This is a genomic window from Cronobacter condimenti 1330, assembly GCF_001277255.1.
Taxonomy (GTDB): domain Bacteria; phylum Pseudomonadota; class Gammaproteobacteria; order Enterobacterales; family Enterobacteriaceae; genus Cronobacter; species Cronobacter condimenti.
Genome location: NZ_CP012264.1, coordinates 3218763 through 3333596, shown reverse-complemented (window position 1 = coordinate 3333596; position 114834 = coordinate 3218763). Strand labels below are relative to the sequence as shown.

At 56.9% G+C, this 114834-nt stretch carries 98 protein-coding genes, 1 tRNA gene, 3 rRNA genes, 2 pseudogenes and 1 other annotated feature (2 of these 105 running past the window's edge); of the genes and pseudogenes, 74 read left to right on the top strand and 30 right to left on the bottom strand.

The window, feature by feature from the left end:
• The 4 genes from AFK62_RS15220 to AFK62_RS15205 all read left to right on the top strand — a co-directional run.
• Positions 1-934, top strand: the end of a protein-coding gene (locus AFK62_RS15220; protein ID WP_321029373.1) for an Ig-like domain-containing protein. Its footprint begins 9695 nt before the window's first position; 934 of the gene's 10629 nt are visible here — the last part of the coding sequence; the start codon falls outside the window, past its left edge; the stop codon is at positions 932-934.
• Positions 935-1020: 86 nt separating this feature from the next.
• Positions 1021-2370, top strand: a complete 1350-nt coding sequence (locus AFK62_RS15215) for a TolC family outer membrane protein (RefSeq protein WP_007681579.1) — start codon at positions 1021-1023, stop codon at positions 2368-2370.
• A 23-nt stretch (positions 2371-2393) separates the two neighbouring features.
• A complete protein-coding gene (locus AFK62_RS15210; protein WP_053532013.1) occupies positions 2394-4529 on the top strand; it encodes a type I secretion system permease/ATPase in 2136 nt (711 codons plus the stop codon).
• A gap of 9 nt (positions 4530-4538) precedes the next feature.
• Positions 4539-5708, top strand: a complete 1170-nt coding sequence (locus AFK62_RS15205; RefSeq protein ID WP_007681577.1) for an HlyD family efflux transporter periplasmic adaptor subunit — start codon at positions 4539-4541, stop codon at positions 5706-5708.
• 267 nt (positions 5709-5975) lie between these two features.
• On the opposite strand, the gene smpB is transcribed toward AFK62_RS15205, so the two are convergent.
• On the bottom strand, positions 5976-6458 hold the full coding sequence (smpB, locus tag AFK62_RS15200; protein WP_053532012.1) for an SsrA-binding protein SmpB: 483 nt from the start codon (positions 6456-6458) through the stop codon (positions 5976-5978).
• 148 nt (positions 6459-6606) lie between these two features.
• On the opposite strand from smpB, the gene AFK62_RS15195 reads away from it, so the two are divergent.
• Complete coding sequence (locus AFK62_RS15195) at positions 6607-7044, top strand: type II toxin-antitoxin system RatA family toxin (RefSeq protein WP_007681574.1); 438 nt, start codon at positions 6607-6609, stop codon at positions 7042-7044.
• Positions 7034-7324, top strand: coding sequence for an RnfH family protein (locus AFK62_RS15190; RefSeq protein WP_007681572.1), 291 nt, complete (start codon positions 7034-7036; stop codon positions 7322-7324). The genes AFK62_RS15195 and AFK62_RS15190 overlap by 11 nt, the downstream gene beginning before the upstream one ends.
• A 147-nt stretch (positions 7325-7471) precedes the next feature.
• Here AFK62_RS15190 and bamE read toward each other — a convergent pair whose 3' ends face one another.
• The 3 genes from bamE to nadK form a co-directional block, all read right to left on the bottom strand.
• Entirely contained in the window at positions 7472-7819 is a 348-nt protein-coding gene (gene bamE / locus AFK62_RS15185) for an outer membrane protein assembly factor BamE (protein ID WP_007681570.1), read from the bottom strand.
• A gap of 222 nt (positions 7820-8041) precedes the next feature.
• Positions 8042-9703, bottom strand: a complete 1662-nt coding sequence (gene recN, locus AFK62_RS15180) for a DNA repair protein RecN (RefSeq protein ID WP_007681569.1) — start codon at positions 9701-9703, stop codon at positions 8042-8044.
• Positions 9704-9789: 86 nt separating this feature from the next.
• Positions 9790-10668, bottom strand: a complete 879-nt coding sequence (nadK, locus tag AFK62_RS15175) for an NAD(+) kinase (protein WP_007681567.1) — start codon at positions 10666-10668, stop codon at positions 9790-9792.
• 122 nt (positions 10669-10790) lie between these two features.
• Here nadK and grpE point away from each other — a divergent pair, with 122 nt between their 5' ends.
• Positions 10791-11384, top strand: coding sequence for a nucleotide exchange factor GrpE (gene grpE, locus AFK62_RS15170; RefSeq protein WP_007681565.1), 594 nt, complete (start codon positions 10791-10793; stop codon positions 11382-11384).
• A 59-nt stretch (positions 11385-11443) separates the two neighbouring features.
• Here the strand turns inward: grpE and AFK62_RS15165 are convergent, their stop codons facing one another.
• Positions 11444-12733 (bottom strand): HlyC/CorC family transporter, encoded by a 1290-nt coding sequence (locus AFK62_RS15165; RefSeq protein ID WP_007681563.1) that lies wholly within the window; start codon positions 12731-12733, stop codon positions 11444-11446.
• A 19-nt stretch (positions 12734-12752) separates the two neighbouring features.
• On the bottom strand, positions 12753-13544 hold the full coding sequence (locus tag AFK62_RS15160) for a cytochrome C assembly family protein (RefSeq protein ID WP_007681561.1): 792 nt from the start codon (positions 13542-13544) through the stop codon (positions 12753-12755).
• Positions 13545-13706: 162 nt separating this feature from the next.
• Between AFK62_RS15160 and ffh the strand changes: the two genes are divergently transcribed.
• From ffh to AFK62_RS15110, 10 genes are all read left to right on the top strand, one after another.
• A complete protein-coding gene (gene ffh, locus AFK62_RS15155) occupies positions 13707-15068 on the top strand; it encodes a signal recognition particle protein (protein WP_007681558.1) in 1362 nt (453 codons plus the stop codon).
• 260 nt (positions 15069-15328) lie between these two features.
• A complete protein-coding gene (rpsP, locus tag AFK62_RS15150; RefSeq protein ID WP_007681556.1) occupies positions 15329-15577 on the top strand; it encodes a 30S ribosomal protein S16 in 249 nt (82 codons plus the stop codon).
• An 18-nt stretch (positions 15578-15595) separates the two neighbouring features.
• On the top strand, positions 15596-16144 hold the full coding sequence (rimM, locus tag AFK62_RS15145) for a ribosome maturation factor RimM (RefSeq protein ID WP_032984935.1): 549 nt from the start codon (positions 15596-15598) through the stop codon (positions 16142-16144).
• A 30-nt stretch (positions 16145-16174) separates the two neighbouring features.
• The gene (trmD, locus tag AFK62_RS15140) at positions 16175-16948 is read left to right on the top strand and encodes a tRNA (guanosine(37)-N1)-methyltransferase TrmD (RefSeq protein ID WP_007681552.1); all 774 of its coding nucleotides are present in this window, start codon (positions 16175-16177) and stop codon (positions 16946-16948) included.
• 45 nt (positions 16949-16993) lie between these two features.
• On the top strand, positions 16994-17341 hold the full coding sequence (gene rplS / locus AFK62_RS15135) for a 50S ribosomal protein L19 (protein ID WP_006178051.1): 348 nt from the start codon (positions 16994-16996) through the stop codon (positions 17339-17341).
• Positions 17342-17503: 162 nt separating this feature from the next.
• Positions 17504-17935 (top strand): DUF2946 domain-containing protein, encoded by a 432-nt coding sequence (locus tag AFK62_RS15130; protein WP_007681546.1) that lies wholly within the window; start codon positions 17504-17506, stop codon positions 17933-17935.
• 54 nt (positions 17936-17989) lie between these two features.
• Positions 17990-19357, top strand: a complete 1368-nt coding sequence (locus AFK62_RS15125; protein WP_007681544.1) for a PepSY-associated TM helix domain-containing protein — start codon at positions 17990-17992, stop codon at positions 19355-19357.
• 198 nt (positions 19358-19555) lie between these two features.
• The gene (gene aroF / locus AFK62_RS15120) at positions 19556-20626 is read left to right on the top strand and encodes a 3-deoxy-7-phosphoheptulonate synthase AroF (RefSeq protein WP_007681541.1); all 1071 of its coding nucleotides are present in this window, start codon (positions 19556-19558) and stop codon (positions 20624-20626) included.
• A gap of 10 nt (positions 20627-20636) precedes the next feature.
• Positions 20637-21758, top strand: a complete 1122-nt coding sequence (gene tyrA, locus AFK62_RS15115; RefSeq protein WP_007681540.1) for a bifunctional chorismate mutase/prephenate dehydrogenase — start codon at positions 20637-20639, stop codon at positions 21756-21758.
• 76 nt (positions 21759-21834) lie between these two features.
• Positions 21835-22704 carry an SMP-30/gluconolactonase/LRE family protein gene (locus AFK62_RS15110; protein WP_007681538.1) on the top strand — a complete coding sequence of 290 codons (870 nt, stop codon included), beginning with the start codon at positions 21835-21837 and terminating at the stop codon, positions 22702-22704.
• 30 nt (positions 22705-22734) lie between these two features.
• Here AFK62_RS15110 and pheA read toward each other — a convergent pair whose 3' ends face one another.
• From pheA to raiA, 3 genes are all read right to left on the bottom strand, one after another.
• Positions 22735-23895, bottom strand: coding sequence for a bifunctional chorismate mutase/prephenate dehydratase (gene pheA, locus AFK62_RS15105; RefSeq protein ID WP_007681537.1), 1161 nt, complete (start codon positions 23893-23895; stop codon positions 22735-22737).
• Between the two features lie 21 nt (positions 23896-23916).
• Positions 23917-24042 (bottom strand) — a sequence feature (Phe leader region).
• A complete protein-coding gene (locus AFK62_RS22705) occupies positions 23994-24041 on the bottom strand; it encodes a hypothetical protein (RefSeq protein ID WP_193352480.1) in 48 nt (15 codons plus the stop codon). (Overlaps the previous feature by 48 nt.)
• 103 nt (positions 24043-24145) lie before the next feature.
• Positions 24146-24490 (bottom strand): ribosome-associated translation inhibitor RaiA, encoded by a 345-nt coding sequence (gene raiA / locus AFK62_RS15100; RefSeq protein ID WP_007681535.1) that lies wholly within the window; start codon positions 24488-24490, stop codon positions 24146-24148.
• A gap of 355 nt (positions 24491-24845) precedes the next feature.
• Between raiA and AFK62_RS15095 the strand changes: the two genes are divergently transcribed.
• Positions 24846-26057: a lysozyme inhibitor LprI family protein gene (locus AFK62_RS15095; RefSeq protein ID WP_007681533.1), complete on the top strand. Its 1212-nt coding sequence runs from the start codon at positions 24846-24848 to the stop codon at positions 26055-26057.
• A 54-nt stretch (positions 26058-26111) separates the two neighbouring features.
• On the opposite strand, the gene bamD is transcribed toward AFK62_RS15095, so the two are convergent.
• On the bottom strand, positions 26112-26849 hold the full coding sequence (gene bamD / locus AFK62_RS15090) for an outer membrane protein assembly factor BamD (RefSeq protein ID WP_007681530.1): 738 nt from the start codon (positions 26847-26849) through the stop codon (positions 26112-26114).
• Positions 26850-26978: 129 nt separating this feature from the next.
• On the opposite strand from bamD, the gene rluD reads away from it, so the two are divergent.
• The 7 genes from rluD (at position 26979) to rrf (ending at position 36833) form a co-directional block, all read left to right on the top strand.
• Positions 26979-27959, top strand: coding sequence for a 23S rRNA pseudouridine(1911/1915/1917) synthase RluD (rluD, locus tag AFK62_RS15085; RefSeq protein ID WP_032984928.1), 981 nt, complete (start codon positions 26979-26981; stop codon positions 27957-27959).
• Positions 27956-28684 (top strand): purine nucleoside phosphorylase YfiH, encoded by a 729-nt coding sequence (gene yfiH, locus AFK62_RS15080; protein ID WP_007681526.1) that lies wholly within the window; start codon positions 27956-27958, stop codon positions 28682-28684. Before rluD ends, yfiH begins: the two co-directional genes overlap by 4 nt.
• 129 nt (positions 28685-28813) lie before the next feature.
• Positions 28814-31387: an ATP-dependent chaperone ClpB gene (clpB, locus tag AFK62_RS15075; protein ID WP_053532011.1), complete on the top strand. Its 2574-nt coding sequence runs from the start codon at positions 28814-28816 to the stop codon at positions 31385-31387.
• Positions 31388-31825: 438 nt separating this feature from the next.
• Positions 31826-33365 (top strand): 16S ribosomal RNA (locus AFK62_RS15070).
• 80 nt (positions 33366-33445) lie between these two features.
• Positions 33446-33521: transfer RNA gene (locus AFK62_RS15065), tRNA-Glu, on the top strand.
• Positions 33522-33722: 201 nt separating this feature from the next.
• Positions 33723-36627 (top strand): 23S ribosomal RNA (locus tag AFK62_RS15060).
• A gap of 90 nt (positions 36628-36717) precedes the next feature.
• Positions 36718-36833: ribosomal RNA gene (gene rrf / locus AFK62_RS15055) — 5S ribosomal RNA — on the top strand.
• Together the 16S, 23S and 5S rRNA genes with 1 tRNA gene alongside form the textbook arrangement of a ribosomal RNA operon.
• A 329-nt stretch (positions 36834-37162) precedes the next feature.
• Here rrf and AFK62_RS15050 read toward each other — a convergent pair.
• Positions 37163-37390, bottom strand: a pseudogene (locus AFK62_RS15050) (amino acid ABC transporter ATP-binding protein); the annotation flags it as partial.
• A gap of 354 nt (positions 37391-37744) precedes the next feature.
• Here AFK62_RS15050 and AFK62_RS15045 point away from each other — a divergent pair.
• Positions 37745-38212, top strand: coding sequence for a helix-turn-helix domain-containing protein (locus AFK62_RS15045; RefSeq protein WP_007664272.1), 468 nt, complete (start codon positions 37745-37747; stop codon positions 38210-38212).
• 41 nt (positions 38213-38253) lie between these two features.
• Here the strand turns inward: AFK62_RS15045 and AFK62_RS15040 are convergent, their stop codons facing one another.
• A complete protein-coding gene (locus AFK62_RS15040; RefSeq protein WP_007664270.1) occupies positions 38254-40050 on the bottom strand; it encodes a thiamine pyrophosphate-requiring protein in 1797 nt (598 codons plus the stop codon).
• Positions 40051-40210: 160 nt separating this feature from the next.
• On the opposite strand from AFK62_RS15040, the gene AFK62_RS15035 reads away from it, so the two are divergent.
• Positions 40211-40666: a DUF4385 domain-containing protein gene (locus tag AFK62_RS15035; RefSeq protein ID WP_032983893.1), complete on the top strand. Its 456-nt coding sequence runs from the start codon at positions 40211-40213 to the stop codon at positions 40664-40666.
• A 122-nt stretch (positions 40667-40788) separates the two neighbouring features.
• A complete protein-coding gene (locus tag AFK62_RS15030) occupies positions 40789-42090 on the top strand; it encodes an MFS transporter (RefSeq protein ID WP_007664267.1) in 1302 nt (433 codons plus the stop codon).
• Here the strand turns inward: AFK62_RS15030 and AFK62_RS15025 are convergent.
• From AFK62_RS15025 to trxC, 5 genes are all read right to left on the bottom strand, one after another.
• Positions 42087-42410 (bottom strand): YfiM family lipoprotein, encoded by a 324-nt coding sequence (locus tag AFK62_RS15025; protein WP_007664265.1) that lies wholly within the window; start codon positions 42408-42410, stop codon positions 42087-42089. The two genes, AFK62_RS15030 and AFK62_RS15025, sit on opposite strands and share 4 nt — an antisense overlap.
• 53 nt (positions 42411-42463) lie before the next feature.
• Positions 42464-43819, bottom strand: a complete 1356-nt coding sequence (gene pssA, locus AFK62_RS15020) for a CDP-diacylglycerol--serine O-phosphatidyltransferase (RefSeq protein ID WP_032983891.1) — start codon at positions 43817-43819, stop codon at positions 42464-42466.
• 112 nt (positions 43820-43931) lie between these two features.
• Positions 43932-46592 carry a bifunctional acetate--CoA ligase family protein/GNAT family N-acetyltransferase gene (locus AFK62_RS15015; RefSeq protein WP_007664261.1) on the bottom strand — a complete coding sequence of 887 codons (2661 nt, stop codon included), beginning with the start codon at positions 46590-46592 and terminating at the stop codon, positions 43932-43934.
• A 33-nt stretch (positions 46593-46625) separates the two neighbouring features.
• Entirely contained in the window at positions 46626-47327 is a 702-nt protein-coding gene (gene tapT, locus AFK62_RS15010; protein ID WP_007664259.1) for a tRNA-uridine aminocarboxypropyltransferase, read from the bottom strand.
• 65 nt (positions 47328-47392) lie between these two features.
• Positions 47393-47824 carry a thioredoxin TrxC gene (trxC, locus tag AFK62_RS15005; RefSeq protein ID WP_007664258.1) on the bottom strand — a complete coding sequence of 144 codons (432 nt, stop codon included), beginning with the start codon at positions 47822-47824 and terminating at the stop codon, positions 47393-47395.
• 209 nt (positions 47825-48033) lie between these two features.
• Between trxC and AFK62_RS15000 the strand changes: the two genes are divergently transcribed.
• On the top strand, positions 48034-49089 hold the full coding sequence (locus tag AFK62_RS15000) for a tRNA/rRNA methyltransferase (RefSeq protein WP_007664253.1): 1056 nt from the start codon (positions 48034-48036) through the stop codon (positions 49087-49089).
• A 57-nt stretch (positions 49090-49146) separates the two neighbouring features.
• Here the strand turns inward: AFK62_RS15000 and ung are convergent, their stop codons facing one another.
• Positions 49147-49836 carry a uracil-DNA glycosylase gene (ung, locus tag AFK62_RS14995; RefSeq protein WP_007664251.1) on the bottom strand — a complete coding sequence of 230 codons (690 nt, stop codon included), beginning with the start codon at positions 49834-49836 and terminating at the stop codon, positions 49147-49149.
• Positions 49837-50142: 306 nt separating this feature from the next.
• Here ung and grcA point away from each other — a divergent pair, with 306 nt between their 5' ends.
• Entirely contained in the window at positions 50143-50526 is a 384-nt protein-coding gene (gene grcA / locus AFK62_RS14990; protein WP_007664249.1) for an autonomous glycyl radical cofactor GrcA, read from the top strand.
• Between the two features lie 70 nt (positions 50527-50596).
• Here grcA and srmB read toward each other — a convergent pair whose 3' ends face one another.
• A complete protein-coding gene (srmB, locus tag AFK62_RS14985) occupies positions 50597-51931 on the bottom strand; it encodes an ATP-dependent RNA helicase SrmB (RefSeq protein WP_007664247.1) in 1335 nt (444 codons plus the stop codon).
• Positions 51932-52059: 128 nt separating this feature from the next.
• On the opposite strand from srmB, the gene trmN reads away from it, so the two are divergent.
• The gene (gene trmN / locus AFK62_RS14980) at positions 52060-52797 is read left to right on the top strand and encodes a tRNA(1)(Val) (adenine(37)-N(6))-methyltransferase TrmN (RefSeq protein ID WP_032983890.1); all 738 of its coding nucleotides are present in this window, start codon (positions 52060-52062) and stop codon (positions 52795-52797) included.
• On the opposite strand, the gene nadB is transcribed toward trmN, so the two are convergent.
• Positions 52782-54401, bottom strand: a complete 1620-nt coding sequence (gene nadB / locus AFK62_RS14975) for an L-aspartate oxidase (protein WP_032983892.1) — start codon at positions 54399-54401, stop codon at positions 52782-52784. The two genes, trmN and nadB, sit on opposite strands and share 16 nt — an antisense overlap.
• Positions 54402-54824: 423 nt before the next feature.
• Between nadB and rpoE the strand changes: the two genes are divergently transcribed.
• From rpoE to acpS, 11 genes are all read left to right on the top strand, one after another.
• On the top strand, positions 54825-55400 hold the full coding sequence (gene rpoE / locus AFK62_RS14970) for an RNA polymerase sigma factor RpoE (RefSeq protein ID WP_004387373.1): 576 nt from the start codon (positions 54825-54827) through the stop codon (positions 55398-55400).
• Between the two features lie 31 nt (positions 55401-55431).
• Positions 55432-56088, top strand: coding sequence for an anti-sigma-E factor RseA (gene rseA, locus AFK62_RS14965; protein WP_007664242.1), 657 nt, complete (start codon positions 55432-55434; stop codon positions 56086-56088).
• Complete coding sequence (rseB, locus tag AFK62_RS14960; protein WP_032983888.1) at positions 56088-57041, top strand: sigma-E factor regulatory protein RseB; 954 nt, start codon at positions 56088-56090, stop codon at positions 57039-57041. Before rseA ends, rseB begins: the two co-directional genes overlap by 1 nt.
• The gene (rseC, locus tag AFK62_RS14955; protein ID WP_007664238.1) at positions 57038-57517 is read left to right on the top strand and encodes a SoxR-reducing system protein RseC; all 480 of its coding nucleotides are present in this window, start codon (positions 57038-57040) and stop codon (positions 57515-57517) included. The genes rseB and rseC overlap by 4 nt, the downstream gene beginning before the upstream one ends.
• Before the next feature lie 199 nt (positions 57518-57716).
• Positions 57717-59516 carry a translation elongation factor 4 gene (gene lepA / locus AFK62_RS14950; protein WP_007664234.1) on the top strand — a complete coding sequence of 600 codons (1800 nt, stop codon included), beginning with the start codon at positions 57717-57719 and terminating at the stop codon, positions 59514-59516.
• Positions 59517-59530: 14 nt separating this feature from the next.
• A complete protein-coding gene (gene lepB, locus AFK62_RS14945) occupies positions 59531-60496 on the top strand; it encodes a signal peptidase I (RefSeq protein ID WP_007664233.1) in 966 nt (321 codons plus the stop codon).
• Between the two features lie 171 nt (positions 60497-60667).
• Positions 60668-61348, top strand: a complete 681-nt coding sequence (rnc, locus tag AFK62_RS14940; RefSeq protein WP_007664232.1) for a ribonuclease III — start codon at positions 60668-60670, stop codon at positions 61346-61348.
• The gene (gene era / locus AFK62_RS14935) at positions 61345-62250 is read left to right on the top strand and encodes a GTPase Era (protein WP_007664230.1); all 906 of its coding nucleotides are present in this window, start codon (positions 61345-61347) and stop codon (positions 62248-62250) included. The genes rnc and era overlap by 4 nt, the downstream gene beginning before the upstream one ends.
• 9 nt (positions 62251-62259) lie before the next feature.
• Complete coding sequence (recO, locus tag AFK62_RS14930) at positions 62260-62997, top strand: DNA repair protein RecO (protein ID WP_007664228.1); 738 nt, start codon at positions 62260-62262, stop codon at positions 62995-62997.
• Positions 62998-63071: 74 nt separating this feature from the next.
• Entirely contained in the window at positions 63072-63803 is a 732-nt protein-coding gene (gene pdxJ / locus AFK62_RS14925) for a pyridoxine 5'-phosphate synthase (RefSeq protein ID WP_007664219.1), read from the top strand.
• Positions 63803-64183 (top strand): holo-ACP synthase, encoded by a 381-nt coding sequence (acpS, locus tag AFK62_RS14920; RefSeq protein ID WP_007664217.1) that lies wholly within the window; start codon positions 63803-63805, stop codon positions 64181-64183. Before pdxJ ends, acpS begins: the two co-directional genes overlap by 1 nt.
• On the opposite strand, the gene AFK62_RS14915 is transcribed toward acpS, so the two are convergent.
• Together AFK62_RS14915 and AFK62_RS14910 are read right to left on the bottom strand one after the other, a co-directional pair.
• Positions 64180-64440, bottom strand: a complete 261-nt coding sequence (locus tag AFK62_RS14915) for a YfhL family 4Fe-4S dicluster ferredoxin (protein ID WP_004387385.1) — start codon at positions 64438-64440, stop codon at positions 64180-64182. The two genes, acpS and AFK62_RS14915, sit on opposite strands and share 4 nt — an antisense overlap.
• A 56-nt stretch (positions 64441-64496) precedes the next feature.
• Complete coding sequence (locus AFK62_RS14910; RefSeq protein WP_007664214.1) at positions 64497-65345, bottom strand: MurR/RpiR family transcriptional regulator; 849 nt, start codon at positions 65343-65345, stop codon at positions 64497-64499.
• 121 nt (positions 65346-65466) lie between these two features.
• Here AFK62_RS14910 and murQ point away from each other — a divergent pair, with 121 nt between their 5' ends.
• From murQ to tadA, 4 genes and pseudogenes are all read left to right on the top strand, one after another.
• The gene (murQ, locus tag AFK62_RS14905) at positions 65467-66360 is read left to right on the top strand and encodes an N-acetylmuramic acid 6-phosphate etherase (RefSeq protein ID WP_007664212.1); all 894 of its coding nucleotides are present in this window, start codon (positions 65467-65469) and stop codon (positions 66358-66360) included.
• A 12-nt stretch (positions 66361-66372) separates the two neighbouring features.
• Positions 66373-67740 carry a PTS transporter subunit EIIC gene (locus tag AFK62_RS14900; protein ID WP_007664210.1) on the top strand — a complete coding sequence of 456 codons (1368 nt, stop codon included), beginning with the start codon at positions 66373-66375 and terminating at the stop codon, positions 67738-67740.
• A gap of 3 nt (positions 67741-67743) precedes the next feature.
• Entirely contained in the window at positions 67744-68379 is a 636-nt protein-coding gene (gene yfhb, locus AFK62_RS14895; RefSeq protein WP_007664208.1) for a phosphatidylglycerophosphatase C, read from the top strand.
• A gap of 67 nt (positions 68380-68446) precedes the next feature.
• A pseudogene (gene tadA / locus AFK62_RS21450) lies at positions 68447-68941 on the top strand (tRNA adenosine(34) deaminase TadA); the annotation flags it as partial.
• Here the strand turns inward: tadA and mltF are convergent.
• Positions 68841-70403: a membrane-bound lytic murein transglycosylase MltF gene (gene mltF, locus AFK62_RS14890; RefSeq protein ID WP_007664206.1), complete on the bottom strand. Its 1563-nt coding sequence runs from the start codon at positions 70401-70403 to the stop codon at positions 68841-68843. The pseudogene tadA and the gene mltF overlap by 101 nt on opposite strands.
• 267 nt (positions 70404-70670) lie before the next feature.
• Here mltF and purL point away from each other — a divergent pair, with 267 nt between their 5' ends.
• The 5 genes from purL to glnB all read left to right on the top strand — a co-directional run bounded on the left by purL (position 70671) and on the right by glnB (position 79104).
• The gene (gene purL / locus AFK62_RS14885; protein ID WP_053532009.1) at positions 70671-74561 is read left to right on the top strand and encodes a phosphoribosylformylglycinamidine synthase; all 3891 of its coding nucleotides are present in this window, start codon (positions 70671-70673) and stop codon (positions 74559-74561) included.
• Between the two features lie 562 nt (positions 74562-75123).
• Entirely contained in the window at positions 75124-76560 is a 1437-nt protein-coding gene (locus tag AFK62_RS14880) for a sensor histidine kinase (RefSeq protein WP_129232784.1), read from the top strand.
• The gene (qseG, locus tag AFK62_RS14875) at positions 76557-77333 is read left to right on the top strand and encodes a two-component system QseEF-associated lipoprotein QseG (RefSeq protein WP_007664200.1); all 777 of its coding nucleotides are present in this window, start codon (positions 76557-76559) and stop codon (positions 77331-77333) included. The genes AFK62_RS14880 and qseG overlap by 4 nt, the downstream gene beginning before the upstream one ends.
• Positions 77330-78667, top strand: a complete 1338-nt coding sequence (gene glrR, locus AFK62_RS14870) for a two-component system response regulator GlrR (RefSeq protein ID WP_007664198.1) — start codon at positions 77330-77332, stop codon at positions 78665-78667. Before qseG ends, glrR begins: the two co-directional genes overlap by 4 nt.
• A 98-nt stretch (positions 78668-78765) precedes the next feature.
• Positions 78766-79104 carry a nitrogen regulatory protein P-II gene (glnB, locus tag AFK62_RS14865; RefSeq protein ID WP_002438074.1) on the top strand — a complete coding sequence of 113 codons (339 nt, stop codon included), beginning with the start codon at positions 78766-78768 and terminating at the stop codon, positions 79102-79104.
• A 128-nt stretch (positions 79105-79232) separates the two neighbouring features.
• Here the strand turns inward: glnB and hmpA are convergent, their stop codons facing one another.
• Complete coding sequence (gene hmpA, locus AFK62_RS14860) at positions 79233-80423, bottom strand: NO-inducible flavohemoprotein (protein WP_007664196.1); 1191 nt, start codon at positions 80421-80423, stop codon at positions 79233-79235.
• Positions 80424-80746: 323 nt separating this feature from the next.
• Here hmpA and glyA point away from each other — a divergent pair, with 323 nt between their 5' ends.
• The 4 genes from glyA to AFK62_RS14840 all read left to right on the top strand — a co-directional run bounded on the left by glyA (position 80747) and on the right by AFK62_RS14840 (position 84127).
• Complete coding sequence (gene glyA, locus AFK62_RS14855) at positions 80747-82000, top strand: serine hydroxymethyltransferase (RefSeq protein ID WP_007664194.1); 1254 nt, start codon at positions 80747-80749, stop codon at positions 81998-82000.
• Between the two features lie 69 nt (positions 82001-82069).
• Positions 82070-82432 carry a MerR family transcriptional regulator gene (locus AFK62_RS14850; protein WP_007664190.1) on the top strand — a complete coding sequence of 121 codons (363 nt, stop codon included), beginning with the start codon at positions 82070-82072 and terminating at the stop codon, positions 82430-82432.
• Between the two features lie 54 nt (positions 82433-82486).
• The gene (locus AFK62_RS14845) at positions 82487-82864 is read left to right on the top strand and encodes a carboxymuconolactone decarboxylase family protein (RefSeq protein WP_007664188.1); all 378 of its coding nucleotides are present in this window, start codon (positions 82487-82489) and stop codon (positions 82862-82864) included.
• A 123-nt stretch (positions 82865-82987) separates the two neighbouring features.
• Positions 82988-84127 (top strand): 3-phenylpropionate MFS transporter, encoded by a 1140-nt coding sequence (locus tag AFK62_RS14840; RefSeq protein ID WP_053532008.1) that lies wholly within the window; start codon positions 82988-82990, stop codon positions 84125-84127.
• Here the strand turns inward: AFK62_RS14840 and csiE are convergent.
• Positions 84124-85404 (bottom strand): stationary phase inducible protein CsiE, encoded by a 1281-nt coding sequence (csiE, locus tag AFK62_RS14835; protein WP_071884334.1) that lies wholly within the window; start codon positions 85402-85404, stop codon positions 84124-84126. The two genes, AFK62_RS14840 and csiE, sit on opposite strands and share 4 nt — an antisense overlap.
• 125 nt (positions 85405-85529) lie before the next feature.
• Between csiE and AFK62_RS14830 the strand changes: the two genes are divergently transcribed.
• Together AFK62_RS14830 and AFK62_RS14825 are read left to right on the top strand one after the other, a co-directional pair.
• Positions 85530-86177: a DUF1007 family protein gene (locus tag AFK62_RS14830; protein ID WP_032983886.1), complete on the top strand. Its 648-nt coding sequence runs from the start codon at positions 85530-85532 to the stop codon at positions 86175-86177.
• Positions 86168-87145 (top strand): nickel/cobalt transporter, encoded by a 978-nt coding sequence (locus AFK62_RS14825; RefSeq protein ID WP_007664182.1) that lies wholly within the window; start codon positions 86168-86170, stop codon positions 87143-87145. The genes AFK62_RS14830 and AFK62_RS14825 overlap by 10 nt, the downstream gene beginning before the upstream one ends.
• A gap of 73 nt (positions 87146-87218) precedes the next feature.
• Here the strand turns inward: AFK62_RS14825 and suhB are convergent, their stop codons facing one another.
• A complete protein-coding gene (gene suhB, locus AFK62_RS14820) occupies positions 87219-88022 on the bottom strand; it encodes an inositol-1-monophosphatase (protein ID WP_007664180.1) in 804 nt (267 codons plus the stop codon).
• Positions 88023-88142: 120 nt separating this feature from the next.
• Here suhB and trmJ point away from each other — a divergent pair, with 120 nt between their 5' ends.
• The 13 genes from trmJ (at position 88143) to AFK62_RS14755 (ending at position 101476) form a co-directional block, all read left to right on the top strand.
• Positions 88143-88886: a tRNA (cytosine(32)/uridine(32)-2'-O)-methyltransferase TrmJ gene (gene trmJ, locus AFK62_RS14815; protein ID WP_007664176.1), complete on the top strand. Its 744-nt coding sequence runs from the start codon at positions 88143-88145 to the stop codon at positions 88884-88886.
• Positions 88887-89010: 124 nt separating this feature from the next.
• Positions 89011-89505, top strand: coding sequence for a Fe-S cluster assembly transcriptional regulator IscR (iscR, locus tag AFK62_RS14810; RefSeq protein ID WP_007664174.1), 495 nt, complete (start codon positions 89011-89013; stop codon positions 89503-89505).
• A 116-nt stretch (positions 89506-89621) separates the two neighbouring features.
• Positions 89622-90836: a cysteine desulfurase gene (iscS, locus tag AFK62_RS14805; RefSeq protein ID WP_007664172.1), complete on the top strand. Its 1215-nt coding sequence runs from the start codon at positions 89622-89624 to the stop codon at positions 90834-90836.
• Positions 90837-90864: 28 nt separating this feature from the next.
• Positions 90865-91251: a Fe-S cluster assembly scaffold IscU gene (gene iscU, locus AFK62_RS14800; protein ID WP_004385925.1), complete on the top strand. Its 387-nt coding sequence runs from the start codon at positions 90865-90867 to the stop codon at positions 91249-91251.
• Between the two features lie 24 nt (positions 91252-91275).
• Positions 91276-91599 (top strand): iron-sulfur cluster assembly protein IscA, encoded by a 324-nt coding sequence (gene iscA / locus AFK62_RS14795; RefSeq protein ID WP_007664168.1) that lies wholly within the window; start codon positions 91276-91278, stop codon positions 91597-91599.
• 81 nt (positions 91600-91680) lie between these two features.
• Positions 91681-92196 (top strand): co-chaperone HscB, encoded by a 516-nt coding sequence (hscB, locus tag AFK62_RS14790; protein ID WP_007664166.1) that lies wholly within the window; start codon positions 91681-91683, stop codon positions 92194-92196.
• A gap of 15 nt (positions 92197-92211) precedes the next feature.
• Complete coding sequence (gene hscA / locus AFK62_RS14785; protein WP_007664164.1) at positions 92212-94062, top strand: Fe-S protein assembly chaperone HscA; 1851 nt, start codon at positions 92212-92214, stop codon at positions 94060-94062.
• 1 nt (position 94063) lies between these two features.
• Entirely contained in the window at positions 94064-94399 is a 336-nt protein-coding gene (gene fdx / locus AFK62_RS14780; RefSeq protein WP_007664161.1) for an ISC system 2Fe-2S type ferredoxin, read from the top strand.
• A 1-nt stretch (position 94400) separates the two neighbouring features.
• Complete coding sequence (gene iscX, locus AFK62_RS14775) at positions 94401-94601, top strand: Fe-S cluster assembly protein IscX (RefSeq protein WP_007664159.1); 201 nt, start codon at positions 94401-94403, stop codon at positions 94599-94601.
• Positions 94602-94664: 63 nt separating this feature from the next.
• On the top strand, positions 94665-95951 hold the full coding sequence (pepB, locus tag AFK62_RS14770) for an aminopeptidase PepB (protein ID WP_007664157.1): 1287 nt from the start codon (positions 94665-94667) through the stop codon (positions 95949-95951).
• A 172-nt stretch (positions 95952-96123) separates the two neighbouring features.
• On the top strand, positions 96124-96912 hold the full coding sequence (sseB, locus tag AFK62_RS14765) for an enhanced serine sensitivity protein SseB (protein WP_007664156.1): 789 nt from the start codon (positions 96124-96126) through the stop codon (positions 96910-96912).
• A gap of 219 nt (positions 96913-97131) precedes the next feature.
• Positions 97132-99240 carry a M48 family metallopeptidase gene (locus tag AFK62_RS14760; RefSeq protein ID WP_007664155.1) on the top strand — a complete coding sequence of 703 codons (2109 nt, stop codon included), beginning with the start codon at positions 97132-97134 and terminating at the stop codon, positions 99238-99240.
• A gap of 112 nt (positions 99241-99352) precedes the next feature.
• Entirely contained in the window at positions 99353-101476 is a 2124-nt protein-coding gene (locus tag AFK62_RS14755; protein WP_007664154.1) for a M48 family metallopeptidase, read from the top strand.
• Positions 101477-101508: 32 nt separating this feature from the next.
• Here the strand turns inward: AFK62_RS14755 and AFK62_RS14750 are convergent, their stop codons facing one another.
• The 4 genes from AFK62_RS14750 to AFK62_RS14735 form a co-directional block, all read right to left on the bottom strand.
• On the bottom strand, positions 101509-102282 hold the full coding sequence (locus AFK62_RS14750; RefSeq protein ID WP_007664153.1) for a MurR/RpiR family transcriptional regulator: 774 nt from the start codon (positions 102280-102282) through the stop codon (positions 101509-101511).
• A gap of 3 nt (positions 102283-102285) precedes the next feature.
• Entirely contained in the window at positions 102286-103131 is an 846-nt protein-coding gene (gene sseA / locus AFK62_RS14745; protein ID WP_007664152.1) for a 3-mercaptopyruvate sulfurtransferase, read from the bottom strand.
• A gap of 93 nt (positions 103132-103224) precedes the next feature.
• Entirely contained in the window at positions 103225-104589 is a 1365-nt protein-coding gene (locus tag AFK62_RS14740; RefSeq protein WP_007664145.1) for a 6-phospho-alpha-glucosidase, read from the bottom strand.
• Between the two features lie 12 nt (positions 104590-104601).
• On the bottom strand, positions 104602-106146 hold the full coding sequence (locus AFK62_RS14735; protein ID WP_032983885.1) for a PTS transporter subunit EIIC: 1545 nt from the start codon (positions 106144-106146) through the stop codon (positions 104602-104604).
• Between the two features lie 322 nt (positions 106147-106468).
• Here AFK62_RS14735 and AFK62_RS14730 point away from each other — a divergent pair, with 322 nt between their 5' ends.
• The 4 genes from AFK62_RS14730 to AFK62_RS14715 all read left to right on the top strand — a co-directional run.
• On the top strand, positions 106469-111427 hold the full coding sequence (locus AFK62_RS14730) for an alpha-2-macroglobulin family protein (protein ID WP_007664141.1): 4959 nt from the start codon (positions 106469-106471) through the stop codon (positions 111425-111427).
• Between the two features lie 3 nt (positions 111428-111430).
• The gene (pbpC, locus tag AFK62_RS14725; RefSeq protein WP_007664139.1) at positions 111431-113764 is read left to right on the top strand and encodes a peptidoglycan glycosyltransferase PbpC; all 2334 of its coding nucleotides are present in this window, start codon (positions 111431-111433) and stop codon (positions 113762-113764) included.
• 168 nt (positions 113765-113932) lie between these two features.
• Complete coding sequence (ndk, locus tag AFK62_RS14720; protein WP_007664135.1) at positions 113933-114364, top strand: nucleoside-diphosphate kinase; 432 nt, start codon at positions 113933-113935, stop codon at positions 114362-114364.
• Between the two features lie 180 nt (positions 114365-114544).
• Positions 114545-114834: the start of a bifunctional tRNA (adenosine(37)-C2)-methyltransferase TrmG/ribosomal RNA large subunit methyltransferase RlmN gene (locus AFK62_RS14715; protein WP_007664133.1), read on the top strand. It continues 877 nt past the right edge of the window; the window shows 290 of its 1167 coding nt (coding positions 1-290); its start codon is at positions 114545-114547; its stop codon lies beyond the right edge, outside the window.

Sequence of the window (114834 nt, the reverse complement as noted above, 5' to 3'; positions counted from 1 at the left end):
GACGCTGCGTGGTGGCTCAACCAACCTCGGCGCGGGCGCGGTGGTGCATTTGTCGCTTCTGAACGGGACGGTCAACACCACGGCCATCACCGACAGCAACGGTAACTGGTCGGCCAACCTCGGCCTTGGGCTGAATATTCTGCAACTGTTGTCGCTCACCAGCGTGCTGAATATTTACGCCACGGACGCGGCGGGCAACACCGGCTACCTCAACGTCGGCCTCGGCGGGCAGATTATCTCGACGACGCCGCCTGCCACCTTTGCAGCCGCAAGCCTTGAGCATGAGGCGGCGCTGTTCGCGCTCTCTGATGAAAACAGCCAGACCGCCACGCAAGGCGATACGCAGCAAACCACCGCGACGGCGAAAATCGCGGCGGTTGCCGCGACGGCTGAGAAGAGCAGCGATGACAGCAACACCGCCACGGATGACACGGCAGGCGCGGCGGGCGGCTACACCATCGGCGGGGTTAGCATCGATTTTGCGGACGGCACCAGCCATAGCGGTGACACGTTACAAGGCAGCAGCGGCAGCGACACCATTCATCTTGCAACGCTCGGTTTTGCATCGCTTGATGGCGGCGCAGGCACCGATACGCTGGTGCTGGATGGCGTCAATATCACGCTCGATCTCACTGCGCTTGACGGCAAGCTCCAGCACATCGAGATCTTCGATCTCGGCAAATCCGGCACCAACAGCCTGACGCTGGATCTGCATCAGGCGCTGACCTTAACCAACAAGCCGGAAGACGATCTGCTCGTTAAAGGTGTCGATGGCGATCAGGTCAATCTGGTGAAGGGCAGCGGCGATATGTGGCAGGTGAGCGGGCAACGGGAGGTGGACGGCATGCAGTTTGATGTCTGGCACAACAGCTCGCAAACCAACACGCTGGGGGATGTTCTCATTCAACACGGATTACACGTCAATATGGTCTAACGCCATGGCGCTTCAGGGACGAGGCGCCTGCGTCATTTTAACAATATCACCAGCCGCGCAGACGGCGTTATTAAGGTGGAAACAGGATGCAGAACAACACAATGCGCTACAGGCGGCTGGCACTGATGCTGGCGATGGCCATGATGAGTTTTCCCGCTGCCTCGCAGGAGGAATTTGCCTGGCAGACGGCCCCGAGCGAGCAGCTTCAGGCGCAGCTCACCATTAAAGAAGCCATTTTGCGCGCCTTTGCGCGTAACCCAAAAATCGCCCAGGCGGCAGCACAAATCCGTGTGGGTAAAGCCAATCTGGAAGAGGCCGAAAGCGCCTGGTTTCCGCAAATTTCCTTACAGGGAAATGTCGGGCGTAATCATCGCACTGATTCTTCCGGCTCCCTCAACAGTAACGCCGCAGGCGGCGTGAACCTCAAACAGCTGATTTATGATTTCGGCAAAACCGGCGGCAGTATTGATGAGCAGGAAAACCTCTCTGCGGCCTACCGCTTCCAGCTTTACGACACCTTAAACCAGGTCGGGATGCAGACGTTGCAGGCCTATTTACAGGTGCGGCGTTATCAGAGCCTTGCCGACGCCGCCGAGCGTAACCTGACCTCCCTGCGCGCGGTGCAGGGCATGGCGGATTTACGCGCCGGGGCGGGGCTGAGCACGCAGTCGGATGTATTACAGGCGCAGAGCCGCATCGCCGGAATGAACGCTACGCTTGAGCAGTATCGCGCTCAGGCGCGTTCGGCCCAGGCGGCGTTAAGCGTGCTCACGGGCGTGGTGGCCGAAACGCTGCCCGATCTGCCGGAAGATCTCCTGCGCCAGCCTGTCACGCTGAAATCGCTGGCGTACGAGCAGACCAACGCGGTTCGCGCCGCGCAGGCCAAACAGCTCGCCGCTGAGCAGCGCATCCGCCAGGCGCAGGCACAACACTGGCCTACGGTCTCTGTGCAGGCCGGGCGCACGCGTTACCAGAACGATAACGCCAACTACTGGGACGATCAGGTGCAGCTGGTGGTGGATGCGCCGGTCTATCAGGGCGGTGCCGTAAGCGCCCGCGTTGAGGCCGCCGAAGGCGATCGCGCCAGCGCCCGTGCGGATGTCGAGGCGAGCAAACTCGACATTAACCAGAAAGCGGCCACCGCCTGGGCCGACCTCACCGGCGCGCAGCAGCGCCAGCGGGCAGGAGAACAGCAGATAGCCAGCGCCGGACATGCCCGCGAGGTTTACCGCGATGAATACCGGCTCAGCAAGCGCAGCCTTAATGATTTACTGAGTATCGAACAGGACGTTTTTCAGGCCGACACGCTCGCTATCACCGCCCGCTATGACGCCTGGGATGCCGCGGTTCGCTACGCCGCTGCGGTGGATAACCTGCTCGACATGCTTGGCATTGAACGCGCCCGGATGACCGGGGATACCCTGCCGTCGCTCTGAGCGCGGCGCTTTAAGGAGTAGTGATGTCCCAGATTCCCGATACCGAAGGCTGGATACGCGCGATGACCCGCGCGGCGGGGCGTTTTGGCCTGCCCGCCGACGCGCCCGCGGTACGTCAGCAGATGCGCTGGTTTGAAAATCTGCCGCTCGCGCCGCGACTCGACCGGCTGGCGGCGCTGATGGGCTTGCAGGTGCGCCTCACGCCACTTAACAACATGCGCTGGAACAGCCAGACGCTGCCGGTCATTGTGCAACTGGAAGAGGGCGGCCTGATGCTGCTTGAAGCCATCGACGCCGACGGTGTGGTCACCTACTGGCTGAGCGAAGGCGGCGATCTTGTGCGTGAAGAGCCGCTGGAAACGCTGCTTGAGCGTGTAAAGCCTGAAGTGGCGCTGCTCGGCATCGCCGCCCGCGGGCGCGATGCGCGCATTGATGATTTCACCCGACCTTACGAGCAACACTGGTTCTGGCGCCATTTTCGGCATGCCGGGCGTAAGCTTGCTGAAATATCGCTCGCCTCGGTGCTCGGCAACGTGCTGGCGCTGGCAGGCATTCTGTTCTCCATGCAGGTCTATGACCGCGTCATTCCGGCGGAGTCGTTCCCGACGTTGTGGGTACTGTTCTTTGGCGTACTGCTGGCCGCGCTGTTTGAGTTTTTCATTCGCCTCGCGCGTACCCATGTCTCCGACATTATGGGCAAACATATCGACCTGAATGTGTCGTCGCTGTTTTACGCCCGGGCGATGGCGATTAAAAATGATGAACGCCCGAAATCCACCGGATCGTTTATTTCGCAATTACGTGAAATCGATCAGGTGCGCGAACTGCTGACCTCCACAACCGTCGGCGCGGCGATGGATATCCCGTTTGTGTTGCTCTTTTTAGGGATCATGGCGCTGGTGGGCGGGCAACTGGTGGCGATCCCGCTCATTGCGATCCCACTGATTGTGATCCCGGGGCTTTTGATCCAGTGGCCGATGGCGAAGCTCGCCAAAGAGGGGATGCGCGAGAGCGCGATCCGCAACGCGGTGCTGGTGGAGTCGATCGAAGGCGTTGAAGATATTAAAGCGCTCCAGGCGGAGCCCTATTTTCAGCGCCAGTGGGAGCACACCCACAGCGTAGGGGCGAGCATCGGCATGAAGCAGCGCGTCTGGGGCGCGCGCTTAAGCGGCTGGGCCTCGACGGTGCAGCAGATAACTTATGCGGGCATGCTGGTGTTCGGCAGCTATCTGGTGCTTGACGGGCAGATAACAACCGGGACGCTGGTGGCCTGTAGCCTGTTATCGTCGCGTACCCTCGCACCGCTGATGCAACTCACGATGGTGTTTTCTCGCTGGCAGCATGCCAAAACCGCCATGAGCGGGCTTAACGAACTACTGAAAAAACCGCTGGATAAAGAAGCAGGCCGCAAAATGGCGCACTGCCCGGTGCTGGCTGGGCATTATCAGTTCCAGGATGTGCAATACAGCTACGACAAAGAGAAGGGCGATCAGGCGCTGCTGGTGCCATCGCTTGAGATCAAACCCGGCGAGCGCGTGGCGATCCTCGGCAAAGTCGGTGCCGGGAAATCGACGCTGCTGAAGCTGCTTTCCGGCCAGGCGCAGGCGAGCAAAGGCAAGGTGATCATCGACGGGGTCGATCTGGCGCAGATTGACCCGATGGACGTGCGCCGCCAGGTGGGATACCTGTCGCAGGAGTCACGGCTCTTTTTCGGCACTCTGCGCCAGAACCTGATGCTTGGCCACCCCAACGCGACCGACGCCGAACTGTTACAGGCGCTGCGCATCAGCGGCGCGCTCTCCATGGTGCAGCATGACGCCGCGAGCCTTGACCGGCTGATTAACGAAGGCGGACGCGGGCTTTCGGGCGGACAGCGCCAGATGGTGCTGTTAAGCCGTCTGCTGGTGCGCAATCCGCAGATCGTGCTGCTCGATGAGCCGACCGCGTCGATGGATGAACAGCTTGAAGCGCACGTTATTCGCCAGCTTCACCAGTGGCTCACCGGGCGCACGCTGGTGCTGGTGACGCATCGCCCGGCGCTGTTGTCGCTGGTGGACCGCGTGGTGGTGATGGAGAGCGGCAAAGTGGTGGCCGATGGCCCGCGCGATGCCATTTTGCAAAAGGCGCAGCGTAACAGCAATGTGGCCTCGGTGGCGTAAGGAGCATTGATGAGTCAACTGACGATGCAGGAAGAACTGGCGCGCCAGGGGCGGTTTTACTCCTCGGTTATCTGGCTGACGCTGGGCGCGCTGGTGCTGTTTTTCGTCTGGGCGTGGTTTGCCACGCTCGATGAAGTGACGGTCGGCACGGGTAAGATAACGACGTCGAGCCGGGCACAGCTGATAGAGAGCCTGGACGGCGGTATTGTAAACGCTCTGATGGTGCATGAAGGTGACGTAGTTGAACGCGGGCAGATGCTGGCGCGGCTCGACCCGACGCGGTTTCAGTCGAACTACGGCGAGGCGGCGGCACGCGCCCGTGCATTGCGTGCCTCAAGCGAGCGGCTGCGCTCGGAGCTGACTGGCGAGCCGCTGCGCTTTAGCGAAGAGTCAATGCGTGAACCGGCGCTGGTGGCCCGCGAGCGACAACTTTATGAATCGCGCCGCCGCAACCTCAACGAGACGTTAGAAAACCTGCAAAAAACGTACAACCTGGTGATGGCGGAGCTGCACATGACCCAGCCGCTGGTGGCGAAAGGGGCTGCCAGTGAAGTGGAAGTCATTCGTCTGCAACGCCAGGCGGCGGAGCTGAAGGGAAAAATGGATGATGCGCGTAACCAGTTTGCGGTGCGCGCACGTGAAGAGCAGGTGAAAAATAACGCCGATCTCGACGCCCAGTTGCAGGCAATGGCAGGCAAGGCAGATCAGCTCGATCGCGCCACGCTTTTCTCGCCGGTGCGCGGCGTGGTGAAGGATATTCAGGTGACGACCGTCGGCGGTGTGCTCCAGCCTGGCGGCAAACTGATGGAGATTGTGCCGCTGGAAGATCAACTGCTGGTGGAAACGCGCATTAACCCGCGCGATATCGCCTATATCCGCCCCGGGCTGCCGGCCACCGTGAAGATTACCGCTTATGATTCATCTATTTATGGTGATTTGAAAGGCGAAGTGGAGATGGTTTCGCCGGATACGTTGCAGGATGAGGTGAAACGCGACCAATTCTATTACCGCGTCTATGTGCGCACGCAGAGCGCGGAGCTTAAAAACCGTAACGGCAAGCGCTTCCCGATCCTGCCGGGGATGGTCGCGAATGTAGAGATTAAAACCGGGCAGAAGACGGTGCTCGATTATCTGATCAAGCCGCTCAATAAGGTGAAAGAAGCGTTAAGAGAACGGTAAACCGTTGGGGATAGCCAGCGGCACATGGCGCTGTTGGTGAGAAGGGTATTGCCGGATGGCGCTGCGCTTATCCGCGCTATGGATTGGGCTGAGGCTGTTGGCCCTGTGCTCTGAGAGAGAAAACCGGGCGGTGATGTGAAGTGTGACCGAGGGTTTTCTTCCTCTCCCGTCAGGGGAGGGGGCGGGGGGAGACATTGCGCACCACCGCTAAAAAATCAAACTTGTCCTTACGCCCATAAAAAAACCGGCTGGTGCCGGTTTTTGCTTTTATCGCCCTGCATTTTTCATGATGCGGGCTTTATCGAGTTGCCACTCGCGCTCTTTCAGATCAGAGCGTTTATCATGCTGTTTCTTACCTTTCGCTACGCCGATTTTGACTTTGCACCAGGCGTTCTTCCAGTACAGGGACAACGCGACAACGGTATACCCTTCGCGATTTATGCGACCGTAAAGCGTGTCCAGCTCGCGTTGGTTTAGCAGTAGCTTACGGGTACGCGTCGGATCGCAAACCACGTGAGTCGAGGCGACATTCAGCGGCTGAAAGTTTGCACCGAACAGATACGCCTCACCCTCTATGAGGATAACGTAACTGTCGCCAATGTTGGCCTTACCGGCGCGCAGGGATTTGACTTCCCAGCCCTGAAGGGCCAGGCCTGCTTCAAACTCATCTTCGATGAAGTATTCGTGGCGGGCGCGCTTGTTAAGCGCAATGGTGGCTGAGCCAGGTTTGTGTGCTTTTTTCTTGGTCATAGTGCCGCTCAGTATAGGTAATCCAGTCGTAAAACGCACCCCTTCCCCGGGGTGGAAAAGGGTTATCTTAGCATGTCTGCCGGCGAGTTTTTGTTTAATGGATGATAAATGTTATTATTTCTAAGTCGTATGACTCACAGGAAATACTATGCCCCAGATTAGTCGTACTGCCCTGGTGCCTTACAGCGCTGAGCAGATGTATCAGTTAGTGAATGATGTGAAATCCTATCCGGAGTTTCTGCCCGGCTGCGTGGGAAGCCGCGTGCTGGAGTCGTCTCCAGGCCAGATGACGGCGGCAGTTGAAGTGTCGAAAGCCGGGATTAGCAAGACGTTCACCACCCGCAATACGCTGATCAGTAATCAGAGCATTTTGATGCATCTGGTTGATGGCCCCTTCAAATCGCTGATGGGCGGCTGGAAATTTACACCGCTTACGGAAGACGCCTGCCAGATAGAATTCAATCTCGATTTTGAATTCACCAACAAGCTAATCGAACTGGCGTTTGGCCGCGTCTTTAAGGAGCTGGCCTCCAGCATGGTGCAGGCGTTCTCGCAGCGCGCCAAAGAGGTTTACAGTGCCGGGTGACATTCAGGTGGAAGTGGCGTATGCCCTCCCCGAAAAACAGTATCTGCGTAAGGTCAAACTGCCGGAAGGCGCGTCGGTAGAAGAGGCGATTATCGCGTCTGGTCTGCTGGAGCTTCGCAGAGATATCGACCTTAAAAAGAATAAGGTCGGCATTTACAGTCGTCCTGTTAAGCTTGCCGATACGTTAAACGATGGCGACCGTGTGGAGATTTACCGGCCGCTTATCGCCGATCCTAAAGAGCTGCGTCGCCAGCGTGCGGAACGTGCGGCGAAGAAGTAAGTTCACTTTTGCTCTGAAAGACGCATCCGATAGCGTTAAAAGGCCTGGCGAGATGAGCGAGATGCCGGCGCAGAAGCAATAAAAAAGGTGCCTATGGCACCTTTTTTGTTTTAACGCTTTTTTATTTACCGCTTATGCGTACAGGTATTACCCACGCTGCGCGTCGAGCTTCGGCTTGTTATCCATGTTGGTCAGCACGCCATTGCTGTTGAAGGTCAGGGTCAGCGTCTGCTGGCTGACATCCTCGTGGCCCGGCTGCTGGCGGAAAACGTAGAACCATGTATTGCTACCGAACGGGTCCGTCATCATTGGGGTGCCCAGCGCGTAGGCAACCTGCTGTTGCGTCATGCCGATGCGGATTTTTGCAATGTCAGTAGGCGTCAGGTAGTTACCCTGATTAATGTCGGGGCGGTAAACCACTCGCTCCAGAGTAGAACAGCCTGCGGTCAACATCAGAAGGACCGCTGCGGCAGCAGTCAGCGTTTTACAGCGCATAGTGATTAGATTCCTTTTCGGGCCCGAGCAACACGCGGCTCATACAATTAGCCGATGATAATAAACCTTCAGTCAGTTTAAAACCTTAAGGCGCTTCACTATGACCGTAGCGGATGAAAAAAGTTGATGCAAAAAGCGATTAAAGCACACGCTACGCTTTTATTGCTGCTTTTGTGAGCGAAATCGCGGGGCGCACAGATAGCCCCGCTTTTTCATGCCGCGTTACGCCGCCAGCAGTTCCTTCGCATTCGCGAGCGTATTACGCGTCACTTCGCTGCCGCCAAGCAGACGAGCCAGTTCCTGCAGACGCGCTTTTTTATCGAGCGGTTGCATATGGGTTTCGGTCATCGCGCCGTCGGTTTCTTTGCTGACAAAGAAATGGTGATGTCCACAGCCTGCCACCTGCGGCAGGTGAGTCACGCACATAACCTGCGTCGATTCACCAAGCTGGCGCAGGAGCTTGCCGACAACAGCTGCAGTCGGGCCGCTGATACCCACATCCACTTCATCGAAAATCAGCGCCGGGGTTTCCATCTTACGGGCCGTAATCACCTGAATGGCGAGCGCGATACGGGAGAGCTCGCCGCCAGAGGCCACTTTCGCGAGCGGTTGCAGCGGCTGGCCCGGGTTCGTGGACACGCGAAAATCGATGCGATCTGCGCCTTCCGCCGTCAGGTGGTGTTCTTCGAACAGCACATCAATGGTGAACTGACCATGCGGCATCGACAGCGAATGCATGCTGTCGGTGATGAGCTGCGTGAGTTCGCGGGCATACATGACGCGACTCTCATGCAGGTCACGAGCAACAGAGAGTGCCTGCTGGTGATGTTTATTGACTGCCAGAGTCAATGTTTCCAGGCAATCGGCCTGGTCATCAAGCTGCTGCTGTTCTTCAAGCAGCTTCTGGTGGAACGCGGGCAGCTCTTCCGGGGCGATATGGTGCTTGCGCGCAAGCGTAATCTGACGGGAGATGCGCTGCTCCAGCTCATACAGACGGTTCGGGTCAAGATCCAGACGTTCGCAGTAGTGACGCAGTTCATCACTGGCTTCGCTCAGCTGGATGGCAGCCTCTTCAAGCATATTCAGAACGCCGTTGAGTTTGTCATCCATGCCGACCAGGTCGGTCACCAGATTACGTGCGCTGTAGAGCTGGCTTTGCAGGTTGGCGTCTTCTGCGTCGGCCAGCAGGTGTAATGCCTGCTGGCTGGTAGAAAGCAGCTGCCCGCTGTTGGCTAAACGTTTGTACTCTTCATCAATCTGTTCAAATTCGCCCGGCTGCGGGTTGAATTCATTCAGCTCTTTTAACTGGTAATGCAGCAGTTCGGCGCGGGCGGCACGCTCCTGACTCTGCTGTTGATGCAGCGCCAGATCGCGACAGCTCTGGTGCCACTGGCGATAACGCTGCGCCATCTGCGCGATAAGCGCGCTTTCGCCTGCATAACCGTCCAGCAGACGTTTCTGATGCTCAGGCTTCAGCAGCAGCTGGTGGGCGTGCTGACCATGGATTTGGATAAGCAACTGGCCAAGCTCGCGCAGCTGTGAAAGCGGCACCGCAGTACCGTTAATAAAACCGCGTGAACGACCATCGCTGCTGATGACGCGACGCAGCAAACATTCGCTGCCGTCTTCAAGCTGGTTTTCTTCCAGCCAGCGCAGCGCGGCGGGTGTGTCTTTCAGGGAGAAACGGGCACAGAGATCTGCACGGCTGGCACCCGCGCGCACCATGTCGCCCTCGGCGCGGCCGCCCAGGCACAGGCCCAGCGCATCGATCGCGATGGATTTACCGGCGCCGGTTTCGCCGGTGATTGCAGTCATCCCGCCGTTAAAGTCGATTTCCAGTTCACGAACAATAGCGAAGTTACTGATGGTTAATTGTGCCAGCATAGCCGCCTTCCTGTATAAACTCACAGAGCTGTAATTGCATACAGTATAAACTGGTTTTATATACAGTAAAGTGGCTGATGCCCGTTTCAGAATAATTTTTTTGACCAGCCGAGTTTTGAGCTTAATGTATTGAAATAGCTGTAGTCTTTAGGGTGAATAAGATTGAGCGGATAGTCACAGCGACGAATAAAGACATCTTCGCCCTCCTGGATAGGCAGCGCTATCTGGCTGTCACAGCTGATTTCCAGATCGCTGCGCATGTTGGAAAACCGCAGGCGAATCGTGCTGCTGCTGTTGATGACCAGCGGGCGTGCCGACAGCGTGTGCGGAAACATCGGCACCAGCGTGATGGCGTCGAGTGACGGAGTCAGAATCGGGCCGCCTGCGGAGAGCGAATAGGCTGTTGACCCGGTGGGTGTTGAGATGATTAGCCCGTCTGAGCGCTGCGAGAAGGCGAATTTTTCATCGATATAGACTTCAAATTCAATCATGTGCGCTACTTTTCCGGGGTGCAGTACCACTTCGTTAATGGCGGTGCTGATGCGTTTCTGGCAATCCTTCTGGCATACCTGCGCCTCCAGCAAAAAGCGCTGCTCGCGGATGTAGTGGCCTTCGAGTACATCCGCCAGTTGCTGCTGGGCATTGTCCGGGTCAAGGTCGGTAAGGAAACCGAGGTTGCCGCGGTTAATGCCGATCACGCTGATATCATAGCGCGCCAGCACGCGTGCGGCGCCAAGCATATTGCCGTCGCCGCCCACCACAACGGCCAGATCCGCCTGTTGGCCGATTTCCGCGAGCGTCCCGGTGCGGGCGTCCCTGAGCTTTAACTCTTCGGCGATTTGCTGCTCGATAATCACGTCATAGCCGCTCTCACAGAGCCAGCGCCAGAGCATTTCATGCGTCGTCAGCGCGGTAGGATGGCGCGGATGTCCGACAATACCGATGCAGTTGAAATGGTTATTCATTTTCCTGGTCGTCCTTCTAGGCGTGGAAAGGGGGACAATCTGTCTGCTTCCCTTGAAACCCGCAAACTGATCCCCATAATAATCCAGGTTAGCGATACGAATGCACAAACGCGGAGAATTTCATGAGTAGTAAAGAACAGAAAACGCCTGACGGGCAAGCCCCGGAAGAGATCGTCACGGAGCAGCATGAAGAGGTTGAGGCTGTAGAGTCTGCTGAATCTGCTGAGCAGGTGGATCCGCGCGATGAAGAGATTGCCCGGTTGCAGTCGGAATTAGCGCAAGCCCAGACCCGCGAGCGCGACAGCGTGCTGCGCATTAAAGCGGAGATGGAAAACCTGCGCCGCCGTACTGAGCAGGACATCGAGAAGGCGCATAAATTCGCGCTGGAGAAATTCATCAACGAGCTGCTGCCGGTTATCGACAGCCTCGATCGCGCGCTCGAAGTGGCGAATAAAGAAAGCCAGGATATGTCTGCCATGGTGGAAGGGATTGAGCTGACCCTGAAATCTATGCTGGACGTGGTACGCAAGTTCGGTGTGGAAGTGGTTGCCGACACGAACGTGCCGCTGGATCCGAACGTACATCAGGCCATTGCAATGGTGGAATCGGAAGAGGTTTCTCCGAACCACGTGCTGGCTGTGATGCAAAAAGGCTATACCCTGAACGGCCGGACCATTCGCGCCGCGATGGTGACCGTCGCGAAAGCGAAGGCGTAAGCCGCGCAGTAAGAAAAAAGGCCAGTCATCGACTGGCCTTTTTTAATGCGTTGCGGCGGTTAATGGCCTTCTACGCTATCGCGCAGGGGTTTTACCGGCGTTATCCGTACCTGCTTAATCATGTTCTCCTGCACATCCAGGATATCGATATCGTAGTGGTGCAGGCGCAAACGAATGCCGGCAGAGGGGATGTCCTCCAGCGCTTCGAGGATCATGCCGTTGACCGTACGCGCTTCTTCTTCTGGCAGTCGCCAGTTGAAGGCTTTGTTGATTTCACGCACGTTGGCACCCCCCTCGATAATGACCGAGCCGTCGTTTTGCGGTGTCACTTCTTCAGCAAGCGTCGGTGACATCGATGTGGTGAAGTCCCCGACAATCTCTTCAAGAATATCTTCGACCGTCACCAGCCCCTGAATATCGCCATATTCGTTAACGACCAGACCCACTTTCTTTTTATTACGCTGGAATTTGACCAACTGGACGCTAAGCGGCGTCCCTTCCGGCACGTAATAAATTTCATCAGCGGCGCGCAGCATGACCTCTTTGGTGAACTCTTTTTTCTCGTTCATCTGTCGCCAGGCTTCACGAATGCGCAGCATGCCGATGGCATCGTCGAGCGACTCGCGGTAGAGAACAATGCGCCCGTGCGGCGAATGGGTAAGCTGGCGAACAATGGATTTCCAGTCGTCGTTGATATCAATGCCCACGATATCGTTGCGTGGCACCATGATGTCGCTGACGCTCACTTTTTCCAGATCCAACACCGACAGCAGCATGTCCTGATTGCGGCGTGAAATCATCGAGCGCGATTCGTTTACGATGGTGCGCAGCTCATCTTTGCTAAGCGCGGCGCTGACGACGTTATCCGCTTTGATGCCGACCATGCGCATCAGCATGCGGGTAATAATATTCAGCAGCCAGACTAACGGCATCATGACGATTTGCAGCGGCCCCAGCAGGAAGCTGCTCGGGAAGGCGACTTTTTCCGGGTAGAGTGCCGCGACCGTTTTCGGCAGAACTTCTGCGAAAATCAGCACCACGAAGGTAAGCACACCGGTGGCGATAGCCACGCCCGCGTCGCCATAAAGGCGCATGCCGACGATCGTCGCCAGCGCTGAGGCGAGAATGTTGACCAGGTTGTTACCGATTAACACCAGGCTTATCAGGCGGTCGGGCTTGCGCAGCAGACGTTCCACACGTTTAGCGGCGCGGTTGCCCTGCTTTGACAAGTGGCGCAGCCGGTAGCGGTTGAGGGTCATCATCCCGGTTTCGGAACCGGAGAAGTAAGCGGAGACCACCACCATCACGATAAGCGTAATGATGAGTGTGGTGGTTGAGATATGTTCCAAACGCGTTGTCCTTAGATGTTTAACCGGCGAATTGTTGAATGACCCGGCTGCCGAAGTAGGCCAGCGTCAGCAATGCGGCGCCTGCCACGTTAAACCACACCACGCGGCGGCCACGCCAGCCTTCATGATAGTGTCCCCAGAGCAGGATGATATAGACAAACCATGCCACGATGGATAACACCGCTTTGTCGATATTTTCCATGCTGAACATGTTGTGAAGATAGAACAAACCGGTGCAGAGCGTGAGCGTCAGCAGTACGACGCCGACCTGGGTAATATGAAACATTTTGCGCTCTATGCCCATTAACGGCGGCATCTCTGCGCTGAAAACCAGCTTTTTATTTTTCAGCAGATAGTCTATCCACGCCAGTTGTAGTGCATAGAGCGCGGCGATAATCAGCGTCGCATAAGAGAAGAGCGACAGGCCGATATGCACCATCATGCCGGGCGTGGTTTCCAGATGCGTGATGTATTCGTTAGGCACGAATGTCGCGAACGCCAGATTTATCAGCGCGAAAGCATAGACAATCGGTAGCAACAGCCAGCCGCGATTTTTCGAGGCGACAATGGTCATCACGGTACAGATCATCAGACTGACCAGCGAACCCACGTTCAGCAGGCTAAGATTTTGCCCGCCGCTGCCGTCCGGGAAAATTCGACTTTCCAGCGCCACGGCGTGGCAGACTAGCGCTATCACCGCCGAAAGTATCGCAAGGCGACGCCACGCACTGTTCTTGCGAAGCAGGCCGGGAATGATAAGCGCCAGGCTTACCGAGTAGGCGACAAGCGCCAGCAGTGAAAAAACAGGCATATAGGATGTCGGATTAGCCAGAAGAGAAAGAGAAGCAGTATAGCGTTACGCGCCGCCTGCTCCAACCGTTGCATCACAACCAGGGCGGCTTCATGTTATACTGCGCCACATTCTTACTCGGTGTCGCTGCGGCGGCCTAAAGTTACCCTTGGGCAAGAGATCATGTTTGATAATTTAACTGACCGTTTGTCGCGCACGCTGCGCAATATCAGCGGCCGTGGGCGCCTGACTGAAGACAACATTAAAGAGACCCTGCGCGAAGTGCGCATGGCGCTGCTGGAGGCGGACGTTGCGCTGCCGGTAGTGCGTGACTTCATCAACCGCGTTAAAGAGAAAGCGGTAGGGCATGAGGTTAATAAAAGCCTGACGCCAGGCCAGGAGTTCGTGAAGATTGTTCGAAACGAACTGGTGGCGGCGATGGGCGAAGAGAACCAGAGCCTCAACCTGGCCGCGCAACCACCGGCTGTGGTGCTGATGGCGGGTTTGCAGGGGGCGGGTAAAACGACCAGCGTCGGTAAGCTCGGCAAATTCCTGCGCGAAAAGCACAAGAAAAAGGTGCTGGTGGTGTCTGCGGACGTTTATCGTCCGGCGGCTATCAAACAACTTGAAACGCTGGCGCAGCAGGTAGGCGTGGATTTCTTCCCGTCCGACGTCGCGCAAAAACCTGTCGATATCGTTAATGCGGCGCTAAAAGAAGCGAAGCTTAAGTTCTACGACGTGCTGCTGGTGGATACTGCCGGTCGTCTGCACGTTGACGAAGCGATGATGGACGAAATCAAGCAGGTTCATGCGTCTATCAAGCCCGTCGAAACGCTGTTTGTTGTCGATGCGATGACCGGCCAGGACGCCGCCAACACGGCAAAAGCTTTTAATGAAGCGCTGCCGCTGACCGGCGTCGTACTGACGAAAGTCGACGGTGACGCCCGTGGCGGTGCGGCACTCTCTATTCGTCATATCACTGGCAAACCGATTAAATTCCTGGGTGTCGGTGAGAAAACCGAAGCGCTGGAGCCGTTCCATCCTGACCGTATCGCCTCGCGTATTCTCGGTATGGGTGACGTACTGTCGCTTATCGAAGATATCGAAAGCAAAGTCGATCGCGCCCAGGCGGAGAAACTCGCCACCAAGCTTAAAAAAGGCGACGGTTTTGACCTTAACGATTTCCTTGAGCAGCTCAAGCAGATGAAGAACATGGGCGGCATGGCGAGCCTGATGGGCAAGCTGCCGGGCATGGGGCAACTGCCTGACAACGTGAAATCGCAGATGGATGACAAAATTCTGGTGCGCATGGAGGCGATCATTAACTCAATGACGATGAAAGAGCGCGCAAAACCGGAAATCATCAAAGGTTCCCGTAAGCGCCGCATCGCGGCGGGTTGCGGCATGCAGGTGCAGGATGTGAACCGCCTTCTGAAACAGTTCGATGACATGCAACGCATGATGAAGAAGATGAAGAAAGGCGGGATGGCGAAGATGATGCGTGGCATGAAGGGCATGATGCCGCCAGGCTTCCCGGGCCGCTAAACAGAGAAAAATCAGGCTATCTTATTTGCCATTTTCGCTCCCGGGTATGCTCGGAATGCTCACGCACTGCGTGTACGCTCCGCTTCCTGCGCGCACGCCGTGACGAAACTGGCTGCAACGATATACGCCTGATTGTCCTCTGTTGGTATATGCAGATTGCTTTTTCCCCAGAAATCAGTAAAATTTTCGGGCTTTTAATATGACACCCGGGCTCCGTTCCTCGATGGGGCCCGGTTGTTTTATTCACACAAGAGGATGTTATGGTAACTATTCGTTTAGCTCGTCACGGCGCTAAAAAGCGTCCGTTCTACCAGGTTGTCGTTACTGATAGCCGTAATGCACGCAACGGTCGCTTCATTGAGCGCGTTGGTTTCTTCAACCCGCTTGCGAACGAGAAAGAAGAAGGCACCCGCCTGGATCTGGACCGTATTGAGCACTGGGTTGGCCAGGGCGCTACCGTTTCCGATCGCGTTTCCGCGCTGATCAAAGAAGCAAAAAAAGCAGCTTAATCTGTCACGGTGGTCATGATGAGCAAGCAAGACGCCGCTAAAACCCCAGTTAACCCGATTGTTCTTGGGAAAATGGGTTCTTGTTACGGCATTCGTGGTTGGCTCAGAGTGTTTTCCTCCACCGAAGACGCCGAAAGCATTTTTGACTATCAGCCCTGGTTTATCCAGCAGGCGGGTCAGTGGCAGCAAGTACAGCTGGAAAGCTGGAAGCACCACAATCAGGACATCATCATCAAGCTGAAAGGCGTTGACGATCGTGATGCCGCGAATCTGTTGACTAATTGCGAAATTGTCGTCGATTCCTCGCAGTTGCCGGACCTCGAAGAGGGCGACTATTACTGGAAAGACCTTATTGGTTGCCAGGTGGTCACTACAGAAGGGTATAGCCTCGGTAAAGTCATCGATATGATGGAAACCGGGTCGAACGACGTTCTCGTCGTGAAGGCAAACCTGAAAGATGCGTTTGGTATCAAGGAGCGGTTACTTCCGTTCCTCGATGGGCAGGTTATCAAGAAAGTCGATCTCGCTACTCAAACGATTGAAGTAGATTGGGATCCTGGTTTTTAAACCTCCGGACAAACGGTAATAAACGGCGCTATGTGGATTGGCATAATCAGCCTGTTTCCTGAGATGTTCCGCGCGATTACCGATTACGGGGTAACTAGCCGGGCAGTAAAAAATGGCCTGCTGAGCATCGATAGCTGGAGTCCTCGCGACTTCACGCACGACCGGCACCGTACCGTGGACGACAGGCCCTACGGCGGCGGACCGGGGATGCTAATGATGGTGCAACCCTTGCGGGACGCCATTCACGCAGCGAAAGCCGCGGCAGGCGAGGGCGCAAAGGTGATTTACCTTTCACCTCAGGGACGCAAGCTTGATCAAGCGGGCGTCAGCGAGCTTGCGACGAACGAGAAATTAATTCTGGTTTGTGGCCGCTACGAAGGGATAGACGAGCGCGTAATTCAGACCGAAATTGACGAAGAATGGTCAATCGGCGATTACGTTCTCAGTGGTGGCGAGCTACCCGCCATGACGCTGATTGATTCTGTCGCCAGGTTTATTCCCGGTGTACTGGGTCACGAGGCGTCGGCAACGGAAGACTCTTTTGCCGACGGGTTGCTGGATTGTCCGCACTATACCCGGCCTGAAGTGTTAGAAGGGATGGAAGTACCGTCGGTTTTACTGTCGGGGAACCATGCCGAAATCAGACGCTGGCGCCTGAAGCAGTCGCTGGGCCGTACCTGGCTTAGAAGACCTGAACTTCTGGAAAACCTGGCTCTGACTGAAGAGCAAGCAAAGTTGCTGGCGGAGTTCAAACGTGAACACGCACAACAGCAACATAGACATGATGGGACTGGCGACGCGTAAGCCGCTACCCGAAACATCAGTTTACCCAGGATAAGAGATTAAATTATGAGCAACATTATTAAGCAAATTGAACAAGAGCAGATGAAGCAGGACGTACCTTCCTTCCGTCCGGGTGATACCGTGGAAGTGAAAGTATGGGTTGTTGAAGGTTCCAAAAAACGTCTGCAGGCATTCGAGGGCGTGGTTATCGCTATCCGTAACCGCGGTCTGCACTCTGCATTCACTGTTCGCAAAATCTCCAACGGCGAAGGCGTTGAGCGTGTCTTCCAGACTCACTCTCCGGTAGTTGACAGCATTGCTGTTAAACGTCGTGGTGCTGTACGTAAAGCTAAACTGTACTACCTGCGTGAGCGTACTGGTAAGTCTGCTCGTATCAAAGAGCGTCTTAACTAAGATTCGCTTAAGCGACATCCGATATAAAAAGGGCTGGCCTGCGGGCTGGCCCTTTTTTTGTTTGACGTTGTCGCACCAGGTAAAGAAGTCGCGTTTCTTTTCCTTTGCGTTAACCTTCTGGCGTTAAATCATTTACAATAAGCCTCCATTTCTGGAGGTGCAGTGGGCAACAACGTCTTTTATCAGTCAGTGTTTCGCTATCGCGCAGCCATGCTTGCGCTGTTTGCGATCCTGCTGATTGTAGTGGCGCCGCTCATCTCAGTCAGTCTTCAGAAAGATCCCATGAGCGCCATGCCCGGCATGCACCACACCATGCCGATGGACGATAAGCCCGCGATGCATGCGACAATGCATCACGACATGCCCGCCCCGTCGCCTGCGAAAATCCCTGTTGACCATGCCGAAGCGTGCGGCTACTGCGTTCTGCTGGCGCATGTCCCAGGGCTGCTGCTGGCGCTGGTACTGCTGGTTTCTTTTATTCTGCAACGCCTCCAGATGCCGGTTCCCCGGCCTGTCGCCAGACACTGGCGTTTCTTCCCGAGGCTCTGGCCCGATACCCGTGCGCCGCCGTGCACGTCTGCATTTTCCTGCTGATAAACCCCTGCGCCTGAGCGCAGCGATACCTTCTGCTTTTAAAAAAGGAAAAGTATGACGACCTGCACCCCACGCGCGGCATGGGTAAACCTGCTGCGACGCCTGCATTTTTATATTGGCCTGTTTATCGGGCCGTTCATCTTCATTGCGGCGCTGACCGGCACGCTCTATGTCGCGACGCCGCAGCTTGAAAACTGGGTTTATCGTGACGCGCTCGCGGGCGCCGCCTCCGGCGAGCGTCAGCCGCTGGCGGCGCAAGTTACCGCGGCTGAACAAGTTACTGGCGGTGCGCTGCGCCTCCAGGCGGTACGTCCGGCGTTAGTGCCCGGCGAGACGACGCGGGTCATGTTCGCTGATCCGGCGCTTGGCGAATCAGAATCGCGTGCGATATTTATCGATCCGGTCTCGCTTGCCGTGAAAGGCGACATGACGGTTTATGGCACGAGTGGCATTTTGCCCTTGCGCCAGTGGATAGACTACGCGCATCGGTCGCTGCTGCTGGGTAACACCGGTCGGCTTTACAGCGAGCTGGCGGCATCATGGATGTGGGTGGCGGCGCTTGGCGGCATCACGCTCTGGTGTTTTACCCGCCCGAAGCGGCGTATGAATAACACTTTTCAGAATACCCGTCGCTGGCACACGTGCCTCGGCTGGGTGCTGCTCGCGGGCATGCTGCTGTTCTCTGCAACCGGCCTCACCTGGTCGCAGTGGGCAGGTGCAAATGTCGATACCCTGCGTGCGGCGTTTGGCTGGCTCACGCCACAGGTCAATACGCAGCTGCATGGCGATGCGCAGATACATGATCCGCATGCGGAGCATCATATGCATCACGGTGGCATGACGATGCCCGTGCAGCCTGTTGATGCTCATCAGTACGACAGGGTATTACAGGTGGCGCAAAGGGCTGGTCTTGACGCCAGTAAACTTGAGATCCGCCCACCACGTGAGGCCGGGCGCGCCTGGACCGTAACGGAAATCGATCGCGCCTGGCCCACGCAGGTGGATGCGGTGGCGGTGGACGGCGCCACGCTTCAGGTTATCGACGCCACGCAGTTTGTGGATTTCCCGCTCATGGCGAAGCTCACGCGCTGGGGGGTTGATTTTCATATGGGCATCCTGTTCGGTCTGCCAAATCAGCTGATGCTGATCGCCTTTGGCGTCGCGCTCTGCGCCGCCATTGTGCTCGGTTACCGGCTCTGGTGGTTGCGCCGACCGCCAGGCCCGCTTGTGAGCCCCGCAGCGACATTAAGCCAGGGGCTGGCGAATCTACCGCTTATCTGGCGCATCATTACCCTGACGGCAGCCGTTCTGCTGGGCCTGGCACTGCCTGTGATGGGCGTAAGCCTCGCTATAATGCTGATAATGGATTACTGGCGCTGGCGTCAGGGTCAGCGCAAATCGCTGGTGCAAAATGCGCAGTAACAACGAGGCGGGGAAACCCGCCTTCTTATTATTGTAAAGTTATAATTACACTCATGAGGCTATATACGGCCATTTATTTTTATTTTGTAAACTTATCGGTACGTATTGTGGATTGAAATCTTTACCGCGTGTGGTATTGTTAAAACCTTCCTCGCCGAGGAAGCCTATCGCAACGAGCAAACTTACAGGATCGCCATCATGCAAAAAGACGCGCTGAATAATGTTCACATCGCCGATGAACAAGTATTAATCACTCCGGATCAACTCAAGGCACAGTTCCCGCTGACCGTTGAACAGGAGGCGCAGGTCGCACGCGCGCGCCAGACCATTTCCGATATCATTGCTGGTCGCGATCCGCGTTTGCTGGTGGTGTGTGGACCTTGCTCGATCCACGATCCCGAAGCCGCGATTGATTATGCTCGTCGTTTTAAAGCCTTGTCTGAACAGGTCAGCGATAGTCTTTACCTGGTGATGCGCGTCTATTTTGAAAAGCCCCGTACTACCGTGGGCTGGAAAGGTCTGATTAACGATCCGCATATGGATGGCTCGTTTGAGGTCGAGGCGGGCCTGAAAATCGCCCGTAGCCTGCTGGTGGAGCTGGTCAGTCTGGGCCTGCCGCTTGCGACCGAAGCGCTTGATCCGAACAGTCCGCAGTACCTGGGCGACCTCTTTAGCTGGTCCGCCATTGGCGCGCGCACAACCGAATCCCAGACGCACCGCGAAATGGCCTCCGGCCTCTCTATGCCGGTCGGCTTTAAAAACGGTACTGACGGTAGCCTCGCGACTGCGATTAACGCGATGCGCGCCGCAGCAATGCCGCACCGTTTCGTCGGTATTAATCAGGCAGGTCAGGTTTGTTTGCTGCAAACCCAGGGCAACCCGGATGGCCACGTGATCCTGCGCGGCGGCAAAGCGCCTAATTACAGCCCGGCGGATGTCGCGCAGTGTGAAAAAGAGATGGAACAGGCGGGTCTGCGCCCGGCGCTGATGATTGACTGTAGTCACGGCAACTCGAATAAGGATTACCGTCGTCAGCCAGGTGTTGCTGAGTCGGCGGTGGCACAGATTAAAGACGGCAACCGTTCTATTATCGGATTGATGATTGAAAGCCATATTCATGAAGGCAACCAGTCTTCCGAACAGCCTCGCAGCGCCATGAAATACGGCGTGTCGGTGACGGATGCCTGTATCAGCTGGGAAACTACCGAGGCGCTGCTGCGCGAGCTTCATCAGGATCTGCAAGGGGCGCTTGCTGCGCGTCTGGCGTAAGGGGTTAACGATGGTGGCTGAACTGACCGCGCTGCGCGATCAAATCGATGAAGTGGATAAGGCGCTGCTGGGGTTGCTGGCGCGCCGTCTGGAACTGGTGGCCGAGGTCGGCGAAGTAAAAAGCCGTTACGGCCTGCCGATTTACGTACCGGAGCGTGAAGCGTCGATGCTGGCCTCGCATCGCGAAGAAGCCGAAGCGCTCGGCGTGCCGCCGGATCTTATTGAAGATGTATTACGGCGCGTCATGCGCGAGTCGTACTCCAGCGAAAACGATAAAGGTTTTAAAACCCTCAACCCGGCGCTGCGCCCGGTGGTGATTGTCGGCGGCGGCGGCCAGATGGGGCAGCTGTTTGAAAAAATGCTGACACTTTCCGGCTATCAGGTGCGCATCCTTGAGCAAGAAGACTGGCCGCAGGCGCAGACGCTCTGCGCTGATGCCGGCATGGTCATTGTCAGTGTGCCGGTCCATCTGACCGAAGGCGTTATCCGTAAACTGCCATCGTTGCCGGAAGATTGCGTGCTGGTCGATTTGACGTCAGTAAAAAACGTGCCGCTCCAGGCGATGCTGGAAGTCCATCACGGCCCGGTGCTTGGCCTGCACCCGATGTTCGGGCCGGACAGCGGCAGCCTCGCCAAGCAAGTGGTGGTTTACTGCGACGGACGCATGCCTGAGGCATACCAGTGGTTTCTGGAGCAAATCCAGGTCTGGGGCGCGCGGTTGCATCGCATCAGCGCGGTAGAGCACGACCAGAACATGGCGTTTATTCAGGCGCTGCGCCATTTTGCGACGTTCGCCTACGGCCTGCATCTGGCGGAAGAAAACGTTCAACTGGAGCAATTGCTGGCGCTCTCCTCGCCCATTTACCGGCTGGAGCTTGCGATGGTGGGGCGCCTCTTCGCGCAGGACCCGCAGCTTTACGCCGATATCATTATGTCATCGCCCGGCAACCTGGCTCTGATTAAACGTTACTATCAGCGCTTCGGCGAGGCGATTGGCCTGCTTGAGCAGGGCGACAAGCGCGCCTTTATCGACAGCTTCCGTAAAGTCGAACACTGGTTTGGCGATTACGCGAAACGGTTTCAGCAGGAGAGTCGTACGCTGCTGCGTCAGGCAAACGACAGCCGCCAGTAACGCAAAAGCCGCTTATACTCAAAAGCCAGTGGGCCAGTTCCGCTGGCTTTTTTTATGGCGAAAAAGGATGAGTATTATGGCGCAACCGCAGCTGTTGTTTGATTACATCGGTCATCTACCGGAATGCCCGACCTGGGATGCGCAGGAGCAGGCGCTGTACTGGGCCGATATCCTGGAGCAGGAGATCCATCGCTATGATCCGCAGAGCGCCGAACACCGGGTCTGGCAGTTCCCGGAAGAGGTGGGCTGTTTTGCGCTTCGTGAAAAGGGCGGATTTATTGTCGCGCTGCGCAGCGCTATCTGGCTTGCTGATGAGCGTGGGCTGCTGGTACAAAAAATTTGCGATAACCCCAATAACCCGGCCCTGGCGCGTTTTAACGACGGCGGCACCGACCACGATGGACGTTTTTACGCGGGCACTTTTTGGGCCCCTGGCGATTATAAAGGCGCACTACTGGTGCGTGTCGATAGCGATCTGAGCGCCCATGTTATCCAGAGCGATATTCATGGCGCCAATGGCCTGGCTTTCAGTCCTGATAAACGCTGGATGTACACTTCTGATACGCCAAAAGGCGTCATTTACCGCACGCCACTTGATGAGCTTGGTGAGCCTGGCAAGCGCGAGATTTTCAAAATCTTTGGCGAGGGCGAAGGCATTCCGGACGGCGCAGCGCTGGATGTAGAGGGGTGCTACTGGACCGCGATGTATGATGGACACCGCATCGCGCGGTTCTCCCCGCAGGGCGAGCAGCTTGAAGAATACCGTCTGCCGGTGCGCTGCCCGACTATGGTCTGTTTTGGCGGGGCGGATATGAAAACCCTCTATATCACCAGCACGCGGGAAAATATGGATCTGGAGGAGCTGGCGAAGTTTCCACTGTCGGGCGCGCTATTCACGCTTGAAACCAGCGTAGCGGGCTTGCCGAAACCGAAATTCAAAGGCTAAAAAAGCGGCCGGATTACCGGCCGCTCCACGTTATGCCGGGTCTACCGGCACGACATTTTCGCTCGGGTAGCAGCCCAGTACTTTCATTGACCGTGTAATCTCCGCCAGTTCTTTCAGCGCCAGTTGCATCGGCGCGTCATAGAGATTCGCCTGAATATCCAGGTAGAACATCTCTTCCCACGGATTCCCGTTAATCGGACGTGATTCGAGCTTTGTCATGATCAGGTTGTGATTACGCAGCACCAGTAGCGCCTCGACGAGCGCACCGGCCTGCTGTCCGGTGGCCATCAGCAGCGTGGTTTTCGCAGGCACCTGATCGGAAACGTTGATGGCCTTGCGAGCCAGCACGATAAAACGGGTGATGTTCTGGGTCTGGTTAGCGAGGTTACGCTCCAGCACCTGCAGGCCGTATAGCGCGCCGCCCGCTTCGCTGCCGAGCGCCGCCACATACGGCGAACTGGCATGGGCTACTTTTTCCATCGCGGCGGCGGTACTTTCGCAATATTCGATTTTCCAGTTCGGGTAGCGTTTGAGGAACTGACTGCACTGCTGGAACGGCTGCGGATGGCTGTAGACGGTTTCGATTTTCTCAAGCGTGGTGGAGGTGGAAACCAGCACGCAGTGATCGATGGGCAGCGTCAGCTCACCGACAATCGACAGGCTGGTGTGCTGGAGCAGATCGTAGACATCGTTAATCGCGCCGGAGCTGGTGTTTTCAATAGGCACTACAGCATAATCTGCCTGGCCCGTTTCGACCTGATTAAAGATATCGTGGAATTTCGCGCATCCGCTTTCAATAAACTGATCGAAATGGCGCGCGGCGTACTGACGTGCGGCGAGGTGTGAGTAAGAGCCTTTCGGACCGAGAAACGCGACGCGGGCGGAGTGTGGGTTCGTCTGGTTAAGGTGTTGTTGAAGAAGCGCCTGCTGGGTCAGTACGGAATCTTCGATAATCAGCTGAAACAGGCGGGTGATGTAATGCGCGTCGAGATGATGGGTCTTACCGAGGTGAATAAGCCGCTCCAGCAGATCGCGCTCGCGATCGATATCCCTCACCGGACGGTGGGTGGCGAGTTTCGCTTTACCCACCTCTACCGCCAGTGCCCGGCGTTGCGCCAGCAGGGCGAGTAATTGTTCATCCAGCGCGCTGATTTTATCGCGCAGGGCCAGCAACGGGTTTTCCGCAGTCATAACGCCACCTTGTGTAGAGCCATAAAAAAGGCCCCCCGGAGTGGGAGGCCTGTTAGTTCGTCTTCGCTTACTTTCTGATACGACGACACGCCTCCCGTTCAGGGGAAGGTAAAAAAGAAAGCGAAGAAAAACAGGAATGGTTTCATGCAGGTTTCCTTATAAAGCATACCGGTAAAGTACCTGCACCCTTTTTGTTCTGTCAATAAAAAACGCGCCCGAAGGCGCGTGGTAAAGGATGACGCTGGGGTATTTACTCTTCTTCTTCCTCGGCGGCGGCGAAATTAGCATCTTTCACCGAGCCGGTGGTGCGGCGGGCTTCGCCTTTGTGCTGGACCTTATTCAACTGCCTTTCCAGCTTGTTAATTAATTCGTTAATGGCCGTGTACATATCTTCATGTTTGGCGCTGGCGACCAGATGCCCGTTAGGGGTATTGATGGTGGCATCAGCGACGAACCCCTGAGGTTCTTTAGATAAAATGATATGCGGATTGATCAGATGAGTTTGCCATTTTTCAAGTTTGGCGAGACGGTCGGCGACGTGCTGGCGGATAGCGGGGGTGATTTCCATCTGTTTGCTGGTAATGTTCATTGTCATAAATGTTACCTCTTGTCTTTCCCGTCTTGGTAATTTTAGCATAACCGCCCCAGCGTCAATTTGTGTGATTAGGATCACTTAATTTTGTCACTTTTTGTCAATAGAACGCTTTTGTGAGGCAGGACAGGAAGAGGGCAGATTTCCCTTGTCGCCCCTCTGAAAAGCGGTCATAGTTGATGAGTTAACGTGTCTGGCTTCGCTGTTTAAACCTGCATCAACGCCGCATTTCTCCGCATTTTTAGTAATTTTTTTCGCATACCTTTTTTGAGAGCTCCTCGAAACGCATGGCTTCAGCAATAATGAGCCACGAATGCCTGCCTGAATCCGCAGGCTTGTCACGCTAAAAAGGATTGTTATGAAAGCCACTTCCCCGCTGACGGCGCTTCGTCGGCTCGCCCTGGGTGTCACGCTTGCCTGCGGCGCAACGCCTCTCTTCGCGGCATCGTTTGACTGCGACAAAGCTGGCACACCCGTGGAACATGCCATCTGCCAGCAGCCGACGCTCGGTGAACTCGACAGTAAGATTAATAATGATTATTTGCGTGCGATGGGAAGCCTGCCGGCGCAGGACGCCGCGGCGTTACGCACCGCGCAGCGCGCCTGGCTGAAGACGCGCAACGCCTGTAGCGCAAACGAGAGTGAGATGCAGACGTGTCTCAAGAACACCATGAAAACGCGCTCGGAAACGCTCGACGATATGGCGCGCCACGCCACGCATGAGTTTGATGCGGCGGTAAGTCTCATCCCCGATTCGCCGGTAAACGCCGCCGATAAGCTTCGCGCCTATCAGACGCCGCTCGCCTCGGCGTGGCTCGTTTATCTGAACCATTTCGTGCCTGCCAGCGGCGTGACGGCGCAGGAAGCCAGCAAGCGTCACCAGATGGCGATGGATGGGCTGAAGGATGATGATTTCGCCTACTCGGTGATGAAAGATATCGACAGCGATCCGAAAGAGAGTAAAGACCGTGCGGTGCTGACGCTGTTGCGTATGAATATCGAGCGGGTCGATTACCAGCGTGACAACGATGATGATAGGCCTTATGTGCACTGCTTTATTTTTGCGGCGCAGGGTGAGGCTGCCTATGAGGCATTTGGCGCATTGTATGGCTCGTCACGCGACGGTGGGGCACCGATTTGTAAACCGCAGGATGTTATTTTTGACTCACCGGCCTGGACTGCGCTCAATAATGCGTTTTCCGAAGCGTTGAGCAAAGCGAGCGATGGTGCCGGGACGATTCAGTATGCCAGTTACGCAGACTGGGAAATGTTCGAGCTGCATGTGACAGTGAAACCGGAAGATTTCCTTAACGCCCCGAAGCAGGGGAAAAAAGGGCCCGATTCAGTACAGGAAATTCGCGAATGGAAAGACGAGGCCGTCTGGCCAAAAGCGCAGCGTGAAAAAGCGCTGGCGGCGATTGAGCCTGCGCGCGAAGCAACCCAAGCGTGGCTGCAAAACGATCGCGGCTGGACTGCTGACAACGCCCGCAAAGGCGCAGACAATATCGTGCGCCAGTGGCTGGATGACCGCGTTATTTTTATCGACGGCTCCGGCTGGACGGGAGAGTAAACGCCATAAAAAAAGCCAGCCTCATTGGGCTGGCTTTTTACGGTGAAGCGAGCATCAGGAGCCGGTGTTGTTGGCCGCGATGATTTTCGCCACTTTATCCGCCTGAGCGTTCATTTGCATTTCACGATAGGCGTTTTCCATCAGGCCGAGACCTTCGCGGGTCGCCTGCGTATCCGGGTAGTCACGCAGCATTCCTTCCACACGGTTTACCACCGCCACCCACGCACCGCGTTTGGTGTAATATTGTGCAACAGAAAGCTCATATTTGGACAGGCGATCTTTCAGGTAAACCAGGCGCTTTGTGGCGTCGGTGGCATACTGGCTTCGCGGATAGCCGCGTACCAGTTTCGAGAAATCGCGGAATGCGTCACGCGCATGCTGAGGATCGCGGTCGCTACGGTCAACGCCGAAGAAACCTTGTAATGCGCTGTCATCCAGCGCCATATTGGTCAGCCCGCGCATGTAGATGACATAGTCGATGTTCGGATGTGTCGGGTTAAGGCGAAGGAAACGGTCAATAGCGGCCTGGGCCAGCGGCAGATCAGCATTTTTATAATAGGCGTAGATCAGATCCAGCTGTACTTGTTGAGAGTAAGGGCCAAACGGATAACGGTTATCTAACGCTTCCAGTTGCGTTATTGCTGCTTTCCAGTTACCGTCCTGCAGCTTTTGCTGCGCAGTCGCGTAGATCTCTGAAGGCGGATTATCGGGCACCTCTTCCTTAGAACCGGAGCAGCCCGCCAAAGCCAGGCTCAACGTGGCGGCTGCCACCAGATATTTCATGCGCGTCATGACGTTTTGACTTTCCTCAGATGTTATGCGGGAGTTTCACAGTTCCAGCTCCCGATTAAGACCAGCTACAATAGCACACTATATTAAACGGCAAAGCCGTAAAACCCAACGTTAACGAAGAAGCTGTATATGGCACAACGAGTACAACTCACCGCAACGGTGTCCGAGTCACAGCTCGGTCAACGCTTAGATCAGGCTTTGGCCGAATTGTTCCCGGATTATTCACGTTCACGCATAAAAGAATGGATTCTCGACCAGCGAGTGCTGGTAAACGGCCAGATGTGCGATAAGCCGAAAGAGAAAGTGTTGGGTGGGGAGCGTGTCGCCATCAATGCTGAAATCGAAGAAGAAGCGCGCTTTGAACCGCAGGATATCCCGCTGGATATTGTCTACGAAGATGAAGACATTCTGGTTATCAACAAGCCGCGCGATCTGGTCGTTCATCCGGGTGCCGGCAACCCGGACGGCACCGTGCTTAACGCGCTGCTGCACTATTATCCGCCTATTGTTGACGTGCCGCGCGCTGGTATCGTGCACCGTCTGGATAAAGACACTACCGGGTTAATGGTGGTGGCGAAAACCGTCCCGGCGCAGACGCGTCTGGTTGAAGCGCTGCAGCTGCGCGAAATCACGCGTGAATACGAAGCGGTTGCGATTGGTCACATGACAGCGGGCGGTACGGTCAGCGAGCCTATCAGCCGTCATCCCACCAAACGCACGCATATGTCAGTGCATCCGATGGGCAAACCGGCGGTGACACATTATCGCATCATGGAGCATTTTCGGATTCACACCCGCCTGCGCCTGCGCCTGGAAACCGGCCGTACTCACCAGATCCGTGTTCATATGGCGCACATTACGCATCCGCTGGTGGGTGATCAGCTTTATGGCGGCCGTCCGCGTCCGCCGAAAGGCGCAAGCGATGAATTCATTCAGACGCTGCGTAAGTTTGACCGTCAGGCGTTGCACGCGACAATGCTGCGTCTTTATCATCCTGTCAGCGGTATCATGATGGAATGGCATGCGCCTATCCCGCAGGATATGATCGATTTAATCGATGCGCTGCGCGCGGATTTTAACGAGCATAAGGACGACGTGGACTGGTTATGAAACTGATTACTCCGCAGTGGCCGCTGCCTTCGGGCGTCGTGGCCTGTAGCTCTACCCGCCACGGCGGCGTTAGCCTGCCGCCTTATGACGCTTTAAACCTTGGGGCGCACTGCGGGGATAATCCAGAACATGTTGAAGAGAATCGCCGTCGCTTTTATCAGGCGGCCGAGTTTCCTGCCGCGCCCGTCTGGCTTGAACAGGTTCATGGCAAAGATGTGCTGACTCTTACCGGCGGTCCGTATGCCTCTAAGCGTGCAGATGCCTCTTATACCTGCGAGCGCGGCACCGTTTGTGCAGTCATGACAGCCGACTGCCTGCCGGTACTCTTTTGCGACACCCAGGGTACAGAAGTCGCCGCGGCACATGCTGGCTGGCGCGGCCTGTGCGAAGGCGTGCTCGAAGAGACCGTTGCCTGTTTTCGCGCACCTTCTGCGAACATTCAGGCCTGGCTTGGCCCGGCTATCGGCCCGGCGGTTTTTGAAGTCGGTCCCGAGGTGCGCGATGCCTTTATGGCTAAAGACCCCGCCGCGGCAGATGCCTTCCGTCCGCATGGTGAAAAATATTTTGCCGATATCTATTTGTTAGCCCGCCAGCGCCTGGCAAACGTCGGCGTCACTGCCGTCTATGGCGCAGAGCGCTGCACGTTTAGTGAAAGCCATGATTTCTTCTCTTACCGCCGCGACAGAACGACAGGTCGTATGGCAAGTTTCATTTGGCTGATATAACCTATTGAATCAAGACGATCCGGTACGGATAGCTGATGCTCCACATAATTAAGGTCATTCACCTTGAATAATTGAGGGATGACCTCATTTAATCTCCAGTAGCAATTTTGACCTGTTATGGGAGGAGTTATGCGTCTGGATCGTCTTACCAATAAATTCCAGCTTGCTCTCGCCGATGCCCAGTCTCTCGCACTGGGACACGACAATCAGTTTATTGAACCCCTTCACCTCATGAGCGCCCTGTTGAATCAGGAAGGCGGCTCTGTTCGCCCCTTGCTGACTTCCGCAGGCGTGAATGCCGGGAAGTTACGTACCGATCTTGATCAGGCGCTGAGCCGCCTGCCGCAGGTGGAAGGCACCGGCGGCGACGTTCAGCCGTCGCAGGATCTGGTGCGGGCGCTCAATCTCTGCGACAAGCTGGCGCAGAAGCGGGGCGACAACTTTATTTCTTCAGAGCTGTTTGTTCTGGCGGCGCTGGAGTCGCGTGGAACGCTGGCGGATTTGCTTAAAGCTGCGGGCGCCACGACAGCGAACGTCACACAAGCAATTGAAAATATGCGCGGAGGCGAAAGCGTGAACGATCAGGGTGCCGAAGATCAGCGGCAGGCACTGAAAAAATATACCGTCGATCTGACTGAGCGTGCCGAACAGGGCAAGCTGGATCCGGTAATAGGCCGTGATGAAGAGATTCGCCGTACGATTCAGGTTCTGCAGCGTCGAACTAAAAATAACCCGGTGCTGATTGGTGAACCTGGTGTCGGTAAAACCGCCATTGTCGAAGGGCTGGCCCAGCGTATCGTTAACGGCGAAGTGCCGGAAGGCCTGAAAGGGCGCCGCGTGCTGGCGCTGGATATGGGCTCACTGGTCGCAGGGGCGAAATACCGCGGTGAATTTGAAGAGCGTCTGAAAGGGGTTCTGAACGATCTCTCGAAACAGGAAGGTAACGTCATCCTGTTTATTGATGAGCTGCATACCATGGTCGGTGCGGGTAAAGCAGACGGCGCAATGGATGCCGGTAATATGCTTAAACCGGCACTGGCGCGCGGTGAATTGCATTGCGTAGGCGCGACGACGCTGGATGAGTATCGTCAGTACATTGAGAAGGACGCGGCGCTGGAACGCCGTTTCCAGAAAGTGTTTGTGGCGCAGCCGTCGGTGGAAGATACCATCGCTATTTTGCGTGGCCTGAAAGAACGGTATGAGCTGCACCATCATGTGCAGATAACCGACCCGGCGATTGTCGCGGCGGCGACGCTATCGCACCGTTATATCGCTGACCGTCAGTTGCCTGATAAAGCTATCGACCTTATCGACGAGGCCGCATCAAGCATTCGTATGCAGATTGACTCGAAACCGGAAGAACTCGACCGTCTCGACCGGCGTATCATTCAGCTTAAGCTTGAGCAGCAGGCGCTGATGAAAGAATCTGACGAGGCCAGTAAAAAACGTCTTGATATGTTGAATGACGAACTGACGGATAAAGAGCGTCAATACTCGGCGCTGGAAGAAGAGTGGAAAGCGGAAAAAGCTTCACTCTCTGGCACGCAGACAATAAAAGCTGAACTTGAACAGGCGAAAATCGCTATCGAGCAGGCGCGGCGCGTCGGTGACCTGGCGCGAATGTCTGAGCTTCAGTACGGCAAAATTCCGGAGCTTGAAAAACAACTCGCCGCTGCCACGCAGTCAGAAGGCAAAACGATGCGCTTGCTGCGTAATAAAGTTACCGACGCGGAGATCGCTGAGGTGCTGGCACGCTGGACCGGTATTCCGGTCTCTCGCATGATGGAAAGCGAACGCGACAAGCTGCTGCGTATGGAGCAGGATTTGCATCAGCGCGTGATTGGCCAGGATGAAGCGGTCGAGGCGGTATCAAATGCGATTCGCCGCAGCCGTGCGGGGTTGTCCGATCCGAACCGGCCGATTGGTTCGTTCCTTTTCCTCGGGCCGACCGGTGTGGGGAAAACCGAGCTGTGCAAAGCGCTGGCTAACTTTATGTTCGACAGCGACGATGCGATGGTGCGTATCGACATGTCCGAATTTATGGAAAAACATTCGGTGTCTCGTCTGGTCGGCGCGCCTCCGGGATATGTCGGTTATGAAGAGGGCGGTTATCTGACCGAAGCGGTTCGCCGTCGTCCCTACTCGGTGATTCTGCTTGATGAAGTCGAGAAAGCGCATCCGGATGTGTTCAACATTCTGTTGCAGGTGCTCGACGATGGACGCCTGACGGACGGGCAGGGGAGAACCGTCGATTTCCGCAATACAGTGGTTATCATGACATCTAACCTGGGCTCGGATTTGATTCAGGAACGTTTCGGTGCGCTCGATTACGCGAGTATGAAAGAGCTGGTGATGGGCGTGGTGGGGCAGAGCTTCCGTCCGGAATTCATTAACCGTATTGATGAAGTCGTGGTATTCCACCCGCTGGGGCAGCAGCATATTGCCTCTATTGCGCAGATCCAGCTGCAGCGGCTTTACCAGCGTCTGGAAGATCGCGGCTATGCGGTGCGTATCTCGGATGAGGCGTTGCAGCTGCTTGGCGAGAACGGCTACGACCCGGTATATGGCGCGCGGCCGCTGAAACGCGCTATTCAACAGCAAATAGAGAACCCGCTGGCGCAGCAAATCCTCTCCGGGGAGCTGGTGCAAGGCAAAACGATTGAGCTGGTGGTACGTGACGGTCGAATCGTTGCTGTGCAGTAACTCGCAAAAAAGAAAAAACGGGCCCTTCGGGGCTCGTTTTTGTTTACAAACCAGGCGATGATGGTGATTCTTCATTCGAATTGCCTGGAAAGTGAACGGTCAGAAACTTTTTTAAAATTTCCTCTTGTCAGATTCTGATTACTCCCTATAATGCGCCTCCACTGACACGGCACAACGGCAAACGAGCCGGCCCGTCAGGCAGACGAAAGCGAAAATAAACGCTTGACTCTGAAAGAGGAAGGCGTAATATACGCCACCTCGCGACAGCAGGCTGCAGGCCGCGTCGCACCGCTCTTTAACAATTTATCAGACAATCTGTGTGGGCACTCGGGGCACTGATATCTTAACGTCTTCGGACGATAAATGAATATCAAGTCTCAAGTGAACAACAGTTAATTCATTACGAACTAACAGTTTAATTCTTTGAGCATCAAACTTTAATTGAAGAGTTTGATCATGGCTCAGATTGAACGCTGGCGGCAGGCCTAACACATGCAAGTCGAGCGGTAGCACAGAGAGCTTGCTCTCGGGTGACGAGCGGCGGACGGGTGAGTAATGTCTGGGAAACTGCCTGATGGAGGGGGATAACTACTGGAAACGGTAGCTAATACCGCATAACGTCGCAAGACCAAAGTGGGGGACCTTCGGGCCTCATGCCATCAGATGTGCCCAGATGGGATTAGCTAGTAGGTGGGGTAAAGGCTCACCTAGGCGACGATCCCTAGCTGGTCTGAGAGGATGACCAGCCACACTGGAACTGAGACACGGTCCAGACTCCTACGGGAGGCAGCAGTGGGGAATATTGCACAATGGGCGCAAGCCTGATGCAGCCATGCCGCGTGTATGAAGAAGGCCTTCGGGTTGTAAAGTACTTTCAGCGAGGAGGAAGGGAGTGAGCTTAATACGCTCATTCATTGACGTTACTCGCAGAAGAAGCACCGGCTAACTCCGTGCCAGCAGCCGCGGTAATACGGAGGGTGCAAGCGTTAATCGGAATTACTGGGCGTAAAGCGCACGCAGGCGGTTTGTTAAGTCAGATGTGAAATCCCCGGGCTCAACCTGGGAACTGCATTTGAAACTGGCAAGCTTGAGTCTCGTAGAGGGGGGTAGAATTCCAGGTGTAGCGGTGAAATGCGTAGAGATCTGGAGGAATACCGGTGGCGAAGGCGGCCCCCTGGACGAAGACTGACGCTCAGGTGCGAAAGCGTGGGGAGCAAACAGGATTAGATACCCTGGTAGTCCACGCCGTAAACGATGTCGACTTGGAGGTTGTGCCCTTGAGGCGTGGCTTCCGGAGCTAACGCGTTAAGTCGACCGCCTGGGGAGTACGGCCGCAAGGTTAAAACTCAAATGAATTGACGGGGGCCCGCACAAGCGGTGGAGCATGTGGTTTAATTCGATGCAACGCGAAGAACCTTACCTGGTCTTGACATCCAGAGAATCCTGCAGAGATGCGGGAGTGCCTTCGGGAACTCTGAGACAGGTGCTGCATGGCTGTCGTCAGCTCGTGTTGTGAAATGTTGGGTTAAGTCCCGCAACGAGCGCAACCCTTATCCTTTGTTGCCAGCGGTTCGGCCGGGAACTCAAAGGAGACTGCCGGTGATAAACCGGAGGAAGGTGGGGATGACGTCAAGTCATCATGGCCCTTACGACCAGGGCTACACACGTGCTACAATGGCGCATACAAAGAGAAGCGACCTCGCGAGAGCAAGCGGACCTCATAAAGTGCGTCGTAGTCCGGATTGGAGTCTGCAACTCGACTCCATGAAGTCGGAATCGCTAGTAATCGTGGATCAGAATGCCACGGTGAATACGTTCCCGGGCCTTGTACACACCGCCCGTCACACCATGGGAGTGGGTTGCAAAAGAAGTAGGTAGCTTAACCTTCGGGAGGGCGCTTACCACTTTGTGATTCATGACTGGGGTGAAGTCGTAACAAGGTAACCGTAGGGGAACCTGCGGTTGGATCACCTCCTTACCTGTAAAGATACAACCTCGTAGTGCTCACACAGATTGTCTGATAGAAAGTAAAGAAGCAGGGTTGTCTGCGAAAGCGAAGTCCCTTTCGTCTAGAGGCCCAGGACACCGCCCTTTCACGGCGGTAACAGGGGTTCGAATCCCCTAAGGGACGCCACCTGCTGGTAATGAGTGAAAGGCGTTACCGATTAATATCTCAAAACTGACCTGCGGGTCATGTTTGAGATATTTGCTCTTTAACAATCCGGAACAAGCTGAAAATTGAAACAGACATGCTGTTGCATTCTTCCGTAATCAGGAATGCGCGGTGTGTCAGAGTCTCTCAAACTCGCAGCACGAAGACTTCTTCGGGTTGTGAGGTTAAGCGAACAAGCGTACACGGTGGATGCCCTGGCAGTCAGAGGCGATGAAGGACGTGCTAATCTGCGAAAAGCGCCGGTAAGGTGATATGAACCGTTATAGCCGGCGATGTCCGAATGGGGAAACCCAGTGCAATTCGTTGCACTATCTCAGCATGAATACATAGTGCTGTGAAGCGAACCGGGGGAACTGAAACATCTAAGTACCCCGAGGAAAAGAAATCAACCGAGATTCCCCCAGTAGCGGCGAGCGAACGGGGAACAGCCCAGAGCCTGAATCAGCTTGTGTGTCAGTGGAACGGTCTGGAAAGGCCGGCGATACAGGGTGACAGCCCCGTACACGAAGGCACACAGGTTGTGAGCTCGATGAGTAGGGCGGGACACGTGATATCCTGTCTGAAGATGGGGGGACCATCCTCCAAGGCTAAATACTCCTGACTGACCGATAGTGAACCAGTACCGTGAGGGAAAGGCGAAAAGAACCCCGGCGAGGGGAGTGAAACAGAACCTGAAACCGTGTACGTACAAGCAGTGGGAGCCTTCGTAAGAGGGTGACTGCGTACCTTTTGTATAATGGGTCAGCGACTTATATTCTGTAGCAAGGTTAACCGTATAGGGGAGCCGAAGGGAAACCGAGTCTTAATTGGGCGTTAAGTTGCAGGGTATAGACCCGAAACCCGGTGATCTAGCCATGGGCAGGTTGAAGGTTGGGTAACACTAACTGGAGGACCGAACCGACTAATGTTGAAAAATTAGCGGATGACCTGTGGCTGGGGGTGAAAGGCCAATCAAACCGGGAGATAGCTGGTTCTCCCCGAAAGCTATTTAGGTAGCGCCTCGTGAACTCATCTTCGGGGGTAGAGCACTGTTTCGGCTAGGGGGCCATCCCGGCTTACCAACCCGATGCAAACTGCGAATACCGAAGAATGTTATCACGGGAGACACACGGCGGGTGCTAACGTCCGTCGTGAAGAGGGAAACAACCCAGACCGCCAGCTAAGGTCCCAAAGTCATGGTTAAGTGGGAAACGATGTGGGAAGGCCCAGACAGCCAGGATGTTGGCTTAGAAGCAGCCATCATTTAAAGAAAGCGTAATAGCTCACTGGTCGAGTCGGCCTGCGCGGAAGATGTAACGGGGCTAAACCATGCACCGAAGCTGCGGCAGCGACACTTATGTGTTGTTGGGTAGGGGAGCGTTCTGTAAGCCTGTGAAGGTGTGCTGTGAGGCATGCTGGAGGTATCAGAAGTGCGAATGCTGACATAAGTAACGATAAAGCGGGTGAAAAGCCCGCTCGCCGGAAGACCAAGGGTTCCTGTCCAACGTTAATCGGGGCAGGGTGAGTCGACCCCTAAGGCGAGGCCGAAAGGCGTAGTCGATGGGAAACAGGTTAATATTCCTGTACTTGGTGTTACTGCGAAGGGGGGACGGAGAAGGCTATGTTAGCCGGGCGACGGTTGTCCCGGTTTAAGCGTGTAGGTGTGTGTTCCAGGTAAATCCGGTTCACTTTAACACTGAGGCGTGATGACGAGGCACTACGGTGCTGAAGTAACAAATGCCCTGCTTCCAGGAAAAGCCTCTAAGCATCAGGTAACACGAAATCGTACCCCAAACCGACACAGGTGGTCAGGTAGAGAATACCAAGGCGCTTGAGAGAACTCGGGTGAAGGAACTAGGCAAAATGGTGCCGTAACTTCGGGAGAAGGCACGCTGACATGTAGGTGAAGCCCCTGCGGGTGGAGCTGAAGTCAGTCGAAGATACCAGCTGGCTGCAACTGTTTATTAAAAACACAGCACTGTGCAAACACGAAAGTGGACGTATACGGTGTGACGCCTGCCCGGTGCCGGAAGGTTAATTGATGGGGTTATCGCAAGAGAAGCTCCTGATCGAAGCCCCGGTAAACGGCGGCCGTAACTATAACGGTCCTAAGGTAGCGAAATTCCTTGTCGGGTAAGTTCCGACCTGCACGAATGGCGTAATGATGGCCAGGCTGTCTCCACCCGAGACTCAGTGAAATTGAACTCGCTGTGAAGATGCAGTGTACCCGCGGCAAGACGGAAAGACCCCGTGAACCTTTACTACAGCTTGACACTGAACATTGAGCCTTGATGTGTAGGATAGGTGGGAGGCTTTGAAGCGTGGACGCCAGTCTGCGTGGAGCCAACCTTGAAATACCACCCTTTAATGTTTGATGTTCTAACCTGGCGCCGTGATCCGGCGTGGGGACAGTGTCTGGTGGGTAGTTTGACTGGGGCGGTCTCCTCCCAAAGTGTAACGGAGGAGCACGAAGGTCAGCTAATCCTGGTCGGACATCAGGAGGTTAGTGCAATGGCATAAGCTGGCTTGACTGCGAGAGTGACGGCTCGAGCAGGTGCGAAAGCAGGTCATAGTGATCCGGTGGTTCTGTATGGAAGGGCCATCGCTCAACGGATAAAAGGTACTCCGGGGATAACAGGCTGATACCGCCCAAGAGTTCATATCGACGGCGGTGTTTGGCACCTCGATGTCGGCTCATCACATCCTGGGGCTGAAGTAGGTCCCAAGGGTATGGCTGTTCGCCATTTAAAGTGGTACGCGAGCTGGGTTTAGAACGTCGTGAGACAGTTCGGTCCCTATCTGCCGTGGGCGCTGGAGAATTGAGGGGGGCTGCTCCCAGTACGAGAGGACCGGAGTGGACGCATCACTGGTGTTCGGGTTGTCATGCCAATGGCACTGCCCGGTAGCTAAATGCGGAAGAGATAAGTGCTGAAAGCATCTAAGCACGAAACTTGCCCCGAGATGAGTTCTCCCTGAGACTATAAGTCTCCTGAAGGAACGTTGAAGACGACGACGTTGATAGGCCGGGTGTGTAAGCGCAGCGATGCGTTGAGCTAACCGGTACTAATGAACCGTGAGGCTTAACCTTACAACGCCAAAGAAGTCTGGCGTGTTGAGAGACAATTCAGCTTGTGACGGATAAATCCTGTGGCCGGAAGGCGGCGGGAAACAGAATTTGCCTGGCGGCTGTAGCGCGGTGGTCCCACCTGACCCCATGCCGAACTCAGAAGTGAAACGCCGTAGCGCCGATGGTAGTGTGGGGTCTCCCCATGCGAGAGTAGGGAACTGCCAGGCATCAAATAAAGAACCCCTCAGCACTGCTGAGGGGGTTTTGCTTTTTGCGCCCGGGGCACGCACGGCCCGCGGGGCGTCATTACCTTCCGGCTCCTGTCATCACAGCCGCTTCATACGGCTTCCGTTGCTGTTGCTCAGGCACTAATTTACTGCCTGCCGCTTCAGGGTACACCAGCGCCGGTGCATCCGCTGCGCGTCGCTGTTTCTGCATGGCGTCCCGCAGCGACAGACAACCGCGCCTCCCTGTCTGAAGTAAACGCCATGCCTGCCACAATACATACCTGAAAAAAGCAAAAAATGCCCCGCCAGAACGACGGGGCAGATAAGAATTAGTGAATCACCTGGTACAGAAACGCGCGGGTGCGCTCTGATTCCGGATTGGAGAAAAAGTCCTGCGGCGGAGCCTGCTCGACGATCTCCCCGCGATCCATAAAAATCACCCTGTCTGCGACGGTACGGGCAAACCCCATTTCATGGGTCACGCACAGCATCGTCATGCCGGACTCCGCGAGACCAATCATTGTGTCCAGCACTTCTTTCACCATCTCCGCATCCAGCCTCTTACGGTTTGCCGGTGCGCATTAGACACGGCACTCTGTCATAGCGCGTTGAGGTTAAGAATCGGCACGCCGAAAGATGGCTGCGGGACATCATCGGCAACGGCAATCCCGTCGCATCTGCTGCTAATTTCGCGATGCCCTGCCCGGGACAGCAAGCTCCTTGCTATCCCTCTTTTCCTGGCTTGTCCAACCCCACACCAGGGCATATTCTGATTTCACCACTCTTCCTGAAGCACCGTGTCGACGGACTGTCGCTATGCTGTCAGGTTACTGTCAGGTTTGTGTCGTGGCGGTATTCGCACTCAGGACGCGATACTGTTTAACACATTCTTTATACAGAAGGTCTCAGTTATGAAGACGGACAATCAAATCCGCGCGCTTCGTCTTGCTCGCGCCTGGTCTCAGGAACAACTTGCTGAACTTGCGTCAGTCAGTGTACGAACTATCCAACGCATAGAGAAGGGCGAGCCGCCATCGCTCGAAACGCTCAGCGCACTGGCTGCCGTGTTTGAAACTCCTGTTGAAGCGCTAAGCGATGCGCCACTCACTGCCGCAGGCCCGCTGGATGATGCAATCACACTTGCGCGCCAGCGTATTAATGAGGAACGTCGTTTTTACCGCAGCCTGGCGACGGCGATGGTGGTCTGCGGCGCGCTATTCCTGCTCAATCGGCTTACAGCGCCCGAAAGTCACTGGTCACTTTGGGTGATACTGATCTGGGGTGGGTTATTACTGCTGAAAGGGTTGCGCGTTTTTTTGATGCGCGACTGGATCCAACAGTGGCAGCAGCGGCGCCTGCAAAAACTGTTACGTAAATAATCTTTTGGCTCCTCAGTCAGGCTGGCTGAGGAGCCGTATCGTTACGCCTTTTTACCTGGTAACACAGTGTTGAGTACCTGGCTGGCGGTATCCGCGAGCACTTTTCCGGTTGAGCGATCGCCTTTTGCCATCGATGACATAAAGCCTTTCGCCTGGGCAAAGGTAATGTGCGGCGGTAGTGGAGCGACTTCCGGATCGGTTTTAACTTCCAGCACGACCGGACGGTCAGCAGCCAGCGCCTCTTGCCAGGCGGTCTGCAACTGCTCCGGATCGTCGACATAAATCCCTTTAAGCCCTATCGACTCGGCAAACTTCGCATACGGTACGTCAGGGACATCCTGCGTCGCAGCGAAACGCGGATTGCCCTCCATAATGCGCTGTTCCCATGTAACCTGGTTGAGATCCTGATTATTAAAAACGCAGACAATAAGACGAGGATCGGACCAGCGCTGCCAGTATTTCTGGATAGTAATCAGCTCCGCCATGTTATTCATCTGCATCGCGCCATCGCCGACCAGCGCCACAACCGGTTTTCCTGAGAAGGCGAATTTCGCGGCAATAGCATACGGTACCGCCGCGCCCATACAGGCCAGTCCGCCTGAAAGTGACGCCCGCTGTCCTTGTTTTACGCGGAAATCCCGGGCGAACCAGTTAGCGCAGGAGCCAGAATCCGAGGTTACTATTGCGTTATCCGGCAGCAGCGGCGACATCTCCCATACCACGCGCTGGGGATTGACCGGGCTTGCTTTAGCCATCGCGCGCGCTTCTATTTTCTCCCACCACGCCTGGACGGAAACGGCTATCTTCTCCTGCCAGTGGCGATCTTCTTTACGCTTCAGCAGCGGTAATAGCGCCTGTAGCGTACTTACGGCATCGCCGTGCAGATTCACTTCTACCGGGTAGCGCAGGCCGAGCATTGAGGCATCAATATCAATCTGCACTGCCCGCGCCTGGCCTTCTTTCGGCAGAAATTCGGTCCACGGGAATCCAGTACCTATCATCAGTAACGTATCGCAGTCCTGCATCAGGTCCCACGATGGTTCGGTGCCCAACAGACCGATACAGCCGGTTACGAAGGGGGCATCATCGGGCAGCACGTCTTTACCCAGAAGCGCCTTGGCGACACCCGCACCGAGCAGATTCGCCGTCTGCACCACTTCGACAGCCGCTTCGCGCGCGCCCGCGCCAATCAGGATAGCCACTTTTTTGCCGTCATTGAGGATATCTGCAGCACGCTGAAGGTCATACTGATGCGGGATCACATGCGGACGCTGATAGCCAGGCCCCGAATGCGTAAAGCCATGCGCATGTTCCGGCTCCTGCCACGGCTCATCCTGAATATCTTTTGGCAGGATCAACACCGTCACCCCATTATTGGCTTTCGCTATTCGCACGCCGCGATCTACCAGATGACGTAATTGTGCAGGCGTCGCCGCCTCCTGGACAAAGCTTGCCACATCGCTGAAAACGCGATCGAGGTTAAGCTCCTGCTGGTACGTAGCCCCGCGAGCCGTCGCCTCCGCCTGGCCTGCAATAGCGATAACTGGCATATGGTCCATTTGCGCGTCATACAGGCCGGTCAACAGGTGCGTGGCACCCGGCCCACCGGTAGAAAGGCAAACGCCGGGTTCCCCCGTAAATTTAGCATGAGCGCAGGCCATAAAAGCCGCCATCTCTTCATGGCGAACCTGGATAAACTCAATGCCGTCGCCTGCCTTATCGGCGCGCTGCAGCGCGCCCAGCACGCCGTTAATTCCGTCGCCCGGATAGCCATAAATGCGGGTAACGCCCCACGCTTTAAGTCGCTCTACAAAAAAGTCGCTGGTTTTTTTCGTCATTATCGTGCCTCGCGTCAGGTGAGTATGCGCATAGCTCCTGAGCTGCGCTCGAAAGGTAACCTGTTGAAGGGTAGTTCACTTCGCGGCGGTAAGCGAAAAGCGGGAGTTCTCTGAAGCCTGCTATGGTTATACGAGTCGTAAAAGGAGGAGGCATTTTATGGTGGCCAGCAAAACGTTTAACTACGAGCAGGATTTCTCTCGCATCGATTTTCGCGCGCACCCGGAGCGCTATCAGGTAGGTCGTGGTGAACAGGGTGTACTGCTGGTTGAGCCTTACAAGAGCGAAATCCTTCCTTACTGGCGTTACAAAGATGAAGAAAGCGCCAAAACCTCGGCAGAAAAAATCTATCAGCTCTTTGAGGAATACCGCGAAAAGGACGATTTCGTAGGCATGGATATGGCGCGCAAATTCATTCAGATGGGTTATACGCGCGCCCGGCGCTATGCGAATTACAAGGGCGGTAAAAAGTACGATGAAGATCGTAATCTCAATACGCGCGGCAACGATCCGGTGAAAGCGGCAGCCGCGACGGTGTTTAAGGGATGGTGGGATCGCATCCGGGCCGATGAAGACTATTTACGCCGTAAAAAAGCGCACCAGGAAAAGTGGGGCTAGCGAAGCGTAAAATTCCCGTTCCCTCACGGAAATTTTGTTAACATAAAGTTAACATTGCGGCATTTCGTTGCCGTTTAGTGCCCTGAAAGCAGCGTGCGCCAGGGCAGGATCAGGAGAAAAAAATGACAGAAATTACGACGCGAGCGGACAAACCGTCACTGACCGCAAGCGATACCCGGCGTCGGGTCTGGGCCATTGTCGGTGCTTCGTCAGGCAACCTGGTGGAGTGGTTCGACTTCTATGTCTATTCGTTCTGCTCGCTCTATTTTGCGCATATCTTTTTCCCCACCGGTAACAGTACGACGCAGCTGCTGCAAACGGCGGGCATCTTTGCCGCCGGTTTTTTGATGCGTCCCATTGGCGGCTGGCTCTTTGGTTACATTGCCGATAAACACGGACGCAAAACCTCCATGCTGATTTCCGTCTGTATGATGTGTTTTGGCTCGCTGGTGATCGCCTGTCTGCCGGGCTACGCGGTCATCGGCACCTGGGCGCCGCTGCTGCTCTTACTGGCGCGTCTGTTTCAGGGGCTTTCTGTGGGCGGTGAATATGGCACCAGCGCGACCTATATGAGCGAAGTCGCGATTGAAGGTCGCAAAGGGTTTTACGCCTCGTTCCAGTATGTCACCCTGATTGGCGGTCAGTTGATGGCGCTGCTGGTTGTCGTGGTTCTTCAGCAGGTTTTATCCGATGCGGATTTGCGCGCCTGGGGCTGGCGCATTCCGTTCGCGCTCGGCGCGGTGCTGGCGGTGGTGGCACTCTGGCTTCGCCGCTCGCTGGAGGAAACCTCACAGCAGGAAACCCGCGCGCTCAAAGAAGCCGGCTCGATGAAGGGCCTGTGGCGTAACCGACGGGCATTTATGATGGTTCTCGGGTTTACCGCGGCCGGTTCACTGAGCTTCTACACGTTCACGACGTATATGCAGAAATATCTCGTCAACACGGCGGGAATGCATGCGAATACGGCGAGTATGGTGATGACCGCCGCGCTGCTGGTGTTCATGCTGTTACAGCCTTTTTTTGGCGCGCTCTCTGACCGTATTGGCCGCCGCAGCTCAATGCTATGCTTCAGCGCACTTGCAACGCTTTGCACTGTGCCCATCCTGATGGCGCTGCAAAATGTCAGCTCACCGCTGGCGGCGTTTGGGTTAGTGATGCTGGCGCTGCTTATCGTAAGCTTTTATACCTCCATCAGCGGTATCGTGAAGGCTGAAATGTTCCCGGCGCAGGTGCGCGCGCTGGGCGTCGGGCTCTCCTACGCCGTCGCCAATGCGCTCTTTGGCGGTTCGGCGGAATATGTCGCGTTATCCCTAAAAGCGCTCGGCTCGGAGACGGCATTTTTCTGGTATGTGTCAGCGATGGGAGCGGTCGCGTTTCTGGTCTCGCTTAAGTTGCATAGCAAAGGAAAAGGCATGCGGCTTTAGTGCTCTGCCATCTGCCAGACGGCATAACCGGCGCCTGCGCCCGCGACATCCCAGGCGAGATCCTTCCAGCTCCAGCCGCTCCCTGCAGGGCGGCTGTCCCACAGTTCTTTTGTCATCCCAAGTGAAACCGAAAACATCAGGCCGAATGCGGCGGCGCGGTCTGGCGAATGACCCTGACGCTGCGCATATTCATTCCCGGCGGCGGAGAGCAGCGCCGAGCCTAAAAAGTGCTGGGCTTTATCCTGACCAGACCAGCTATCCTGCGCCATATGGCTACAGCCGGCCAGGGTTAACAGGAAGGGGAGCAGCAGTACGCGCATAGTGTTCTCCATAAAAAAGCCCTGCAGTGCAGGGCTTCGTTAAGCGACGAGTGTCAGAGAATACGGCTGATCAGACGATCGATACGGATACGGCGCAGGCGGCGAATAAGCTTACGCACTTTCACCGGATAATCCGCGATGCTTTGCAGGTCACGATAGTGTTTCACGACCGTGGTATGCGTGCGGATGGTCTCCAGTTCACGATCGCGCTGGGCGGCAAGCTCCTGCTTCGGATCGTGGATCAGGATTGCGTTTTCCAGATCAAGACGCCAGGCGCGCGGGTTCAGGTTGTTGCCGGTCAGCAACATCCATTCGTTGTCCACCCACATGCCTTTGAGATGGTAGCTGTTATCGCCATCTTTCCACAGGCGCACCACCAGTTGATCGGTGTTAACGTAATATTGCAGGCGGCTTAAGAAGCGGCGCAGATTGATCTCATAGAGATACGGCAGCGCGCCGATTATCTTAAACGGCTGATCTTCAGGAATGTAAAAGTCGTTCGCGGTCTTGTCGCCAACGATGATTTCCACTTTTTTGCCATCGCGAAGAAGCCCGATGATATTGCGCACCAGCACCGCCGGAAGGTTGAAGTACGGTGTGCAGATAACCAGCTTCTCTTCGGCGCAGGGCATCAGATGGAAAATCGCTTTATTCAGCGGACTGGATTTGCCAAGCCCTACCAGTGGCGTGACGGCCAGCTGGTCGTTATCGGCGTCACCCTGAAAGTGGTAACCGGCATCGCGCAGCGCGTGACGAAACTGACGAATGTCGTTTTTGATCTCGGGGCTTTTCGGGCGATCCGGATTATCGAGTCGGTTTACCGCATGGCCGTTCATCAGCTGGTTACGCGCCCAGTCGTGCATCACGTCGGCCAGTTTCGCGTTGCGGATACAGTGGTAGCGGTCATAACGGTATTTATCATGCTGGTGCAGATAAACGTCGTTCAGGCTGGCTCCACTGTAAAACACGCTGTCATCAATGATAAAGCCTTTGAAATGCAGCACGCCCAGCGCTTCACGGGTATTCACCGGCACGCCATACACCGGCACGCTGACGCCAGGATTTTCCTGCGCCATACGGCAATACCAGTCGGCATTGGTGTTAGAGGCTTCAGCGCCGATGCGTCCGCGCTGCGCACGATGCCAGTCGACCATCACGCTGATGTCAAGCTCGGGGCGCTGGCGTTTGGCGTCATAAAGCGCCGACATCACGCCTTTGCCGCCATCGTCCTGCTCAAGATAAAGCGCGATAATGCAGATACGCGTAGTCGCCGTGGCTATCTTTTCCAGCAACGTTTTGCGGAAATCGGCGGGGGAGAAATAGAACGCGACATCATCAACTGACTGAGAAAGCTTCGGTAGTTGGGCAAGGTGTTGTTGATGTTTGTTGCGTTTAAATTTTGACAACATCACAGTGCATATCTTCTCTGAAGTGGATGGTCTTCTGTGCAATGCAGACGACTGAAGCGGACGATAATACCATTACTGTCCAAAAATGTGGTCAACATTTCCAGTACCTTACTCACGAATCGGCCGGTTTATTCAGCGCGAGGCTCAGTCCGACAATGCCTTCATCGAGCTGAATATTGACGCTAAACCCAAGCTTGCGGGCGAGCGCCACCATACCCTGATTATGCGGCATCGTGATGCCGTTTAGCCGCGACAGGCCGTGATCGCGGGTATAGGCGATAAGCTTTTCCAGCAGCCGACGCCCCAGGCCAAGCCCTTTTAAATCGGAGCGGACCAGAACGGCGAACTCAGCATCAATATTGTCGGGGTCGGAAATCGCGCGGGTGACGCCGATGATCTCCTCGCTGTCCGCCTGCTGACGCACCGCCACAAAGGCCATTTCTCGATCGTAGTCGATCTGGGTCATATTGGCTAAATCATCATGGGTAAATTCATTGATCTCGCTAAAGTAACGGTAATAAAGATCCTCTTTTGTCACCTGTGAGATAAAACGTTGCAGTTGAGGTTCATCCTCAGGAAGGATCGGGCGGAACAAACAGCGCTCGCCGTTTTTAAGCGCCACCCACTCTTCTAAACGATGCGGATAGGGGCGAACCGCCAGTCGGGCGTCCGCGTCACCGCTAAAGGGTTCGAGTTGCAGCGTCACGTCAAGCGCGGTGAATTCACCGCCTGAGGCAAGCAGTGGGTGAATATCAAGTCGCGCGATTTCCGGGCAATCCACGACCAGGTTAGAAACCCGCACCAGCAACTGGCTTAACCCTGGAATATCGAGCGGGCGCAACGCGCTGCGTCCGCGTATCTTGCCGCTTTTGATAGCCTGAATAACCAGATAGCGCGCCAGATTCATATTCAGCGGCGGCAGCGCCACCGCCGCTTGTTCTTCTGCTCGCCACTCCACGCCGCCTTCGCCGAGCATAATCAGCGGCCCGAACACAGGATCGTGCTCAACGACCACCCGTAACTCCTGCGCGCCTGCGCGGTTCGCCATGCTCTGTACCAGCAGGCCATGAATGCGCGCCTGGGGCCATGCCATTTTCACCCGGTCAAGCATCGCATCTGCCGCGCGCTGCACCTCATGTGCGGTGCGCAGATACAGCATCACGCCCTGAACCTCCGATTTATGCGGAATATCCGGCGAGCGCAGTTTCAGCGCTACGGGGTAGCCGATCTGTTCAGCAATATGTACCGCTTCGGCGCTGTCGCCTGCAATCCAGGTCGGCAGCGTTTGCAGGCCGTAAGCTTCCAGTATCGGGCGCACTTCATGGGTGTCGAGTTGCGACACGCCGTCGGCGCACGCCTGCTGCAACAGCCGGTGCGCCTGAGCGGTATCCGCCGTGAGCGTCGCCGGCAGCGCCGGCGTTTCGCGCAACTGTTTCTGGTTACGGCGGTATTCCACCATATGCATAAAAGCCGTGACGGCACCTTCCGGCGTACGATAGGTCGGAATGCCCGCTTCGCTGAAGAGATGACGTGCCTCCTGGGACGAATACTCGCCGCCCCAGTTGGTAATAAGCGTTACGTACTTTCCTCGTGGATGGCGGTTAAAAAGCTCAATCAACGCACGGGCGCTTTCACTGCCGGGCGCGGCCGCGCTGGGGGAGTGGATCACCATCAGCGCATCAAAATCGTGACTTTCCAGCAGCGCTTCGATGGTTTTCAGATAGCGTGCAGGCGTAGCGTCGTCGCGCAGATCGAGTGGATTGCCCGCGCGGATGCCTTCCGGCAATTGTTGTTGCAGGCGCGTGAGCATCGCGTCATCAAGTGTGGCAAGTTTGCCCTGGCGCAACCAGAGCTCATCCAGCGCCAGCGCAGCCGGCGCGGCACCGTTGCTGACTATCATCAGCCGCTCGCCGCGCAGCGGGCGCATATGGCTTAAAGTTTCTACCGCCGAGAAAAGCTCATGGGTATCCTGCACGCGCAGCAGACCGGCGCGCTGAATGGCAGCGTCCCACGCCGCGTCCAGCCCGGCGTGCGTATTGAGCAGGCGTCTTGCACTGGGGCTGCGACCACTTTTGATAACCAGAATCGGTTTATTGCGCGAGGCGCTGCGTGCGGCCGAGACAAAACGCCGCGCGTCGCTCAGTTGTTCGAGATAGAGCAGAATGGCGCTGGTTTTGCTGTCACGCGCCAGGTAATCAAGTAACTCATCGACGTCGATATCCAGGCTGTCGCCAAGCGCGATAAACCAGGAGAAACCCAACTGACGCTGCTGCGCCCAGTCAAGAATGGTATTGGAGACTGCCGCAGACTGCGAAATAAACGCGAGCTTGCCCTTGCGGATTGGCACTGGCGAGAAGCTCGCGTTCAGTCCCTGCCACGGCGCCAGCAGCCCCAGGCTGTTCGGGCCGAGCAGACGCATCTGAAAGCGCGCCGCGCATGCCAGTAGCTCGGCATGTTGTTCCGGTGGAGAAGAGAGCACAAGACAGGTTTTACACCCTCTCTCGTCAAGCGCCTCCAGCAATGCCAGATTGCGCGTCGCGTGGGTGCAAAGTACAGCAAGGTCGGGCGTAAACGGCAGGCTTGCGACATCAGGCCAGGCCAGTACGCCGCAGACCGCTTTCCAGGCGGGCGTGACCGGGAGGATAGGCCCGCTAAAGCCGCCTGCCAGCAAATTGCGCATCATCAGAAACCCCGCGCGATCGGGTTTCATTGATGCGCCGACGACGGCTATCGATTTCGGTCGTAACAGTGCTTCCAGGCCACGTTGGCTCATCATTTCCTCCGGCGTCGAAGTGAACTGATGATTTTAAACGCTTTCTGCCTGCGCTGCTGTGATGCTGCCCTGATGATGAGGTTTACCGGCAAGATAACGCTCACGAAACAGCGCGAAGTGCTCGCTTAAGCCTTGCGCCGCCGCCGTGTCGCCCGCGCCGTCCAGCAGCGCTATCGCCACTTCTGCCGTGCAGTACTGGCCGTCGGCGTGCGCTTCGCGTAGCTGATAGGCCGACACCCGCGTTAAATCCACGGAGATAACCGGCAGCGCATCAAGATACGGGCTTTTGCGAAACATTTTGCGCGCTTCGGTCCAGGTGCCGTCGAGCATAATAAACAGCGGCGGCTTGCCGGTGCGTGGCGAAACGCTCAGCACTTCACGGCCCGGATCCGCATAAGAGGCCGGAAACACCACCATCGGCTGAAAATCGGGATTGGCGACCATCTCCAGCAGTGCGGCGGGCGGTTCGGTACGCGACCACTGGAACGCCGCGGTATCCGGCAGAATGTCAGCGATCAAACGCCCGGTATTGCTCGGTTTCATCGGCTCGGTGTCGAACATCACCAGACAGAAACGGCTGCGGGCCTGCTGGGGTTGCAGCGTGTCGCATAAACAATGGGCCATCGGCAGCAGACAACGCTGGCAGCGTCGTACGCGGTTACCGCGGGCGAGAAAAGGGCGAGTGGCGCGCGCCAGGCGCTCGGCGCGCAGGCGAAGAACGGCGTTTTCAGTCATGGAGAGTCGGCAAAAACGCCATTGTCGCAGAGGGAACCACGGGGCACAAGCGGCGCCCCGTAGCATCAGACGGCTTCGTTGACGGCTTCGTTCAGCCAGCTGTCGAAAGGCGCTTTCGGCACGGCGCCGTTGAGCATGTCCACCATTTGGCCATTTTTAAACATCATGATGGTCGGAATGCTGCGGATACGAAAACGGGCGCTCAGGGCCTGCTCTGCTTCGGTGTTCACTTTCACAAAGCGCATTTTGCCGCGGCGTTCATCAGCGACATCTTCAAAAACAGGCGCAAAGCTACGGCACGGGCCGCACCATGGCGCCCAAAAATCAATGACTACCGGCAGGTCATCTTTAAGCAGCTGATCCAGCGTTTCGCTGGTGGCATTAATCACTTCGCCGTCAAACAGCGCGTGGCCACAGCGGCCGCACTTCGCGCCGTCTTCAATACGCTCTTCTTCGACGCGATTGACAGTCTGGCAAGCGGCACAAACGGTATTCATAGCTAACCTCTGGGTTACAGGTGACAGAAACCGACGGCGAAACGTCGGCTATGTTTCGATAATGTTACGTAGTATCTGCAACAATGTTTCCTGGCTCAAACCGTTTTATCCAATGAGTACAATAGTTATTAGCTTTTGCGTGAAAGAATGGCTAAGCGTGGATACATCGGGTAATCTGCGCGCTTCGCGCAGCGCAGGTGGAGAAAAGCATGAACGACGAATTTAAAGGCAAGAGCGGCAAGGTCAAAGTGATGTATGTCCGCAGTGATGAAAACACGGACAAACGCAGCTCAAACCCGCGTACCGGAAAAGGCGGTGGGCGTCCTTCCCCGGCGGGTAAACCGGAAGGTGGTCGTCGTGCTGCGCGCAGTGACAGACCAGCCGATCGTGAACGCGGCCGTGATCGTGACCGTGACCGCGATGCATCGCCGTGGCGTACTGTTTCCCGCGCACCGGGCGCTGAAGCGCCTGCGAAGCCGGATCATGGCGGCATCAGCGGTAAAAGTTTTATCGATCCGGAAGTGCTGCGCCGCCAGCGCGCCGAAGAGACGCGCGTGTATGGTGAAAATGCCTGCCAGGCGCTGTTCCAGAGCCGTCCCGAATCCATTGTTCGTGCCTGGTTTATCCAGAGCGTGACGCCGCGCTTTAAAGAAGCGCTGCGCTGGATGGCGGCTAATCGCAAAGCGTACCATGTCGTGGATGATGCTGAGCTGACCAAAGCCTCCGGCACCGAACATCACGGCGGCGTCTGCTTCCTGATTAAAAAACGCAGCGGCGCGAGCGTCGACCAGTGGCTGACGCAGGCGGGCGAAGAAGATTGCGTGCTGGCGCTGGAAGATGTGGGCAACCCGCATAACCTCGGCGCGATTGTGCGCAGCTGCGCGCACTTCGGTGTGAAAGGCGTGGTCGTTCAGGATGCTTCGCTGCTGGAATCCGGCGCGGCGGTTCGTACTGCGGAGGGGGGGGCTGAGCATGTAGAGCCAATCACCGGCGACAGCTTCAGCGAGGCGCTGGCGCAGTTCCGCGCGGCGGGTTACGCCATCGTGACGACCTCCAGCCACAAAGGCACGCCGCTCTTTAAAGCGACGCTGCCGAAAAAAATGGTGCTGGTGCTGGGCCAGGAAAGCGAAGGGATCTCAGAAGCAACGCTTGCGAATGCCGATCTAAGCCTGTCTATCGACGGTACCGGCAATGTGGAAAGCCTGAACGTGTCCGTGGCGACCGGCGTTCTGCTGGCCGAATGGTGGCGTCAGAATAAAGCGTAAAAAAACGCCAGCGTGAGGCTGGCGCGATAGACGATAAAACCTCCTGCGGGAGGTTTTTTATTGGGCTTCTTCGGGGAGGACAGGCATCCAGTCGATGGGCGCTTCGCCGCGGCTTTGCAGATATTCATTCGTTTTCACAAAATGGCCGCAACCGAAGAACCCGCGATGCGCGGAAAGCGGCGACGGATGCGGCGCCTGCAAAACGTGATGACGATCGCGGTCGATAATCGCGCCTTTTTTCTGGGCATGTGAGCCCCACAGCAGAAACACCACGCCTTCACGGTGCTCGTTAATCAGCGAGATCACTTTATCGGTAAAGGTCTCCCAGCCGAGGTTGGCATGCGAGTGCGCTTTCCCCGCCTGAACGGTCAGCACGGTATTCAGCAGCATCACGCCCTGACGCGCCCAGCTTTCTAAATAGCCGTGCGCAGGGCGGGTAAAACCTGGCACCGACTGCGCCAGCTCTTTATACATATTCACAAGCGACGGCGGCGGGGCGATGCCGGGCCGCACGGAAAACGCCAGGCCATGCGCCTGGCCGGGACCGTGGTAGGGATCCTGACCAAGAATAACGACCTTCACATCGCCAAGTTCGGTGAACCGAAAAGCGTTAAAAACATCTTTTTGCGGTGGGTAGATAGTGACGCCCGCATCGCGCTCGGCGGCGACTGTCGTCAGGATCTTCTTGAAGTAGGGCTTTTCTTTCTCGTCGGCCAGCACGTCGTGCCAGGTGAGTTTAGCGGTCATCTCGCTCTCCTGCGATTTTCTGTTTCCTAAGCTTAACGCCTTATTTCCGAAGAACAAAACGGGGCGGCGTCTGACGAAGCTTTACAAAATTCTTAAGCGGTCGCGCATGGGCTAAGTTGATGTAAAACAATTCTTTTAGTTTATAACCCTACATCGCAAGGGGTTTATATTGATTTAAATCAAAGAATGAACGCCCTTTGGTGGTATATAAAACAATAAGACAACATTGGTTTTACCAATTAGCCAGCCGCCTGTCTCAATACCCGCTGGCTGAACGCATCAAACAAGCCCACAGGGAGGCAAATTATGATCACTGGTATCCAGATTACTAAAGCTGCAAATGACGATCTGTTGAATTCGTTCTGGCTGCTCGATAACGAAAAAGGCGAAGCGCGCTGCGTATGCGCTAAAGCAGGTTTCACTGAAGACGACATCGTGCCGGTCAGCCAGCTTGGCCAGTTCGAATACCGTGAAATTCCGATGGAAATCAAACCGGAAGTGCGTGTGGAAGGCGGTCAGCATCTGAACGTCAACGTGCTGCGCCGTGAAACACTGGAAGATGCGGTGAAACACCCGGAAAAATACCCGCAGCTCACCATTCGTGTATCTGGCTATGCGGTGCGCTTTAACTCGCTTACCCCGGAACAGCAGCGCGACGTTATCGCTCGTACCTTTACCGAAAGCCTGTAAGCCAGGCCGGGTAAACGGCGACACGCCGACAGCACAAAAAAACCGCCAGCATCTGCTGGCGGTTTTATTATCACTCTGCGTTATCCGACGATGGCGTCGTATTCCCGCTCGGCTTGCGGCGCTTGCCGATATTTTTGGTGTCGCGGTGACGTTTTTTCACACGCGGCTTCTCTTTTTCTTTCTCTTTTTTCTTTTCTTCGCGTTTGGCGAGCGTTTTTTTGGATGGCTTGCCGGTGAGCTTTTCGCTCGGCGCGCGGGTGGTCGGGCGCAGTTCATCAATCACACGCGCTTTCAGCGGTTCGTTGAGGTAACGACCCACTTTCCCCAGCAGCAGATGATCGTGCGCTTCTACCAGTGAAATCGCGGTGCCTTTACGCCCGGCGCGAGCGGTACGACCAATACGGTGCAGGTAGGTATCGGCGGTGCGTGGCATATCGAAGTTGATCACGTGGCTGACATCGGGGATATCAATACCGCGTGCGGCAACGTCGGTCGCGATCAGTACATTAACGCGGCCATCGGTCAGACGCTTGATCGCTTCGTTACGCTTCACCTGTACCATCTCACCTTCGAGATAACAGTTATTGATGCCGGCTTCGCGCAGTAAATTCGCCAGCTCATGCACGCGCTCGCGCTTACGGACAAACACGATAGAGCGGCTGGCTTCCGGTTGTTTCAGCAGATGCACCAGCAGCGCGGTTTTATGTTCGATGTTATCGGCGCGGTAATACCACTGGTGGATTTTCTTACGTTCGCGAGTGGACGGCGTGGCAGAGACTTCCACCGGCTCTTCTAGCAGTCGCTCGGCGAAATCTTTAATCGCATCGCCTTCAAGCGTGGCGGAGAAGAGCAGTGTCTGTTTGCGCCAGCGGGTTTCCCCCGCAATGGTTTCGATATCCTGCGCGAAGCCCATGTCCAGCATACGGTCGGCTTCATCAAGGATCAGCGTTTCCACCGCGCGGCAGTCAAAGTTTTCTTCTTTAATGTATTGCAGCAAACGCCCCGTAGTGGCGACCACAATATCCTGATTCTCGCTGAAGACTTCCGCATGGTTCATATACGCCACACCGCCGGTGATCGTGGCGATATCCAGGTGCGTGTGTTTTGCCAGTTCACGCGCCTGCTCGGCGACCTGCATCGCGAGTTCGCGGGTCGGCGTCAGGATGAGAATACGCGGCGGCCCGGATTTTTTGCGAGGGAAGTCGAGCAGATGCTGCAACGCCGGCAACAGATAAGCTGCCGTTTTACCGGTGCCTGTCGGCGCAGAACCGAGCACATCACGCCCGTCGAGCGCAGGCGGAATGGCGGCCGCCTGGATAGCGGTCGGGCGGGTGAAGCCTTTATCCTGGAGCGCGTCCAGCAGGCTTTCATCAAGTTCAAGTTCGGAAAAAGTGGTTACAGTCATTTTCTACCTCAGTGTGGGGCGCAGATTATAGACGTTCAGCGCCCAATGTTCATCCCTTTCCCGGCTTCTCCTTTTCCCCGGTGGCGCTTTCGCCTATGCTACAGCGGTTTTGTTACCAGGTCCGCATGATGTCTCAGCTAAAAACACCACTACGCCGCAACGGCTTTACCTTCAAACAATTTTTTGTCGCCCACGATCGCTGTGCCATGAAAGTCGGCACCGACGGCATCCTGCTGGGCGCATGGGCGCCGGTTGCGAAAGCGCAGCGGGTGCTGGACATCGGCGCGGGCAGCGGGCTGTTAACATTAATGCTGGCGCAGCGCACGTCTGATGCGGTGACGCTCGACGCCGTCGAACTTGATACCGACGCGGCAGAACAGGCGCGGGAAAATGTTGATGCCTCGCCGTGGGCGACGCGTATTGAGGTGCACTGCGCTGATATTCAGCCCTGGACGCTGCAGCAGACGCAGCGTTACGACCTTATTGTCAGCAACCCGCCGTATTATGACAAAGGCGTCGCCTGCGCCACGCCGGCCCGCGAACAGGCGCGTTACACCACGACGCTCGATCACGGCACGCTGCTTGTCTGCGCGGCTGAACTTATTACTGAAGAAGGGTTTTTCTGCGTGGTACTGCCGGAAAGCAGCGGCGAGGCGTTCAGTCGTCTGGCCGTTGAACAAGGCTGGCATCTCCGTCTGCGTACCGATGTGGCGGAAAACGAAGGCAAGTTGCCGCACCGGGTACTGCTGGCGTTTTCCCCGGCGGCAGGTGAATGCTTCTGTGATGATTTGCTGATCCGTCGGGCGGATCAGCGCTATTCCGATGCTTACAGCGCCCTCACGCAAGCGTTCTATCTGTTTATGTGAACCAGCGGCGAGAGTATGGAAGGGCCGGATTCCGGCAGGGCTTCAGGGTAATCCAGTGTATAATGCAGGCCCCGGCTCTCCTTGCGCATCATCGCGCAGCGCACGATAAGTTCCGCCACCTGAACCAGATTGCGCAGCTCCAGCAGATTGTTGGAGACGCGGAAATTCGCGTAGTACTCCTCTATCTCTTGCTGCAACATCGTGATGCGCCGCAACGCCCGTTCAAGGCGTTTAGTGGTTCGCACGATGCCCACGTAATCCCACATAAAGAGCCGTAGCTCGTGCCAGTTATGCTGTAACACCACCAGTTCATCGGGGTGTTCCACACGGCTTTCGTCCCACGCGGGCAGTGTTTTAACGTCGCGGGCGTAGGGCAGACGCAGACGGATATCTTCCGCAGCTGACCAGCCGTAAACCAGGCACTCCAGCAGCGAGTTCGAGGCCATGCGGTTTGCGCCGTGCAGCCCGGTGTAGGTCACTTCGCCAATCGCGTAAAGCCCGTCGACATCGGTGCGGCCATGTTCATCAACCATTACGCCGCCGCAGGTATAGTGCGCGGCAGGCACCACCGGCACGGGGTCTTTGGTCAAATCGATGCCCAGTCCCAGCAGCTTTTCATAGATCGTCGGGAAGTGCTGGCGAACAAACGCCTCCGGTTTGTGGCTGATATCCAGATACATGCAGTCAGCGCCGAGACGCTTCATTTCATGGTCAATGGCGCGCGCCACAACGTCGCGCGGCGCAAGCTCGGCACGTGCGTCAAATTCCTGCATAAACCGGCTACCGTCGGGACGTTTTAAATAGGCGCCTTCACCGCGCAGCGCCTCGGTCAGGAGAAAATTGCGCGCCTGCGGATGAAACAGGGCGGTGGGGTGGAACTGGTTGAATTCCAGGTTGGCGACGCGGCACCCGGCACGCCAGGCCATCGCAATGCCGTCGCCCGAGGCGATGTCCGGGTTGGTGGTGTACTGATACACTTTTGACGCGCCGCCGGTCGCGAGCACAACGGCTTTCGCGCGGCAGGTTTCGACTTCTTCTTTATTACGGTTCCAGATCCACGCGCCGACCACGCGGCGGGTGCCCGGCAGACCGATTTTATCGGAAATAATTAAGTCGACGGCGTTGTGGCGCTCAAGAATACGGATGTTAGGGTGGCTTAGCGCCTGATCCATCAGCGTGGTGGCGACCGCCTTGCCGGTGGCGTCCGCCGCATGCAGAATGCGCCGGTGGCTGTGACCGCCTTCACGTGTGAGGTGATAACTCTCTTCGCCATTTGACTGCACTTCGGTATCAAACAGCACCCCCTGATCGATAAGCCACTGAACGCAGTGACGGGCGTTGCTCGCAACAAACTCCACGGCGTCGCGATCGCACAGGCCTGCGCCAGCGATAAGTGTGTCCTCCACGTGCGAGGCGATGCTGTCGGTTTCGTCAAATACTGCGGCGATCCCGCCCTGCGCATAAAAGGTGGAGCCTTCGCTCAGCGGACCCTTGCTCAATACCATCACCTGGCTATGTTCCGCCAGACGCAGCGCCAGGGAAAGACCGGCGGCGCCGCTGCCTACAATCAGCACATCACAGTGAAGTTCAGTTGTCGTGTTCATCGCGGTGTTTAATTTACTAAACAATGTTTGGCCAGCATAGCACCAGAATGCGAAATCAAACACGATTTTTTTAATCTGCGTTGCAATGGCTAAACACGCGAACGACATCCTGCTTATGGGCCTGATGACCTCCTGAAAACGCGGCGCGCTGCCGCGCATCCCGCAGATTTAAGCGTGAAAAAAGACCGGGGTTGCGTTACCCTGCAACAGCCTGTGCAACAAAATACAGTCCTGACAGGCGGTCATTCAGATTGTGAACATATAATGAGTAGAATCGGCGTTCGCAATTGCTGCACAAAAACAAAGGCGTAACGGAACTTTCCGGTTAACCGGCGCTCTAAGCTTCTGCTTGCTCACAGTGCAGAGTTCGGGTGGCATTTCGATTACGCGTGGAAATTTAGGTTTGGGGAGACATTACCTCGGATGAGCGAGCAGTTAACGGATCAGGTCCTTGTCGAACGGGTCCAGAAGGGAGATCAGAAAGCCTTTAATTTACTGGTTATTCGTTACCAGCATAAGGTTGCGAATCTGGTATCCCGCTATGTCCCCTCAGGCGACGTCTCTGATGTTGTTCAGGAATCTTTTGTTAAAGCCTGGCGCGCGTTTGATTCTTTTCGTGGCGACAGCGCGTTTTATACCTGGCTTTATCGTATCGCCGTGAACACGGCAAAAAACTATTTAGTTGCACAGGGCCGTCGCCCGCCTTCCAGTGATGTAGACGCCAATGAGGCGGAAAACTTCGAAAGCGGCGGCGCGTTGAAAGAAATTTCGAACCCAGAGAACTTAATGTTGTCTGAGGAACTGAGACAGATTGTATTCCGTACCATTGAGTCGCTCCCGGAAGATTTACGCATGGCAATTACGTTGCGGGAGTTGGATGGCCTAAGCTATGAAGAGATAGCAGCTATTATGGATTGCCCGGTCGGTACGGTTCGCTCCCGCATATTCCGTGCGCGGGAGGCCATTGATAATAAAGTTCAACCGCTTATCAGGCGTTGACGATAGCGGGATACTGGAAAAGGTATTAAGCATGCAGAAAGAAAAACTTTCCGCTTTAATGGATGGGGAAGCACTCGACAGTGAATTGCTGAGCGCCGTCGAAAACGACAAAGCGCTGCAGCAAACCTGGGAAAGCTATCACCTCATCCGTGATACCCTGCGCGGCGATACTAGCGAAACGCTTCATTTCGATATTTCCGCGCGAGTAATGGCGGCTATCGAAAATGAACCGGCTCGCCAGGCCGTACCGCTGATTCCTGAATCGCAGCCCGCCCCGCATCAGTGGGAGAAAATGCCCTTCTGGCGTAAAGTACGCCCGTGGGCGAGCCAGCTGACCCAGGTCGGTATGGCCGCATGCGTGTCGCTCGCGGTGATTGTGGGTGTTCAGCACTATAACGGCAACGGTCAGTCAGACGCGACCGCACAGCCGGAAGCGCCGGTATTCAACACGCTGCCGATGATGGGTAAAGCCAGCCCGGTTAGCCTGGGCGTGCCGACGGCAGATGCCAATGCTACGGGCGGTCAGCCGCAGGCGCAAGAACAGCGTCGTCGTATTAATGCGATGTTGCAGGATTACGAACTGCAACGCCGTCTGCATGCTGAACAGCTTCAGCTGGAGCAGGCGCAGACGCAGCAGGCTGCCGTACAAGTGCCTGGTAATCAGACTTTAGGAACTCAATCGCAGTAATGAAGCAACTTTGGTGCGCCGTCTCTCTTATGGCGGGCAGCCTGTTCGTTTCCTTCAACGCCTCGGCGGATGCTTCGTCCGAGGCGTTGTTGCAGCAGATGAACCTGGCGAGCCAGTCACTCAATTACGAGCTCTCATTTGTCAGCATCAATAAACAGGGTGTGGAGTCGTTACGCTACCGCCACGCCAGGCTCGACAATAAGCCCCTCGCGCAGTTATTGCAGCTCGACGGACCGCGCCGTGAAGTCGTACAGCGTGGCACGGAGATAAGCTATTTCGAGCCGGGACTTGAGCCGTTTACCCTCAATGGCGATTACATCGTCGATTCATTGCCTTCGCTGGTTTATACCGATTTCCGTCGCCTTGCGCCGTATTACGACTTTATTTCTGTTGGGCGTACCCGCATTGCTGACAGGCTTTGCGAAGTGATCCGGGTGGTCGCGCGCGATGGCACCCGCTATGGTTACATCGCCTGGCTTGACAGCGATACTCGCTTGCCGATGCGTGTCGATTTGCTGGATCGCGACGGTGAAACGCTTGAGCAGTTCCGCGTGGTGTCATTTACCGTAAACGATAAACCCGGCACGATGATGCAGAATCTAGCGAAAGCCTCACTGCCGCCGCTGCTCTCTGTGCCCGCAGGCGATGAGGTGAAGTTCAACTGGTCCGCGTCGTGGCTTCCACAAGGGTTTACCGAGATTTCTAGCAGCCGCAGGCCGCTGCCTGGCATCGATTCGCCGGTTGAATCGCGCCTCTATTCCGACGGTTTGTTTAGCTTTTCTATTAACGTCAGTCGCGCGAGTGCAAACAGCAGCGAACAGATGCTTCGCACCGGGCGACGTACCGTCAGTACTGAAGTTCGCGATAACGCGGAAATCACGGTGGTCGGCGAACTGCCACCGCCAACCGCGAAGCGTATCGCAAGCAGCATTAAATTCAGGGCACCTCAATGATCAAAGAGTGGGCCACGGTCGTGTCGTGGCAAAACGGCGAAGCCGTACTACGTTGCGATGTGAAAGCCTCCTGCAGCAGTTGCGCCTCCCGCGCCAGTTGCGGCACACGTGTGCTCAATAAGCTGGGGCCGCAGAATACGCACGTCATCCACGTACCAAGCGAGCAGCCGCTGGTGGCGGGCCAGAAGGTTGAGCTGGGTATTGCCGAGAGCAGCCTGCTGGGTTCCGCCATGCTGGTTTATCTGTCGCCGCTGGTGGGCCTGTTTATCATGGCAGGGCTCTTTCAGGCGCTGTTCGGCTCCGATGTCGCGGCACTCTGCGGCGCGGTGCTTGGCGGCACTGGCGGTTTTTTGCTGGCGCGCGGTCTGTCGCCAAAATTTGCGGCCCGCGAAAGCTGGCAGCCGGTTATTCTCAGCGTCGGCCTGCCGCCGGATGCGCTGCGCGTTGAAACGTCACCCTCCTCAGACAGCCGGTAACCGCCGGCTGCGTTGTTTTACGCCGCCTTTTATTGCGATTTTCATTCGCCGTCTATGCTTACCTGAGACGCAGTTTCCCCGCTTTCTGGTTGTAGTGTAGAATGCAGCGTTTCAGGCTAAGACAGCCAGAGACATCATGCTCAGTACCGCGCGTTGCGCCGAGCCTCTCAGGATTTATAAGGCATAAAAATCTCGCTATATGAAGAACATACGCAACTTTTCGATCATCGCTCACATCGACCACGGTAAATCGACGCTGTCTGACCGTATTATCCAGATTTGCGGCGGCCTTTCCGATCGCGAAATGGAAGCGCAGGTGCTGGACTCCATGGATCTGGAGCGCGAGCGCGGCATTACGATTAAAGCCCAGAGCGTTACGCTGGACTATAAAGCCTCTGATGGCGAAACCTACCAGCTTAACTTTATCGACACTCCCGGCCACGTTGACTTCTCTTATGAGGTTTCCCGTTCACTCGCGGCATGTGAAGGCGCACTGCTGGTAGTGGACGCGGGTCAGGGCGTAGAAGCGCAGACGCTCGCCAACTGCTACACCGCGATCGAAATGGATCTCGAGGTGGTACCGGTACTGAACAAGATTGACCTGCCCGCCGCCGATCCTGAGCGCGTGGCTGAAGAAATCGAAGACATCGTCGGCATCGACGCGACCGACGCAGTGCGCTGCTCGGCAAAAACCGGTGTGGGCGTACAGGACGTGCTTGAGCGTCTGGTGCGCGACATCCCGGCACCGGAAGGCGACCCGGACGCGCCGCTGCAGGCGCTGATCATTGACTCCTGGTTTGATAACTATCTGGGCGTCGTGTCGCTGATCCGTGTGAAAAACGGCACCCTGCGCAAGGGCGATAAAGTCAAAGTCATGAGCACCGGGCAGACATACAACGCTGACCGTCTCGGGATTTTCACGCCTAAACAGATTGATCGTACCGAATTAAAATGCGGCGAAGTAGGCTGGCTGGTCTGCGCGATTAAAGACATCCTGGGCGCGCCGGTCGGCGATACCCTGACCCTTGCGCGCAACCCGGCTGAAAAAGCGCTGCCTGGCTTTAAGAAAGTGAAGCCGCAGGTCTATGCTGGCCTGTTCCCGGTGAGCTCCGATGATTACGAGTCATTCCGCGACGCGCTCGGCAAGCTGAGCCTGAACGACGCCTCGCTGTTCTATGAACCGGAAAGCTCGACGGCGCTGGGCTTTGGTTTCCGCTGTGGCTTCCTCGGCCTGCTGCACATGGAAATCATCCAGGAACGTCTGGAGCGCGAATACGATCTTGACCTCATCACCACGGCGCCGACCGTTGTGTATGAAGTGCAGATGACCAACGATGAAGTAGTTTATGTCGATAGCCCGTCCAAACTGCCGCCCCTGAATAACATTCAGGAACTGCGCGAGCCTATTGCTGAGTGTCACATGCTGCTGCCGCAGGAATATCTGGGCAACGTCATCACGCTGTGCGTCGAAAAACGCGGCGTGCAGACCAACATGGTGTACCACGGCAATCAGGTGGCGTTGACGTATGAAATCCCGATGGCGGAAGTCGTGCTCGACTTCTTCGATCGTCTGAAGTCTACCTCGCGCGGTTACGCGTCGCTGGATTACAACTTCAAGCGCTTCCAGGCCTCTAACATGGTTCGCGTTGATGTTCTTATCAACGGCGAACGTGTCGATGCGCTGGCGCTGATCACGCATAACGACAATGCGCCGTATCGCGGCCGCGAGCTGGTGGAAAAGATGAAAGAGCTGATCCCGCGCCAGCAGTTCGATATCGCCATCCAGGCGGCGATCGGCAACCATATTATTGCCCGCTCCACAGTGAAACAGCTGCGTAAAAACGTGCTGGCAAAATGCTACGGCGGCGACGTCAGCCGTAAGAAAAAGCTGTTGCAGAAACAGAAAGAGGGTAAAAAACGCATGAAGCAGGTCGGTAACGTCGAACTGCCGCAGGAAGCGTTCCTCGCCATTCTGCACGTTGGGAAAGACGGTAAATAACTTAAGGAGTTGGCATGGCGAATATGTTTGCCCTGATTCTGGTCATCGCGACCCTGGTGACGGGCATCTTGTGGTGCGTGGATAAATTTATCTTCGCACCGAAGCGCCGCGAGCGAGCGGCGCTGGCCGCCGCGGATGCGCAGGGTGCAGGCGTGTCGAAAAAAGCGAGCCCGAAACCAGGCTGGCTGGAAACCGGCGCGTCGGTATTTCCGGTACTGGCGGTTGTCCTGGTCGTGCGTTCATTTATCTACGAACCCTTCCAGATCCCATCCGGATCGATGATGCCAACGCTGCTTATCGGCGACTTCATCCTGGTAGAAAAATTTGCCTACGGGATTAAAGATCCGATTTACCAGAAAACGCTTATCGAAACGGGCCATCCGAAGCGCGGCGACATCGCCGTGTTTAAATATCCAGGCGATCCGCGTCTTGACTACATCAAGCGCGTCGTTGGTCTGCCTGGCGATAAAGTTAGCTACGATCCTGTTGCGAAAGAAGTCACCGTACAGCCGAATTGCAGCTCGGGTCAGGCGTGTGCAAACGCGCTGCCTATTACTTACTCTAACGTCGAGCCGAGCGATTTCGTGCAGACCTTTGGCCGTCAGAGCGGTGGCGAAGCGAGCAGCGGCTTCTTCCAGGTGCCCAAAAACGAAAGCAAAGACGGCGGTATTCGCCTGACTGAGCGTAAGGAAACCTTAGGCGACGTTACGCACCGCATTCTTGCTGTACCGATCGCGCAGGATCAGGTCGGTATTTATTACCGCCAGCAGGGCCAGCAGACCGGCACCTGGATTGTGCCGCCTGGTCACTATTTCATGATGGGCGATAACCGCGATAACAGCGCCGACAGCCGTTACTGGGGCTTTGTCCCGGAGGCGAATCTGGTGGGTAAAGCAACCGCTATCTGGATGAGCTTTGAGAAACAGGAAGGCGAATGGCCGACCGGTGTTCGCCTGAATCGAATTGGCGGCATTCATTAACGAATTAAATCTGTTGGAACTAACGACATCCCCTGTCGTTGTGTATAGAATATTCCCCCGACGATTTCCGGCTGGCTCCCGCAAGGGAGCCACGGCACACGAAACAGCTTTGAACCCCTTCAGCCCTGTTCCGTGTGCTGAATTTTTGACGCATTCATTAATTGGTATCGCATGAACCCCATCGTAATTAATCGGCTTCAGCGAAAGCTGGGCTACACTTTTCATCATCAGGAGCTGTTGCAGCAGGCATTAACGCATCGTAGTGCCAGCAGCAAACATAATGAGCGTCTGGAGTTTCTGGGTGACTCCATTTTAAGTTTCGTGATTGCGAACGCGCTGTATCACCGTTTTCCGCGCGTGGACGAAGGCGACATGAGCCGCATGCGTGCGACGCTGGTTCGCGGCAATACGCTTGCGGAAATTGCCCGCGAATTTGAGCTTGGCGAGTGCCTGCGTCTTGGGCCGGGCGAGCTGAAAAGCGGCGGCTTTCGTCGTGAATCCATTCTTGCTGATACCGTTGAGGCATTAATTGGCGGCGTTTTCCTGGATAGCGATATCCAGACCGTCGAGCGTTTAATTCTCACCTGGTATCAAACCCGTCTGGATGAAATTAGTCCGGGCGATAAACAAAAAGATCCGAAAACGCGTCTGCAGGAATATCTGCAGGGGCGCCATCTGCCGCTACCGTCTTACCTGGTGGTGCAGGTGCGTGGGGAAGCTCACGATCAGGAATTTACTATCCATTGCCAGGTAAGTGGCCTGAGTGAACCGGTGGTCGGCACGGGTTCCAGCCGCCGCAAAGCGGAGCAGGCAGCCGCTGAGCAGGCGCTGAAAAAACTGGAGCTGGAATGAGCGAAGCCAAAACTTACTGCGGATTTATCGCCATCGTGGGTCGCCCGAACGTCGGGAAATCCACGCTGCTGAACAAACTGCTCGGGCAGAAAATTTCTATTACTTCCCGTAAGGCGCAAACCACGCGTCACCGTATTGTGGGCATCCACACTGAGGGCGAGTATCAGGCTATCTACGTTGATACCCCCGGCCTGCATATGGAAGAAAAACGTGCCATCAACCGCCTGATGAACAAAGCGGCGAGCAGCTCTATCGGCGACGTTGAGCTGGTGATTTTTGTCGTCGAGGGCACCCGCTGGACGCCGGACGATGAAATGGTGCTGAACAAACTGCGCGAAGGTAAAGCGCCAGTGATTCTGGCCGTTAACAAAGTCGATAACGTGCAAGAGAAAGCCGATCTGCTGCCACATTTGCAGTTCCTGGCAAGTCAGATGAACTTCCTCGATATTGTGCCGATGTCTGCGGAAACCGGCATGAATGTCGATACCATCGCGTCGATTGTGCGTAAGCATCTGCCCGAGGCGATTCATCACTTCCCGGAAGATTACATTACCGACCGTTCTCAGCGTTTTATGGCCTCGGAAATCATCCGTGAGAAACTGATGCGTTTCCTGGGTGCCGAACTCCCTTACTCCGTGACAGTGGAAATCGAGCGTTTCATCACCAATGAACGCGGCGGTTATGACATCAACGGTCTTATCCTCGTCGAGCGCGAGGGTCAGAAGAAAATGGTGATCGGTAACAAAGGCGCCAAGATCAAAACGATCGGCATCGAAGCGCGTAAAGACATGCAGGACATGTTCGAAGCGCCGGTGCACCTGGAACTGTGGGTTAAAGTGAAATCGGGCTGGGCCGATGACGAGCGCGCCCTGCGCAGTCTCGGTTATGTAGACGATCTCTAAGGCCCTTTGATGGAAGGCTGGCAGCGCGCCTTTGTGCTCCACGCGCGTCCGTGGAGCGAAACCAGCCTGATTATCGATTTGTTCAGCGAAGAGGCGGGCCGCGTACGTGTGGTCGCAAAAGGCGCGCGGCGCAAACGATCTAATCTCAAAGGTGCGCTACAGCCGTTTACGCCGCTGCTGGTGCGCTGGAGTGGCCGCGGCGATGTGAAAAACCTCACCAGCGCCGAAGCCGTCTCTCTCGCTCTCCCGCTTTCCGGCATCACGCTCTACAGTGGCCTGTACGTCAACGAACTGGTCGCGCGCGTGCTGGAGCCCGAAACCCGCTTCTCTGAACTTTTCTTTGATTATTTGCACTGCATTCAGGCGCTCGCAGGGGCGACCGGTACGCCGGAGCCGGCGCTGCGGCGTTTTGAACTCGCGCTGCTGGGGCACCTGGGTTATGGCGTCGACTTTTTGCACTGCGCAGGTACCGGTGAAGAAGTCGATGATGCAATGACCTACCGCTACCGCGAAGAAAAGGGCTTTATCGCAAGCCTGGTTATCGATAACGCGTCGTTTACTGGCCGCCAGCTTCGCGCTCTCGCGACCCGCGAATTTCCTGACGCAGACACCCTGCGCGCCGCTAAACGCTTCACCCGTATGGCGCTCAAACCGTATCTCGGCGGTAAGCCGCTTAAAAGCCGTGAGCTGTTCCGTCAGTTTGTGCCGAAAAAACGTCCGCTCCCGCCAGAAGGCGAAAGCGCCTGACCGCGCAGCCGTAGCCAGGCTTTCCTCACCAGGTGTAAACTGCCTGCACATTTTGTCGATTTACGAGGATTGTCATGGCTGAATTGCTGTTAGGGGTTAACATCGACCATATCGCCACGCTGCGTAACGCCCGCGGCACCGCTTATCCGGATCCGGTACAGGCGGCGTTTATCGCCGAGCAGGCCGGGGCGGATGGCATCACGGTTCACCTGCGCGAAGATCGCCGGCACATTACCGACCGCGACGTGCGTATTTTGCGCCAGACACTCCACACCCGTATGAACCTGGAAATGGCCGTCACCGACGAGATGCTGGCCATTGCCTGCGAGACCAAACCGCATTTCTGCTGCCTGGTGCCGGAAAAGCGTCAGGAAGTTACGACCGAAGGCGGTCTGGATGTCGCAGGTCAGCTCGATAAAATGCGCGACGCCTGCCAGCGTCTGGCGCAGGCGGGTATCCTGGTCTCGCTGTTTATTGACGCCGACAACGCTCAGATTGACGCCGCGGTGGCCGTCGGTGCGCCCTACATTGAAATTCACACCGGTTGCTATGCCGACGCCGAAGATGACGTCACCCGCGCTCGCGAGCTCACGCGTATCGCCCGCGCCGCGACCTATGCCGCCAGCAAAGGCCTGAAGGTGAATGCCGGCCACGGGCTTACCTACCACAACGTGCAGGCGATTGCGGCCCTACCGGAAATGCATGAGCTTAATATCGGCCATGCGATTATCGGTCGTGCGGTAATGAGCGGCCTCAAAGAGGCGGTATCCGAAATGAAACGCCTGATGCTGAAAGCGCGTCGCTAATGGCGATTCTGGGACTTGGCACTGACATTGTGGAAATTGACCGCATCGAAGCGGTCATTTCCCGTTCCGGCGACCGGCTGGCGAGGCGGGTACTGAGCGCGAACGAGTGGGCGCAATACCAGGCGCATCAACAGCCGGTGCGCTTTCTGGCGAAACGCTTCGCGGTCAAAGAGGCTGCGGCCAAAGCTTTCGGCACGGGCATTCGCAACGGGCTTGCGTTTAACCAGTTTGAAGTGTTTAACGATGAGCTGGGAAAACCGAAACTGAGGCTCTGGGAAGAGGCGCAGCGGCTGGCGGAGCGCATGGGCGTGACAGCAGTGCATGTCACGCTTGCTGATGAGCGGCATTACGCCTGCGCGACGGTGATTATCGAAAGCTAGATCTTATCGGCATGATGGAGCAGCACGAATTTATCCCACAGCTGCTCTTCATTCTCGGCGTGCGCCGGGTCTTTAATAATGGTGTTCGGGATAGGGCACACTTTCTGGCAGGTGGGCGTTTCATAATGCCCCACACATTCAGTACAACGGCTGGTGTCTATCTGGTAGATGTTGTCTCCCATTGAGATAGCCTCATTCGGGCACTCCGGCTCGCACATGTCACAGTTGATACATTTTTTAGTGATAAGCAGCGCCATCAGGAAAATCTCAGAAACAACACAAACAGGGCGGGCATTATACGCCCATTCGTTGCTCAGACCAGTTTTTTTACCAGCGCCTCGCTGTGGCGAATTCGCTCTGGCGCTTTCTCCAGATCCTGCTGTACCAGTGCCATAAACAGCAGATCCGCGAGCATCATCTGGGCAGATGTGGAAGAGATAGCCGCACTGCGCGTCGCCTGTTCTTCTGCAATGGTATAGAGGCACTGGGTCGCGCGCTGTTGCAGCGCATTCGGCGTAAAACCGGTGATAGCGAGAATACGCGCGCCGACGCGCAGCGCCTCATCGGCAGCCAGATTGATTTCGCGCCGCTCGCCAGAGTAGGAGAGGGCGACCAGCAAATCTTCCGGCTCCAGTGCCTGTACGGTTGCGAGCAACGCATGCATATCCTGCTCAGCCACTGCATTCAGCCCAATCTTCATGAGCTTCCAGGAGAAGTTTTTCGCCACGAGCCCCGAGGCCCCGATGCCGGTCAACACGATGCGCCGCGCGTTGCGCAGCAGCCCGACGCTTGCCAGCAGTTTCTCTTCAGGGTTGATGTCCAGCGAGGCGTGCATCGCGGCGATATTTTCCTTAATTAGTTTCTCACCCACCAGACGCAGCGGATCATCGCCCAGAATTTCGTTATGAACGGCGATGGAGTGAATATTGCTCTGGCTGGCAAGCGCTTCGCTGATCGCAAGCTTCAGCGCCGGAAACCCTTTATAGCCGAGCTTCTGGGAAAATTTCACGACGCTCGACTGGCTCACGCCTGCTTCCACGGCCAACTGTTGCGAGCTTAAGTGGCGAGCATAATCCGGGAACTGCAACAAAAAATCGGCAAGTTTGCGGTCGCTTTGCGCCAGTGTCGGATATCGCTGGCGGATAAGGATCAGGGTGTTCATCAACGCCTCCAGCAGGGCTAAATGTGATCGGCTTTAAAATGCCGGGAAATTAACTCGCCACTTTGAATTTTATATTCCATTATAGCTCCATCATTATGAATTAAAAATTCAGAGGTGCAATATGAATCTTGGCTCGCTGGTATCAGAAACCCGTAACCCTAACACGCTGGATCTCGATGCGCTCACCACGCTTGAGATGCTGATGCGTTTTAACGAAGAAGACAAGCGGGTGGCGTACGCCGTCAGCGAGACGTTGCCGGACGTGGCAAACGCGGTAGACGCCGCGGCAGCGGCGCTGCAACACGGCGGCAGGCTTATCTACATGGGCGCTGGTACCAGCGGGCGTCTTGGCGTGCTGGATGCCTCCGAATGCCCGCCGACGTTCGGCGTACCGCACGGCGTGGTAGTCGGGCTTATCGCAGGTGGCCCCGGCGCGCTGCTGAAGGCCGTCGAGGGGGCTGAGGATAATGCGCAGCTCGGCGAGGACGATTTGAAAGCCATCGGGCTTGAAGCGCGCGATATGGTCATTGGGATCGCCGCCTCCGGGCGCACACCGTATGTTATTGGCGGGCTGAAGTATGCCCGTGCGCTGGGCTGCGCCACGGCGGCTATCTCCTGCAACCCCGAGTCGCCTGTCGCCCGGGAAGCGGAAATCGCCATCTCGCCCATTGTCGGTCCCGAAGCGTTAACCGGCTCCACCCGCCTGAAATCAGGCACTGCGCAAAAACTGGTGCTGAATATGATCTCCACCGGCGCGATGGTGAAATTCGGCAAGGTGTATCAAAACCTGATGGTGGATATGAAAGCGACCAACGTCAAACTGGTGGATCGCGCCTGCCGAATGGTCATGGAAGCGACCGGCGTAACCCGCGCGGAAGCCGAAGCCGTGCTCGCGCAGACGGAGTATGAAGTCAAACCCGCCATCCTGATGGTGCTGACCGGGCTCGATGCCGCGTCGGCGCACGCGCGTCTCGCCGCGCACAACGGCTTTTTAAGAGCGGCGTTACAGCCGTAAGAGGGCAGACGTATGGAAAAATCGGTAACGCTCGCCACGCAAATCCTCAAAGGCGTAGGTGGCGAAGGCAATATTCTGCGGCTGGAAAACTGCATGACGCGCGTGCGCATGGAGCTGCGCGACGACACTCTGATGGATCTCCCGGCGCTGAAAACGCTGCCCGGTATCAGCGGCTACGTGAAGCAGGGCGAACAGCACCAGCTTATTGCAGGGCCGGGTCGCGCCGCGCAAATCGTCGATGCGATGCGTGCGCAAATGCAGGCGTTATCACCTGTCGACCCCACGCTTGATGACGCCACGCGCACTAAAGCCCTGGTGAAAGCGCGCTATAAAGCGCCAATGAGTGACGCGCTACAAAAGCTTGCCAATGTGTTTATTCCGCTCATCCCGGCGTTTATCGCCTCGGGGCTTATCAGCGGCATTATCAACATCCTTAAACGACCGGATATTGTCGGCGGTTTCGCGACCAGCTATCCCAACCTGCTGGGGCTGCTCGGCATTTTTGGCAGCGCCGTGTTTGCTATCATGAACATCCTTGTGGGCGTTAACGCCGCGCGGGTATTCGGCGGCTCGGTGGCGATGGGCGGCGTAATGGCAGGAATTCTCTCCAGCCCACAACTGGCGCAGATAGAGCTTTTTGGCGAAGCGTTACAGCCGGGGCGGGGCGGCGTCATCGCCGTATTGCTGGTCGTGATGCTGATGTGCTGGCTTGAGAAACAACTGCGTCGGCTATTGCCGGTCTCCGTTGAACTTATCCTCAACCCGCTTTTGACCACGCTGGTGACCGGCGCGATCGCCATCGTGGCGCTGCAACCGCTCGGCGGCTGGATTTCAGAGGCTATCGCTCACGGCGCATCGCTTGCTATCGATAAAGGCGGGCTGCTCGTCGGCGCGGTGCTGGCGGGCACATTTTTACCGCTGGTGCTGACAGGTTTGCACCAGGGGCTGGTGCCGATTCATGTCGAGCTGGTTCAGGCGCATGGGTATAACGCGCTGTTTCCGATCCTCGCGATGGCGGGCGTCGGGCAGATTGGCGCGTCGCTGGCGGTGCTGTTGAAAACCCGTAATACGCGGCTGAAAAAGGTCATTAAAGGCGCGCTGCCTGTCGGGCTGCTCGGCATCGGCGAGCCGCTCATTTTCGGCGTGACGCTGCCGCTCGGTAAGCCGTTTATTGGTGCGTGCCTTGGCGGGGCGGCAGGCGGCGCGATTATCAGCTATTTTAAAGTGGCGACGGTTATCACTTTCGGCATCTCCGGCTTGCCGCTGGCGTTAACCATCGTGACCGGAAAAGTGATGCTCTATCTGTTAGGCTATCTGGTAGCGGTAATCGCCGGTTTTCTGTTTACGTGGTTCCTGGGCTTTAACGATCCAGAGGAGTAAGGTTTGGCCAATAACGAGCGTCGGGTAGTGTTTTTCGATCTGGATGGCACGCTGCATCAACAGGATATGTTTGGCACCTTTATGCGCTATCTGCTGCGGCACCAGCCGCTGAACCTGCTGCTGGTTATTCCTCTGTTGCCCGTCGTGCTCGGCGGGCTGTTAATGAAAGGGCGCGCCGCCCGCTGGCCGATGAGCCTTCTGCTCTGGGGGTGCACCTTTGGTCATAGCGAGACGCGCCTGCGCGCGCTTGAAGATGATTTCACCGCCTGGTTTCGCGGCCACGTCACGACCTTCCCGGTGGTGCATGAACGCCTCACCGGTTATCTCACCAGCACCGATGCCGACGTCTGGCTTATCACCGGCTCCCCGCAGACGCTCGTCGAAAAGGTCTATTACGATACGCCATGGCTGCCGCGCGTTAATGTCATTGCAAGCCAGATGGAGCGCCGCTTTGGCGGCTGGGTATTAACGCTTCGCTGTCTCGGCCATGAAAAAGTGGCACAGCTGGAGCGCCAGATTGGCACGCCGCTGCGTCTTTACAGCGGCTACAGCGACAGCAAGCAGGATAACCCGCTACTCTACTTCTGCCAGCATCGCTGGCGCGTCACGCCTCAGGGGCAGCTTCAGCAGCTCGAATAAGGCCCGCATTTCGCAACCCATAAACGGTGTGTATAATGCCGCCCGCCTTATATTCCCGGAGAACACCGTGTCACAGACTGAACTCACCCATGAATACTGGATGCGCCACGCGCTGACGCTCGCGCAGCGCGCCTGGGACGAGGGAGAGGTGCCGGTAGGGGCGGTGCTGGTACATAACAACCAGGCGATCGGCGAAGGCTGGAACCGCCCGATTGGCCGCCACGACCCAACCGCGCACGCGGAAATCATGGCGCTGCGCCAGGGCGGCCTGGTGCTACAGAATTATCGTCTGCTGGAAACCACCCTGTATGTCACGCTGGAGCCGTGCGTGATGTGCGCGGGCGCGATGGTACACGGGCGCATCGGCACGCTGGTGTTTGGGGCGCGCGACGCTAAAACCGGCGCGGTCGGCTCGCTTATGGATATTACGGGGCACCCTGGCATGAACCATCAGGTGCAGGTTATCGAGGGGATAATGGCGGCAGAGTGTTCGGCCATGTTGAGTGCGTTTTTCCGGCAGCGCCGGCTTGAGAAAAAGGCCCTAAAGGAAGCTGCGAAAAAGGCGACGGGAACAGACCCTGCGGCGTAATGCTCGTCGGGTAGTTCTGCACAAGCTTAGGCTGCGCCGCGGCAGCCGCCTGTTTTTCTTTCTCAAGCAAGTAACCTACCAGGCTTATCTGATACTTCCGGATATTTTCTACATAGGCGTAGGCCTCATGGCCGCGCGCATAGCCGTAAGTCAGCTTGCTGTAATACGGCTTCTGGCTTAACAGCGGCAGCCGCTGTTTTACATCCGCCCAGCTATCCGGGTTACCTTTCTGCTTCGCCGTGAGAGCGCGTGCGTCAAGCATATGCGCGTAGCCCATGTTATAGGCCGCCAGCGCAAACCAGATCCGCTCTTCTTCTGGCACGCTTTCCGGCACTTTGCTCATCATATCTTTCAGATAGCGCGCGCCGCCGCTAATGCTCTGTTCGGCATCAAGACGGTCGGTCAGGCCGAGGCTTTGGGCCGTGTTGCGGGTCAACATCATCAACCCGCGCACCCCGGTCGGCGAGGTGGCCTGGCTGTCCCAGTGGGATTCCTGATAAGAAATGGCTGCTAACAATCGCCAGTCAATATCGGTGGCGTATTTCTCAAACAGCGGCTGAAGCTCCGGCAGTACATTATCGACGGCGCGCAGGAAACTGCGGGTATCCACATAGTCAAAATCGTTGCCGTGGCCGAGGTATTTCTCTTCAAGCCGCGCCAGCGTGCCGTCTTCGTTGATCTGGTTGAAGAAATCCAGCAAGGCAGCGGAAAGGGTATTATCACTGTCACTGCGGCGGCTAAACCACGTTACTGGCTGCTCGTCACTGAGATCGAGCGCGACTGCCAGTTGGGGATGTACGCGCTGGAACATGCCGATGGCGACCGAGTCGGCGATGGTGTAATCAAGTTTGCCTTGCACCACCTGCAGCAGCAGTTCATTACTGCTGAGCTTCGGGTCGACGCGCCAGCTGAGATCCGGGTATTTACTCTCTTTAAGTTTTTCTAATTCGCTTTGCGCTACATGGCCGGGTGCGATGGTCAACTGATCGTCTTTGATAGTGGCGAGGCTGCGTGGCCGCAGGCTGCCCACGCGATAGACCATCTGCTGCGATACGGAGTAATAGATAGGACCCGCCTGATAATGCTGGCTGCGCTGTTCGTTATACACAAGGCCGGCGGCCAGAAGATCGGCCCGGTTATTGTCCAGGTCGTCGAAGAGCTGATTGATATTCTGGCGCACGGTGACTTCAAGCTTAACGCCAAGATAGTCGGCAAACGCCTGGCTCAGCTCGTAATCGAGCCCGGAGATAGTCTCATTGGCGCGGTACATGGTAAGGGGCGTCGCAATCGTACTGACGCGCAAAACCCCCCGCGCCTGGATAGCGGCGATACGGTTATCGGCTTTGCCGGACCACGGAATGGCCGGCCATAAGGCCACTGCCAGCAGCAGGGTAACGACGCCGATGAGCAGATAATTAAGCTTTAATTTTTTCAATTAGTTAATTCTCTGCGTTGCCTCTGGGCTCAGCGAACAATCGTTAGTAAACCGTTTCGTTTGAATGGCATGGAGCGGCATTTTGCGTAACAAAGCGCCACTTGGCAACTAATTAGAGGAATCGGCCACACCAAACGTTAACGCGACGGCGGGATTTTATTTCTACGCAAACGGTTTCGTCAGCGCGTCGGATTCTCTATAATGACGCCCGTTTTCCCCCTTGCGCCCACTGAGGTGCCCTCCGGCGCTTCGAAGACGAGAGACTAGATGATGGAAATTCTGCGTGGTTCGCCCGCTTTGTCGGCATTTCGTATTAACAAACTGCTGGCTCGTTTCAAAGACGCTCACCTCCCGGTGAAGACTATTTATGCCGAGTATGTTCATTTTGCTGACCTCGCCGCACCGCTGAATGCCGAAGAGCACGCGCGCCTTGAGCGCCTGCTGAAATATGGTCCAAGCCTTCCGGGCCACACGCCGTCAGGCCGCCTGCTGCTGGTTACGCCGCGCCCTGGCACCATCTCTCCCTGGTCCTCTAAAGCTACTGACATCGCCCATAACTGCGGGCTGAACCAGATCCATCGCCTTGAGCGCGGTGTGGCGTATTATCTCGACGTTGACCCGACAGCGGATAGCGAGGCCTGGACGCAAATCGCCGCGCTTTTGCATGACCGTATGATGGAGAGCGTTTTCGCAGGCCTGGAAGACGCGGCCGCGCTTTTCGCGCATCACGAACCTGCGCCGGTACAAAGCGTAGATCTGCTGGGGCAGGGCCGTCAGGCGCTGGCGGACGCCAACGTGCGTCTGGGGCTGGCGCTGGCCGAGGATGAAATCGACTACCTGCACGAAGCTTTTACCCGTCTGGGCCGTAACCCAAACGACATCGAACTCTATATGTTCGCGCAGGCCAACTCTGAGCACTGCCGCCACAAAATCTTCAACGCCGACTGGGTTATCGATGGCGAAAAACAGCCGAAGTCGCTGTTTAAGATGATCAAAAACACCTTTGAGAAGACCCCGAATTTCGTTCTCTCTGCATACAAAGACAACGCCGCGGTGATGGAAGGCTCCTCCGTAGGCCGTTTCTACGCTGACCACGACGCAGGGCGCTACGCCTTTCATCAGGAACCCGCGCATATCCTGATGAAAGTGGAAACCCATAACCACCCGACCGCCATCTCTCCGTGGCCGGGCGCCGCCACCGGCTCTGGCGGTGAGATCCGCGACGAGGGCGCGACGGGCCGCGGTGCCAAGCCGAAAGCGGGCCTGGTGGGCTTTTCGGTTTCTAACCTGCGCATTCCGGGCTTTGAGCAGCCCTGGGAAGAAGATTTCGGCAAACCGGATCGCATTGTCACCGCGCTCGACATCATGACCGACGGCCCGCTCGGCGGGGCGGCGTTTAACAACGAATTTGGCCGCCCGGCGCTGAACGGTTATTTCCGTACTTATGAAGAGAAAGTCGTAAGCCATAATGGCGAAGAGCTGCGCGGTTATCACAAACCGATCATGCTTGCAGGCGGCATCGGCAATATTCGCGCCGATCACGTTCAGAAAGGCGACATCCCGCCTGGCGCGAAGCTTATCGTGCTTGGCGGTCCGGCGATGAATATCGGCCTTGGCGGCGGCGCAGCGTCCTCGATGGCGTCAGGCCAGTCGGATGCCGATCTCGATTTCGCCTCGGTACAGCGCGACAACCCGGAAATGGAGCGCCGTTGTCAGGAAGTTATCGACCGTTGCTGGCAGCTTGGCGACGCGAACCCCATCCTCTTTATTCACGATGTCGGCGCGGGCGGTCTTTCTAACGCCATGCCGGAGCTGGTGAGTGACGGCGGGCGCGGCGGGCGCTTTGAACTGCGCAATATTTTAAGCGACGAGCCAGGCATGAGCCCGCTCGAAGTCTGGTGTAACGAATCCCAGGAGCGTTACGTGCTCGCGGTGGCGCCGGAACAACTGGCGCTCTTTGACGAGCTGTGCCGCCGCGAGCGTGCGCCATACGCCGTGATTGGCGAGGCGACCGAGGCCCAGCACCTGACGCTGAGCGACAGCCATTTCGACAACCAGCCGGTGGATATGCCGCTTGACGTGCTGCTCGGTAAAACCCCGAAAATGACGCGCGACGTTATCCGTCAGCAGGCCGAAGGTCAGGCATTTGACCGCGCGGGTATTACGATAGCTGACGCGGTAAACCGCGTGCTGCATCTGCCGACTGTGGCCGAAAAAACCTTTCTTGTCACCATCGGGGATCGCACCGTGACTGGCATGGTCGCACGCGATCAGATGGTCGGCCCGTGGCAGGTGCCGGTGGCGAACTGCGCGGTAACGACCGCGAGTCTCGACAGCTATTACGGCGAAGCGATGGCGATGGGCGAACGTGCCCCGGTGGCGCTGCTGGATTTCGCCGCGTCTGCGCGCCTCGCCGTTGGCGAAGCGCTGACCAACATCGCCGCGACGCAAATCGGCGATATTAAACGCCTGAAGCTCTCTGCAAACTGGATGGCAGCGGCCGGGCATCCTGGCGAAGACGCGGGGCTTTACGCGGCAGTGAAAGCCGTCGGGGAAGAACTCTGCCCGCAGCTTGGTCTGACCATTCCGGTCGGCAAAGATTCGATGTCGATGAAAACCCGCTGGCAGCAGGATGGCGAACAGCGTGAGATGACCTCACCGCTTTCGCTCGTGATCTCCGCCTTTGCCCGCGTGGAAGATGTACGTCGCACCGTGACGCCGGAACTGACCACTGAAGATAACGCGCTGCTGTTGATCGATCTGGGGTGCGGTCACAACGCGCTGGGGGCGACGGCACTGGCGCAGGTGTATCGTCAGTTGGGCGACAAGCCTGCCGACGTGCGTGATGCGGGTCAGCTGAAATGCTTTTACGACGCCATTCAGGCGCTGGTAGCGCAGCGTAAACTGCTGGCCTACCACGACCGCTCTGATGGCGGCCTGCTGGTGACGCTCGCAGAGATGGCCTTCGCCGGCCACTGCGGGATCGAGGCAGATATTGCTGCGCTCGGCGACGACGCCCTGGCCGCACTCTTTACGGAAGAACTTGGCGCGGTGATCCAGATTGCCGCTGCCGAGCGCGAGCAGGTCGAGCGGGTTTTGAAAGATCACGGGCTTGGCGAGTGCACGCACTACCTTGGCAAGGCGGTTGCGGGCGACAGCTTCACCCTGACCTCAGGTGAGACCGTGGTGTACCGCGAAAGCCGCACCCAGCTTCGTATGTGGTGGGCCGAGACGACATGGCAGATGCAGCGTCTGCGTGATAACCCGGAATGCGCCGATCAGGAGCATCAGGCGAAAGCCAACGACAACGATCCGGGCCTGAACGTGAAGCTGACCTTCGATATCAAAGAAGACATCGCCGCGCCGTTCATTGCGACCGGCGCGCGCCCGAAAGTGGCGGTACTGCGCGAGCAGGGCGTTAACTCCCACGTGGAGATGGCGGCGGCGTTCCACCGCGCGGGCTTTGATGCCATCGACGTTCATATGAGCGATCTGCTTGGCGGGCGTCGCGGTCTGGGCGATTTTCATACGCTGGTGGCGTGCGGCGGCTTCTCGTATGGCGACGTGCTGGGCGCAGGCGAAGGCTGGGCGAAGTCCATTCTCTTTAATGACCGCGTGCGCGATGAGTTTACCGAGTTCTTCCATCGTCCTCAGACGCTGGCGCTCGGCGTGTGTAACGGCTGCCAGATGATGTCCAATCTGCGTGAACTTATTCCGGGCAGTGAACTGTGGCCGCGTTTTGTGCGTAACCAGTCCGACCGCTTTGAAGCGCGCTTCAGCCTGGTGGAAGTGACCGCCAGCCCGTCGCTGCTGCTTGACGGCATGGTCGGCTCGCATATGCCGATCGCAGTCTCTCACGGTGAAGGGCGCGTGGAAGTGCGCGATGACGCGCATCTGGCGATGCTTGAGAGCAAAGGGCTGGTGGCGCTGCGCTATATCGATAACTTTGGTGCGGTGACGGAAACCTATCCGGCTAACCCGAACGGCTCTCCGAACGGGGTAACGGCGGTCACCAGTGAAAGCGGGCGCGTCACCATTATGATGCCGCACCCGGAGCGCGTTTTCCGGACGGTGGCAAACTCCTGGCACCCGGCAAACTGGGGCGAAGACAGCCCGTGGATGCGCATCTTCCGCAATGCGCGCAAGCAACTGGGTTAACCCTTATAAAGGCCTCGAAAGAGGCCTTTTTTCTTTTATCGCGCCGGTAAGTGTCTGTCCGGTTTCGTGGGTGTCGGCATATTGCGACAAACACAATGCTGAGGTGTCGCTAATCTGAGACATTTAAGTCATTGATTTTATTGCAATGAAAATCATGACCCTGGATGTGTTGGTTTTTAGCGACACTCTGGCGAAAAAGAGCGCAAAACTATGATGTCCGTCATAGTTTTAAACCTGTTATATAACATCAACTTATGATTTATATAGTAAACCTGGCACGGTTGATGCATAATATTAACCAGTGGCTCATTCACCTTCTTATGTCAGCCCCATAGCGAGCGCTACATAAACCTCGAATGACGCACTCAAAGGTGCCTGCCGTCCAACTGCTGATCATAGCACTGCTATTTCAGAACCCGGGCGACACGTTGAGTAAGGCACCGCCTGATTCCATCACAAAGGCAGGGTTAATCCCCTGCCTTTGTTGTTTTTCGCGTATGGCTTTGCACAAGCGCGACTGTCGGTTAGCATCGGGCTTTTGCAATCACCTCGGGATAACGCTGTGAAACGCTGGCCTGCTTTCCCCCGCTCGCTTCGCCAACTGGTCATGATGGCTTTTTTACTGGTGATGGTGCCGCTGCTATTTCTCGCCTGGCAGGCCTGGCAGAGCCTTAACGCACTCAGCGCTCAGGCAGCGCAAACCAATACGCTTACTCAGATGGATGCGCGACGCAGCGAGGCAATGACCAATATCGCGCTCGAAATGGAGCGCAGCTACCGCCAGTACTGTGTGCTGGATGATGTGACGCTTGCGAGAGTGTATGAAAACCAGCGCCTGCGCTACTCCCGCATGCTGGAGGCACAGGCGAGCGTATTGCCAGACGCAAAACTGTATAAAGCCCTGCGCCAGAGCCTGGTTGAGCTTGCACAGTTACAATGCCATAACAGCGGCCCGAAACCTGACGCGGCGGCGGTTCTGGAAGCATTCGCCGATACCAATACCCGACTGGTGCAGGCCACCCGCGCGGTTATCTACGCCCGCGGCCAGCAGCTTCAGCAGGAAATTGCCGCGCGCGGCCAGCTGTTTGGCTGGCAGGCGCTGGCGCTCTTTCTGGCGAGCCTCGCGCTGGTGCTGCTCTTTACCCGCATGATTATCGGCCCGGTGAAAGGCATTGAGCGGATGATTAACCGGCTGGGAGAGGGGAAATCCCTCGGCACCGCCATGATGTTTAAAGGCCCGCGCGAGCTGCGCTCGGTCGGCCAGCGTATCATCTGGTTAAGCGAACGCCTGGCCTGGCTGGAGTCCCAGCGTCATCAGTTTCTTCGTCATATTTCCCATGAATTAAAAACGCCGCTCGCCAGTATGCGCGAGGGCACCGAACTGTTGGCCGATCAGGTGGTTGGGCCGCTCACGACCGAACAACGTGAAGTGGTGGATATTCTCGATACCAGCAGCCGCAATCTGCAAACGCTGATTGAGCAACTGCTTGATTACAATCGCAAACTGGCAGGCGGCGCGGTAGAACTTGAAAAAGTCGAGCTGGCGCCGCTGGTAGATATTGTGATTGCCTCACACAGTCTGCCGGCGCGGGCTAAAATGATGCATACCGAAGTGTCGCTTGCAGGCGGAGACTGTCTTGCGGAGCCGATGCTGCTGATGAGCGTGCTGGATAATCTCTACTCCAATGCGGTGCACTACGGGCGCGAATCCGGTACCATTTATCTGCGAAGCCGCCGTCAGGGCAATACGGTATGTATTGAGGTGGCGAATACCGGTACGCCGATTCCTGAGGCGGAACAACAAATGATTTTCGAGCCCTTTTATCAGGGAAGCCATCAACGTAAAGGGGCGGTGAAAGGCAGCGGCCTGGGCTTAAGCATCGCTCAGGATTGCATCCGACGTATGCACGGCGAATTGCGTCTGGTTGAGGATGAAACCGCAGACGTCTGTTTTCGCATTGAATTACCGCTCTTTGACCCGGAACGATTAAAAAAATGAATTCACGTCTGGTAAGCGCCTGGCGCAGTCTGCGCTCGCGCGGCACAACCTTTTTCACTCTTCGCACGCTGGCCCGTTCCGCGCTCCTGCCGTGCCTGTTAGCCGGGTGCGTGCAAAGCCCGGTTTCCAGCAATATCAAACAAAAACATGATCCAAAACTGCCGGAACAACAACTGGCGGATTTCCTGTTTACTGACTGCTCCGGCATCTGGCAATTGACCGGACAGAGCGTCGAAAGCAACCCGCTGTTCTGGCTGCGTGGCATGGACTGCGCCGAACGTCTGGCGCCTGCCGAGGCGCGCGCGCAGGCGCGCAATTTCCCGGACGACACCTGGCAACATGCCTTCCGGCGCGGCATTCTGTTGGCTAACGCGCGTATTGCGCCTGCCGAGCGCCGCAGTTTTCTCACGACCTTAAGCGCCGCCTCCGGTGATATCCCGGCACATGTGCGCCCCCTGTATGAAGCCTGGCGCGACGGGCAGTCTGCGCAACTGGCGCTTTCTGAGGAGCGTAGCCGCTACAGCAAATTGCAGCAAAGCACCGACAGTGAACTGGACGCGCTTCGCGAGCAGCAGCATCACCTGCGCAGCCAGCTTGAGCTCACCACCCGCAAGCTTGAGAATCTGACGGATATTGAACGCCAGCTGTCGTCGCGTAAAAACGCGGGCGGCTATATTCAGGACAATAGCCACAGCCCCGATAACGCAGATAAAGAGCCAGCCGCCCCGGCGGAAAAAGACGCCGCGCCCGCGCAGGAGGAGAGTAAACCATGACGCAGCATAAACCCGCGCGCCTGTTGCTGGTGGATGACGATCCGGGCCTGCTGAAACTGCTGGGGCTGCGTCTGACCAGCGAAGGTTTTACGGTTGAGACCGCTGAAAGCGGGCATGAAGGCCTGCGCATCTTAGGGCGCGAAAAGATAGATCTGGTGATTAGCGATCTGCGCATGGATGAAATGGACGGCATGCAGCTCTTTGCCGAGATCCAGAAACTCCAGCCGGGCATGCCGGTGATCATTCTGACCGCGCACGGATCGATTCCTGATGCCGTTGCGGCCACCCAGCAGGGCGTGTTCAGTTTTCTCACCAAACCCGTTGATAAAGACGCGCTCTATAAAGCGATTGATGATGCGCTGGCTCATGTGGCACCCGCGGGCGATGAACAGTGGCGGGAGACGATTGTCACCCGCAGCCCGGTGATGTTGCGTCTGCTGGAGCAGGCGCATATGGTGGCGCAGTCGGATGTCAGCGTATTGATTAACGGCCAGAGCGGTACTGGTAAAGAAATCCTCGCGCAGGCCATCCACAACGCCAGCCCGCGCGCGAAAAACGCATTTATCGCGATTAACTGCGGCGCGCTTCCTGAGCAACTGCTGGAATCAGAGCTGTTCGGCCATGCGCGCGGCGCCTTTACCGGCGCGGTAAGCAGCCGTGAAGGCCTCTTTCAGGCTGCTGAAGGCGGCACGCTATTTCTTGATGAAATTGGCGATATGCCGGTGCCGTTGCAGGTCAAACTCCTGCGCGTTTTGCAGGAGCGCAAGGTGCGTCCGCTCGGCAGCAACCGCGACATTGATATCGATGTGCGGATTATCTCTGCCACGCACCGCGATTTGCCAAAAGCGATGGCGCGCGGCGAGTTTCGCGAAGATCTGTTTTATCGTCTCAACGTGGTGAACCTGAAGATTCCGGCGTTGCACGAACGTGCGGAAGATATTCCGCTGCTGGCGACTCATCTGCTGCGCCAGGCGGCGGACCGGCATAAACCCTTTGTGCGCAGCTTCTCAACCGACGCGATGAAGCGCCTGATGGCGGCAAGCTGGCCGGGCAACGTGCGCCAGCTGGTGAACGTGATTGAGCAGTGCGTGGCGCTGACCTCGGCACCGGTGATTAGCGAGGCGCTGGTGGAGCAGGCGCTGGAAGGCGAAAACACGGTGCTGCCGACGTTTGTTGAGGCGCGCAATCAGTTCGAGCTTAATTACCTGCGCAAACTGCTGCAAATTACCAAAGGAAACGTCACGCATGCCGCGCGAATGGCGGGGCGCAACCGCACTGAGTTCTATAAATTACTGGCCCGCCATGAGCTTGAGGCGAATGATTTTAAAGAGTAGTTTTTGATGCCCAAACCGCCGTAAGGTATGGTAATTTGAGCAACCGATTACGCGAATTGAATCGCCGTGCAGGCGCTGGCAGGAATTAAGGATCCACCATGAAAAAGATTGATGCGATTATTAAACCCTTCAAACTCGATGATGTACGTGAAGCGCTGGCGGAAGTCGGGATCACCGGGATGACGGTGACCGAGGTCAAAGGGTTTGGTCGTCAGAAGGGGCACACCGAGCTCTATCGCGGCGCGGAATATATGGTGGATTTCCTGCCGAAAGTGAAAATTGAAATCGTGGTGACCGATGATATCGTCGATACCTGCGTCGACACGATTATTCGTACCGCCCAGACCGGTAAAATCGGCGACGGCAAGATTTTCGTTTTCGACGTAGCCCGCGTGGTGCGTATCCGTACCGGTGAGGAAGACGACGCGGCAATTTAACCGCGCCAGACGTAAAAAAGCAGGTCAGTGGACCTGCTTTTTTTATGCCTGTAGAACCTGGTGAGAGCGCGAACGTCGTAAGGCGGATTAGCGAAGCGCCACCCGCCATGACTCACCGTCGCGAACACTCACAGCACCTTGTGGGGACCGAAACATTCGTAATGGATGTTCTCTTTATCCACGCCAAGGCTTACTAACTGCTCGGCGGCGAACTGCATAAATTTCACCGGGCCGCAGACATAAAACTGCATACCAGGCGTGGTGACATGCGCTTTGTGGTCATGAAGCGCCATCAGCCCTTCGCTGTTATAACGGCCTGCGCTGCGGTCGGCATCGCTCGGGACGCGATACCAGATGTGGCTCGTGAAATGCGGCAACTGCGCGCCGCGTTCGAGCACTTCATCGGTAAACGCATGCACATCGCCGCTTTCCGCCGCGTGGAACCAGTTCACCTGCGCCGGGTGGCGGGCGCTCGCCAGCGTATCAAGCATCGCGAGCATCGGCGTCTGACCGACGCCTGCGGAGATAAGCGTCACCGGCGTTTGCGGATCTACCTTCATAAAGAAATCGCCCGCCGGCGCGGCCAGCTCAATGATATCGCCCGGCTGCGCATGCTGATGCAGCCAGTTCGACACCTGACCTTCGCCTTCGCGTTTGACCGCAATGCGATAGCTCTTGCCATTCGGCTTGCGGGTAAGTGAGTACTGACGTATTTCCTGATGCGGAAACCCTTCCGGTTTGATCCAGACGGCAGTGTACTGGCCTGGCAGGTAATCTGCGACTGGGCCGCCATCGACGGGCTCCAGTTCAAAGCTCGTCACAATCTCGCTCTGTGGTGTTTTGCTGGCGATACGGAACGCGCGGGTGCCTTCCCAGCCGCCGGTTTTTTGCGTATTGCTCTGGTAAATCTCGGCTTCGCGATGAATAAACACGCCCGCTAACACGCCATACGCTTTGCCCCAGGCATCCAGCACCTCCTGGCCCGGACTGAACATCTCATCAAGCGTGGCCAGCAGATGTTCGCCTACAATATTGTATTGCTCTGGCTTAATATTAAAGCTGGTGTGTTTTTGAGCGATTTTTTCTACCGCAGGCAGCAGGGCTGCAAGGTTTTCAATATTCGTGGCGTAAGCGCAGATAGCGTTGAACAGCGCTTCACGCTGATCCCCGTTGCGCTGGTTGCTCATATTAAAAATTTCTTTTAGCTCCGGATTATGGGTGAACATCCGGTCATAAAAGTGGGCGGTGAGTTTCGGGCCGGTTTGTGCCAGCAGGGGGATTGTGGATTTAACGACAGCGATGGTTTGACTATCCAGCATGATTGCTTCCTTCCGGTTTTTATAAAATGTATTTTAAATGCATCTTATTAAAAATACCTGCACGTTGTAAATGGTTTTATCCCACCATCAGACCTGCGTCACACTGGATGAAAAAAATACAGGTTTATGATGAAAATAAGTCGCGTAAAGCGCGGCCTTGCTTAAACGTTCAAACCCTTGCGCCACGCCATGCCAAACGTTTGCGTAAAAACCTCTGTCAAGACCTATCTTCACGCTTCCAATCGGTTTACACTGTTGCCCGTTGCCCTAAAGGGCCCCTAATTGCAGTACCTTTTTATTGTCAGCTGAGTCAGGAGATGCGGATGTTAAAGCGTGAAATGAACATTGCCGATTATGATGCCGAACTGTGGCAGGCTATGGAGCAGGAGAAAGTACGTCAGGAAGAGCACATCGAACTGATCGCCTCCGAAAACTACACCAGCCCGCGCGTAATGCAGGCTCAGGGCTCTCAGCTGACCAACAAATATGCCGAAGGCTATCCGGGCAAACGCTACTACGGCGGCTGTGAATATGTCGATATCGTCGAACAGCTGGCGATTGACCGCGCGAAAGCACTCTTCGGCGCTGACTACGCGAACGTGCAGCCGCACTCTGGCTCCCAGGCGAACTTCGCGGTCTACACCGCGCTGCTGCAACCGGGCGACACCGTGCTGGGTATGAACCTGGCGCAGGGCGGCCACCTGACGCACGGCTCACCGGTTAACTTCTCCGGCAAGCTCTACAACATCATCCCTTACGGTATCGACGAGTCCGGTAAAATTGACTACGACGATATGGCGAAGCAGGCGCAGACCCATAAACCGAAAATGATCATCGGCGGCTTTTCGGCTTACTCCGGTATCGTGGACTGGGCAAAAATGCGTGAAATCGCTGACAGCATTGGCGCGTACCTGTTCGTCGATATGGCGCACGTGGCAGGCCTCATCGCCGCTGACGTCTACCCGAACCCGGTGCCGCACGCGCACGTGGTGACCACCACAACGCATAAAACGCTGGCGGGCCCGCGCGGCGGCCTGATCCTTGCTAAAGGCGGCAGTGAAGAACTGTACAAGAAACTGAATTCTGCCGTGTTCCCGAGCGCGCAGGGCGGCCCGCTGATGCACGTTATCGCGGCGAAAGCGGTCGCGCTGAAAGAAGCGATGGAGCCAGAATTCAAAGTTTACCAGCAGCAGGTCGCGAAAAATGCCAAAGCAATGGTAGAAGTGTTCCTGAACCGTGGCTACAAAGTGGTTTCCGGCGGTACTGAAAACCATCTGTTCCTGCTGGATCTGGTAGACAAAAACCTGACCGGTAAAGAAGCTGACGCTGCGCTTGGCCGTGCAAACATTACCGTTAACAAAAACAGCGTGCCGAACGATCCGAAGAGCCCGTTCGTGACCTCCGGTATCCGTATCGGTTCTCCGGCGGTGACCCGCCGTGGCTTTAAAGAAGCGGAAGTCAAAGAGCTGGCTGGCTGGATGTGCGACATTCTGGACAATATCAATGACGAAGCGGTTATTGAGCGCGTCAAAGGTAAAGTCCTGGACGTCTGCGCGCGCTTCCCGGTTTACGCGTAAGCGTTTATCGTCCGACAAGGGCCGCCTCGCGCGGCCTTTTTTTATGGCGTAAACCTACAGGAGAGAGCCATGCGCATTCAGGAATTCGCTGCCCTCAGCGGGCTTGGCGCGCATACGCTGCGCTATTACGAAAAGCTGGGATTGCTGGTGCCCGCGCGTAATAGCAGCGGGCATCGCGACTACCGGCGCGCCGACCTCGACTGGGCGGCGTTTATTAAACGCCTGAAAGAGACGGACATGCCGCTTGAGGAGATCCAGCGTTACGCCTTGTTGCGTGCGCAGGGGGACGCTACCGCAGGCGCACGGCGCGCGTTGCTGGCGGAACATGCCTTACGTCTGGAAGCGCGGCTTGCGCAGCAGACCGAGCATCTGGCGCGTCTGAAAGAGAAGATGGCGTATTACGATCAGACGCTGTTAAAAAACAGCGCTTGACCTGGAGTTTACTCGAAGTTTTACCGTTATCCGCACACACAAAAGGAGAACGGTATGACTTCATCACGTTATGACACAGGCCTTGCGCGGCTCTCGGAAATCGACGGCGCGGCGGGCGAAAAGGTTATCGCGGCGCTTGCCGATATCGCCCCGGATCTCGGGCGCTACGTTATTGAATTTGGCTTTGGCGATGTCTACAGCAGGCCGGGGCTGTCACTCAAAAGTCGGGAGCTTGCAACCGTCGCGGCGCTGACGGCGATAGGCCACGCGCAGCCGCAACTTGCGGTGCATTTGCATGCCGCGCTTAATGTAGGCTGCACGCGCGAGGAGATCATTGAAGTGATTATCCAGATGGCGCTTTACGCCGGTTTTCCGGCAGCGCTTAACGCTATGTTTACCGCTAAAACGGTCTTCGCCGAAGCGGGTGTATAACCGAAAAAGGCCGCTGCGGTGGCCTTTTTGTCTTCCCATGCGTAATGTTATGACGATGTTATGCATCGCTTGCAACCCCCAGGCTTTCCCGCCAGACTAACGCCTCCGAAACGGGAGGGAATCATGGTTTTGCAATCCACGCGCTGGCTGGCGCTCAGCTATTTCACCTACTTTTTTAGCTACGGTATTTTTCTGCCTTTCTGGAGCGTTTGGCTTGCCGGCGTCGGCGTACCGCCAGAAACCATCGGTCTGCTGCTTGGCTCAGGCCTTATCGCACGCTTTCTCGGCAGCCTGCTGCTGGCCCCACGCGTCAAAGATCCTTCCCGTTTAGTGTTTGCACTGCGCCTGCTGGCAGCGCTGACGCTGCTTTTTGCGCTCGGTTTCTGGTTCGGTCATCAGACCGCCTGGCTGTTTGTCGTACTGGTCGGCTTCAATCTCTTTTTCTCACCGCTGGTCCCGCTGACCGATGCCCTCGCAGCCACCTGGCAGCGCCAGATAACCATGGACTACGGGCGCGTTCGCCTGTGGGGGTCGCTTGCGTTTGTGATTGGCTCGGCGCTCACCGGCAAGCTCGTCAGCACGTATGACTACCGCGCGATTCTTGCACTGCTGTCGCTTGGCGTCGCGTCCATGCTTATCGGAATGCTGCTTAAGCCGTCGGTAATGCCGCAGGGTGAATCACGCCACAATGAGGCTGCGGGCTGGCCGGTATGGCGTAAATTACTGCGCGAAAACTGGCGTTTTCTCGCATGCGTGAGCCTGTTGCAGGGGGCACACGCGGCCTATTACGGCTTCAGCGCTATTTACTGGCAAGGGCAGGGCTATTCCGCCTCGGTGGTGGGGTATCTCTGGTCGCTTGGCGTGGTGGCGGAAATTGTTATTTTTGCGCTCAGCAAAAAACTGTTTAGCCGGTTTGGCGCGCGCGACTTGCTGTTGCTGTCCGGCGTGCTGGGGATTATTCGCTGGGGACTGATGGGCTGGACGACCGCGCTGCCGCTGCTGATCGTCGCACAAATCTTGCACTGCGGGAGCTTTTCCATCTGTCATCTGGCGGCGATGCGCTACATCGCCGCGCGCGAAGGTTCAGAGGTTATCCGCCTGCAATCGGTATACTCGGCCGTGGCGATGGGCGGCGGTATCGCCGTGATGACCGTCTTTGCAGGGTTCCTCTACCAGCACCTCGCAGGCGGTGTATTCTGGGTAATGGCGCTGGTCGCGCTGCCGGCACTCTTTTTGCGCCCGAAAGTGACAGCGCGCGTTTAAGCCTCCAGGATCTCCCGTATCCGCTGCTGCTGGTGTTCGCCAAGCGGCAGCGTGGCGTGAATAAGCGGCGGCGAGAAAAGCGGCAACGAGGTGGTGTACGGCGTGACAATAAGCGCCACCTCTTTTGGCGCGCCTTCCTGCTGGAAGGTATGCAGCGTGAGGTGCTTAATATTGAGCGGCAGCAACGTCAGTTCCCGCAGTTGCTGCTCAATTTCCGCCTCAAGCGCGGCGTCATTGCCGGTCAGTAACAGCACCTGTTTCTCCTGAAGATCCGCCTCCTGCATCAACCACGCGCCGAAAATCACCGCCACCAGGCCCACTTCCTCATCAGAAAACGTCACCCGGTACTCCTCTTCAAAACGGTCAAACGCTTTGCGGGTGGTGCGCATCAGGCGGGGATAGAGTCGGTTAATCTCCTCCGGCAGGCTGTTGTCGATGCCGATGCCAAAAAGGCTGCGATCAAGCGCCTGACACAGATGGGTGTAAAGCTGATCGGCAAGGCCCTGTTCATCGCTAAACGCCATGCCGGAGAGTTCGCGAAAGCGCGCAATCAGCGAACCGACCGCATGACGCATCCGGTGATCTTCCGGGTGCGCATCGCGCAGCGGATCGGGCGTGCGCAGCATCATAAACAGCAGCGCCAGGAAACAGTGCTCATTGACGTGCGGCGACTGGGCGACGCGGCGCTGCCAGTGGCGCACGATCTCCTGAGCGGCGAGAAACTCGGCGCGGGCACGCATCCACATTTGCTGCGGCTCGGTGAATTCTGGCGTCTGCCCGTAATGATGCTGGATCAGGCAGTATTGCAGGTAGAGGCGTAAAAACTGGACGTCGCGCGCCTCGAACTGGCGGTCCAGCCGCCGCGCGCAAAGGTTGACCAGCGCGTGTAAATTCGTATCGTCATACAGCGCCGTCGCGATGCCGTGCTGGCGCAGCTCGCTTTTGAGCGCAGGCGTAAAGTGCTGCTGAATAAACTGGGGGCACAGGCGCAGGGCCCGGCGTAGCCAGTGTAGCAGGCAGAGACGGCGGTCTAACGCTGTGCCTTCAATCCGGTAGCTGCCGTCCTGCTGGGTGATAATACTCAACCGGTGATATCGCTGGATCTCGTCGCCGGTTTCGGCAATATCCTGACGGGCGATAGCGCCGTCGACGCCATTAAGCCGACCTAACATTTCCGGCGTGATGGTTTGACCCGGCAGATAGAGCATTAAAAGTACCTGGCAGCGGCGCTGCGGACTGGAAAGCACAGATGGTGGAGGGCAGAGCAGAGTCATCATCCGTTTTGTCCAGTAAGTAAGGTTATTGCTAAGAATAGCTAAAGGATCGTTGAATGCCGTTCAGGGTGCGCAGTTTCATCGCGGAATTCTGGTTGGCTCACAGAATTTTTCGCCAGAGGAAGATAATGAGCGCACGACTTTACCCGGTAATGTTTGCGATGGCTTCAGTGACGCTGTTTCCGGCCCAGCGCGTTGCGGCGCATCCGCACAGTTTTATCTCGTTGAAAACCGAGATCGTAAGCGAAGCGGGGCAGATAACCGCGCTAAAAATGCGCTGGAAAATGGATGAAATCACTTCAGCGGATCTACTGTATGACGCAGGCAACGCGGCGCCTGGATCGCCTGTATGGAAAAAACTCGCGGCAGAAGTTATGGCGAATGTGATTGGGCAGCACTATTTCACCGAATTCTGGCATAACGGGCAGAAGGTGAAATTCGCGCCTACGCCGCAGGCGTATGCGCTCGCGCGGGAAGGGCATCAGGCGGTGCTCACGTTTACGTTGCCGCTCGCGTATGCGCAAAAGGCTGAGGGCGAACGCTACACCTTCGCGACGTTCGATCCGACCTATTATGTGGCGATGAGTTATGACGGCCCACGCGATGTGACACTCGGCGAAGGGCTGCGCGAGCGCTGTAAGGTGACGGTAAAGACGCCGCAGCCCGATGCCTCCGTGCAGGATTTCGCGCTGTCGCTCGATAAAGCCGACGCACCGCCGGAAGATATGGATTTAGGTAAACAATTTGCTCAACAGGTGACCGTGCAATGTCCGTGATTTCACCCCCGATTGCCACACGCCGCTGGCGGCATTTCTGGCCGCTGGCACTGTTTATTCTGCTGACGATAGTCGGCGGCTGTTGGCTGTGGCTGGCGTGGCCGCAGGTGCTGATGAAAAGCCTGGTCTGGCAGCGTGAGATCAACCGCGAAATGAGCGCGCTTCTTCAGCAGGTGGCGCAAAATCCGACGCGCGCGGGTGGCTCGCTGCTGCTGTTTAGCTTTATTTATGGCGTCTTGCATGCGCTGGGGCCGGGCCACGGCAAAGTGGTCATCGCCACCTGGCTTGCCACGCATCCGTCGCGCCTGAAAACAAGCCTGTCGTTGGTGTTTGCCTCGTCGTTGTTACAGGGCCTGGTGGCGGTTGTACTGGTGACGGTGGTGTTAACGGTGCTTGCGTTGCCCGCACGGCAGATGCATCTGAGCGGCTACTGGCTGGAGAAGGGCAGCTACCTGCTGGTGGGGGGGCTTGGGCTGATGCTCTGCTGGCGCGCGGGAAAAACGCTGCGCGGGTTGCTGCGTCGTCCGATGTTTACCGGGTTCACTCCGCACCATACGCATAGCGCAACCTGCGGCTGCGGACATCAGCATGTGCCTACGCAGGCGCAGCTTGAACGCGGCGAGGACTGGCGCGCGCGGCTGATGGTGGTGTTCTCCATGGGGATGCGGCCCTGTTCCGGCGCGTTGATGGTGTTGTTGTTTAGTAAGGTGATTGGCGTGTATGGCTGGGGCATCGCGTCCGCGCTCGCGATGGCGGCGGGAACATCCTTGACGATTTCTGGCATCGCGTTGTTCGTGCATAGTTTTCGTCGGCTCGCGGCGCGTTACGGCGGGCAGACGTCTGCGCCATTGTGGCGCAGGACGGGCGGGGCGACGCTTGCGCTGGCAGGCGGTGTGGTGCTTGTTGTCGCCGCACTCGTGATGTGGTTGAGTGCGGCACCCACCGCGCAAGGGTTGCAACCGTTTTAACGGGTAACCACCGCCGGGTAATAAAAAAGGCAGGCCGCTTGCGCGTACCTGCCTTTTTTATGCCGGGAGGCGATTAACGCTTCAGCGCTTCGCTCAGCTCATCGCGCATGTTACCCAGCATCGCTTTCACGACGCGCGGGTTACCTGCGACCAGGTTACCGGTCATCATGTAGTTGTGGCCGCCCACGAAATCGCACACCAGACCGCCAGCTTCACGCACCAGCAGTTCGCCTGCAGCGAAATCCCACGGTTTCAGGCCGATTTCAAAGTAACCATCTACGCGACCTGCGGCAACGTAGGCCAGATCCAGCGCTGCGGAACCGGTACGACGAAAATCGGCGCACTGGGTAAACAGTTTGGTCACGATATTCAGGTATGGGGTGGCGTGCTGTTTGGCTTTGAACGGGAAGCCGGTCGCCAGAATGGTGCCATCAAGATCGCGAGCGGTGCTGCCGCGCAGACGGTAGCCGTTAAGCTGTGCGCCCTGGCCGCGAACGGCGGTGAAGAGTTCGTTACGCATTGGATCATAAACCACAGCGACTTCCGCGCGGCCTTTGATGCGTACAGCGATAGAAACCGCGAAGTGCGGCAGACGTTTAACGAAGTTGGTCGTGCCATCCAGTGGATCGATAACCCATTGAATATCCTGCTCGGTGCCTGCGTGTTCACCGCTTTCTTCGGTGATGATGGTGTGTTGCGGGTAGGACTGACGGATAGTGTCGATAATAATGCGCTCGGCACCTTTATCTACGTTAGTCACAAAATCGTTGCTGCCTTTCTGGCTGGTCTCTACGGCGTCCGGGGTTTCGTAGTTTTTGGCAATAAAATTTCCGGCCTTGCGCGCAGCACGCACGGCGATGTTGAGCATCGGATGCATCGGTTTCTCTCACTGGATGTTAAAGAACGGGAAAACGGCGCGGAGTATAGCAGAGGGTTCGGACTATGTCTCAGATTTATGATAGGATGCCCCGATATTCTTTATTCATACTGAGTCGCTATGCTGCAAAACATTCGTATCGTGCTGGTAGAAACCTCACACACCGGCAATATGGGCTCCGTCGCCCGCGCCATGAAAACCATGGGCCTCACCAACCTGTGGCTGGTGAATCCGCTGGTGAAACCGGATTCCCAGGCCATCGCGCTTGCCGCCGGGGCCAGCGATGTGATTGGCAATGCCAGCATTGTCGATACGCTTGATGAAGCGCTGGCGGGGTGCAGCCTCGTAGTCGGTACCAGCGCGCGTTCGCGCACGCTTCCCTGGCCGATGCTCGATCCGCGCGAGTGCGGGCTTAAAAGCGTCGGCGAAGCCGCGCACGCGCCGGTAGCTATCGTCTTTGGCCGCGAGCGTGTGGGGCTGACCAACGATGAACTGCAAAAATGTCACTATCACGTGGCTATCGCTGCAAACCCGGAATACAGCTCGCTGAACCTTGCGATGGCGGTGCAGGTTATCGCCTATGAAGTTCGCATGGCGTGGCTTGCCACGCAGGACGCGCAAACTCCCGCGCTTGAGGAAGAAGAAGCCCCTTACCCGCTGGTGGACGATCTGGAGCGTTTTTACGGCCATCTTGAGCAGGTTTTACTCTCAACCGGCTTTATTCGCCCAAATCATCCGGGCCAGGTTATGAATAAATTACGCCGCCTGTTTACACGCGCACGCCCGGAAAGTCAGGAACTTAACATTCTGCGCGGCATGCTCGCGTCGATTGAAAGCACCCGTAAAAATGAGCCGAATACTTGAGTAAAATACTCGGGTAAATAGTTGACCAAATTACTCGGGAATGTCAGACTTGCGCCTGCTATGCAATACCCCCATTTTCATAAAAACCCCCGCGTCGAGGGGCGAGCTTGAGGTTAAGTAAGACATGAGACTGACATCTAAAGGGCGCTATGCCGTGACCGCGATGCTGGACGTTGCGCTCAACTCCGAATCCGGTCCGGTACCGTTGGCAGATATTTCTGAACGTCAGGGTATCTCCCTTTCTTATCTGGAGCAGCTGTTCTCTCGTCTGCGTAAAAATGGCCTGGTGGCCAGCGTACGCGGCCCAGGCGGTGGTTATCTGCTGGGTAAAGACGCAGGCCAGATTGCCGTAGGTGAAGTAATCAGCGCCGTTGATGAGTCTGTCGACGCTACCCGCTGTCAGGGTAAAGGCGGCTGCCAGGGCGGCGATAAGTGCCTGACCCACGCGTTGTGGCGCGATTTAAGCGATCGCCTGACGGGTTTTCTGAACAACATTACTTTAGGTGAACTGGTGAATAACCAGGAAGTGCTGGACGTGTCTGACCGTCAGCACAATCACAATGAAGCTCATCGTCCGACCCGCGCTCAGGACGCTATCGACGTTAAACTGCGCGCATAAAAAAATAATACGCTTTTCCCGAATCAGGCCAGGGTGCTCCGGCACCTTGTAGACTGCGGCGTACATCCAGCCGGCTGCCTGATTCACCGCTTTGAGATGTACGGAGCTTAAGAGCAATGAAATTACCGATTTACCTCGATTACTCCGCGACCACGCCGGTGGACCCGCGCGTCGCCGAGAAAATGATGCAGTTTTTAACGATGGACGGAACCTTCGGTAACCCGGCCTCCCGCTCACACCGTTTTGGCTGGCAGGCGGAAGAGGCGGTGGATATCGCCCGTAACCACATCGCTGACCTGGTCGGCGCGGACCCGCGCGAAATCGTCTTCACCTCAGGCGCAACCGAATCCGACAACCTGGCTATCAAAGGTGCGGCTAACTTCTATCAGAAGAAAGGCAAGCACATCATCACCAGCAAAACCGAGCATAAAGCGGTGCTGGATACGTGCCGTCAGCTGGAGCGCGAAGGCTTTGAGGTGACCTACCTCGCCCCGCAGAGCAACGGCATTATCGACCTGAAAGAACTCGAAGCGGCGATGCGTGATGACACCATCCTGGTTTCCATCATGCACGTGAACAACGAAATCGGCGTGGTGCAGGATATCGCGACCATCGGCGAAATGTGCCGCGCGCGCGGTATTATTTTCCATGTTGACGCCACCCAGAGCGTGGGCAAACTGCCTATCGACTTAAGCCAGCTGAAAGTGGACCTGATGTCCTTCACCGGCCACAAAATCTATGGCCCGAAAGGCATCGGCGGCCTGTACGTGCGTCGTAAACCGCGTATCCGCATTGAAGCGCAGATGCACGGCGGCGGCCACGAGCGCGGTATGCGTTCTGGTACCCTGCCGGTTCACCAGATTGTCGGCATGGGCGAAGCCTATCGTATCGCCAAAGAAGAGATGGCGGCCGAGATGGATCGCCTGCGCGGCCTGCGCAACCGCCTGTGGAACGGCATTAAAGATATCGAAGAAGTGTATCTGAATGGCGATCTTGAGCAGGGCGTACCGACCATCCTGAACGTGAGCTTCAACTACGTCGAAGGCGAGTCGCTTATCATGGCGCTGAAAGACCTGGCCGTTTCTTCTGGTTCCGCTTGTACCTCTGCGAGCCTTGAGCCGTCTTACGTGCTGCGCGCGCTGGGTATGAATGACGAGCTGGCACATAGCTCTATCCGTTTCTCTCTGGGCCGTTTCACGACTGAAGAAGAGATCGACTACACCATCGAACTGGTACGCAAATCCATCGGCCGCCTGCGCGACCTCTCTCCGCTGTGGGAGATGTTCAAACAGGGCGTGGATTTAACCACCATCGAATGGGCTCATCATTAATCGGTATCGGATTCAGGAGAAATAACACATGGCATACAGCGAAAAAGTCATCGATCATTACGAAAACCCGCGCAACGTCGGTTCGTTTGACAACAACGACGATAACGTCGGCAGCGGCATGGTTGGCGCACCGGCGTGCGGCGACGTGATGAAGTTGCAGATCAAAGTCAACAATGAAGGTATCATTGAAGACGCGCGCTTCAAAACCTACGGCTGCGGCTCGGCGATTGCGTCCAGCTCGCTGGTGACCGAGTGGGTTAAGGGCAAATCCCTGGATGAAGCGCAGGCGATCAAAAATACCGATATCGCAGACGAACTCGAGCTGCCGCCGGTAAAAATTCACTGCTCTATTCTGGCAGAAGACGCCATCAAAGCCGCTATTGCGGACTATAAAAGCAAACGTGAAGCAAAATAATCATTGATGAGTTGAGGTTGTAGTATGTCGATTACCCTTAGCGACACCGCCGCTGCGCGCGTCAACGCTTTCCTGGCCAACCGCGGTAAAGGTTTTGGCCTGCGTCTTGGCGTTCGCACGTCCGGCTGTTCTGGCATGGCCTATGTGCTGGAATTTGTTGATGCACCGCAAGAAGAAGATACGGTGTTTGAAGACAAGGGCGTGAAGGTGGTGGTCGATGGTAAAAGCCTGCAATTCCTTGATGGCACTCAGCTGGACTTCGTCAAAGAAGGCCTGAACGAAGGGTTTAAATTCACTAACCCGAACGTAAAAGATGAGTGCGGCTGCGGCGAAAGCTTTAACGTCTGATAATCTTTCCCGCCTCTCCCCGTCTGCGCCAGCCGCAGGCGGGGTATTTGCTTTATCACGTTGACTGACCCCGAGACTGTTATGGATTACTTCACCCTCTTTGGGCTGCAGGCCCGTTATGCGCTGGACAGTGCTCAACTGGCGACGCGTTACCAGGATCTGCAACGTAAGTATCATCCCGATAAATTCGCCAGCCACTCCCAGGCAGAACAACTGGCGGCGCTCTCCCAATCCGCCACCATCAACCAGGCATGGCAAACGCTGCGCCACCCGCTGACGCGCGCTGAATATCTGCTCTCTCTGCACGGCTTCGATCTGGCTAATGAACAGCACACCGTGCGCGACACCGCGTTTTTGATGGAGCAACTGGAGCTTCGCGAAGCGCTGGATGAGATAGAGCAGGCGAAAGACACCGATCGTCTGGAGGCGTTCGTCCGTGACGTCAAAGCAATGTATAACGATCGCCATCAACAAATGGTGACGGCGCTGGACGACGAAGCGTGGGCGCAGGCGGCCGATACGGTCCGTAAGCTGCGTTTTCTCGATAAGCTTTTAAGCCAGTCAGAACAACTCGAAGAAAAGTTGCTCGATTTTTAATTCTGGAAGCTCAACATGGCCTTATTACAAATCAGTGAGCCCGGCATGAGTAGTGCACCGCACCAGCGCAGACTGGCGGCGGGCATCGATCTCGGCACCACCCATTCGCTGGTGGCGACCGTGCGTAGCGGTCAGCCGGAAACGCTGCCAGACCATCAGGGGCGTCCTCTGCTGCCGTCCGTGGTGCATTATCAGGCGCAGGGCCACACCGTGGGCTACGACGCTCGCGCACAGGCGGCGGACGATCCGGTTAATACCATAAGCTCCGTGAAGCGCCTGATGGGCCGCTCTCTCGCCGACATCAACGCGCGCTATCCGCACCTGCCGTACCAGCTCCAGGCGAGCGAAAACGGCCTGCCGATGATTAACACGCCGGCTGGGTTATTAAACCCGGTGCGCATCTCCGCCGATATCCTCAAAACCCTGGCTGACCGTGCGCGCGAAGCGCTGGCAGGCGATCTTGATGGGGTCGTCATCACCGTTCCCGCCTATTTTGACGATGCACAGCGCCAGGGCACCAAAGACGCGGCGCGTCTTGCCGGGCTGCATGTGCTGCGTCTACTGAACGAACCGACGGCGGCGGCGATCGCCTACGGCCTTGATTCCGGTCAGGAAGGCGTTATCGCCGTTTACGATTTAGGCGGCGGCACCTTTGATATCTCGGTGCTGCGCTTAAGCCGCGGCGTGTTTGAAGTGCTGGCGACGGGCGGTGATTCCGCGCTTGGCGGCGACGATTTCGACCATCTGCTGGCTGATTACATTCGCGAGCAGGCGGGCATTGCCGATCGCAGCGATAACCGTCTCCAGCGCCAGCTGCTTGATGCGGCTACCCAGGCGAAAATCGCGCTCAGCGATGCCGAAGTGGCGCAGATCGATGTGGCTGGCTGGCAGGGCATGGTCACGCGCGAGCAATTCAACGCGCTTATCGCGCCGCTGGTAAAACGCACGCTGCTCTCCTGCCGTCGTGCGCTGAAAGACGCGGGCGTTGAGGCAAGCGAGGTGCTGGAAGTGGTTATGGTCGGTGGCTCGACCCGCGTACCGCTGGTGCGCGAGCGCGTCGGCGAGTTTTTTGGCCGCACCCCGCTGACCTCTATCGACCCGGATCGCGTTGTCGCCATCGGTGCCGCCATTCAGGCCGATATTCTGGTGGGCAATAAACCCGATAGCGAAATGCTGCTGCTGGATGTCATCCCGCTGTCGCTCGGTCTGGAGACGATGGGCGGTCTCGTGGAGAAAGTCATTCCGCGCAATACCACCATTCCGGTCGCGCGCGCCCAGGAGTTCACCACTTTCAAAGATGGTCAGACTGCGATGGCGATTCACGTTATGCAGGGTGAGCGTGAGCTGGTGCAGGATTGCCGGTCGCTGGCACGCTTTACGCTACGTGGCATTCCGGCGATGCCGGCGGGCGGCGCACATATCCGCGTGACCTTTCAGGTGGATGCCGATGGTCTGCTGAGCGTGACGGCGATGGAGAAATCCACCGGCGTGGAAGCCTCTATTCAGGTCAAACCGTCCTACGGTCTGACCGATGGCGAAATCGCGAATATGATTCAGGATTCCATGAGCTTTGCCGAGCAGGACGTGAAAGCGCGCATGCTGGCGGAGCAAAAAGTGGAAGCCGCTCGCGTGCTGGAAAGCCTCGAAGGCGCGCTTAAGAGCGACGGCGCGCTGCTTAGCGGCCCCGAACGCGCCGCCATTGACGATGCGATGGCGCAACTGCGCGCCGCCGCGCAGGGCGACGACGTCAGCGCCATTGAAGATGCGATAAAAAATACAGATAAACAGACCCAGGAGTTTGCCGCTCGTCGTATGGATGAATCTATCCGTCAGGCGCTGAAAGGCCACTCCGTCGACGAGGTTTAATATGCCTAAGATTGTTTTTTTGCCTCATCAGGATCTTTGCCCTGATGGCGCAGTACTGGAAGCGCAAAGCGGTGAAACCATTCTTGACGTTGCGCTGCGCAACGGCATCGACATTGAGCACGCCTGCGAAAAATCCTGTGCCTGCACCACCTGCCATTGCATCGTGCGTGAAGGTTTTGATTCGCTCCCGGAAAGCACCGAGGACGAAGACGACATGCTGGACAAAGCCTGGGGTCTGGAGCCGGAAAGCCGCCTGAGCTGTCAGGCGCGTGTGACCGACGAAGACCTGGTGGTTGAAATGCCGCGTTACACCATCAACCACGCCAGGGAGCATTAATATGGGCCTGAAATGGACCGACAGCCGTGAAATCGGTGAGGCGCTGTATGACAGCCGCCCGGACGTGGATCCGAAAACCGTCCGCTTTACCGATATGCATCAGTGGATCTGCGATCTGGAAGATTTCGACGACGATCCGCAAGCCTCTAACGAAAAGGTTTTAGAGGCTATACTGCTGGTCTGGTTAGACGAAGCAGAATAACGCAACGGGCTACCAGAAGGCGGCCCGTTTTCGTTGAGCAAAAGGCGATATAAGGAAAATAAGATGACCGAAGCCATGAAGATTACTCTTTCCCACGAGCCTGCCGACGCTCGCTGGGGCGAAAAAGCACTGTACAGTTTTACGCAAGACGGTATCGCTCTGCACCTGACGGGTAAAGACGACCTTACTCTCATCCAGCGCGCCGGGCGCAAAATCGACGGCCAGGGGCTGAAACATGTCGAGCTCGCGGGCGATGGCTGGGATGTGGAAAAAAGCTGGGCGTTCTGGATGGGCTATCGCGGCCCAAAAGGCAAGCGCACGGTCACCTGGGCGCCGCTTGACGACGCGCAGCAGAAAGAACTCAACAGCCGCCTGAAAGTCATCGACTGGGTGCGTGATGTGATCAACGCGCCGGCAGAAGAGATGGGCCCGGAACATTTGGCGCAGCGCGCAGTGGATCTGCTGGCGGATGTCGGCGGCGAGCGTGTAAGCTACCGCATCACGAAAGGCGAAGATCTGCGCGAGCAGAACTACATGGGCCTTCACACGGTAGGCCGCGGCTCTGAGCGTCCGCCGGTGCTGCTGGCACTTGATTTCAACCCGACGGGGGATGCGAACGCGCCGGTCTACGCGTGTCTCGTGGGTAAAGGCATTACGTTTGACTCTGGCGGCTACAGCATCAAACAGACCGCGTTTATGGATTCGATGAAATCTGACATGGGCGGCGCGGCGCTGGTGACCGGTTCGCTGGCATTCGCCATTACCCGTGGCCTTAACAAGCGTGTGAAACTGATCCTCTGCTGTGCGGATAATATGATTAGCGGTAACGCGTTCCGCCTGGGCGATATCATTCGCTACCGCAACGGCAAAACCGTTGAAGTGATGAACACCGACGCCGAAGGCCGTCTGGTACTGGCGGATGGACTGATTGACGCCAGCGCCCAGAAGCCAGAGCTGATTATCGACGCCGCGACGCTGACCGGTGCGGCGAAAACGGCGCTTGGCAACGACTACCACGCGCTCTTTAGCTTTGACGATGCGCTGGCGAACCGTCTGCTGCACAGCGCGCAGGCCGAGAACGAAGCCTTCTGGCGTCTGCCGCTGGCCGAGTTCCACCGCAACCAGCTGCCGTCTAACTTCGCCGAGCTGAATAACACTGCAGGCGGCGCGTACCCGGCAGGCGCGAGCACGGCGGCGGGCTTCCTGTCTCACTTCGTGGAAAATTATCAGCAGGGGTGGCTGCATATCGATTGCTCCGCCACTTACCGTAAAGCCGCGGTAGAGCAGTGGGCGGCGGGCGCGACCGGTATCGGCGTGCGAACGCTCGCCAATCTTCTGACCGGCGAGTAAGTCCAAAGCGCTGAAAAGGCTGACGGCGGGTGGCGCGCTGCTTACCTGCCTTACGCCTTTGCCGTGCAACAGCTTTGCTGCTGAGCGCCGCGACGATTTTCTCCCTCTCACTTACGAAGAGAGGGGCGGGGTGAGGGGAAACGCTCACCCACCACTAACGAAAATAAAAGCTATGTCCGAAACAAAAAACGACGATAAAAACGAACTCGAAACCCTGCTGGAGAAAGCGGCGACTGAACCCGCGTTCCGCCCGGCTTTTTTCCGCACGCTGCTGGAATCCACGGTGTGGGTGCCAGGCGAAGCGGCAGACGGTGAAGCGGTCGTAGCCGAGAGTGCTGTCGATCTTCAGCACTGGGAAAAAGACGACGGCACGTCGGTGATTCCGTTCTTCAGCTCACCGGCCGCACTTGAGCAGGCGGTTGAGGGAGAACAGGCATTCGTGGCCATGCCGGTGCGTACGCTCTTTGAAATGACGCTTGGCGAAACGCTGTTCCTCAACGCCAAACTGCCGACCGGCAAAGAATTTACGCCTAATGAAATTCGCCATCTCATCAGCCCGGAAGGCTCGGCGCTCAGCCAGCAGGAAGTGCTGGAGGGCGGCGTCTCGCTGCTGCTTTCTGAAGTCGCCGAGCCGCCTGCGCAGATGATTGAATCGCTCACTTTACTGTTCAAAGAGATGAAAACGGTCAAGCGCGCGTATCTGTGCCTGTTAAAAGAGCAGGCCGACGAGCCCGCAAACTTCCTTATCGGCATTGAAGCCGATGGCGATATCGAGCCGGTAATTAACGCCGCCGGCAGCGTGGCGACGGATACACTGCCGGGTGACGAGCCGATTGATATCTGCCAGGTGGTAGAAGGGGAGAAGGGCATCAGCCACTTTATGATGGCGCACCTGACGCCGTTCTATGAGCGCCGCTGGGGCAGCTTCCTGCGCGACTTCAGGCAAAACCGCATCATTTAATGCTGCACAGATTTCCCACGCGGCGTTCAGCGCCGCGTTTTATTTTCTGCCTCGCTAACGTTTTGTTTTCTGTGACAAGCCAAATTCTGGTAGGCCCGCCTGCGGGCGCGCTTTGTTAAGCTTCCCGCCTTCTGCGTCCCCCGTTCCGTTTATTCACGTTTACGTTGCCTGAACCGTCGGGCGGGCGCCGTTCCTGTTTTATCGACCCGGGGCCAAACCATGAATAAAAAGAGCGTCACCTACCTCTTTTTAATACCGCTTATTCTGTTTTTCTATGCCGTCTGGCAGAACTGGCGCGTCAGTACCGTCGTGGATCGCGCGGACTATGAGTCGCATATCGTCGCGACCGCGAACCAATCGCCGCAGGCGACGCTCCCGTACCGCCATGACGGGCAGGAGACAGAAATGCCCGCCACGCAAGCGCGCGAGCTGGCGCAGCAATATCTCACAGAGAACCGTGACTGGATTAGCGCGGCGGATATTGAACAGTTTCTGGCGCGCGGCGGCATGCTGTTTACGCTCATCAGCCTGCTGATTAACGCTGGCGCGGTAGGGTTATGCCGTTTTTGCGTCATGCAGGGGCAGCGTTCTCAAAGCGCGTTATTGAGGGCGTTCTGGCTGTGCCGTCTGCTACTGCCTTTTATTATGGCCGCGCAGCTGTTGGTTGGTGCGGTTTATCAGTTCAGTATTCTTTTTTACGAAATCGTCTGGGCTGCGGTTACCTTTAAGCCGAAAATCAGCCCCGTTATGATTGGTCTCTATCTTCTGATTATCGCAGCCGTTGTGCTCTGGGTGTTCTGGCACATATTGATGGTCACTGCGAAATGCTTCGCGCTGTTCCGCCCGGTGCCGAAGCCGGTGATGGGCCATCGCGTGAGTCGCCGCGAAGCGCCTGCGCTCTGGCAGGCGGTGGATGCGCTGGCACGCGGCCCCGGCGCTGTCGTGCCGGAGAATATCGTGGTGGGGCTCACCGATAACTTCTACGTCACCGCCAGCCCGCTGCTGCTGAATACCGGCGAAACGGTCACCGGGCAGACGCTATATTTTCCGCTCACCTGGGCGGCGTTGCTGAGCCCGGAGGAGATGACGGCGGTCGTTGGCCACGAGCTGGGGCACTTCTCGGGTAAAGACACCGAATTCAGCCAGCGCTTTTTGCCGCTCTATGATGGTTTCAGTCGCAGCCTTGATGTATTGGATCCTAAAGAAGGCAAAAAGCCCTACGTGGGGGTGGTTGAATTACGCACCGCGCTGTACAGCGCGCACTATTTCCTCGAACAGTTCCACAGTATGGTGATGATGTGGCGCCAGCGCCGCGAGCACGCGGCCGATGAAGCGGGCGCGCAAGCCAGTTCGCCGCAGGCGCTCTCATCGGCGCTGCTGCGTATTGTGGCGCTGAGCGGCCCGGTGGAGGCGTATCTGAACGAGGTTTACCGGGCGAAAGTCCAGACCGATAACGTCGTGACCTCGCTGCTCGCGCACCTCAGCGGCCATCCGCTGCCGGACCCGCGCGAGCACCTCGAAAACGAAACCTCGCACCCGTACGATTCCCATCCATCCTGCCGCGCACGTATCGAGGCGCTGGGCTGCTCTGTCGAACTGTCGGCAATCCAGGCATCTCGTCCAGTCAGCGTGCAAAGCTATGCACACCTTCATACGCTGTTTGCCGATGTCGATGGACTGGCCCGCGCGCTGACTGCAGCCCTTACCGGGCAGGTTACCGAGCACCGCAACGCGTGGCGAGATGAGTTAAAAACCGTTGTAGAAGGTGCGTCGGGTGAAAAAGCGATCTACAGCCGCAGCCGGATCTCACGCGGCGGAATTCTGACTATCGTCACGTTTGTCTCGCTGATAGTAGCCTTTCATACCGGTCGTGAATGGGATTACCCGCCCGGCAAGCGTGAGTTTACTGCGCTTATCCTCACGCTGGTGTTTGTCTATTTCTGCTGGCTTGGCGTTCGCAGCGTGCTGCGTTACTGGCGCGCCAGCAAAGAGCCTATCATGATCCTGACGCCGCAAAGCCTGATTTTCAGCGAGCTCACCGAACCGGTGCCGCTTTCCGCGCTGACCGGCTATCAGTTCTTCCTCACGAAAAACGATATGCTGATAGAACTTGAATACAAAGAAGGCTACCAGCCTCCGCCGCTGGCTGGCTCGCGCTTTCGGGCGTATCGCCATGTGGATAAAAAAGCGCGCCAGATGCTGCTGGATGTGAGCGGCAAACTGCGTGATGCCGACAATAAACCAGTTTCGCAAGAACAACTGATGGAGCTGGTGGAATTGTACTTCCATGCGCCCGCCGCCCAGGCGGAACTCCATACGATGCAATAACCCACCGGCCCCGTCAGAGGGCTGTGGTTAAGGCGCCTGTCGGTGAACAGGCGCGTTTCACCGCGGGGGAAGGCCCCCGCAGTCTATGGATGAACAAGGAAACGACGTAACGATGAACAGGAAGCATCTCGCTTATCTTTTTCTGGTGCCGCTGCTGGTGGCCTGCTATGCCGTCTGGCAGCACTGGCGCGTTAGCGACATTCTGGAGAGCGTCGACAGCTCGAACCACCTGATTCAGGTGGCGAGCGACGCGATGAAAAAGGACCCGAAAGCGATCATTGAATTTGAGAGCGATGGGAAAAACTATCGCGTTCCTGCCGCTGAAGTCATTGAGAGCGAGCGGAGCGTGCAGAACGAATACGCCGGGCAGATCATGCTGGCGCGCGCCCAGGGCGGGCTTGCGTCATTCGCAGTCGGCCTTGGGCTGCTGTGTATTGTGCTCAATGCCGGTGCCATTGCGCTGTGTCGTCGTAGCGTGATGATAGCGAAACGCTCACAGGATGATCTTGTGCAGGCATTCGATAAATGCCGCAAGCTGCTGCCGTGGCTGATGGTAGCGCAAATTGTCTGCTGTGGTCTGGCGCTGTTCGCGGTCGTCGGGTATGAGACTCTCTGGTTCGCCACGCACTTTAAGATGAACGCCGGCGGCATCAAAGTGATGCTGCTCGCGCTGCTGGTGCTGTTCGGTATTCTGTGGGTGCTTTATAAAAGCCTCGGCAGCATTCGCCGCTGCTTCGCGCTGTTCCAGCCGGAGCCGAATCACGTTGTCGGCCATAACCTGACGCGCGAGCAGGCGCCTGCGCTGTGGAGCATGGTGGAATCGCTCGCGCAGAAAACCGGCGCTATCGTGCCGGATAATATTGTGGTCGGGATGCTCGAAGGGTTTTACGTTACCGCCAACAATGTCCAGCTCGAGGATGGCCCGCTGCTGACCGGGCAGACGCTTTACTTCCCGCTCACCTGGGCGGCGCTGCTGGATAAAGACGAAACGTGTGCGGTTATCGGCCATGAGCTTGGCCACTTCGCGGGCCAGGATACGCAGTACAGCCTGCGCTTCGCGCCGCTCTACGCGGGGATCACTAACAGTATCCACACGATGGGCGAAAACCAGCAAAACGCGCCGTTTATCGATCACGTCGTGCTCTATCCGTCGCTCTACATGGGCATCTATTTTATTGAGCAGTTGCATGAGACGGTGAGCCACTGGAGCCGTATCCGCGAACATGCTGCCGATGAAATGGGCGCGCGCGCCAGCTCGCCTGCGGCGCTCGCCTCGTCGCTGGTCCGTATCTCCGCCATGAGCGAACCGCTCGACAATGCGCTGGAAGATTTCTTTAACGGCAAGCCAGGCTTTGAGGATCTGGTCGCTGCGCTGGTGGCGCGTGTGCGCGAAGAGGGCTTTGGCGATCCGCAGCGTTACCTGGAGCATAAAGCCGCGCACCCGACCGACAGCCATCCGCCGTCACGTTCACGTATCGATGCGCTCGGCTGCGCGATTGATGACACGCTGATTAGCCATGCCACGCGCCCGGCGCCACAGGATCCGTGGGAAAACCTGCGTCTGTGGTTCGCACAGCCTGAGGCTCTCTCAGGACAGATGACTGGCGAGCTGGCCGGAAAAGTGGCGACGCATCGCGAAGAGTTCCGCCGTGAACTGGAAGAAGTGGTGCAGCAGTCCGGTGAGGCAGTGACGCTCTACAGCGGTAAAAAGGTCTTCTTCGTGGGCGGTATTCTGGCGGTGGTGCTGTTTATCGCGACGGTAGTCATGCTGCAAATCGTTAATCCGTCCAATATGCAGGGTGTCACCGACGGGAAAATTGTCGCCATTGCGCTTGGCACCGGGCTTATTGGCCTGTTGACCTGTTACGTGCTCTGGCAGCAGTGGCAGAAACGTGAGATCCCGTTCCTGTCGATGACGGCGGATGCGCTGCACTGTCGTCAGTTTACGGCGGGTATTCCGCTGAACGCGATTGAGGATTTCTCGCTACAGACTGCGAACGATACGACCACAGTCACGCTGTTTTACCGCGAAGGGTTCGAGCCGCCGCAGGCGGTTGGCGGCCGCTGGAAAAACTTCACCCGTGTGAAGCGCAGTAAACGTAAGCTGGTGTTTGTCTTTATCGGCGGGCTGCGCGAAGGGGACAGCCGAACGGCTTATTCGGCAGCAATGCTGGCGGAGCTGCTGGCGCGTAACCTGAACGCTATTCACGCACGCGACGCGCTGTCGCGGTTCTGATAAGCGAAAACGCGGCTTTCGGGCCGCGTTTTTTATTCCAGTGCCTGCAACAGCAGTAGATCGATAAGCATGACCAGATTGGATTCAAACGAGGTAATGCCCGCCGCTTCGGCCGAATAATGAATCGCCTCGTCATAAAGCGGAAAATGCAGGCCAGAAAGGGCCGCCAGCGGGTTGGCCGATGCACGCGTAAACGCCACGACATCCATACCGACATTGCTGGCGATACGTGCTTTATCGAGCACCTGTTCGGTTTCGCCGCTGCGTGATACCGCAATAAAGACTTCATAGCGCGCCGCATTGCTGAGAAAAATATTACGGCTGTCACCGGGGCCTGAAATAAACGCGGTCTTACCGAGCACCTGTAATTTTTTGGTCAGATACTCCGCAAACAGATACGAAAACCCCGCCCCATAAAGAAAAAACCGCTCTTTCTCGCGCAGTAGCTGGCTGAACGCCGCGATTTTCTCAGCAGTCACCCAGCGAAAACTCTGCTGATAGTTAGCGATAAAACGGTCAAATAGCACGGGCATTGCCGCGGGCGCGGCGTCAGGTTCAATGGCAATGTGCGGCGTGTCAGTAAGCAGTTGCTTACAGTGCCAGATAAGCTCGCTGTAGCCGCTAAAGCCAAGCTTATGGCACAGCCGCATGATGGTGGCGGTGGAGACAAACGTCTCCTGCGCCAGTTCGCGCACCGTGATATTCCCCACCCGCAGCGGATGGGCGGTCAGGTGGGAAAGCACACGATACTCGGCGCGGGTTAGCGACTCTCCGCGGGTCAATAGCGGCGCGAGGCGGCTGTCCATCGCTTACGCAGGCTCGACAGGCAGATCCTGGCGGCCTCCCCATTCACTCCAGGATCCGTCATAAATCGTCACGTCGTTTGCGCCAAGCGTGGCGAGCGCAAGCGTCACGATTGCCGCCGTCACGCCGGAGCCGCAGCTTGCGATAATGGGGCGATGTAAATCGACGCCCTGGCGCGCGAAAACCTCATGCAGTTCGTCGGTGGTTTTCAACTGACCTTTGACGACCAGATCGGTCCACGGCACGTTAAGCGCGCCAGGGATATGGCCGCGTCTGAGTCCTGGACGCGGTTCGTCGGCCTCGGCGTTAAAGCGCGCTGCCGGGCGCGCGTCCACAATCTGCGCGGTTTGCTCATGGCTTGCCAGCAGCACGTCGGTCAGACGTTTAATGTGTGTCTCGTCGAGTTTCGCGTCGAATTCGCCTTCAGGTAAGTCAACCGCGCCTTCCTGTAAAGGAAACCCGTCACGCTGCCATTCGGCGAGGCCACCGGCCAGAATCGAGACGTTCTGCACGCCGAACGCGCGCAGCATCCACCAGGCGCGTGGCGCTGAAAAGAGGTTGCCCTCGTCGTAAACAATCAGGTGCTTATCGTGGTTAACGCCGAGCTCGCGCATCGCGACGGCGAAGGCTTCCGGGCGCGGCATCATATGGGGCAGGGGAGTGGCGTGATCGGAAAGCGCCTCGATATCGAAAAAGCACGCGCCGGGCAGGTGGCCCGCACGGTATTCCTCGGCCATATTGCGCAGATGTTCCTGGCCCGCAGGCGCCATCCGGGCATCGAGGATCTGAATCTCCGGGTCGTCGATATGCTCTGCAAGCCAGTGGCTCGCGACAAAATAGGATGTGGACATGGCGTTCTCCGTATCATCGCTGGGAAACGGATTGTCAGCGGTTTTCCGCCTGACCACAAGCCATCATTATTGATGTCGCGAGCGGGCTCCAGGTTACGACACCGCTTCTCCGTTCACCCAGGCTTTTTGCAGCGCCGGCCAGTAGTCGCGGTTCGCCTCGATCATGTCATCAAGGATAGCTTTGGCGTGCTGCATCGTGGGTACAGTACGGTTAAGTGTAAACGCCTGTAGCGCTTTTTCGTAACTGCCTTCAAGCGTCGCTTCGACAAGCAGCTGTTCCGAGGCGAGCTGTTGCATCAGCAGCGTCTGGTGGAACAGCGGCACCGCGCCCATGCGCACCGGCTCCGGGCCTGCGGCGGTAATGTATGCCGGCACTTCCACCATTGCGTCATAAGGCAGGTTAGCGATAGCGCCTTTGTTCTCGACAATCACCAGATGACGCTGGCGTAAATCGAAGGCCAGCGAGCAGGCGACATCCACGATAAATGCCCCGTGTACGCCCACATGAAAGGCATCCGGCAGGATACCGGTACGCTTGTACTCTTCCGCCGCCGCGAACAGTTTCTTCTCGCGCCCGTTCATCACCTCGTTGGCGCGGGTGTAGTCCGGGTCCTGATGTTCAACGATATCGTTCGGCATCAGGTAGTACTGTAAATACGGGTTCGGCAGGTAATCCGGGAAGTGATCCATGATGGGTTTGATGTTGCGCCAGGTTTTTACCCAGGACGGATCGGAGTGTTGCGGGTCGGTTTGCGCGGCGTCTTCGGTCAGCAGACCAAATTTCGCGATATGCCGACGCAGCGCGGGCAGTTTATCCTCGCCATCGACCCGCACACGTGTAAACCAGCCAAAGTGGTTCAGTCCGAAGTAATCCACTTCAAGCTTATGTCTGTCGACCCCAAGGATCGCGCCCATATTACGCATAGCGGCGACGGGCATATCGCAAATGTTCAGCACGCGCGCGGTCGGGCGCAGGCGACGCACGCCTTCGGCCACAATCGCTGCCGGGTTGGAATAGTTCACAATCCAGGCGTTGTTGTCGGCGTAACGCTCGACCATATCGATAAGCTCAACCATGGGCAAAATGGTACGCAGACCATATGCCAGGCCACCGGGGCCGCACGTCTCCTGACCCACCACGCCATGGCGCAGCGGGATTTTTTCATCCTGTTCGCGCATTTTGTACTGGCCGACACGCATCTGGGCGAAAACAAAATGCGCCCCACTGAATGCGATTTCCGGGTCGCTGGTGGTGGTGAATTTAATGGTCTGGCTGTGATCGCGAATGACTTTCTCGACCACCGGCGCGATGGTTTCCTGGCGCGCGCTGTCGATATCGTAGAGGCGAATTTCGGCAAGCGGGAAATCGCTTAAGCGCACCATCAGGCTTTTTACGATACCTGGCGTATAAGTGCTGCCGCCACCGGCGATAGATAAAATAAAGGGAGGTTTCAACATCATCAGCTCCTGTCAGAGAAACATTTCGACGGCTTCACGCATTTTTTTCACATGCAGCCCATAGACCACCTGAACGTTATTGCCCTGTTTGATGACCGCTTTCGCGCCTGTGGCTTTCAGTCGGGGTTCATCAATAACGTCAACGTTATGTACCGTGACGCGCAGACGGGTGTAACAGTTGTCCACCACGTCAATATTGGCGCGGCCGCCCAGCCCTTCGATAATCGCTTCGCCGAGGCCGTCGTTACCGCCTTTCGCCTGGTACTCTTGTTTGCTGTAGAGGCGCGTCTCCTGATCGTCATCTTCGCGCCCAGGCGTTTTCATGTTGAAGCGCAAGATGAGGAAGCGGAACACGGTGAAATAGATAACCGCCATGATGAGCCCCACCAGCAGGTACATCGGCCAGTTCGATTTCTCGGTGCCGAGCGGCAGGTTATAGAGAATGAAATCGATAATGCCGTTAGCGCCGATGGCGTGAACATCCAGCAGATAAAACAGCATCATGCCGATGCCGGTCAGCACCGCGTGCACCACAAACAGCAGCGGGGCGATAAAGAGAAAAGAGAATTCAATAGGTTCTGTGACGCCCACCAGCAGAGAGGTCAGTGCGGCCGGGATGAGAATGGCTTTGGCGGCAGCTTTGCGTTCTGGCTTCGCGGTCATATACATCGCGAGCGCGGCGGCGGGCAGACCAAACATTTTGCTAATGCCGCGCGCATCCCAGACCACCGTCGGGCTGAGCTGTTTAACGGACGGGCAGGCCATTTCAGCGAAGTAAATATTACGCGCGCCCTGATAGACCGTTCCGCAGACATCCTGCGTGCCGCCAAGTTCGGTATAAAGAAACGGCGTATAGACCAGATGATGCAGGCCGGTCGGCACCAGAATACGTTCAAGGAAGCCATATACCGCGACGCCAAAAGGCCCGGCGCCTTTGATAGCGAGCGCCATCGCGCTGATGCCGTGCTGCGCGAAAGGCCAGAGCTCGCTCATGATAACGCCGAGCACCATCGATACCGGCAGCATAATGATTGCAACAAAACAGTGCCCGGAGTAAATCGCCATCGCGCCGGAGAACTGTACGCCGGAATAGCGGTTGTAGAACCAGCCTGCGAGCGCGCCGGTCAGGATGCCCGCAAATACGCCCATCTCCAGCACCTGTACGCCAAGCACCATGCTTTGCCCTGCGGCGCGCATCTGGTCGGCAGGGGCCAGCTCCCCTTGCAGTTGTAAGGTCACACTCATGGCGTTGATAAATACAATAAACGTCACAAGACCAATCAGCGCCGCGTAGCCTTTGTCGCGCGAGGCAAGGCCAATAGGAATGCCGACCGCGAACACCAGCGCCAGGTTTGCCAGCACCGAGACCGCCGATTTAGCAATAAGCTGACCGGTATGCTGCAAGGCGGGGTGGCCAAGAAAGGGTAAATAGTCCGCCAGACTGCCGTTACCCAGCACATTACCGAAGGCGATAAAAAGGCCAACTATCGGCAATATCAGGACGGGTCCGTAAAGGGACTTGCCAAAATTTTGTAGGGCGTTTACGGCATATTTCATTTAGCTCTCTCTTTTTTATCGTCTGGCTAAACAACTTGATGCGCAGGGGCATGGCTCAAAGGTAGCAACCGGGTTGCTCAACAATCCAGTTATCTGATTGTTTTAAAAACAAATAACCCAAAAGGTAACATGTAACGTTGTAGGCTGTGATCGCGGTAACATCCGGGGAAAGAAGAGGGTGGGGGCAGCGTTTTACAGGCTATTGCAGCGAATTTGCAATGCATCCTTCGCTATTTATTTTTGGTGGTTTTTGTTGTCACCGCTTTTAAGCATAATAGCCGCCGTTACCGGAAAACGACGGCCACTACGGCCAGGGAAAATTATGAAATCATTGCGTCTGGCTGTCATTGCGACAGCATTACTGGCGTCTTTCACTCTCGGCGGGTGCGACGACAAGGAAAGTGCTTCCGCCGATTCATCCGCACCTGCGGCCCAAAGCAGCGCCGCAGCGCCACAGGCGAAGCCTCAGGCCGCGGACTTGCAAAAACAGGCGCAACAGAGCGCCGGCAAGCCGCTCAAACTGCTTGATGCCTCCGAGGTCCAGCTCGACGGCGCCAGCACGCTGGTGTTGACCTTCTCCGTGCCGCTTGATCCCAACCAGGATTTTGGCCGCGTCGTACACCTTGTCGACAAAAAAGACGGCAAAGTCGATGGCGCCTGGGAACTCGCGCCGAACTTAAAAGAGCTGCGTCTGCGCCACCTTGAGCCTAACCGCGAACTGGTGCTGAGCGTGGATCGCGAACTACTGGCGCTGAATAAAGCGTCCTTCGGCATGGCGTATGAGAAAGGCCTGACCACGCGCGATATCGCGCCGAGCGTCGGTTTCGCCAGCCGTGGCTCGCTGCTGCCGACTAAAGTCGTGCAGGGGTTGCCGGTAATGGCGCTTAACATCTCAAGTGTTGACGTGAACTTCTACCGGGTGAAACCGGAGTCGCTGGCGGCAATGGTGAGCCAGTGGGAATACCGCAATTCCCTCAGCAACTGGGAGTCCGATCAGCTGCTGAAAATGGCAGATCTCGTCTATACCGGACGTTTTGATCTCAATCCGGCCCGCAATACCCGTGAAAAATTGCTGCTGCCGTTAAGCGACATTAAGCCGCTGCAACAGCCGGGTGTTTATTTGGCCGTGATGAACCAGGCGGGGCACTACAACTACAGTAATGCCGCGACGCTCTTTACGCTGAGCGATGTCGGCCTGTCGCTGCACCGTTACCACGATCGCATGGATATTTTCACGCAGAGTCTGGAGAACGGCGCGGCGCAAAGTGGCGTTGAAGTGCGTCTGCTAAACGACAAAGGGCAAACGCTCGCCGAAGCGACCAGCGACAGCACCGGTCATGCGCGTCTCGACACACCGAAAGAGGCGGCGCTGGTACTGGCCCGCAAGGGCGAGCAGACGACCATGCTCGATCTCAACCTTCCGGCGCTCGATCTGGCCGAGTTTGATACTGGCGGCGAGCGCGGTTACAGCAAACAGTTCTTTATGTTCGGCCCGCGCGATCTCTATCGTCCTGGTGAAACGGTTATCGTCAATGGTCTGCTGCGTGATAGCGACGGCAAACCGCTCACGGCGCAGCCAGTGAAATTCGAAGTGGTACGTCCCGACGGGCAGGTGGCCCGGACACAAGTGGTGGAGCCGAACAATGGCCTCTACCAGCTCACCTGGCAGCTTGATGCACAAGCCGCGACCGGCCAGTGGGTGATCCGCGCCAACACGGGCGACAACCAGAACCGTAACTGGCTGTTCCATGTGGAAGACTTTATGCCTGAGCGTATGGCGCTCAACCTTAACGTGCAGAAAACGCCGCTGGCGCCTGCCGATACGGTGAATTTCGGCATTGAAGGCCACTATCTCTACGGCGCGCCTGCCGCAGGCAACGGTCTGCAGGGCCAGCTCTATCTGCGCCCGCTGCGTGACGCGGTGCCGCAATTACCGGGCTTCCAGTTTGGTAATATCGCTGAAGAAAACCTCTCCCGCAGTCTCGATGAAGTGCAACTGAATCTTGACGACGCGGGTGTGGCGCAGGTCTCTACCGAAAGCCAGTGGCAGGATGTCCGTTCTCCGCTGCGGTTGATTTTGCAGGCAAGCCTGCTGGAATCGGGCGGTCGTCCGGTAACCCGTCGCGCGGAACAGGCCATCTGGCCTGCCGATGCGCTGGTAGGTATTCGCCCGCAGTTTGGCGAAAAAGCGGTGTATGACTACCGCACCGACGACATGGTTAATCAGCCGATGGTTGATGAAAACGGCAACGCCGGTTTTGACATCGTTTATGCCAACGCGCAGGGCGAAAAAGTCGCCGTGAAGGGGCTGAAAGTCCGTCTGGTGCGCGAGCGTCGCGACTACTACTGGAACTGGTCAGACTCTGAAGGCTGGCTGTCGCAGTTCGATCAAAAAGATCTGGTGGAAGCCGAGCAGACTATCGATCTCGCGGCGGGCGAAACTGGCAAAGTGACCTTCCCGGTAGAATGGGGTTCTTATCGCCTCGAAGTTGTTTCGCCGGACGATCTCATCAGCAGCATGCGCTTCTGGGCAGGTTATAGCTGGCAGGATAACAGCGACGGCGCCAGCGCGCCGCGCCCGGATCGCGTGACGCTGAAAATCGACAAACCCTTCTATCAGCCGGGCGATACCATCAAGCTGCACATTGCCGCGCCTGCCGCAGGCAAAGGTTATGCGATGGTGGAATCCTCAGAAGGCCCGCTGTGGTGGCAGGAAATTGACGTGCCGGAGAAAGGGCTTGATCTGGAGATCCCGGTCGATAAAGCCTGGAAACGTCACGATCTTTATCTCAGCACACTGGTCGTTCGCCCTGGCGATAAATCCCGCTCCGCCACGCAAAAACGCGCGGTCGGCCTGCTGCATCTGCCGATGGGCGATGAAAACCGCCGCCTGAATCTGACCCTTGAAACGCCAACGAAAATGCGCCCGGACAGCACGCTGTCGGTGAAAGTGAAAGCCAGCGTGAAAAACGGCGAGCTGCCGAAGCAGATCAACGTACTGGTCTCGGCAGTGGACAGCGGCGTGCTGAATATTACCGATTATGTAACGCCCGATCCGTGGCGTGGCTTCTTTGGCAAGAAACGCTACGGCGCGGATATTTATGATATCTACGGCCAGGTGATTGAAGGCCAGGGGCGTCTTGCGGCGCTGCGTTTTGGTGGTGATGGCGATGAGCTTAACCGCGGCGGCAAACCGCCGGTAAATCATGTCACCATCATTGCCGAGCAGGCCGTGCCGGTGCAGTTGAACGACCAGGGCGAAGGCACGATCACGCTGCCTGTCGGCGACTTTAACGGTGAGCTTCGCGTTATGGCGCAGGCCTGGAGCGACGACCGCTTTGGCAGCGGCGAAAGCAAAGTTATCGTAGCCGCGCCGGTGATTGCTGAAATGAGCACGCCGCGCTTCCTGGCGGGCGGCGACAGCGCGCGTCTGGCGCTTGACGTCACCAATCTGACGGAGCAGCCGCAGCAGCTTACGGTCTCATTTAGTGAAAGTGGGCTGGTGAGCCAGCACGATCATTATCCTGTGCCGGTCGCGCTGAAAGCGGGTGAACGCACCACGCTGTTCGTTCAGGTATATGCGCATGAAGGCTACGGTGACGGAACGGTTCAGGCGCAGATAACCGGCCTGTCGCTGCCGGGCGAGCGCTTCGCGCCGCTCAAACGCGAATGGAAAATCGGCGTACGTCCAGCCTACCCTGCGCAAACTGTTAACAGCGGCGCGATGCTGCGCCCAGGCGAGATCTGGAGTGTTCCGACAACGCATCTGCAAGGGCTTAACGCCTCAACCCTTCAGGGCCGTCTGCTGCTGAGCGGCCGTCCGCCGCTCAATATCGCCCGCTATATCGAAGAACTGCGCGCTTACCCTTACGGCTGCCTTGAGCAGACAACCAGCGGCCTCTTCCCGTCGCTTTACACCAGCGCCGCGCAGCTTAAAGCGCTCGGTATTAAAGGCGACACCGATGAACAGCGCCGTGCGGCGGTGGATATCGGCATTGCACGACTGCTGGAGATGCAGCGAGAAGAAGGCGGTTTCGGTCTGTGGGATAAAGAGAGTCCGGAAGAGTACTGGGCGACCGCCTATGTGACCGATTTCCTGGTGCGTGCTGGCGAGCAGGGTTACAGCGTGCCTGCGGACGCGCTGAATAAAGCGAATACGCGCCTGCTGCGCTATTTGCAGGATCCGGGCACCATCGCGCTGCGCTACAGCGACAATAATGCGGCTTCTCGTTTTGCAGTGCAGGCATATGCCGGACTGGTATTGGCTCGCCAGCAGAAAGCGCCGCTCGGCGCGCTGCGTGACGCCTGGGAACACCGCGCGCAAGCGGGCAGCGGTCTGCCGCTCGTGCAACTGGGTGTGGCACTGAAACTGATGGGCGATGCGCCGCGCAGTAAAGCCGCGCTGGATCTGGGCGTGAAAACCGGGCGTGCGCACAATCTCGGCTGGCTTGGCGACTACGGCAGCGATCTGCGTGACGAGGCGCTGAAACTGAGCCTGCTGCAGGAATATAACCTGCAGGCCGACCAGCAGAACACGCTGCTGTCTGCACTCTCTGATGAGGCGTACGGCCAGCGCTGGCTCTCCACCCAGGAGAGCAACGCACTCTTCCTCGCGGGCCGCAATCTGGTCAGCCAGCCGGGCACCTGGCAGGCGCAAACCACGCTGGCGGGCCAGTTTATGAGTGGCGACAAAGCGCAGAGTGTGGCGCTGGATGCCGATCAGCTTGGCGCGCTGCAGGTGACCAACACGGCGCAAACCCCACTGTGGGTACGTCTGGATAGTCAGGGATATCCGAATGCGGCGCCTCAGCCATCAAGCAATGTGCTGCATATTGAGCGTCACTATCTCAACAGTCAGGGCGAGAAGGTGTCGCTCTCCAGCCTGAAGAGCGGCGAGCTGGTGCTGGTGTGGCTTGACGTCTGGGCCGACAAAACGGTACCTGACGCGCTGGTGGTCGATTTACTCCCGGCCGGGCTGGAACTGGAAAACCAGAACCTCGCTAACGCCAGCGCCAGCCTTAGCAGCAGCGCCGGTGAAGCAAGCGATCTCATCAGCCGGATGCAACAAATGGATATTCAGCATATGGAGTTCCGCGATGATCGTTTCGTTGCGGCCTTGCCGGTTAACGCCGGGATGAACGCCACGCTGGTTTACATGGCGCGTGCGGTGACGCCGGGTACGTATAAAGTGCCTGCGCCGCAAGTGGAGTCCATGTATGTACCGCAGTGGCGTGCAACCGGTGCGACGATCCCTGAGTTGACTATCTTCCCTGACAGGTGAGTTGTGAGTAAAAGCCTGTTTAAAAGGCGCCGCCGCTGGATAATTCTGGCGGCGGCGCCGCTTTTATTGTGCGCTGCGTTGTGGCTTGCCGATAAGATCTGGCCGCTGCCCTTGAGCGAAGTGCAGCCAGCACGTGTGGTGGTGGCCCAGGACGGCACGCCGTTGTGGCGCTTCGCCGACAGCGAGGGCATCTGGCGCTATCCGGTGACTATCGATGAGGTGTCGCCGCGCTATCTTGAGGCGCTGTTAAATTACGAAGATCGCTGGTTCTGGCGCCACCCCGGCATCAACCCGCTCGCTATCCTGCGAGCGGCCTGGCAGGACGTACGGTCTGGCTCGGTTGTCTCCGGCGGTAGCACGCTTACCATGCAGGTCGCGCGTCTGCTCGACCCGCATTCGCGCACTTTCGGTGGCAAGCTGCGCCAGGTCTGGCGGGCCATGCAGCTTGAATGGCATCTTTCTAAAGCTGAAATCCTGACGCTTTACCTGAACCGTGCGCCGTTTGGCGGCACGCTGCAGGGGGTGGGTGCGGCAAGCTGGGTCTATCTTGGCAAGCCTCCCTCACGGCTAAGTTACTCCGATGCGGCGTTGCTGGCCGTGCTGCCGCAGGCGCCAAGCCGCTTGCGCCCTGACCGCTGGCCGGATCGCGCGCAGGCCGCTCGCGACAAAGTGCTGCGTCGGATGGCGACGCAGGGCGTCTGGACTGACAAGCAGGTCGCAGAGTCGCTGGAAGAGCCTGTCTGGCTGGCACCGCGTCAGATGCCGCAGCTTGCGCCGCTACTGTCACGACGTCTGGTGACGCAGCGTCATGACACTAAAATCACCACGACGCTTGATGCCGCGCTGCAACGGCAGCTTGAAGACCTTGCGCTGAACTGGAAAGGACGGTTGCCGGCGCGTACGTCGCTTGCCATCCTGGTGGTCGATCACACCACGATGGAGGTGCGCGGCTGGGTAGGCTCGGCGGATATTAACGACGACGCCCGCTTTGGCCATGTCGACATGGTGACGGCGATCCGCTCGCCAGGCTCAGTGTTAAAACCGTTTGTCTACGGACTGGCGCTGGATGAAGGCCTTATCCATCCGGCCTCGCTGCTTCAGGATGTGCCGCGCCGCTTCGGCGACTACCGGCCCGGTAATTTTGACAGCGGTTTTAACGGCCCGGTCAGCATGAGTGAGGCGCTGGTGCGTTCGTTGAATCTTCCGGCGGTGCAGGTTCTTGAAGCCTACGGACCGAAGCGTTTTACAGCGCAGTTACGTAATGTCGGCCTGACGCTGCGCTTCCCGCCAACAGCGCAGCCGAGCCTTGCAGTGATTCTGGGCGGCGCCGGGGCGAGGCTTGATGAAATTGTGGCGGCTTATAGCGCCTTTGCCCGTCATGGCCAGGCGGCGAAGCTGCGGGTTGTGAAAGGCGATCCGCTGGTAGAGCGGCCGCTGATGTCGCCGGGCGCGGCGTGGATTATTCGGCGTATCCTTGCAGGCGAGGCGCAGCCGCTGCCGGATGGCTCGCTCCCTCAGGTTGTGCCGCTCGCCTGGAAAACCGGCACCAGTTACGGTTACCGCGATGCCTGGGCGGTGGGGGTGACGTCGCGCTATCTGATTGGCGTCTGGACCGGGCGTCCGGATGCGACGCCGGTTGCCGGTCAGTTTGGCTTTGCCAGTGCCGTGCCGGTGCTCAATCAGGTCAATAATCTGTTGCAGGCGGGGGCGGCTTCGGCAGTACAGCAGGCGCGCCAGCCGGTCGATCCGCGTCCGGCGTCGGTTTCCGCAGGTACTATCTGCTGGCCGGGCGGGCAACACTTGCCCGCGGGCGACAGCAACTGTCGGCGCAGACTGTCGACATGGCTTCTGGACAACAGCGAACCGCCAACGCTGCTGGCGGAAGGGCAGGAGGGGAGCCGTGGTATTCAGTTCCCGCTGTGGCTGAATGAGAAAGGCGAGCGGGTCGCGGCCGATTGTCCGCATGTGGCCGAAAGCCGGTTGCTGCTCTGGCCGCTTCCCCTGGAGCCATGGTTGCCGCCTGGCGAACGGCGTGCCGCGCGTCTGCCGCCGGTCTCCGCCAACTGTCCGCCAGTGCACCAGCAGGATCTGGTGCCGCTATTGCTCACCGGCGTGCGTGACGGCGCCGTACTGAAACGCCTGCCAGGACAGGCGGCGTTGTCGTTGCCGCTACGAAGCCAGGGCGGTGGTGGTCGTCACTGGTGGTTCCTGAATGGCGAACCGCTGGAAAAAGAAGGTGACAGCGTGACGCTCACTTTCACCGACAGCGGCGATTATCAGGTCTTGCTAATGGACGAGGCGGGGCAGGTCGCGACCGTACAGTTCCGCGTGGAATAAGCGAAGACGCGTAAAAAGCACGCTTTCGACATTAAGTGTTGCCAAAGGTAATATTATTTTAAAAAAATGTTACTCCTAACCGTAGGCAAGGATAGCGTTGCTCATTATAATCGGCGCCAATTCTAAAACTCGCCTGTCGGGCAAACAGAACAACTTACAGAGGTTATCATGGCAATTGAGCGTACTTTTTCCATCATCAAGCCGAACGCCGTCGCTAAAAACGTTATCGGTAGCATTTTCGCGCGTTTTGAATCTGCGGGATTCAAAATCGTTGGCACCAAAATGCTGCACTTGTCTGTTGAACAGGCGCGTGGTTTCTACGCTGAGCACGAAGGCAAACCGTTCTTCGACGGCCTGGTGGAATTCATGACTTCTGGTCCGATCGTGGTTTCCGTTCTGGAAAGCGAAAATGCGGTTCAGCGTCACCGCGATCTGCTGGGTGCTACCAACCCGGCTAACGCGCTGGCAGGCACCCTGCGCGCTGACTACGCGGACAGCTTCACCGAAAACGGCACCCACGGTTCCGATTCTGTTGAATCCGCTAACCGCGAAATCGCGTATTTCTTCGGCGAAGGCGAAATTTGCCCGCGTACGCGCTAATTAGCGAAACGGCAAAGCGACATTTACATTTTATTTTCATGTTGTCGCTTTAAGCCGTGGCATCACTGCCATAGAATTTGTACAATGCTGCGCCCCGGATGAGCCTGCTCTTGCCGGGGCGTCTTCTTTTCTTCAACCCTCCAGAGGCCGTAACGTGTAACAACGAGGCCAGGATCGAATATGTCTGAACAAATTGTCACGCCTGAGACTGACTCAGCAGCGCCTGCTATTAAATCTGAAAAAATTAACCTCCTCGATCTGAACCGCCATGAAATGCGCGAGTTCTTCAAAACGATGGGTGAAAAGCCGTTTCGTGCCGATCAGGTGATGAAATGGATGTATCACTATTGCTGCGATGATTTCGATGAGATGACCGATATCAACAAAGTGCTGCGCGGTAAGCTCAAGGAAGTGGCGGAAATCCGGGCGCCGGAAGTGGTCGAAGAGCAGCGCTCTTCTGACGGCACGAT

What these genes read in the sequence shown, in the direction of transcription:
- AFK62_RS15215 (WP_007681579.1), top strand. Translation starts at nt 1,021, where the DNA reads ATGCAGAACAACACAATGCGCTACAGGCGGCTGGCACTGATGCTGGCG.
- AFK62_RS15210 (WP_053532013.1), top strand. Translation starts at nt 2,394, where the DNA reads ATGTCCCAGATTCCCGATACCGAAGGCTGGATACGCGCGATGACCCGC.
- AFK62_RS15205 (WP_007681577.1), top strand. Translation starts at nt 4,539, where the DNA reads ATGAGTCAACTGACGATGCAGGAAGAACTGGCGCGCCAGGGGCGGTTT.
- smpB (WP_053532012.1), bottom strand. Translation starts at nt 6,458, where the DNA reads ATGACCAAGAAAAAAGCACACAAACCTGGCTCAGCCACCATTGCGCTT.
- AFK62_RS15195 (WP_007681574.1), top strand. Translation starts at nt 6,607, where the DNA reads ATGCCCCAGATTAGTCGTACTGCCCTGGTGCCTTACAGCGCTGAGCAG.
- bamE (WP_007681570.1), bottom strand. Translation starts at nt 7,819, where the DNA reads ATGCGCTGTAAAACGCTGACTGCTGCCGCAGCGGTCCTTCTGATGTTG.
- recN (WP_007681569.1), bottom strand. Translation starts at nt 9,703, where the DNA reads ATGCTGGCACAATTAACCATCAGTAACTTCGCTATTGTTCGTGAACTG.
- nadK (WP_007681567.1), bottom strand. Translation starts at nt 10,668, where the DNA reads ATGAATAACCATTTCAACTGCATCGGTATTGTCGGACATCCGCGCCAT.
- grpE (WP_007681565.1), top strand. Translation starts at nt 10,791, where the DNA reads ATGAGTAGTAAAGAACAGAAAACGCCTGACGGGCAAGCCCCGGAAGAG.
- AFK62_RS15160 (WP_007681561.1), bottom strand. Translation starts at nt 13,544, where the DNA reads ATGCCTGTTTTTTCACTGCTGGCGCTTGTCGCCTACTCGGTAAGCCTG.
- ffh (WP_007681558.1), top strand. Translation starts at nt 13,707, where the DNA reads ATGTTTGATAATTTAACTGACCGTTTGTCGCGCACGCTGCGCAATATC.
- rpsP (WP_007681556.1), top strand. Translation starts at nt 15,329, where the DNA reads ATGGTAACTATTCGTTTAGCTCGTCACGGCGCTAAAAAGCGTCCGTTC.
- rimM (WP_032984935.1), top strand. Translation starts at nt 15,596, where the DNA reads ATGAGCAAGCAAGACGCCGCTAAAACCCCAGTTAACCCGATTGTTCTT.
- trmD (WP_007681552.1), top strand. Translation starts at nt 16,175, where the DNA reads ATGTGGATTGGCATAATCAGCCTGTTTCCTGAGATGTTCCGCGCGATT.
- rplS (WP_006178051.1), top strand. Translation starts at nt 16,994, where the DNA reads ATGAGCAACATTATTAAGCAAATTGAACAAGAGCAGATGAAGCAGGAC.
- AFK62_RS15125 (WP_007681544.1), top strand. Translation starts at nt 17,990, where the DNA reads ATGACGACCTGCACCCCACGCGCGGCATGGGTAAACCTGCTGCGACGC.
- aroF (WP_007681541.1), top strand. Translation starts at nt 19,556, where the DNA reads ATGCAAAAAGACGCGCTGAATAATGTTCACATCGCCGATGAACAAGTA.
- tyrA (WP_007681540.1), top strand. Translation starts at nt 20,637, where the DNA reads ATGGTGGCTGAACTGACCGCGCTGCGCGATCAAATCGATGAAGTGGAT.
- AFK62_RS15110 (WP_007681538.1), top strand. Translation starts at nt 21,835, where the DNA reads ATGGCGCAACCGCAGCTGTTGTTTGATTACATCGGTCATCTACCGGAA.
- pheA (WP_007681537.1), bottom strand. Translation starts at nt 23,895, where the DNA reads ATGACTGCGGAAAACCCGTTGCTGGCCCTGCGCGATAAAATCAGCGCG.
- raiA (WP_007681535.1), bottom strand. Translation starts at nt 24,490, where the DNA reads ATGACAATGAACATTACCAGCAAACAGATGGAAATCACCCCCGCTATC.
- AFK62_RS15095 (WP_007681533.1), top strand. Translation starts at nt 24,846, where the DNA reads ATGAAAGCCACTTCCCCGCTGACGGCGCTTCGTCGGCTCGCCCTGGGT.
- bamD (WP_007681530.1), bottom strand. Translation starts at nt 26,849, where the DNA reads ATGACGCGCATGAAATATCTGGTGGCAGCCGCCACGTTGAGCCTGGCT.
- rluD (WP_032984928.1), top strand. Translation starts at nt 26,979, where the DNA reads ATGGCACAACGAGTACAACTCACCGCAACGGTGTCCGAGTCACAGCTC.
- yfiH (WP_007681526.1), top strand. Translation starts at nt 27,956, where the DNA reads ATGAAACTGATTACTCCGCAGTGGCCGCTGCCTTCGGGCGTCGTGGCC.
- clpB (WP_053532011.1), top strand. Translation starts at nt 28,814, where the DNA reads ATGCGTCTGGATCGTCTTACCAATAAATTCCAGCTTGCTCTCGCCGAT.
- AFK62_RS15045 (WP_007664272.1), top strand. Translation starts at nt 37,745, where the DNA reads ATGAAGACGGACAATCAAATCCGCGCGCTTCGTCTTGCTCGCGCCTGG.
- AFK62_RS15040 (WP_007664270.1), bottom strand. Translation starts at nt 40,050, where the DNA reads ATGACGAAAAAAACCAGCGACTTTTTTGTAGAGCGACTTAAAGCGTGG.
- AFK62_RS15030 (WP_007664267.1), top strand. Translation starts at nt 40,789, where the DNA reads ATGACAGAAATTACGACGCGAGCGGACAAACCGTCACTGACCGCAAGC.
- AFK62_RS15025 (WP_007664265.1), bottom strand. Translation starts at nt 42,410, where the DNA reads ATGCGCGTACTGCTGCTCCCCTTCCTGTTAACCCTGGCCGGCTGTAGC.
- pssA (WP_032983891.1), bottom strand. Translation starts at nt 43,819, where the DNA reads ATGTTGTCAAAATTTAAACGCAACAAACATCAACAACACCTTGCCCAA.
- AFK62_RS15015 (WP_007664261.1), bottom strand. Translation starts at nt 46,592, where the DNA reads ATGAGCCAACGTGGCCTGGAAGCACTGTTACGACCGAAATCGATAGCC.
- tapT (WP_007664259.1), bottom strand. Translation starts at nt 47,327, where the DNA reads ATGACTGAAAACGCCGTTCTTCGCCTGCGCGCCGAGCGCCTGGCGCGC.
- trxC (WP_007664258.1), bottom strand. Translation starts at nt 47,824, where the DNA reads ATGAATACCGTTTGTGCCGCTTGCCAGACTGTCAATCGCGTCGAAGAA.
- AFK62_RS15000 (WP_007664253.1), top strand. Translation starts at nt 48,034, where the DNA reads ATGAACGACGAATTTAAAGGCAAGAGCGGCAAGGTCAAAGTGATGTAT.
- ung (WP_007664251.1), bottom strand. Translation starts at nt 49,836, where the DNA reads ATGACCGCTAAACTCACCTGGCACGACGTGCTGGCCGACGAGAAAGAA.
- grcA (WP_007664249.1), top strand. Translation starts at nt 50,143, where the DNA reads ATGATCACTGGTATCCAGATTACTAAAGCTGCAAATGACGATCTGTTG.
- srmB (WP_007664247.1), bottom strand. Translation starts at nt 51,931, where the DNA reads ATGACTGTAACCACTTTTTCCGAACTTGAACTTGATGAAAGCCTGCTG.
- trmN (WP_032983890.1), top strand. Translation starts at nt 52,060, where the DNA reads ATGTCTCAGCTAAAAACACCACTACGCCGCAACGGCTTTACCTTCAAA.
- nadB (WP_032983892.1), bottom strand. Translation starts at nt 54,401, where the DNA reads ATGAACACGACAACTGAACTTCACTGTGATGTGCTGATTGTAGGCAGC.
- rpoE (WP_004387373.1), top strand. Translation starts at nt 54,825, where the DNA reads ATGAGCGAGCAGTTAACGGATCAGGTCCTTGTCGAACGGGTCCAGAAG.
- rseA (WP_007664242.1), top strand. Translation starts at nt 55,432, where the DNA reads ATGCAGAAAGAAAAACTTTCCGCTTTAATGGATGGGGAAGCACTCGAC.
- rseB (WP_032983888.1), top strand. Translation starts at nt 56,088, where the DNA reads ATGAAGCAACTTTGGTGCGCCGTCTCTCTTATGGCGGGCAGCCTGTTC.
- rseC (WP_007664238.1), top strand. Translation starts at nt 57,038, where the DNA reads ATGATCAAAGAGTGGGCCACGGTCGTGTCGTGGCAAAACGGCGAAGCC.
- lepA (WP_007664234.1), top strand. Translation starts at nt 57,717, where the DNA reads ATGAAGAACATACGCAACTTTTCGATCATCGCTCACATCGACCACGGT.
- lepB (WP_007664233.1), top strand. Translation starts at nt 59,531, where the DNA reads ATGGCGAATATGTTTGCCCTGATTCTGGTCATCGCGACCCTGGTGACG.
- rnc (WP_007664232.1), top strand. Translation starts at nt 60,668, where the DNA reads ATGAACCCCATCGTAATTAATCGGCTTCAGCGAAAGCTGGGCTACACT.
- era (WP_007664230.1), top strand. Translation starts at nt 61,345, where the DNA reads ATGAGCGAAGCCAAAACTTACTGCGGATTTATCGCCATCGTGGGTCGC.
- recO (WP_007664228.1), top strand. Translation starts at nt 62,260, where the DNA reads ATGGAAGGCTGGCAGCGCGCCTTTGTGCTCCACGCGCGTCCGTGGAGC.
- pdxJ (WP_007664219.1), top strand. Translation starts at nt 63,072, where the DNA reads ATGGCTGAATTGCTGTTAGGGGTTAACATCGACCATATCGCCACGCTG.
- acpS (WP_007664217.1), top strand. Translation starts at nt 63,803, where the DNA reads ATGGCGATTCTGGGACTTGGCACTGACATTGTGGAAATTGACCGCATC.
- AFK62_RS14915 (WP_004387385.1), bottom strand. Translation starts at nt 64,440, where the DNA reads ATGGCGCTGCTTATCACTAAAAAATGTATCAACTGTGACATGTGCGAG.
- AFK62_RS14910 (WP_007664214.1), bottom strand. Translation starts at nt 65,345, where the DNA reads ATGAACACCCTGATCCTTATCCGCCAGCGATATCCGACACTGGCGCAA.
- murQ (WP_007664212.1), top strand. Translation starts at nt 65,467, where the DNA reads ATGAATCTTGGCTCGCTGGTATCAGAAACCCGTAACCCTAACACGCTG.
- AFK62_RS14900 (WP_007664210.1), top strand. Translation starts at nt 66,373, where the DNA reads ATGGAAAAATCGGTAACGCTCGCCACGCAAATCCTCAAAGGCGTAGGT.
- purL (WP_053532009.1), top strand. Translation starts at nt 70,671, where the DNA reads ATGATGGAAATTCTGCGTGGTTCGCCCGCTTTGTCGGCATTTCGTATT.
- qseG (WP_007664200.1), top strand. Translation starts at nt 76,557, where the DNA reads ATGAATTCACGTCTGGTAAGCGCCTGGCGCAGTCTGCGCTCGCGCGGC.
- glrR (WP_007664198.1), top strand. Translation starts at nt 77,330, where the DNA reads ATGACGCAGCATAAACCCGCGCGCCTGTTGCTGGTGGATGACGATCCG.
- glnB (WP_002438074.1), top strand. Translation starts at nt 78,766, where the DNA reads ATGAAAAAGATTGATGCGATTATTAAACCCTTCAAACTCGATGATGTA.
- hmpA (WP_007664196.1), bottom strand. Translation starts at nt 80,423, where the DNA reads ATGCTGGATAGTCAAACCATCGCTGTCGTTAAATCCACAATCCCCCTG.
- glyA (WP_007664194.1), top strand. Translation starts at nt 80,747, where the DNA reads ATGTTAAAGCGTGAAATGAACATTGCCGATTATGATGCCGAACTGTGG.
- AFK62_RS14850 (WP_007664190.1), top strand. Translation starts at nt 82,070, where the DNA reads ATGCGCATTCAGGAATTCGCTGCCCTCAGCGGGCTTGGCGCGCATACG.
- AFK62_RS14845 (WP_007664188.1), top strand. Translation starts at nt 82,487, where the DNA reads ATGACTTCATCACGTTATGACACAGGCCTTGCGCGGCTCTCGGAAATC.
- AFK62_RS14840 (WP_053532008.1), top strand. Translation starts at nt 82,988, where the DNA reads ATGGTTTTGCAATCCACGCGCTGGCTGGCGCTCAGCTATTTCACCTAC.
- csiE (WP_071884334.1), bottom strand. Translation starts at nt 85,404, where the DNA reads ATGATGACTCTGCTCTGCCCTCCACCATCTGTGCTTTCCAGTCCGCAG.
- AFK62_RS14830 (WP_032983886.1), top strand. Translation starts at nt 85,530, where the DNA reads ATGAGCGCACGACTTTACCCGGTAATGTTTGCGATGGCTTCAGTGACG.
- AFK62_RS14825 (WP_007664182.1), top strand. Translation starts at nt 86,168, where the DNA reads ATGTCCGTGATTTCACCCCCGATTGCCACACGCCGCTGGCGGCATTTC.
- suhB (WP_007664180.1), bottom strand. Translation starts at nt 88,022, where the DNA reads ATGCATCCGATGCTCAACATCGCCGTGCGTGCTGCGCGCAAGGCCGGA.
- trmJ (WP_007664176.1), top strand. Translation starts at nt 88,143, where the DNA reads ATGCTGCAAAACATTCGTATCGTGCTGGTAGAAACCTCACACACCGGC.
- iscR (WP_007664174.1), top strand. Translation starts at nt 89,011, where the DNA reads ATGAGACTGACATCTAAAGGGCGCTATGCCGTGACCGCGATGCTGGAC.
- iscS (WP_007664172.1), top strand. Translation starts at nt 89,622, where the DNA reads ATGAAATTACCGATTTACCTCGATTACTCCGCGACCACGCCGGTGGAC.
- iscU (WP_004385925.1), top strand. Translation starts at nt 90,865, where the DNA reads ATGGCATACAGCGAAAAAGTCATCGATCATTACGAAAACCCGCGCAAC.
- iscA (WP_007664168.1), top strand. Translation starts at nt 91,276, where the DNA reads ATGTCGATTACCCTTAGCGACACCGCCGCTGCGCGCGTCAACGCTTTC.
- hscB (WP_007664166.1), top strand. Translation starts at nt 91,681, where the DNA reads ATGGATTACTTCACCCTCTTTGGGCTGCAGGCCCGTTATGCGCTGGAC.
- hscA (WP_007664164.1), top strand. Translation starts at nt 92,212, where the DNA reads ATGGCCTTATTACAAATCAGTGAGCCCGGCATGAGTAGTGCACCGCAC.
- fdx (WP_007664161.1), top strand. Translation starts at nt 94,064, where the DNA reads ATGCCTAAGATTGTTTTTTTGCCTCATCAGGATCTTTGCCCTGATGGC.
- iscX (WP_007664159.1), top strand. Translation starts at nt 94,401, where the DNA reads ATGGGCCTGAAATGGACCGACAGCCGTGAAATCGGTGAGGCGCTGTAT.
- pepB (WP_007664157.1), top strand. Translation starts at nt 94,665, where the DNA reads ATGACCGAAGCCATGAAGATTACTCTTTCCCACGAGCCTGCCGACGCT.
- sseB (WP_007664156.1), top strand. Translation starts at nt 96,124, where the DNA reads ATGTCCGAAACAAAAAACGACGATAAAAACGAACTCGAAACCCTGCTG.
- AFK62_RS14760 (WP_007664155.1), top strand. Translation starts at nt 97,132, where the DNA reads ATGAATAAAAAGAGCGTCACCTACCTCTTTTTAATACCGCTTATTCTG.
- AFK62_RS14755 (WP_007664154.1), top strand. Translation starts at nt 99,353, where the DNA reads ATGAACAGGAAGCATCTCGCTTATCTTTTTCTGGTGCCGCTGCTGGTG.
- AFK62_RS14750 (WP_007664153.1), bottom strand. Translation starts at nt 102,282, where the DNA reads ATGGACAGCCGCCTCGCGCCGCTATTGACCCGCGGAGAGTCGCTAACC.
- sseA (WP_007664152.1), bottom strand. Translation starts at nt 103,131, where the DNA reads ATGTCCACATCCTATTTTGTCGCGAGCCACTGGCTTGCAGAGCATATC.
- AFK62_RS14740 (WP_007664145.1), bottom strand. Translation starts at nt 104,589, where the DNA reads ATGTTGAAACCTCCCTTTATTTTATCTATCGCCGGTGGCGGCAGCACT.
- AFK62_RS14735 (WP_032983885.1), bottom strand. Translation starts at nt 106,146, where the DNA reads ATGAAATATGCCGTAAACGCCCTACAAAATTTTGGCAAGTCCCTTTAC.
- AFK62_RS14730 (WP_007664141.1), top strand. Translation starts at nt 106,469, where the DNA reads ATGAAATCATTGCGTCTGGCTGTCATTGCGACAGCATTACTGGCGTCT.
- ndk (WP_007664135.1), top strand. Translation starts at nt 113,933, where the DNA reads ATGGCAATTGAGCGTACTTTTTCCATCATCAAGCCGAACGCCGTCGCT.